Source organism: Streptomyces sp. NPDC001904, from assembly GCF_040297005.1.
Lineage (GTDB): Bacteria > Actinomycetota > Actinomycetes > Streptomycetales > Streptomycetaceae > Streptomyces.
Window position 1 is genome coordinate 1 of sequence record NZ_JBEOYI010000002.1, and the last position, 104,522, is coordinate 104,522.

84 protein-coding genes, 1 tRNA gene and 1 pseudogene are annotated in these 104,522 nt (G+C 71.7%); 40 read left to right on the forward strand and 46 right to left on the reverse strand.

All coding sequences use genetic code 11. From position 1 onward, the window contains the following. Positions 1-128 precede the first annotated feature (128 nt). Together ABT127_RS02570 and ABT127_RS02575 are read right to left on the reverse strand one after the other, a co-directional pair. Positions 129-929: a sugar phosphate isomerase/epimerase family protein gene (locus tag ABT127_RS02570; protein WP_351444065.1), complete on the reverse strand. Its 801-nt coding sequence runs from the start codon at positions 927-929 to the stop codon at positions 129-131. 17 nt (positions 930-946) lie between these two features. Next, a complete protein-coding gene (locus ABT127_RS02575) occupies positions 947-1,882 on the reverse strand; it encodes a bifunctional helix-turn-helix transcriptional regulator/GNAT family N-acetyltransferase (protein ID WP_351444603.1) in 936 nt (311 codons plus the stop codon). 337 nt (positions 1,883-2,219) lie between these two features. Here ABT127_RS02575 and ABT127_RS02580 point away from each other — a divergent pair, with 337 nt between their 5' ends. Next, positions 2,220-3,647 carry an alkaline phosphatase family protein gene (locus tag ABT127_RS02580; protein ID WP_351444066.1) on the forward strand — a complete coding sequence of 476 codons (1,428 nt, stop codon included), beginning with the start codon at positions 2,220-2,222 and terminating at the stop codon, positions 3,645-3,647. 46 nt (positions 3,648-3,693) lie between these two features. Here ABT127_RS02580 and ABT127_RS02585 read toward each other — a convergent pair whose 3' ends face one another. From ABT127_RS02585 to ABT127_RS02600, 4 genes are all read right to left on the reverse strand, one after another. After that, on the reverse strand, positions 3,694-4,974 hold the full coding sequence (locus tag ABT127_RS02585) for an MFS transporter (RefSeq protein ID WP_351444067.1): 1,281 nt from the start codon (positions 4,972-4,974) through the stop codon (positions 3,694-3,696). Continuing rightward, positions 4,971-5,534 carry an ArsR/SmtB family transcription factor gene (locus tag ABT127_RS02590; RefSeq protein WP_351444068.1) on the reverse strand — a complete coding sequence of 188 codons (564 nt, stop codon included), beginning with the start codon at positions 5,532-5,534 and terminating at the stop codon, positions 4,971-4,973. The genes ABT127_RS02585 and ABT127_RS02590 overlap by 4 nt, the downstream gene beginning before the upstream one ends. Positions 5,535-5,655: 121 nt before the next feature. After that, positions 5,656-6,423 (reverse strand): SAM-dependent methyltransferase, encoded by a 768-nt coding sequence (locus ABT127_RS02595; protein WP_351444069.1) that lies wholly within the window; start codon positions 6,421-6,423, stop codon positions 5,656-5,658. A 354-nt stretch (positions 6,424-6,777) separates the two neighbouring features. Further along, complete coding sequence (locus ABT127_RS02600) at positions 6,778-7,827, reverse strand: LacI family DNA-binding transcriptional regulator (RefSeq protein ID WP_351444070.1); 1,050 nt, start codon at positions 7,825-7,827, stop codon at positions 6,778-6,780. Between the two features lie 189 nt (positions 7,828-8,016). On the opposite strand from ABT127_RS02600, the gene ABT127_RS02605 reads away from it, so the two are divergent. Genes ABT127_RS02605 through ABT127_RS02615 form a run of 3 tightly spaced genes read left to right on the forward strand, consistent with a single transcriptional unit; the run spans position 8,017 to position 11,170 of the window. Beyond that, positions 8,017-9,183 (forward strand): Gfo/Idh/MocA family protein, encoded by a 1,167-nt coding sequence (locus tag ABT127_RS02605; RefSeq protein ID WP_351444071.1) that lies wholly within the window; start codon positions 8,017-8,019, stop codon positions 9,181-9,183. After that, complete coding sequence (locus tag ABT127_RS02610; RefSeq protein ID WP_351444072.1) at positions 9,180-10,337, forward strand: dihydrodipicolinate synthase family protein; 1,158 nt, start codon at positions 9,180-9,182, stop codon at positions 10,335-10,337. The genes ABT127_RS02605 and ABT127_RS02610 overlap by 4 nt, the downstream gene beginning before the upstream one ends. A 29-nt stretch (positions 10,338-10,366) precedes the next feature. After that, on the forward strand, positions 10,367-11,170 hold the full coding sequence (locus ABT127_RS02615) for a sugar phosphate isomerase/epimerase family protein (RefSeq protein WP_351444604.1): 804 nt from the start codon (positions 10,367-10,369) through the stop codon (positions 11,168-11,170). 244 nt (positions 11,171-11,414) lie between these two features. Here ABT127_RS02615 and rbsD read toward each other — a convergent pair whose 3' ends face one another. Genes rbsD through ABT127_RS02640 form a run of 5 tightly spaced genes read right to left on the reverse strand, consistent with a single transcriptional unit; the run spans position 11,415 to position 17,298 of the window. Beyond that, on the reverse strand, positions 11,415-11,804 hold the full coding sequence (gene rbsD / locus ABT127_RS02620) for a D-ribose pyranase (protein WP_351444073.1): 390 nt from the start codon (positions 11,802-11,804) through the stop codon (positions 11,415-11,417). Continuing rightward, the gene (locus tag ABT127_RS02625; protein ID WP_351444074.1) at positions 11,801-12,700 is read right to left on the reverse strand and encodes a ribokinase; all 900 of its coding nucleotides are present in this window, start codon (positions 12,698-12,700) and stop codon (positions 11,801-11,803) included. The genes rbsD and ABT127_RS02625 overlap by 4 nt, the downstream gene beginning before the upstream one ends. A 38-nt stretch (positions 12,701-12,738) precedes the next feature. Beyond that, positions 12,739-14,682, reverse strand: coding sequence for an ABC transporter permease/substrate-binding protein (locus ABT127_RS02630; protein ID WP_351444075.1), 1,944 nt, complete (start codon positions 14,680-14,682; stop codon positions 12,739-12,741). After that, positions 14,672-16,246: a sugar ABC transporter ATP-binding protein gene (locus ABT127_RS02635; protein WP_351444076.1), complete on the reverse strand. Its 1,575-nt coding sequence runs from the start codon at positions 16,244-16,246 to the stop codon at positions 14,672-14,674. The genes ABT127_RS02630 and ABT127_RS02635 overlap by 11 nt, the downstream gene beginning before the upstream one ends. Positions 16,247-16,302: 56 nt before the next feature. Next, positions 16,303-17,298 carry a LacI family DNA-binding transcriptional regulator gene (locus ABT127_RS02640; protein WP_351444077.1) on the reverse strand — a complete coding sequence of 332 codons (996 nt, stop codon included), beginning with the start codon at positions 17,296-17,298 and terminating at the stop codon, positions 16,303-16,305. Between the two features lie 222 nt (positions 17,299-17,520). Here ABT127_RS02640 and ABT127_RS02645 point away from each other — a divergent pair, with 222 nt between their 5' ends. From ABT127_RS02645 to ABT127_RS02685, 9 genes are all read left to right on the forward strand, one after another. Then, the gene (locus tag ABT127_RS02645) at positions 17,521-18,102 is read left to right on the forward strand and encodes a hypothetical protein (protein WP_351444078.1); all 582 of its coding nucleotides are present in this window, start codon (positions 17,521-17,523) and stop codon (positions 18,100-18,102) included. A gap of 810 nt (positions 18,103-18,912) precedes the next feature. Continuing rightward, complete coding sequence (locus ABT127_RS02650) at positions 18,913-19,341, forward strand: hypothetical protein (protein ID WP_351444079.1); 429 nt, start codon at positions 18,913-18,915, stop codon at positions 19,339-19,341. A 198-nt stretch (positions 19,342-19,539) separates the two neighbouring features. Then, positions 19,540-20,295 carry a hypothetical protein gene (locus ABT127_RS02655; protein WP_351444080.1) on the forward strand — a complete coding sequence of 252 codons (756 nt, stop codon included), beginning with the start codon at positions 19,540-19,542 and terminating at the stop codon, positions 20,293-20,295. A 9-nt stretch (positions 20,296-20,304) separates the two neighbouring features. Further along, positions 20,305-21,612, forward strand: coding sequence for a peptidoglycan-binding protein (locus ABT127_RS02660; protein ID WP_351444081.1), 1,308 nt, complete (start codon positions 20,305-20,307; stop codon positions 21,610-21,612). Continuing rightward, positions 21,609-22,328, forward strand: a complete 720-nt coding sequence (locus ABT127_RS02665; RefSeq protein WP_351444082.1) for an ABC transporter ATP-binding protein — start codon at positions 21,609-21,611, stop codon at positions 22,326-22,328. Before ABT127_RS02660 ends, ABT127_RS02665 begins: the two co-directional genes overlap by 4 nt. Further along, complete coding sequence (locus tag ABT127_RS02670; protein ID WP_351444083.1) at positions 22,322-23,593, forward strand: ABC transporter permease; 1,272 nt, start codon at positions 22,322-22,324, stop codon at positions 23,591-23,593. Before ABT127_RS02665 ends, ABT127_RS02670 begins: the two co-directional genes overlap by 7 nt. 117 nt (positions 23,594-23,710) lie before the next feature. After that, the gene (locus tag ABT127_RS02675) at positions 23,711-25,927 is read left to right on the forward strand and encodes a glycoside hydrolase domain-containing protein (RefSeq protein ID WP_351444084.1); all 2,217 of its coding nucleotides are present in this window, start codon (positions 23,711-23,713) and stop codon (positions 25,925-25,927) included. 26 nt (positions 25,928-25,953) lie between these two features. Then, positions 25,954-26,259, forward strand: a complete 306-nt coding sequence (locus ABT127_RS02680; RefSeq protein ID WP_351444085.1) for a hypothetical protein — start codon at positions 25,954-25,956, stop codon at positions 26,257-26,259. Further along, entirely contained in the window at positions 26,256-26,984 is a 729-nt protein-coding gene (locus ABT127_RS02685) for a hypothetical protein (protein WP_351444086.1), read from the forward strand. The genes ABT127_RS02680 and ABT127_RS02685 overlap by 4 nt, the downstream gene beginning before the upstream one ends. Positions 26,985-27,108: 124 nt before the next feature. Here ABT127_RS02685 and ABT127_RS02690 read toward each other — a convergent pair whose 3' ends face one another. Next, positions 27,109-27,801 (reverse strand): DUF5701 family protein, encoded by a 693-nt coding sequence (locus tag ABT127_RS02690; RefSeq protein ID WP_351444087.1) that lies wholly within the window; start codon positions 27,799-27,801, stop codon positions 27,109-27,111. A gap of 87 nt (positions 27,802-27,888) precedes the next feature. Continuing rightward, positions 27,889-28,110 carry a DUF4287 domain-containing protein gene (locus ABT127_RS02695; RefSeq protein WP_351444088.1) on the reverse strand — a complete coding sequence of 74 codons (222 nt, stop codon included), beginning with the start codon at positions 28,108-28,110 and terminating at the stop codon, positions 27,889-27,891. A 139-nt stretch (positions 28,111-28,249) separates the two neighbouring features. On the opposite strand from ABT127_RS02695, the gene recD2 reads away from it, so the two are divergent. Both recD2 and ABT127_RS02705 read left to right on the forward strand, forming a co-directional pair. After that, a complete protein-coding gene (gene recD2 / locus ABT127_RS02700; protein ID WP_351444089.1) occupies positions 28,250-30,505 on the forward strand; it encodes an SF1B family DNA helicase RecD2 in 2,256 nt (751 codons plus the stop codon). Positions 30,506-30,705: 200 nt separating this feature from the next. After that, on the forward strand, positions 30,706-32,004 hold the full coding sequence (locus tag ABT127_RS02705; protein WP_111664704.1) for a citrate synthase: 1,299 nt from the start codon (positions 30,706-30,708) through the stop codon (positions 32,002-32,004). A 618-nt stretch (positions 32,005-32,622) separates the two neighbouring features. On the opposite strand, the gene ABT127_RS02710 is transcribed toward ABT127_RS02705, so the two are convergent. Then, complete coding sequence (locus ABT127_RS02710) at positions 32,623-32,937, reverse strand: heavy-metal-associated domain-containing protein (protein WP_351444090.1); 315 nt, start codon at positions 32,935-32,937, stop codon at positions 32,623-32,625. A gap of 77 nt (positions 32,938-33,014) precedes the next feature. Beyond that, positions 33,015-33,959 (reverse strand): PrsW family intramembrane metalloprotease, encoded by a 945-nt coding sequence (locus tag ABT127_RS02715; protein WP_351444091.1) that lies wholly within the window; start codon positions 33,957-33,959, stop codon positions 33,015-33,017. Positions 33,960-34,033: 74 nt separating this feature from the next. Here ABT127_RS02715 and ABT127_RS02720 point away from each other — a divergent pair, with 74 nt between their 5' ends. From ABT127_RS02720 to ABT127_RS02730, 3 genes are all read left to right on the forward strand, one after another. After that, entirely contained in the window at positions 34,034-35,251 is a 1,218-nt protein-coding gene (locus ABT127_RS02720) for a cation:proton antiporter (protein WP_351444092.1), read from the forward strand. Between the two features lie 87 nt (positions 35,252-35,338). After that, complete coding sequence (locus ABT127_RS02725) at positions 35,339-36,394, forward strand: alcohol dehydrogenase catalytic domain-containing protein (RefSeq protein ID WP_351444093.1); 1,056 nt, start codon at positions 35,339-35,341, stop codon at positions 36,392-36,394. Between the two features lie 305 nt (positions 36,395-36,699). After that, complete coding sequence (locus ABT127_RS02730; protein WP_351444094.1) at positions 36,700-40,323, forward strand: ABC transporter ATP-binding protein; 3,624 nt, start codon at positions 36,700-36,702, stop codon at positions 40,321-40,323. Between the two features lie 29 nt (positions 40,324-40,352). Here the strand turns inward: ABT127_RS02730 and ABT127_RS02735 are convergent, their stop codons facing one another. From ABT127_RS02735 to ABT127_RS02745, 3 genes are all read right to left on the reverse strand, one after another. Next, positions 40,353-40,553: a helix-turn-helix transcriptional regulator gene (locus tag ABT127_RS02735; RefSeq protein ID WP_351444095.1), complete on the reverse strand. Its 201-nt coding sequence runs from the start codon at positions 40,551-40,553 to the stop codon at positions 40,353-40,355. 364 nt (positions 40,554-40,917) lie between these two features. Continuing rightward, a complete protein-coding gene (locus ABT127_RS02740; protein ID WP_351444097.1) occupies positions 40,918-41,955 on the reverse strand; it encodes a helix-turn-helix domain-containing protein in 1,038 nt (345 codons plus the stop codon). Positions 41,956-41,967: 12 nt separating this feature from the next. Then, complete coding sequence (locus tag ABT127_RS02745; protein ID WP_351444098.1) at positions 41,968-42,888, reverse strand: sugar phosphate isomerase/epimerase family protein; 921 nt, start codon at positions 42,886-42,888, stop codon at positions 41,968-41,970. A 124-nt stretch (positions 42,889-43,012) separates the two neighbouring features. Here ABT127_RS02745 and iolC point away from each other — a divergent pair. From iolC to mmsA, 5 genes and pseudogenes are all read left to right on the forward strand, one after another. Next, positions 43,013-43,966 (forward strand): annotated as a pseudogene (gene iolC, locus ABT127_RS02750) (5-dehydro-2-deoxygluconokinase); the annotation flags it as partial. A 228-nt stretch (positions 43,967-44,194) separates the two neighbouring features. Beyond that, entirely contained in the window at positions 44,195-44,974 is a 780-nt protein-coding gene (locus tag ABT127_RS39300) for a Cgl0159 family (beta/alpha)8-fold protein (protein WP_502971634.1), read from the forward strand. Positions 44,975-44,990: 16 nt separating this feature from the next. Next, a complete protein-coding gene (gene iolB, locus ABT127_RS02755; protein ID WP_351444099.1) occupies positions 44,991-45,821 on the forward strand; it encodes a 5-deoxy-glucuronate isomerase in 831 nt (276 codons plus the stop codon). A gap of 14 nt (positions 45,822-45,835) precedes the next feature. After that, on the forward strand, positions 45,836-47,743 hold the full coding sequence (gene iolD, locus ABT127_RS02760) for a 3D-(3,5/4)-trihydroxycyclohexane-1,2-dione acylhydrolase (decyclizing) (protein ID WP_351444606.1): 1,908 nt from the start codon (positions 45,836-45,838) through the stop codon (positions 47,741-47,743). Positions 47,744-47,763: 20 nt separating this feature from the next. After that, entirely contained in the window at positions 47,764-49,278 is a 1,515-nt protein-coding gene (mmsA, locus tag ABT127_RS02765; protein ID WP_351444100.1) for a CoA-acylating methylmalonate-semialdehyde dehydrogenase, read from the forward strand. Between the two features lie 63 nt (positions 49,279-49,341). On the opposite strand, the gene ABT127_RS02770 is transcribed toward mmsA, so the two are convergent. Beyond that, a complete protein-coding gene (locus ABT127_RS02770) occupies positions 49,342-50,190 on the reverse strand; it encodes an SCO4651 family lipoprotein (protein ID WP_351444101.1) in 849 nt (282 codons plus the stop codon). A gap of 518 nt (positions 50,191-50,708) precedes the next feature. Between ABT127_RS02770 and ABT127_RS02775 the strand changes: the two genes are divergently transcribed. Beyond that, complete coding sequence (locus tag ABT127_RS02775; protein ID WP_351444102.1) at positions 50,709-52,112, forward strand: APC family permease; 1,404 nt, start codon at positions 50,709-50,711, stop codon at positions 52,110-52,112. On the opposite strand, the gene ABT127_RS02780 is transcribed toward ABT127_RS02775, so the two are convergent. Then, on the reverse strand, positions 52,109-52,534 hold the full coding sequence (locus tag ABT127_RS02780; RefSeq protein WP_351444103.1) for a GNAT family N-acetyltransferase: 426 nt from the start codon (positions 52,532-52,534) through the stop codon (positions 52,109-52,111). The genes ABT127_RS02775 and ABT127_RS02780 overlap by 4 nt on opposite strands. A gap of 251 nt (positions 52,535-52,785) precedes the next feature. Between ABT127_RS02780 and ABT127_RS02785 the strand changes: the two genes are divergently transcribed. The 3 genes from ABT127_RS02785 (at position 52,786) to ABT127_RS02795 (ending at position 58,400) form a co-directional block, all read left to right on the forward strand. Then, positions 52,786-55,500 carry an alpha/beta fold hydrolase gene (locus ABT127_RS02785; protein WP_351444104.1) on the forward strand — a complete coding sequence of 905 codons (2,715 nt, stop codon included), beginning with the start codon at positions 52,786-52,788 and terminating at the stop codon, positions 55,498-55,500. Positions 55,501-55,798: 298 nt separating this feature from the next. Next, a complete protein-coding gene (locus ABT127_RS02790) occupies positions 55,799-56,665 on the forward strand; it encodes an ABC transporter permease (protein ID WP_351444106.1) in 867 nt (288 codons plus the stop codon). A 184-nt stretch (positions 56,666-56,849) separates the two neighbouring features. Beyond that, positions 56,850-58,400: a vWA domain-containing protein gene (locus ABT127_RS02795; RefSeq protein ID WP_351444107.1), complete on the forward strand. Its 1,551-nt coding sequence runs from the start codon at positions 56,850-56,852 to the stop codon at positions 58,398-58,400. Positions 58,401-58,562: 162 nt separating this feature from the next. Here ABT127_RS02795 and ABT127_RS02800 read toward each other — a convergent pair whose 3' ends face one another. Continuing rightward, a complete protein-coding gene (locus ABT127_RS02800) occupies positions 58,563-59,774 on the reverse strand; it encodes an acyl-CoA dehydrogenase family protein (RefSeq protein ID WP_351444108.1) in 1,212 nt (403 codons plus the stop codon). A 19-nt stretch (positions 59,775-59,793) separates the two neighbouring features. Continuing rightward, complete coding sequence (locus tag ABT127_RS02805) at positions 59,794-60,261, reverse strand: SCP2 sterol-binding domain-containing protein (RefSeq protein WP_351444109.1); 468 nt, start codon at positions 60,259-60,261, stop codon at positions 59,794-59,796. 139 nt (positions 60,262-60,400) lie between these two features. On the opposite strand from ABT127_RS02805, the gene ABT127_RS02810 reads away from it, so the two are divergent. From ABT127_RS02810 to ABT127_RS02820, 3 genes are all read left to right on the forward strand, one after another. Beyond that, a complete protein-coding gene (locus ABT127_RS02810) occupies positions 60,401-61,021 on the forward strand; it encodes a TetR/AcrR family transcriptional regulator (RefSeq protein ID WP_351444608.1) in 621 nt (206 codons plus the stop codon). Positions 61,022-61,192: 171 nt separating this feature from the next. Beyond that, positions 61,193-63,115, forward strand: a complete 1,923-nt coding sequence (locus ABT127_RS02815; RefSeq protein ID WP_351444110.1) for an AMP-dependent synthetase/ligase — start codon at positions 61,193-61,195, stop codon at positions 63,113-63,115. Continuing rightward, positions 63,108-64,838 (forward strand): FAD-dependent oxidoreductase, encoded by a 1,731-nt coding sequence (locus ABT127_RS02820; protein ID WP_351444111.1) that lies wholly within the window; start codon positions 63,108-63,110, stop codon positions 64,836-64,838. Before ABT127_RS02815 ends, ABT127_RS02820 begins: the two co-directional genes overlap by 8 nt. Before the next feature lie 7 nt (positions 64,839-64,845). Here ABT127_RS02820 and ABT127_RS02825 read toward each other — a convergent pair whose 3' ends face one another. From ABT127_RS02825 to ABT127_RS02840, 4 genes are all read right to left on the reverse strand, one after another. Continuing rightward, entirely contained in the window at positions 64,846-65,619 is a 774-nt protein-coding gene (locus tag ABT127_RS02825; RefSeq protein WP_351444112.1) for an ABC transporter permease, read from the reverse strand. Further along, on the reverse strand, positions 65,616-66,647 hold the full coding sequence (locus ABT127_RS02830) for an ATP-binding cassette domain-containing protein (protein ID WP_351444113.1): 1,032 nt from the start codon (positions 66,645-66,647) through the stop codon (positions 65,616-65,618). Before ABT127_RS02830 ends, ABT127_RS02825 begins: the two co-directional genes overlap by 4 nt. Before the next feature lie 100 nt (positions 66,648-66,747). Continuing rightward, complete coding sequence (locus ABT127_RS02835; RefSeq protein WP_351444114.1) at positions 66,748-67,596, reverse strand: DUF4097 family beta strand repeat-containing protein; 849 nt, start codon at positions 67,594-67,596, stop codon at positions 66,748-66,750. Between the two features lie 95 nt (positions 67,597-67,691). Next, the gene (locus ABT127_RS02840) at positions 67,692-68,207 is read right to left on the reverse strand and encodes a toxin-antitoxin system HicB family antitoxin (RefSeq protein WP_351444115.1); all 516 of its coding nucleotides are present in this window, start codon (positions 68,205-68,207) and stop codon (positions 67,692-67,694) included. Positions 68,208-68,458: 251 nt separating this feature from the next. Here ABT127_RS02840 and ABT127_RS02845 point away from each other — a divergent pair, with 251 nt between their 5' ends. Next, on the forward strand, positions 68,459-68,971 hold the full coding sequence (locus tag ABT127_RS02845) for a hypothetical protein (protein WP_351444116.1): 513 nt from the start codon (positions 68,459-68,461) through the stop codon (positions 68,969-68,971). A gap of 59 nt (positions 68,972-69,030) precedes the next feature. Here ABT127_RS02845 and ABT127_RS02850 read toward each other — a convergent pair whose 3' ends face one another. Beyond that, a complete protein-coding gene (locus ABT127_RS02850; protein ID WP_351444117.1) occupies positions 69,031-70,866 on the reverse strand; it encodes a TerD family protein in 1,836 nt (611 codons plus the stop codon). A gap of 278 nt (positions 70,867-71,144) precedes the next feature. Next, positions 71,145-71,217: transfer RNA gene (locus tag ABT127_RS02855), tRNA-Arg, on the reverse strand. A 445-nt stretch (positions 71,218-71,662) separates the two neighbouring features. Here ABT127_RS02855 and ABT127_RS02860 point away from each other — a divergent pair. From ABT127_RS02860 to ABT127_RS02875, 4 genes are all read left to right on the forward strand, one after another. Beyond that, positions 71,663-73,300 carry a dynamin family protein gene (locus tag ABT127_RS02860; RefSeq protein ID WP_351444118.1) on the forward strand — a complete coding sequence of 546 codons (1,638 nt, stop codon included), beginning with the start codon at positions 71,663-71,665 and terminating at the stop codon, positions 73,298-73,300. Between the two features lie 5 nt (positions 73,301-73,305). Continuing rightward, entirely contained in the window at positions 73,306-75,198 is a 1,893-nt protein-coding gene (locus ABT127_RS02865) for a GTP-binding protein (protein WP_351444119.1), read from the forward strand. A 169-nt stretch (positions 75,199-75,367) separates the two neighbouring features. Then, positions 75,368-75,811, forward strand: coding sequence for a single-stranded DNA-binding protein (locus tag ABT127_RS02870; RefSeq protein WP_351444120.1), 444 nt, complete (start codon positions 75,368-75,370; stop codon positions 75,809-75,811). Between the two features lie 393 nt (positions 75,812-76,204). After that, a complete protein-coding gene (locus ABT127_RS02875) occupies positions 76,205-77,629 on the forward strand; it encodes a Cys-Gln thioester bond-forming surface protein (RefSeq protein WP_351444610.1) in 1,425 nt (474 codons plus the stop codon). A 40-nt stretch (positions 77,630-77,669) separates the two neighbouring features. On the opposite strand, the gene ABT127_RS02880 is transcribed toward ABT127_RS02875, so the two are convergent. After that, the gene (locus tag ABT127_RS02880; protein ID WP_502971616.1) at positions 77,670-78,686 is read right to left on the reverse strand and encodes a pyridoxal-phosphate dependent enzyme; all 1,017 of its coding nucleotides are present in this window, start codon (positions 78,684-78,686) and stop codon (positions 77,670-77,672) included. A gap of 279 nt (positions 78,687-78,965) precedes the next feature. Between ABT127_RS02880 and ettA the strand changes: the two genes are divergently transcribed. The 3 genes from ettA to ABT127_RS02895 are packed head-to-tail and all read left to right on the forward strand — an operon-like array spanning position 78,966 to position 81,741. After that, positions 78,966-80,630: an energy-dependent translational throttle protein EttA gene (gene ettA, locus ABT127_RS02885; protein ID WP_351444122.1), complete on the forward strand. Its 1,665-nt coding sequence runs from the start codon at positions 78,966-78,968 to the stop codon at positions 80,628-80,630. Next, positions 80,630-81,046: an acyl-CoA thioesterase gene (locus tag ABT127_RS02890; protein WP_351444123.1), complete on the forward strand. Its 417-nt coding sequence runs from the start codon at positions 80,630-80,632 to the stop codon at positions 81,044-81,046. Before ettA ends, ABT127_RS02890 begins: the two co-directional genes overlap by 1 nt. Next, complete coding sequence (locus ABT127_RS02895; RefSeq protein WP_351444124.1) at positions 81,043-81,741, forward strand: DUF8010 domain-containing protein; 699 nt, start codon at positions 81,043-81,045, stop codon at positions 81,739-81,741. Before ABT127_RS02890 ends, ABT127_RS02895 begins: the two co-directional genes overlap by 4 nt. A gap of 21 nt (positions 81,742-81,762) precedes the next feature. Here ABT127_RS02895 and ABT127_RS02900 read toward each other — a convergent pair whose 3' ends face one another. After that, positions 81,763-82,167: a globin gene (locus ABT127_RS02900; protein ID WP_351444125.1), complete on the reverse strand. Its 405-nt coding sequence runs from the start codon at positions 82,165-82,167 to the stop codon at positions 81,763-81,765. 83 nt (positions 82,168-82,250) lie between these two features. Here ABT127_RS02900 and ABT127_RS02905 point away from each other — a divergent pair, with 83 nt between their 5' ends. Beyond that, complete coding sequence (locus tag ABT127_RS02905) at positions 82,251-83,246, forward strand: methyltransferase domain-containing protein (protein ID WP_351444126.1); 996 nt, start codon at positions 82,251-82,253, stop codon at positions 83,244-83,246. A 145-nt stretch (positions 83,247-83,391) separates the two neighbouring features. Here ABT127_RS02905 and ABT127_RS02910 read toward each other — a convergent pair whose 3' ends face one another. The 16 genes from ABT127_RS02910 to ABT127_RS02985 form a co-directional block, all read right to left on the reverse strand. Beyond that, positions 83,392-84,495, reverse strand: a complete 1,104-nt coding sequence (locus ABT127_RS02910) for an FHA domain-containing protein (protein WP_351444127.1) — start codon at positions 84,493-84,495, stop codon at positions 83,392-83,394. Positions 84,496-84,557: 62 nt separating this feature from the next. Beyond that, complete coding sequence (locus tag ABT127_RS02915) at positions 84,558-85,910, reverse strand: vWA domain-containing protein (protein WP_351444128.1); 1,353 nt, start codon at positions 85,908-85,910, stop codon at positions 84,558-84,560. A gap of 58 nt (positions 85,911-85,968) precedes the next feature. Further along, the gene (locus tag ABT127_RS02920) at positions 85,969-87,210 is read right to left on the reverse strand and encodes a PP2C family protein-serine/threonine phosphatase (protein WP_351444129.1); all 1,242 of its coding nucleotides are present in this window, start codon (positions 87,208-87,210) and stop codon (positions 85,969-85,971) included. 1 nt (position 87,211) lies between these two features. Continuing rightward, a complete protein-coding gene (locus ABT127_RS02925) occupies positions 87,212-89,830 on the reverse strand; it encodes a serine/threonine-protein kinase (protein ID WP_502971617.1) in 2,619 nt (872 codons plus the stop codon). 56 nt (positions 89,831-89,886) lie between these two features. Beyond that, positions 89,887-91,188, reverse strand: a complete 1,302-nt coding sequence (locus ABT127_RS02930) for a coiled-coil domain-containing protein (protein ID WP_351444130.1) — start codon at positions 91,186-91,188, stop codon at positions 89,887-89,889. A gap of 73 nt (positions 91,189-91,261) precedes the next feature. Then, positions 91,262-92,332: a glutamate ABC transporter substrate-binding protein gene (locus tag ABT127_RS02935; protein ID WP_351444131.1), complete on the reverse strand. Its 1,071-nt coding sequence runs from the start codon at positions 92,330-92,332 to the stop codon at positions 91,262-91,264. 14 nt (positions 92,333-92,346) lie between these two features. Next, complete coding sequence (locus tag ABT127_RS02940) at positions 92,347-93,801, reverse strand: GlnX family signal transduction membrane protein (protein ID WP_351444132.1); 1,455 nt, start codon at positions 93,799-93,801, stop codon at positions 92,347-92,349. Positions 93,802-94,019: 218 nt separating this feature from the next. Beyond that, the gene (locus ABT127_RS02945) at positions 94,020-94,988 is read right to left on the reverse strand and encodes an N-acetylglucosamine kinase (RefSeq protein WP_351444133.1); all 969 of its coding nucleotides are present in this window, start codon (positions 94,986-94,988) and stop codon (positions 94,020-94,022) included. Then, positions 94,985-96,250 carry a 6-phospho-beta-glucosidase gene (locus ABT127_RS02950; protein WP_351444134.1) on the reverse strand — a complete coding sequence of 422 codons (1,266 nt, stop codon included), beginning with the start codon at positions 96,248-96,250 and terminating at the stop codon, positions 94,985-94,987. Before ABT127_RS02950 ends, ABT127_RS02945 begins: the two co-directional genes overlap by 4 nt. Before the next feature lie 47 nt (positions 96,251-96,297). Then, on the reverse strand, positions 96,298-97,200 hold the full coding sequence (locus tag ABT127_RS02955) for a carbohydrate ABC transporter permease (RefSeq protein ID WP_351444135.1): 903 nt from the start codon (positions 97,198-97,200) through the stop codon (positions 96,298-96,300). A gap of 4 nt (positions 97,201-97,204) precedes the next feature. After that, entirely contained in the window at positions 97,205-98,140 is a 936-nt protein-coding gene (locus ABT127_RS02960; protein ID WP_351444136.1) for a carbohydrate ABC transporter permease, read from the reverse strand. Between the two features lie 10 nt (positions 98,141-98,150). Beyond that, positions 98,151-99,488, reverse strand: coding sequence for an ABC transporter substrate-binding protein (locus ABT127_RS02965; RefSeq protein WP_351444137.1), 1,338 nt, complete (start codon positions 99,486-99,488; stop codon positions 98,151-98,153). A 60-nt stretch (positions 99,489-99,548) separates the two neighbouring features. Further along, a complete protein-coding gene (locus tag ABT127_RS02970; protein ID WP_351444138.1) occupies positions 99,549-100,715 on the reverse strand; it encodes an ROK family transcriptional regulator in 1,167 nt (388 codons plus the stop codon). A 156-nt stretch (positions 100,716-100,871) separates the two neighbouring features. After that, on the reverse strand, positions 100,872-101,675 hold the full coding sequence (locus ABT127_RS02975; protein ID WP_351444139.1) for a hypothetical protein: 804 nt from the start codon (positions 101,673-101,675) through the stop codon (positions 100,872-100,874). Positions 101,676-101,752: 77 nt separating this feature from the next. Then, positions 101,753-102,391 (reverse strand): RNA polymerase sigma factor, encoded by a 639-nt coding sequence (locus ABT127_RS02980; protein ID WP_351444140.1) that lies wholly within the window; start codon positions 102,389-102,391, stop codon positions 101,753-101,755. Positions 102,392-102,565: 174 nt separating this feature from the next. Next, complete coding sequence (locus ABT127_RS02985; protein ID WP_351444142.1) at positions 102,566-103,102, reverse strand: HNH endonuclease; 537 nt, start codon at positions 103,100-103,102, stop codon at positions 102,566-102,568. A gap of 307 nt (positions 103,103-103,409) precedes the next feature. Between ABT127_RS02985 and ABT127_RS02990 the strand changes: the two genes are divergently transcribed. Next, positions 103,410-104,495 (forward strand): mechanosensitive ion channel family protein, encoded by a 1,086-nt coding sequence (locus ABT127_RS02990; RefSeq protein WP_351444143.1) that lies wholly within the window; start codon positions 103,410-103,412, stop codon positions 104,493-104,495. The last annotated feature ends 27 nt before the right edge of the window (positions 104,496-104,522 follow it).

Sequence of the window (104,522 nt, forward strand, 5' to 3'; positions counted from 1 at the left end):
GTTCCCCGCGCCCCTGAGGCATGCGCTGCGCGCAGCCTCCCCTGAAGGCCGCAGGCCTTTCAGGGGCGCGGGGAACTGCGCGACCAGCCACGACGGACCCGTACCCGGCGACGAGACCCCGGCGCCCCCTACGCCGACTCGTTGAGCAACCGCCCCAGCAACTCCCGCCCCGCCCCCAGCAACCCCTCAAGCGGCGCAGCCGACTCGTACCAGCGGGCCTCGTACTCCCAGCACAGCCACCCGTCCCACCCCTCCCGACTGAGCACCTCCACGCACTCGGCGAGCGGCAGCACCCCGGCCCCGAGTGCCAGCGGAGTCGTGTCGTCGGCATCGGCGATGTCCTTGACCTGGACGTAGCCGAGGTACGGGGAGAGCGCGGCGTAGGAGGCCGAGGGCTGCTCACCGCCGAGCCAGGTGTGCATGACGTCCCAGAGCACGCCCACGTTGCGGTGTCCGACGAGCCCGGCGACCCGGGACGCCGCGGCGCCGGTGCGGTGCGAGTCGTGGGTCTCCAGCAGAACCCGTACACCGCGCTCGGCCGCGTACTCGGCGGCGACCCCGAGCCGCCGGGCGGCCGTCGCGTCGGCCTCGTCGGCGCTCTGCTCGTCGCCGCCGGGGAAGACCCGTACGTACGGCGCACCCAGATCGGCGGCCAGGTCGACCAGTTCGCGCACCTGGTCGAGCACGGGCGTGTCGTCGTCGGCGGGCGCCGCCACCCGCGCGTACCCGGCGACCCCGAGCACCTCGACCCCGGCCGCCTCGAACCGTGCGGCGGCGTCGGCCCGCTCCTCCGGGCCGATGCCCGGATGGACCGGCTCCTCCGGATGCGCGCGCAGTTCGACTCCGTGATAGCCGTGCGTGGTGGCGAGGCGCAGCACGTCGTCGAGGGGGAGACCAGGGACACCGAGGGTGGAGAACGCCAGTTTCATGGGGCGGACCCTACCCGTCAGTCCGCGGACTTATGGAGGGTCATCTTCCAGTCCTGTCCGACGAGATCGGCGCCGAAGGAGCGGTGCGGACGCTCGCCGACGAGGACGAACCCGTGCCGAAGGTAGACCGAGCGGGCCGACGCCAGGACGTCGTTGGTCCACAGCACCAGCTCGCGGTAGCCGACACCGCGCGCGAAGTCCGCGCAGGCCCGCACCAGCCGGTCGCCGATGCCCAGCCCCCGCGCCTCGGGCTCGACGAGCAGCAGCCGCAGCCGGGCCGTGCCGGGCGCCTCGTCCCGTACGCACATCACGCAGCCCACCGGGCGTCCGTCCAGCTCGGCGATCCACACCCGCTCCAGATGCGGGTCGTGGTCTTGGGCGAAGTCGGCGACGATGCGCGCGACCAGCCCCTCGTACTCGGTGTTCCAGCCGAACTCGGCCGCGTACACGGCGCCGTTGCGCGCGACGATCCAGCCGAGGTCGCCGGGGCCCGGCTCGCGCAGCAGCACGTTCTCGGGGTGCGGGGCGGCGCGGCCGTCGCCGAGCAGTTCGCGGACGGTGCGCAGGGCGTCGCCCAGCCGCTCGCGCTCACTCGCCGGAACCCCGGCGAGCAGCGTGCCGGCGGATTCCCGTGCGCGCTCGTCGAGGAGTTCGGCGGCGCCGCGGCCGCGCGCGGTGAGCGTGATGCGGCGGCGCCGTGAGTCCTTGTCCGACGACCCGCGCTCGACCAGGCCGGCCTGCTCGAACCTGCCGAGGATCCGGCTCAGGTACCCGGCGTCGAGCGAGAGCCGGATGCGCAGGTCGGCGGCGTCGACGTGCTCGGTGTGCGCCAGCTCGTACAGGACGCGGGACTCGGTGAGGGTGTACGGGGCGTTCAGGTGGCGGCCGTGGTCCAGCGCGCCGATCACGTTCGTGTAGAAGCGGTTGAAGGACCGGATGTCGTGCACGGTCATGGTCACCTCGCGGGCACCTCGCGGCTCGGACAGTTGACTCCGTCAGAGGTTTCGAGCGCCGCTCAGCGTACGCCCGGACCCCCGGACCGTCCATGGAGAAGGGCTCCGGTTCAAGTCCGTGTATACGGCAGGTATGGCGTGTGCCAAGGGACCGTACCCCGGCCCATGGGTTGGCCAAGCCCTTGCCGCGCGTTGTCCCCGATTTCACCGCGGGCCTCCTCTGCGCCACATCGGCGCGGACGCAGGGTGGTGGTCAACGGCCCGTACTCCACAGGCCGTTGACGTGCGGCCGGCTGCCGCGCCGGACGATCCGACCCGAGCAGACAGGGGACCTTCCATGGCAGAACTGACCCGACGCAGACTCCTCGGTTCCGCGGCGGGAGCCGTCGGCGGCGCCGCGGCCCTCTCGCTCCTCCCGCCCAGCGTCCAGAAGGCGGTCGCGGCGGGCCCGCCCCGCAAGGGCTCGCTGCGCGACATCGAGCACGTCGTGATGCTCATGCAGGAGAACCGCTCCTTCGACCACTACTTCGGCACCCTCAAGGGGGTGCGCGGCTTCAGCGACCCCCATGCGCTGAAGCTCGGCACCGGCCGCTCGGTCTTCTACCAGCCCGACGCCGAGAACCCGAAGGGCTATCTGCTCCCCTTCCACCTGGACACCCACTCCACCAGCGCCCAGGCCATCCCCTCCACCTCGCACGCCTGGTCCGTCCAGCACGAGGCGTGGAACAACGGCAAAATGGACCAGTGGCTGCCCGCCCACCGCAAGGCCGACGGCGTCAACGGCCCGTACGTGATGGGGTATTACACCCGCAAGGACATCCCCTTCCAGTTCGCGCTCGCCGAGACCTTCACCATCTGCGACAACTACTTCTGCTCGGTCTTCGGCCCGACCTGGCCCAACCGGCTCTACTGGATGACCGGCACCATCGACCCCGGTGGCACCAAGGGCGGCCCCATCCTCAACAATACGGCCCCGCAGCCCTACCGCTGGACGACGTACGCCGAACGCCTCCAGGCCGCCGGCGTCAGCTGGAAGGTCTACCAGCAGGACGACGACTACGGCTGCAACATGCTGGAGCAGTTCGCGTCCTTCAAGAACGCGCAGCCGGGCTCCGACCTGTACGAGCGCGGTGTCCGCCCGCAGCCCGAGGGCACCTTCGAGGACGACGCCCGCAACGACCGCCTCCCGGCCGTCAGCTGGATCATGCCGACCAGCTACCAGTCGGAGCACCCGGACTACCTCCCGGCGGCCGGCGCCGACTTCGTCGCGCAGAAGATCGAGGCGATAGCCAGCAACCCCAAGGTCTGGGCGAAGACGGCCTTCATCCTCAACTACGACGAGAACGACGGCCTGTTCGACCACGTCGCCCCGCCCACCCCGCCGGCGGGCACCGCGGACGAGTTCGTCAAGGGTCTGCCCATCGGCGGCGGCTTCCGCGTCCCCGCCATCATCATCTCGCCGTGGACGGTGGGCGGCTGGGTCGCCTCGGAGTCCTTCGACCACACCTCGGCGCTCCAATTCCTGGAGAGCTTCACGGGCGTCGAGGAACCCAACATCACCGACTGGCGCCGCCGCACCTTCGGCGACCTCACCTCGGCCTTCCGCTTCTCCCACGCCAGGCCCCGCGCCCCCCGCCTGCCCGACAACACCGCCGAGCAGCTGGCACAGGCCAAGGACGAGGTGGCCACCCTCCCGAAGCCGACCCTCCCGGGCGCCGACCAGAAGTTCCCGCACCAGGAGCGGGGGCGGCGGCCGCACGTGTAGGCACGGGCGGGCCCGAGGCGGTCCCGCCCCCTGTCGCCGGACGTGGTCAGGCCCGCGTCCGGCGACTCCCTCGCCCGGCGGTCGGCAGCGGTGGTGCCCGGCGCACCGCGGGACTCGCGGTGGCGGCGACCGCGGCGGCGAGGGTGACGGCGACCAGTACGGCGAGGGTGTCCGCGGCGCCGACGTGGGTCAGCAGCCGGCCCGCTCCCAGCGAAGCCACCGGCATCACTCCCCACGACAGGGTCATGGCCGCGCTGCCGACCCGGCCGCGCAGTTCGTCGGGCACGAGAATCGTGGTGTAGCTGCCGATGACGACGTTCCACAGGGGTCCCACGAAGGCCGTGGCAGCTCCTATGGCGCCGATCACCAGCGGGTGCGCGGTGAACAAGAAGAGGGGCAGCAGCCCCGCCCAGATCCAGTGGACGCCCAGGATCACGGACCGGGGCGAGAAGTAGCGGTGCAGCCGGGCCGCGGCGAGCGCACCCAGCAGCCCGCCCCCGCTGTAGACGCCGAGCATCACCCCGATGTCGGCGGCTGAGGCGCCCTCCTCGCGGGCGAGGACGACGATGACGAGTCCGAGTGCCTGGAAGACCATGTTGCTGACGGCGACGAGCAGCACGGCGGCGCGGATGAGGGGGTGACGCCAGATCCAGCGCAGCCCCTCGGTCGTCGACCGCCACCCGGGTACGCGGGACGCGGACTTTCCGGACCGCGATGGTGCGGACGATCTTCCGCGCAGCTCACCCCGCAGGAAGAGCAGTCCGGCGGACGCGACGGCGTACGAGACGACGTCGGCGAGGAACGGCACGGCGGGCCCGAGACCGAAGAGGGCCCCGCCCAGCGGCCGCCCGGCCAGTGCGGCGCCCCGCCCCCTGGCCTCGTTGTGCGCGACGGCGGTGGGGAGCTGCTCGGCCGGGACGATGTGGGGGAGCGCGGCGTGCTCGGCGAGCCCGAAGAAGACGAAGCACAGCCCCTGCGCGAAGGCGACGGCGGCGAGATGCGCGACCGTGACGGCACCGGACCACACGGCGACGGGCACGGTGGCGAGCACCAGTCCGGCGACGATCTCGCTCACCAGCAGGATGCGGCGCCGGTCCCACCGGTCCACGAGCGCTCCCGCGGGCAGCTGCGCCACCAGGTGCGGCAGTGTCCCCGCGGCCGCGACGACTCCGGCGTCACCGGGCGAACCCCCTGAGGCGAGTACCAGCAGCGGCATCGCGGTCTGACTGCTCTGTGCTCCCAGCGCGGAGACGACCTGACCGCCCCACAGAGCGGCGAAGTCCCGGTTGCGCCACAGGGACCGGGGCCGTACTGCCGTTCCGCTCACGGCGTGGGAAACGCGTGGAAGACCACGGACACGTATCGCGCCCCCGAAGCCGCGGCCTCGGGCGTCCGGTGCCACCGCGACAGCAGCGCGACGTACTCCTCCCCGAACCGGGCGAGCTCCTCGGCCGTCAGGTGGGTCCCGCCGAAGGAGTGCATGGCGGCGGTCCCGAAGTCCCCGTACGCCTCACGTCCGGTCCGCAGGAACGCGGCCAGGTCACGCTCGGCGCGCTCCTGCCACTGCCGTGCGATCTCCTCGGCGGCGGCCCCGGCCTCGGGACCGTCCGTCCGCCGCGGCAGCCGCACGTCCTGCGGGACGGCCCGCCAGTACTTCCGTCGCCCCGCGGACCGCGCCACGTCCTCCTCGACGAAGCCGAACCGCGCCAACTGCCGCAGGTGGTAACTGGTCCCGCCCCGGTCCTCACCGAACTCGCCGGCGAGATCGGCCGACGTGGCGGACCCGTGCCGCTGGAGCCAGGTCAGCAGCCGCTGACGCAGGGGGTGAGCGAGTGCCTTGAGGGAGTCAACATCGGTCAATATCCGGGGACTTGAGGGCTCGGTCATGGTGAGAAGATATCGATGCAAAGAAATCTTCTCAATGGGTGGGAGGGCGACGGCACGGGACGGAGTACGCCTCACTCCGCCGCCGCGCCGGCACGCCGCTCCCGCCCGAGGGTGTGGTGGGTCAGCCCACCGGGACCAGCGTGAGGTAGGCGATCCCCAGGACGTCCCGGTAGCCCCGGAGCCAGTTGGCCCGGTGTCCGTCGAGCTTGGCGCGGGTCTCCTCGGCGAGCGGGTGGTCCGGGTGGGCGGCCAGCCACACCTCCTTGTCTGACTGGTAGCCGGACTCGAACGCCTCCCACTCGTCACGGTTCGCCGTCTCGGTCCAGGCGGGCCGGAATCCGGCCTCCACCGCGCGGTCGACGAGCCCCGCCAGGTCGTGGTACTCGTCGGCCCTTGCGTCCGGCCACATCGCGCTCAACTCGGTCTGCGTCGGGGGCCGCTGCCAGTACCCGTCGGCGAACAGCACCCGGCCGCCGGGTGTGACCAGGCGGCGCAGCGCATGCAGCGCCTCGGTGGTGAGCTGGGGCGGTTCGGCGCCGCTGAGCGCGTGGCTGGCGCTGAGGCAGAGCACCAGATCGGCGGGGGCGAGCGCGGTGTCGGTGGCGGACTGCTCCACGAACTCGACGCGGTCGGCGAGGCCGCGGGCGGCGGCGTTCGCACGGCCCCGGGCCAGATCCTCCCCGTTGAGGTCGATCCCGCGCCCGGTCGCGCCGGACGCCGCCTCCAGCACTCTCAGCATCAACTCGCCCCAGCCGCAGCCGATGTCGAGCACGGTGGACGGTTTCGCGAGCGCCAGCCTGTCCACGAGTCCCGTGGCCCGGGACTCGGAGAGCGGGCCGTGGAAGGTGAGGCGGGTGAGGCGGGGTGGGAGATCCTTGGTTTCGGTCATGGCGGGCAACGGTACGTCGAGTCTGCCGTCCGCACGACGGAGTTTTCGCCCCGGTCGCGCAGTTCCCCGGCGCCTCTGTCGGGTTGTCGGTCGTCTGCCGACCGGTGGCCGCTTCTCGCGCAGTTCCCCGCGCCCCCGGGGCGAGCGCCCGATGAGAGGGCGCACGCAGTGCGCATCTCAGGGGCGCGGCGAACTGCGCGACCGGCCACGACGGTGGCGCGGGTGAAGAACTGCCCAGGGCGCGGGGAACCGCGCGACCAGCCACGACGAGAGCCGCGCACGAACGACGGCCCATGAGGGGCGCGGGGAACTGCGCGAGAAGCGGCCACCGGCCCGCGCACGAAGAACCGCCCGTCACCGCCCGCGCGGAACCCCCGTGGACCCCCGCACCATCAGCTCCCCGCCCACCACATCCACCCCACCGGCCGGCGCCGCCTCCCGCCCCATCGCGATGCGCCCCGCCCGCGCCGCCGCCTCCGTCAGGGGGAGCCGCACCGTCGTCAGGGCGGGCACCGCGTCCACGCTGAAGGGCAGGTCGTCGAAGCCCGCCACCGAGACGTCCTCGGGGATGCGCAGACCGGCCTCCCGCAGGGCCGCGCACGCGCCGAGCGCGACCGTGTCGTTGGCGGCCACCACGGCGGTCAACGCAGGATCCCTGCGCAGCAGTTCGACCGTCGCCGCGTGCCCGGCCGCCCGGTCGTAGGAGCCGTGGACCACCAGGTCGGCCGACTCCTCGACCCCCGCGGCGGCCAGCGCGTCACGGTGGCCCTCCAGACGGTCCCGGGTCGTCGTGCGTTCCTCGGGCCCGGCGACGTAGCCGATCCGCCGGTGCCCGAGCGCGAGCAGATGCTCCGTCAACTCCCGGCCCCCGCCGCGGTTGTCGAAGGTCAGCGCGACCGCGTCCGCGTCCGGCACCGGCGGCCGCCCGCACAGCACCACCCGCGTACCGGCCTCCGCGAGCCTCCTCAACTTGGCCGCCACGGCCGCCACATGGGCCGCGTCCTCGATCGCCCCGCCGGTGAGCACCACCGCCGCCGCGCGCTGGCGCTGCAGCAGCGTCAGGTACGTCAGCTCGCGCTCCGGGGAGCCGCCCGTGTTGCAGACCACCGCGAGCCGTTCGCCGCCCGCGCGCCCGCCGGGGCCGACGATCTCCGACTGCACGGCGGACGCCATGATCCCGAAGAAGGGGTCGGCGATGTCGTTGACCAGCACCCCGACCAGATCGGACGTGGCGGCGGCGAGCGCGCTCGCCGGACCGTTGAGCACGTAGTCCAGCTCGTCCACGGCCTTCAGGACCCGCTCACGGGTGGCGGCCGCGACCGGGTAGTTGCCGTTGAGCACGCGCGAGACGGTGGCGGGGGACACCTGCGCGCGGGCGGCCACGTCCGCGAGGGTCACGGTCATCGAGTCATCCTCCGACTGGTATGCGGCTGGTGTCCGCTGTCATCCGCCGCGTATCCGCTCTTGTCCGAGCGGCTGTGCAGAGGCTAGCTTCTCCTTGGATAGAAAGCGCTTGCTACGAGGTGTCGAACACGCATGCCGAAGGAGCCCGCGCCGATGTCCGCGTACGGCAGGCCGGACGAAGGGACTCACGTGACACGCAAGACGGTGCGCATCGCCATGAACGGTGTGACGGGGCGCATGGGCTACCGCCAGCACCTCGTCCGCTCGATCCTCGCGCTGCGCGAGCAGGGCGGGCTCGACCTCGGTGACGGCACGGTCCTGTGGCCCGAGCCGGTCCTGGTCGGCCGCCGCGAGCACGCGCTGAGGGCCATCGCCGAACGGCACGGCCTGGACGGGGCGAACATCTCCACCGACGTGGACGCCGTGCTCGCCGACGACAGCGTCGACATCTTCTTCGACGCCGCGATGACCTCCGGGCGCGAGGAGATCCTCAAGAAGGCCATCGCCGCCGGAAAGCACGTCTACACCGAGAAGCCCACCGCCACCGGCCTGGAGGGCGCCGTCGAACTGGCCCGCCTGGCGCGCGAGAAGGGCGTCAAGTCGGGCGTGGTGCAGGACAAGCTGTTCCTGCCGGGCCTGCTCAAGCTCAAGCGCCTCATCGACGGCGGCTTCTTCGGGCGGATCCTGTCCGTGCGCGGCGAGTTCGGCTACTGGGTCTTCGAGGGCGACTGGCAGGAGGCCCAGCGCCCCTCGTGGAACTACCGCAGCGAGGACGGCGGCGGCATCGTCGTCGACATGTTCCCGCACTGGGAGTACGTGCTGCACGAGCTGTTCGGCCGGGTCACCTCGGTCACCGCGCTCGCCACCACCCACATACCCACCCGCTGGGACGAGGACGGCAAGCCCTACGACGCCACCGCCGACGACTCCGCGTACGGCATCTTCGAGATCGAGGGCCCCCGGGGGCCGGTCGTCGCCCAGATCAACTCCTCCTGGGACGTGCGCGTCAACCGCGACGAGCTCGTCGAGTTCCAGGTCGACGGCACCGAGGGATCGGCCGTCGCCGGACTGCGCAACTGCCGCGTCCAGCACCGCAGTTCCACCCCGAAGCCGGTCTGGAACCCCGACCTCCCGGCGACGTACTCCTTCCGCGACCAGTGGCAGGAGGTCCCGGACAACACCGAGTTCGACAACGGCTTCAAGGTGCAGTGGGAGCTGTTCCTGAAGCACGTGTACACCGGGGCCGACTACCACTGGGACCTGCTGGCCGGCGCCCGCGGAGTACAGATGGCCGAGCTGGGGCTGAGGTCGTCGGCCGACGGCCGCCGCCTCGACGTTCCGGAGATCTCGCTGTGACTCTTCATCTCCCCACCGCGGACGGCGGGTTGACGGCCTACGAGCCGCGCGCCGAGCCGCTCACGTACGACACCGGCGCGCCGCTCGCCTCCCGGGTCGTCTTCTCGGCGGCGCACGTCGTCGCCGACCCGTTCGCCGACACCACCCCCGACTCCCCGGCCGCCGTCGACTGGGACGCCACCCTCGCCTTCCGCCGCCACCTGTGGTCCCACGGGCTCGGCGTCGCCGAGGCGATGGACACCGCGCAGCGCGGCATGGGCCTGGACTGGGCGGGCGCCGCCGAGCTGATCCGGCGCTCCGCCGCCGAGGCGAAGGCGGTCGGCGGCCGCATCGCCTGCGGCGTCGGCACCGACCAGCTCACCGCGCCCGCCCGCGATCCGGCCGAGGTCAGGGCCGCGTACGAGGAGCAGCTCGCGCTCGTGGAGGGGACGGGCGCGCAGGCGATCCTCATGGCGTCCCGCGCGCTGGCCGCCGTCGCCCGCGGCCCCGAGGACTACCTCGACGTCTACGGGCACCTGCTCCGGCAGGCCGCCGAGCCGGTCGTCCTGCACTGGCTGGGCCCGATGTTCGACCCGGCCCTGGACGGCTACTGGGGCTCGGCCGACCTCGACACGGCGACCGAGACGTTCCTGGAGGTCATTGCCGCGCACCCGGACAAGGTCGACGGCATCAAGGTCTCCCTGCTCGACGCCCGCCGCGAGGTCGAGCTGCGCCGCCGCCTCCCGCAAGGCGTGCGCTGCTACACCGGCGACGACTTCAACTACCCCGAGCTGATCGCGGGCGACGACCGCGGCTTCAGCCACGCCCTGCTCGGCATCTTCGACCCGCTGGGCCCCCTTGCGGCACAGGCGGTCCGCGTCCTGGACACCGGTGACGTCAAGGGATTCCGTGAACTCCTGGACCCCACGGTCGAGTTGTCCCGGCACCTCTTCCAGGCGCCGACCCGGTTCTACAAGACCGGCGTCGTCTTCCTCGCCTGGCTCTCCGGCCACCAGGAGCACTTCACCATGGTCGGCGGCCTCCAGTCGGCGCGCTCCCTGCCGCACTTCGCGCGCGCCTACCAACTCGCCGACTCCCTCGGCCTGTTCCCCAGCCCGGAGCTGGCCGAGACCCGCATGAAGCAACTGCTCGCCCTGTACGGAGTGACCAAGTGAGCGCCGACCCGCTGTTCTCCATCAACCAGATGACCGTCAAGCAGCTCGGCCTGCCCGAACTCGTGGACGCGTGCGCCGAACTGGGGGTGCGCAACGTCGGTACGTGGCGCGAGCCCGTCCAGGCGTACGGCGTCGAGAAGGCGGCCGCGCTGCTGCGCGACGCCGGGCTGACCGTCACCACACACTGCCGCGGCGGTTTCCTCACCGCGCTGGAGGCGGCCGAGCGCACGGCCGCGCTCGACGACAACAAGCGCGCCGTCGACGAGGCCGTCACCCTCGGCACCGACGTCCTGGTCCTGGTCTCCGGCGGCCTTCCGGCCGGCAGCCACGACCTGGCGGGCGCCCGCGAGCGCATCGCCGAGGGCCTCGGCGTGCTCGCCCCGTACGCGGCCGAGCGCGGGGTGCGGCTCGCGATCGAGCCGCTGCACCCGATGTACGCGGCCGACCGCTGCGTGGTCTCCACCCTCGCCCAGGCCCTGGACATCGCCGAACGCTTCCCCGCGGAGCAGGTCGGTGTCTGCGTGGACACGTACCACATCTGGTGGGACGACCAGGCGCCCGCGCAGCTCGCGCGGGCCGGCGCCCAGGGACGCATCGCGACGTTCCAGCTCGCCGACTGGACCACGCCGCTGCCCGAGGGCGTGCTCAACGGCCGGGGCCAGCTCGGCGACGGCGCGATCGACCTGCGGTACTGGCGCGACCTGGTCGAACGGCACGGCTACACGGGCCCCGTCGAGGTCGAGCTGTTCAACGACGGGCTGTGGGCCCGCGACGGCCGCGAGGTGCTTGCGGAGACCGCCGCACGGTTCACCCGGCACGCGGTCCGGGAGTGACAAAGGGGGCGTGAGTCGTCCGCTTTCGCGCCCCTTGCGCGCCTCGTGCTCCCGCAGCTCGCCGACTTCCAGGAAATTTCCGCAACCCGGTGCAACCTTTGCGCCGCCACGGGGGTCGTTACTTGCGTCGGAATCCTGAGGGGGGAGATCTGGGGGGATCGAAGGATTCCGGCGCAGGGAGGGGAAAGCCCGAGGGGAGCCCGGTCCGTGGACCGGGCTCCCCGCCGGTTTCGGGTGCCACGTCTCAGAAGAAGACCCCGCACCGCAGCAGCACATTGGCGAACGGCCGCGCCTCCCCGGTCCGCACCACGAGCTTCGCCGACGCCGACAGCGCCTTCAGCTCCTCGTGCGTGACGTGGGAGATGGCCGGCACCCGCTCGGCGAGCAGCGAGGCGGCGTCCGGGTTCGCGGCCCGCACCTCACCGGCGGCCGTGCCGGCCTCCACGACCAGCTCGTCGAGGAGCCCGTCGAGCACCTCGGCGAACGACGGCACCCCGGCCCGGAAGGCCAGATCGACCACGCGCGGCCCGGCCGGGACCGGCATCCCCGCGTCGCACACGAGCACCCCGTCCCCGTGCCCCAACTCCGCTATGGCCCCCGCCAGATGGCGGTTGAGTATCCCGGCCTTCTTCACAGCGCGGCGACCTCGTCCGCCGTCGGGTACGAGGCCTGCGCGCCCTCCTTGGTGACGGCGGCGGCGCCGACCCGGGCCGCGTACGCCGCCGCCTCGGCCAGCGACGCACCCGCGCCGAGCCGCCAGGCCAACGCCGCCGTGAAGGCGTCACCGGCGCCGGTGGTGTCCACGGCCTTCACCTTCACGGAGGCCACCCGCTCCGACCCGTCGGCGTCCGCGACCAGCGCGCCCTCGGCGCCGAGCGTGATGACGACGGAGCGCGGGCCGAGCGCGAGCAGCTGCCGCGCCCACTCCTCGGGGTCCGGGCCCGGCTCCGTACCGAGGATGACCTTCGCCTCGTGCTCGTTGACGATCAGCGGGTCGCACACGGCGAGGACCTCGTCGGGCAGCGGCGCGGGCGGCGACGGGTTGAGGACGAGCCGTGCCCCGTCGGCCAGCGACCGGGCCACCTCGGCGACCGTGTCGAGCGGGATCTCCAGCAGCGTGGAGACCACCGGCGCCGCCGCGAACAGCTCCCGTGCGGCCCGCACGTCGTCCGGCGTGAGCCGTCCGTTCGCGCCCGGCGACACCACGATGCTGTTGTCGCCCGACGGGTCGACGGTGATCAGCGCGACCCCGGTGGGCGCCCCGCCGACGAGCACGCCCGAGGTGTCCACCCCGGCCGACTCCATCGACGTACGGAGCAGCTGCCCGTGCCCGTCGTCACCGACCCGCGCGAGCAGCGCGGTGCGCGCGCCGAGTCGGGCCGCGGCCACCGCCTGGTTCGCGCCCTTGCCACCGGGGTGGACCACCAGGTCGGAACCGAGGACGGTCTCCCCGGCACCGGGGCGCCGGTCGACGGCAACCACCAGATCGGCGTTGGCCGACCCCACGACGAGGAGGTCATACGTGCTCATGCTCTGCCTTTCTTCGTGCACCAGTCTTCGTGCACGGGTCAGTTGAAGTCAGCCGCGTTCTTCGACGTCACGACCTTCACCGGTACCTTCACCGCCGGGTCGATCTTCTTGCCGCGGGCGGCGTCCACCGCGTTGCGCACGGCGATCTCGCCGAGCTCGCGCGGCTGCTGGGCCACCGAGGCGTACATCGTGCCCGCCTCGACCGCCTTGATGCCGTCGGCCTCGCCGTCGAAGCCGATGACGGGCACCGACTTCCCGGCCTTGGAGCCGAGCGCCTTGACCGCGCCGAGCGCCATCTCGTCGTTGGCGGCGATGACGCCCTGGACGTCGGGGTGCGCCTGGAGCAGGTTCGACATCACGTCGAGGCCCTTGGTGCGGTCGAAGTCGGCGGGCTGCTGGGCGAGGACCTTGATGCCCGGGTACTCCTTGAGGCCCTTGGCGAAGCCCGCCGCACGCTCGCGCGCCGCCGACGTGCCGGCCTGGCCCTGAAGGATGACGATCTTGCCCTTGCCGCCCAGCTTCTCGGCCATGGTCCTGGCGGAGAGCACACCGCCCGCGACGTTGTCGGAGGCGACGAGGGTGGCGACCTTGCCCTTCTCCACCCCGCGGTCGACGGCCACGACCGGCATCCCGGCCTTGTTCGCCGCGGCGACCGAGTTGCTCGCGGCGGCCGAGTCGACCGGGTTGAGGACGATCGCGTCGAGGCTGGAGCTGGTGAAGTTCTGCAGCTGGTTGGCCTGCTGCGAGGCGTCGTTCTGCGCGTCGGTGACGGTCAGGTCCACGCCCAGCTTCTCCGCCTCGGCCTGCGCGCCCGTCCGGATCTGCACGAAGAACGGGTTGTTGAGGGTCGACAGAGACAGGCCCACCTTCGGCTTGTCGGACGCCGAGGTGCCGCCGTGCAGGAAGGAGGTGGCGCCGACGATCGCGACGGTGACGACCGCCGCGAGCCCGTAGGTGGCGGCCTGCCTGCCCCTGCCGCCCCCGCCGCCGGAGGTCACCGGCGTGGCCCCGGCCTTGCGCCGCAGCGTGTCGAGCAGCACGGCGAGCGCGATGACGACGCCGATGACGACCTGCTGCCAGAAGGCGGACACCGACAGGAGGTTGAGGCCGTTGCGCAGCACCGCGAGGATCAGCGCGCCGATCAGGGTGCCCGACGCCTTGCCGGTGCCGCCGGCCAGCGAGGCACCGCCGATGACGACGGCGGCGATCGCGTCCAGCTCGTAGCCGTCCGCGGCCTGCGGCTGTGCGGAGGAGAGCCGGGAGGCGAGCACGATGCCCGCGGCGGCGGCGAACAGGCCCGACAGCGCGTAGATGACGAGCTTCTGCTTCTTGACGCGCAGCCCGGACAGGCGCGCGGCCTCCTCGTTGCCGCCGATCGCGTACATGGCGCGGCCGATGTACGTACGGCCGAGGATCACGGCGGCGATCAGCCCCATGACGACCATCACGAGCACCGGCACCGGCAGCCAGCCGCCGAGCGTGTCGCCCAGGTGCGAGACCGAGTCGGGGAACGGGATCGGCGAACCGTCGGAGATCACCAGCGCCAGACCGCGCCCCACCGACAGCATCGCGAGCGTCGCGATGAACGGCGGCAGCTTCCCGTACGCGATGAGGAAACCGTTGACGAGACCGGCCACGATGCCGGTCGCGACGGCGAGCACCACCGCGAGGACGACCGGTATCCCGGCTTGCGTGGCGCTCCACGCCAGCACGGTCGCCGACAGCGCGGCCACCGAGCCGACCGACAGGTCGATGCCCGCCGCGACGATCACGAAGGTGACACCGAAGGCGAGGATGGCGGTCACGGCCGCCTGGACGCCGATGTTGAGCAGGTTGTCGGTGGTCAGGAAGTCCCCGGACAGCGCGGAGAGCGCGATGACGAGGACGATCAGCGCGGTCAGCGCGCCGTTGTCGAGCAGGAGCCTGCGCAGCCCGGCGGCACCACTGGTGCCCGGCTTGCTCTTGAGCGTGTCAGTGGCCACGACGGGCCTCGCTTTCGTCGGTCGTGGAGGTTTCGTCGGTCGGGGAGGGGGAGGGGGAGGGGGAGGGGGAGGTGGAGACGGCGAGGGCCATCACGGAGTCCTGGGTGGCGTCCTCGGCGGCGAGTTCACCGGCGATCCGGCCCTGCGCCATGACGAGCACGCGGTCGCTCATCCCGAGGACCTCCGGCAGATCGCTGGAAATCATCAGCACGGCGTGGCCCGCGGTGGTCAGCTCGTTGACGAGCTGGTAGATCTCGACCTTCGCGCCGACGTCGATGCCGCGCGTCGGCTCGTCGAGGATCAGCACCTTGATGTCCGCGAGCAGCCACTTGCCGATGACGACCTTCTGCTGGTTGCCGCCGGAGAGCGTGCGCACGTGCTGGCCGAGCCCCGCCATCCGCACGCCCAGCTGGGCGGCGATGCGGTCGGCCGCCGCGTGCTGGCCCTTGCGGTCCACGAACCCGCCGCGGGAGGCGGCGCGCAGGGTCACGAGGCCCAGGTTCTCCTCGACCGACTGGTCGAGCACCAGCCCCTGCCCCTTGCGGTCCTCGGGCACGAGCCCGACGCCCGCGGCCATGGCGGCGTTCACGTCGTGGCGCGGCAGCACGGCACCCGCGACCTCCACCGAGCCCCGGTCGTACGGGTCGGCGCCGAAGACCGCGCGCACCACCTCGGTGCGCCCGGCGCCGACGAGTCCGGCGATCCCGACGACCTCACCGGCCCGCACCTCGAAGGAGATGTCGTGGAAGACGCCGTCGCGGGTCAGCCCCTCGACCTTCAGCAGCGCGCTCCCCGTTTCGGGCCGCTCGCGCGGGTACTGCTGCTCGATCGACCGGCCCACCATGAGGCGGACCAGCTCGTCCTCGGGGGTCGACGCGGGCACCTGGCCCACACTCCGCCCGTCCCGGATCACGGTGACCCGGTCGCCGAGGGCGGCGATCTCCTCCAGGTGGTGGGTGATGAAGACGATGCCGACGCCGTCCGCGCGCAGCGCGCGCACGATGGCGAAGAGCTTGTCGACCTCCTCGGAGGTCAGCACCGCGGTCGGCTCGTCCATGATCAGCACCCGCGCGTCGAGGCTCAGCGCCTTCGCGATCTCCACCATCTGGAGCCGGGCGATGCCGAGTTCACGCACGCGCGCGCGAGGCGACACGTTCACGCCCACGCGCGCGAGCAGCTTCTCGGCGTCGGCCTCCATCCGCTTGCGGTCGACGAGACCGAAGCGGCGCGGCTGCCGGCCCAGGAAGATGTTCTCGGCGACGGTCAGATCGGGGACCAGGTTGAACTCCTGGTAGATCGTCGCGATGCCGAGCCGCTCGGCGTCCTGCGCACCGTGGATACGGACCTGCTCGCCGCCCGCGACGATGCGGCCCTCGTCGGGGGTGTAGGCGCCGGAGAGCATCTTGATCAGCGTGCTCTTTCCGGCCCCGTTCTCCCCGAGCAGGACGTGCACCTCCCCGCGGCGCAGGTCGAAGTCGACGCTGTCGAGCGCGACGACACCGGGGAAGGTCTTCCGTATCCCTTCGATGCGCAGCAACTCGTCCGGGTTGCGCGGCTGTTCCACCGGGCTCTCCTCTCCATTGAGGTACGCGGTTGTGGGGTTGTCCCTGTACACGGGGGTCAGGCGGGGGCGCCGCAGGAGCGGCGCACGACGAGCGCGGCGGGCAGGGTGACCGAGGCGGGGGTGCGCCCCTCGATCCGGTCCACCAGGGCCCGCACGGCGGCCCGCCCCAGCTCGCCGGTCGGCTGGGCGATCGCCGTGATCGGCGGATCGGTGTGCACGAACCAGCGGATGTCGTCGAAGGCGGCGAGCGCGATGTCGTCGGGAACGCGCAGCCCGCGCGCGCGGATCGCGTCCAGCGCGCCGAGCGCCATCAGGTTGTCGGCGGCGAAGACGACCTGGGGCGGTTCGGGCAGGTCCAGGAACCCCTCCGTCACCCGCCGCCCGCTCTCCGCCTGGAAGTCGCCCTGCCCGATGTAGGCGTCCGGCAGCTCGATCTCGTAACGGGCGAGCGCCTCCCGGAAGGCGTCGACGCGCTCGCTGCCGGTGGTCGTGGCGGCCGGGCCCGCGATGATCGCGAGGCGGCGGTGGCCGAGCCCGTGCAGATGCGCGACGAGGTCCCGCACCGCCGTCCGCCCGTCGGAGCGCACGACGGGCACGTCGACGCCCGCGATCCAGCGGTCGACGAAGACCATGGGGGTGCCGGCCCGGGCGGCGTCCAGCATCAGCGGAGAGCCGCCGTCGGTGGGGGAGACGAGCAGTCCGTCGATCCGCCGGTCCAGCAGGGTGCGCACATGGTGGTCCTGGAGGTCGGGGCGCTCGTCGGCGTTCCCGATGATCACGCTGTAGCCGAGGGCCCGCGCCTCCTCCTCGACAGAACGGGCCAGCTCCCCGAAGTACGGGTTCAGCACATCGCTGATGACGAGGCCGAGCGTGCGGGTCTGGTCGGTGCGCAGGGAACGGGCCACGGCGTTGGGCCGGTAGCCGAGCGACGCCACGGCCGCCAGCACGCGCGTCCGGGCGTCCGGGCTCACGGACGGGTGGCTGTTGAGCACCCGGGACACCGTGGCGACGGAGACACCGGCCGCGGCCGCGACGTCCTTGATGCTCGCCATCGAGCGGCTCCCTCTGGGTGGCAGTGGGGCTCATGTGGCCGTGGTGGGACGCACATGTGCATGGAATCGATTACATGAGGGATTGGAATCGATTACACGGCTTGCTGACAACCCCTGTTCCGGTTGTCGTGACCGGATCGTGATGGGAGCGGGGGAGATGTCGGTGCCGCGTGCGATGGTGGAAGCCGCAAGCCCGACACCCCGGAGAGGGAGCACAGGACCGTGAACCACGCGCAGCTCACCGCACTCGGCCGCGCCCTGCGTGTGCTCGGGGAGCACGGCGAGAAGCTGACTGCCGACACCCCGGACGACGTGCTCCACGAGGTGCGCGGTGACCTGACGCGCGCGCTCGACCGGCTCGACGACGCGACGACGGGCCAGAAGCCGTCGACCCGCTGCAAGGAGCATCCGTACGGCCCGGTCGAGACCTCGGCCCCCGACCTGTGCCTGCTGTGCGAGACCCGCCGCCGCAAGGCCCACCGCTCGCAGATCTCCGGGGACTACGGCGGCCCGGCCCCCCGCCCGACCGCCGACCGCCCGGTCATGTCGCGCTACGGCACGCGCGAGGACCGCCCCCAGCCCCAGCAGCGCTGGATCCCGGAGATGTGGAACGGCCAGGTGTGGCAGCTGTGCGGCGCCCCCCGCCACGACCGCCGCGAGGCGGACCTCTACCTCGCGGCCCAGCGCCGCCGCCCCGACGCGGCGATGGCGTACCGCCTGGTCCACGAGTTCACGGACTACGAGGTGGTGCGGGTGTGGGGGACGCCGGTGCGGGTGGATCCGGAGCCGATGGGCGGGATCTAGGGCGGCCGGGGCGCATCGCGGGCCCGCGCGTTCCGCGCTCGCGACAAGTCCGGCCGGGCCGGCCCCGGGTGACGGGGCATTCGTGAACCGCCGGTGAAGTCGCCCGCTCACCAGCACGGAAATGCGCGGGCCGACCGGCTGCGACCTGACCCGCCGGACAGGCCCTGGGCGACCGTGATCAGTGGTGCGCCGGACCGCCGGTCCTGGCCCGCCCCGGCCGCGCGGATTCGATCTGGTCAACAGCCTTCTTGTGTCCGGGTGTTGACGGAACCGACGGCGCGACGCGCCCCGGCGAATTCGACGAGCGTTCCGATCCGGGCCGGAGCTCCAGGGCGGGCGAAGACGTCCTGGTTGTCGGCGTATGCCCGGCGGGCGGGGCGCGACGCGGGGCTCCGACACGCCTTTGTTCCCAGATCGTGATCTTCTCGTCTCCGCAGGTGGGAGCGGAGTGAAGCGCTTGCGGTCGGTCCGTCAATGCCCCCACACGGCCTCCCATAGGGAGATTGAACCAGATGCCCACTTCAAGGCCATTGGTCGTCCTTATCGCTGCCCGATACAGGCAAATCGCCACACCGGCGATCCGGTTCCGCCGATGGTTGTACGCCGCCGGGTAAAAACTTGGGAACGTCACGAATTCCTGGGTGCTTTCACAACCTCTTGAAAAGTTTCACGCCCCTGTGTGTACTGAGGTCCATACCAGTTAGTGCTGCGCATTCCTGGCTCGCATTCTCGAAGCGTGCGGAGGCTTGTGCTTCTCTGGCGTGCGCAGAAACAAGGGGAGGGTTAATGCGTCACCTGAAGAAGGCCGTCATGGCAGTGACGATGGCCGCGGCCGTCGGAGCCGGCATGGCCACGCCGGCATCTGCGGCGGGCAACGACTACAACAACTATTGGTTCGGCTGCAATTACGACTCTTCGAACACCTTCAAATTCCGGATCTTCTACAACTCGAACCTCGCGGGCGACTACCGGAACATCGGTTACGCGGTCTACGACTTCGACTCGGTCGAGGACGGCACGGGGTACAGCCCGCTCACCTACTGCGGGTTCCGGAGCAGCGGCAGTGGCCAGCACGTGAAGAACAACGCGGCGTCCGCGCGCAACTCGCACGCGACCTACACCGGTGCGCTCTATTACAACAGCGGTTACAAGGGCGCCACGGATTACATCGTGGGCACGGTGAACCAGCTCGACGCCACGTACAACGAAAACGCCTCGTTCCAGTGGGTGAGCCTCTAAAAAAACGCGGGTGCCCGCAAAGGCGGGCACCCGACTGCTCATTTCCCCCACTCATTTTGGAAAGCCCACATGCGCGCTAGGTTTTCGAGCATCGCCGCAGTAGCTGTCGCCGCGGTGTGTTTGCTCGCAGGATGTTCATCGTCATCGGACTCGCAAACGGAGTCCGCTTCTTTCGACTCGAAGGACCCGGCCAGGTGGGTGCTCCCCCTGCAGGCCTACATGCCCTCGGCCGAGGAGCAGGGCCAGCTGTCGCAGGCGCGGAAGATTGCGATCGGCGACTGCATGAAGGGGTTCGGTTTCACGTGGGTTCCCGCGCCCGAACTGCCGAAGGTCGGGCCGAAGACGCTGACGGACTGGCGCTACGGCATCCATGACATGGCGCTGGCCAAGGAGCGCGGGTACAAGGCGGACGCGCAGGAACAGGCGGCCTATGACGCGGCTGTCGACAAGGGTGCGGTCGACGGCACGACGTCCGACGGACCGGACGCACGCGCACTCGACGGGCGCATCAAGGAAGTCGACGGCAAGACGGTTCCCGAGGGCGGCTGCGTGGGGGAGGCCAACCGGGGCGTCGCCACTGCGGCACTGCAGGCACGGACCGCGCTCGAGCTGGCCAACGCGGCCTTCGCGAAGTCCCAGCAGGACCCCAAGGTGGTCAAGGCGTTCGCGGACTGGTCCGCGTGCATGAAGCGCAGCGGCTACGACTACGCGAAGCCGCTGGACGCGAGCGACGACCCCAGGTTCAGCGGCGAGAAGGTGACGTCGGAGGAGATCTCCACCGCCACCGCCGACATCACGTGCCGGCAGAAGACGGACGTCGCCCGGATCTGGTTCCAGGCCGAGTCGGCACTGCAGAAGCAGGCCGCCGAGGACCACGCCGAAGAGCTGTCGGCGGAACGGAAGACGATCGATTCCGCGGTGCGCCAGGCCTCGAAGATCGTCAAGGGCAAGTAGAGGCGACCCGTGGCTGAAGAGATTGCCCCGCACCGGGAGACCCGGTCGCGTCGGCGGCAGGACGGACTGGGGCGCCGCCGACGTGTCCTGTTGCTCGTGATCGCCGGCTCGGTGGTCCTCACCGTCGCCGGTGTGGTCGCCGCCTCGTTCATCAAGTCGCCCGCGCAGGCCGCCGCCGACACCCGCCCGCCTGTCGCGAGCGTGCTGACCGCTGCCGCTCAGAAGAAGGTGCTGTCCGAGACGGTCATCACGCGCGGCAAGGTCGCCGCGTCCCAGCAGGTCGACGTGTCGGGCAGAGGCGCGGGGGAGAAGGACGCGGGGCGCGCGGTGGTCACGAGAGTGGCGGTGAAGGAAGGGGCGTCGCTGCGCATGGGGCAGCTGCTGCTGGAAGTCTCCGGCCGCCCGGTCTTCGTCCTCAAGGGCGAGCTTCCCGCCTACCGGGACCTCAAGCCCGGCAGCACGGGCGACGACGTGAAGCAGCTGCAGCAGGCGCTGGCCGACCTCGGCTACCCCTCGGGAAGCGACGGCGCCGGCACCTTCGGCTCAGGTACGGAACGCGCCGTGACCCTCTTCTACCAGGCCCATCAGTTCACGCCGGCGACAGAACAGGGCGCTCCCGCGGCGACGCCGAAGGCCGGGACCGCGCAGCCCGACGCGGGGAGCGCCGAGACCGGAGGGACCACCGCCGACCCGCAGTCGGCGCCGGTCTCCCAGGTCGTCGTGCCGATGGCAGAGATCGCGTACGTGCGCGCCGAGCCGGCCCAGGTGGACCAGGTGTCCGCCCAGGTCGGGGACGAGGCCGACGGCGACCTGCTCTCCATCGCGGCCGGAGCCATGATGGTCGACGGCTCCGTCGGCCCGGACGTCAAGGGGCTGGTGAAGCCGGGACAGCAGGTGTCCATCGCCTCCGAGGTCACCGGCGCCCGCGCCACGGGCACGATCGAGTCGGTCGCGGACAAGCCGACCAAGCCGGAGAAGGGCGCGGAGCAGGCGAGCGGCGACAGCTACGCGATCCGGATCAAGCCGTCGGGGCGGCTGCCCGCCGACCTGGCGGGTGAGGACGTGCGGCTCACCATCACGGCCGCGTCCTCGCAGGAGGCGGTGCTGTCCGTCCCCACGTCCGCGGTCTCCGCCGGAGAGGACGGACGGACGACGGTCACCGTGCGCCGCGGGCAGCACGAGCGGCGCGTCGAGGTCGAGACCGGGATGACGGCGGACGGCTACGTGCAGATCACGCCGCGGGAACCCGGAGCGGTCTCGACCGGCGACCGTGTCGTGGTCGGAGAGGACGCGACGCGTACGGCGGGGGACGAATGACCACGCCGCATCCGGACAGGGCCGCCGTCATCTCCCTGGAGGACCTGGGGCTCACCTACCCCGGCCCACCGTCCGTCACCGCACTCCACCCCTGCCGACTGCGGGTCGAGAAGGGTGAGTTCGTCACGATCGTGGGGCCCTCGGGATCGGGCAAGTCCAGCCTGCTCAACGTGCTCGGACTGCTCGACAACCCGACCCGGGGCGTCTACCGCCTCAACGGGGTGGACACCTCGACGGTGAACGACAGCCGCCGCGCCGCCCTGCGCGGGAGAGAGATCGGCTTCGTGTTCCAGGCCTTCCACCTGCTGCCTCATCGCACGGCCCAGGAGAACGTCGAACTGGCCATGGTGTACCAGCGCACTCCTCGCCGTGTCCGCCGCACGAAGGCCGCGGACGTCCTGGACCGCGTCGGTCTGGCGCACCGGGCGCACGCGCTGCCCACCCAGCTGTCCGGCGGCGAGCGCCAGCGCGTGGCCATCGCGAGAGCCCTGGTGGCCGAGCCGGCCCTGCTGCTGTGCGACGAACCGACAGGAAATCTGGACAGCGACACCGCCGCGTCCATCCTCGATCTGCTCGGTCGACTGCACGGCGAGGGGATGACCGTGCTCGTCATCACCCATGACCGGCACGTCGCCGAACGGGGGCAGCGCATGCTGACCATCCGCGACGGGGTCCTCACGGAAGCCGCACGCGCCGGGGCGGGAGCGGCATGGTGAAGCCCCGCCGCCGACGGGACCGGCCGGAAGCGACCGCCAACGGCCGTGCCGCCGCGCGCTCCCGGTTCGCACTGCGCGACCTGCTCGCCGAAGCCGTGGCCGGTGTCGTGCAGCGTCCCGCGCGTTCGGCGCTGACGTCCCTGGGCACCGTCCTGGGCGTGGGCGCCTTCATCGCGGTGCTGGGGCTCACCGGCACCGCGGCCGCGCAGATCGACACCCGCTTCAATCGCCTGACCGCCACCGAGGTGACCGTGGAGGACACCGGCGGCGACGACGCCGACCGCGTACCTCTGGCGTTCCCCGAGAACGCCGACGCCACGATGGGCCGCGTCAACGGCGTCGAGGCGGCCGGCGTGTACTGGAAGGTCCGCCTCGCCCCCGACGAGACCGTCCGGTCCTCCCCGGTGGGAGACCTCAACGGCGCCGTGTCCCAGACACCGGTCGTCGCGGCCTCGCCGGGAGTCCTGAAGGCCGCCAAGCCGCACTTCGTGCAGGGACGTGCCTACGACGCCTTCCACGACACCCACAACCAGTCGGTGGCCGTGATCGGTTCGGCCACCGCCGCCCGGCTCGGCATCACCACCCTGCGCACCCAGCCGGCGATCTTCATCGGTGACACCGCCTTCACCGTGATGGGCATCTTCGACGACGTCGGACGCAAGCCGGACCTGCTCCTGTCCATCGTCGTTCCGAGGACACCGGCCGAGCGGATCTGGGGGCCCCCGAAGGACGAGCGGGCCAAGATGCTCATCTCCACCCACCTGGGCGCGGCCGCGCAGGTCGCGGACCAGGCCGCTCTCGCCCTGCGACCGGACCACCCCGATTACCTGCGCGCTGTTCCGCCGCCCAACCCCAAAGCCCTGCGCAACGCCGTCGGCGGCGATCTGGGAGAGCTGTTCCTCCTGCTGTCGATCGTCTGCCTCTTCATCGGCGCGGTCGGCATCGCCAACACCACCCTGATCGCGGTCATGGAGCGCATCGGCGAGATCGGTCTGCGGCGCGCGCTCGGAGCCCGGGCCCGGCACATCACCTGGCAGTTCCTGACCGAGTCCGCCGCGCTCGGCCTGCTCGGCGGCATCGCCGGCACCTCGCTCGGCACCGCCGTCGTCGTGGGCGTCTCGCTCCACAACGAATGGACCCCGGTCCTCGACCCCGTGACCCTCGGCGTGGCCCCGGTCCTGGGGCTCGGCACCGGGCTGCTGGCCGGCCTGTACCCGTCGTGGCGGGCGAGCCGTGTCCAGCCCGTCGAGGCCCTGCGCCGGTGACACCGCACCAGGAGGACTTCCGCCGGCGGCCGGTGCGAACCCGCTGACCCGGCAGCCGATTTCCAGCGGAGCGTCCCGGCCCGGGAGCTCCGCCCAACCGAGAGACGAGAGGGCAAGATGGCTGACGAGATGGTGCTTCGCGCCCAGAAGTTCATCAACACGACCTACGGCAACGGCGCGACACTCGGCATATCCAAGCTCGACGAGGACGGAAAGACCGGCTGGCCGGTCATGTACGCCCTCACCCGGGCACTGCAGTACGAAATGGGCATCACCGCGCTGTCGGACGCCTTCGGCCCGACGACCCTGTCCACCATCGGCTCCAAGTACGGCAAGCTCGACGACACGACGATCCCCTCGGCCAACTTCTGCCGGATCATCCAGTCCGCCCTGTACTGCAAGGGGTACGACGGCGGCGACATCGACGGCGTCTACAACGACCGCGTCAAGGCGGCCGTCGCCAAGCTGCACCAGAACATGGGCGTGGCCGGCACCTATCCGGGCAGCTCCCTGTGGCCGAAGACCGCCAAGGGCCTGTTCAACATGGACGCCTACGTCACGATCAGCGGCGGCTCCGACACCGTCCGCGCCATCCAGCAGTGGCTCAACGGCCGGTACGTGCTGCGCAAGGACTTCTACATCATTCCCTGCGACGGCTACCACTCCCGCGACGTCGCCAAGTCGATGCTGTTCGCCATCCAGTTCGAACTGGGCATGGCGGACGGCGTGGCGAACGGCGTCTTCGGACCGGGAACCCAGTCCGGCCTGAAGTCCCACACCGTCTCCGTCTCCAGCAACGCGACCGGTGTGTGGGCGCAGCTCTTCACGGCGGCCATGGTGCTGAACAAGAACACCGTGGCGTTCGGGAACTTCACCGAATCCGTGCGTCAGGCCGTGGTGGCGTTCCAGACCTTCAGCGGCCTTCCCGCCACCGGAGCGGGAGACTTCTCCACCTGGGCGTCCCTGCTGGTGTCCTACGGCGACCAGTCGCGCAAGGGCACGGCCTGCGACGGCGTCACCAGGATCACCCCGGAGAAGGGCGCGGCGCTCAAGGCGGCCGGCTACGCGTACGTGGGCCGCTACCTCTACAACCCGTACCCCGACGGTGATCTCCCGGAGAAGCAGATCCAGACGGGTGAGCTCTACGACATCAAGCAGGCCGGGCTGCGCTGCTACCCGATCTACCAGACGTGGAGCCGCTCGGCCGACTACTTCAGCACCACGCAGGGCACCAGGGACGCCGTCGAAGCCATCAACTGGGCCCGCTTCCACGGGTTCAAGGCCGGCACCGTCATCTACTTCGCGGTCGACTACGACGCGATGGACGGTGAGGTCACCTCGTACGTCGTCCCGCACTTCCGTGCCGTCACCCGCACCATCAGCGAGAACTCCCAGTACAACGTCGGCATCTACGGTGCGCGCAACGTGTGCCAGCGCGTGATCGACGCCGGGTACGCGTCCGTGTGCATGGTCTCCGACATGTCCAGCGGTTTCTCCGGCAACCTCGGTTACCCGCTGCCCTCCAAGTGGTCGTTCGACCAGATATCCACCATCACGGTGGGCTCGGGCAGCGGATACATCGAGATCGACAACAACATCGCCTCGGGCCGCGACACCGGTCAGGGCGACTTCGACGCCCCCATCCCGTTCTACGGCATCGACACCGACCTCGACACGGACGCGTACCGCGCCTCCATGCTGACCGACGTGAAGAACTACCTGAAGTCGATCGGTGTCCCCGAGACCGGCGGCGACGGCTGGACGGACTCGGACTGGGCCACCCTCGGCGGGATCTCCACCACCGAGGCCTACAACGCGGTCGTGGACGCGGACGCGCTCTTCACCTCACTGGCCCGCACGCTCAAGATCCGCAAGGCCCTGATCCAGGCTCCGGTCATGTGGGAGCTGCGCAAACTCAATCCCCTGGACTTCATCGCCGACGCCGCCGTCAAGGCCGGTGAGAAGGACGACTGCAGCACCGGCTGGGGACAGATCTTCGCCAAGACGGCCATCATGGCCCGCAACTACTGCATCGGCGAAGGCATCATCAGCGGCACGCCGATGGACTACGACAACGCGGCCGACCTGAAGACCGTGTGGAACCAGCTCCACGACGACCAGGAGTACAACATCCGCTCCGTCGCCTACACACTGATCTTCAACTCGGAGCTGCTCGGCATCCCGCGCCCGGACCTCACCAGCGACGACCACGTCACGGAAGCCGTGCTCGGCCGGTACAACGGAACGGGCCCGGACGCCGAGCAGTACGGATCGCAACTGATGGGTCTGTACCGGGTCCTGGAGAACTACAACGCCTTGTCGCGCGGCGCGTAGCACAAGCACGGAAGAAGGCTGGAGAGATGACCAGACGGTGGCCGACGGCCCTGGTGGCGAATCTGCTTCTCGGTATCCCCGCGGTGGTGCCGATCTGGCTGCTGTGGTTCCTCGCGGCGAGCCGGGTGTCGGGGCCGCCGGCGGAGGAGAACGACGGCATGGCGCTCTGGTTGGTGATCATCGTGCCGGTCGTCGTCCTCTACGGACTGCTCTGGTCGGCCGTCAACCGGCCCCTCGCACGCCGGAGCCTGCTCACCCCACGCACCTACTGGCTGCTCAGCGCCTTGGGAACTCTCCTGCCGACCACGGCACTCATCATCATTTCACCATGAAGGGAATCGAAGACGTGCAGCGCGATATACCCGGCTTTTCCAGGCGGACCGTACTGGCCCACGCGGGCGTCATCACCACCGCGGCAGCCATCACCTCCCTGACCCCGGGCGTGGCGACGGCCGCGCCGAGCAAGACCGCGTCGGCCGCGTCGGCCGAGGCCGCCGACGTGCCCACCTCCGCCAACGGCTGGCCGTTGGAGAAGGAGGCGAACCACGTCTCGACCGTGTGGACCCGGCCGGTGCCCGGCACGGGGCTGAGCATCGACGTCCGCATCGGGGACGCGGAGGCGATCCTGCTCCACGTCGTCAGACGTTTTCACTACGAGGTCGAGCAGCTCCACCGCGTCGATCTGGCCGGCTGGCAGGCGATCGGCAGCATGGACGAGAAGCTGCCGGAATCGAATCTCGCCTCCGGCACGGCGGTGCGGGTCCGCCCGGGTGCGGCCGCGAAGGGAAGCCTCTTCCCGCTCCAGGAGATCGTGCTGCGCGACATCCTCGCCGACTGCGGGGGTGTCGTGAGGTGGGGTGGTGACGACGCCCGGGTCGACGAGTCGCTGTTCTACCTCGACCGCGGTCCCGACGACCGGCAGGTCCGCGCACTGGCCGGCAGGCTCCGCAAGGGAGAGACGACTCCCGGCCACGGCGCAGGCAGCGCCGTGAACGTCATGGCCCGGTCCCGACGGGAACGCGCCGACCGGCTCGCCAAGGAGCAGCGGAAGAGCTGACCCGCATCGGCGGCCGAAGCCGGTCGGATGCTCCCCGCCCCGCTGCCCCCGGAGCGATCCTCGTCAGTCCGGGGGCAGCGGGAAAGGGCGGGGGAGCGGCGCCGCTCAGGACGGGATCACGCGGTCACGCGCGCCCACCCGTCGACCCGAACCCCAACCACGTGTGCCGGTTCCCGGCCCAGCACCAGCCGACCTTCGGCGCCCCGCGCCGCTCGCGGCCGTCGCGCCCCGTGCCGTTGCTGATCCAGATCGCGGGGGTGCGCGCGTCCAGCGACCCGTTCGCCCTGCGCAGCCGCGAGCCGATCGTCATGAAGCAGTGATTGCGGTCCAGGGCCGCGGGCTGCTGGAGCACCCAGTGGATGCCCTCGGTGAGCAGCAGGGGAGTGCGGCCCCGCCCGGTGAGCGCGGCAAGCGCCTCGTCCGGGCTCCAGTCGGCCATCTCGTCGCCCCGGTCCGGGCGGTCGACGAGATAGAGCGGCGCGTCGGGCAGGTCCGTGACGGCGTCGACCGGCGCGAAGAGGTCGACGTCCGTCATGTCGACGACGACGAACCCGGCCCTGTCGTCGCGGCGTAGCAGCGGTGCGAGGGCGGAGGCGGGCGCCCGGTCCGGGTGCACGGCGAGCAGGGCGCCCTCGCCGGCCGTCTCCCCGGCCGCCCGGGCGAAGTCGCGCAGTGCGGCGGCGTCGAGCCCCGCGATCTCGTGGACGCCGAGCTCCACCAGCCGCTCGGCCTGGACGGCCGGTGACGGCAGCGGGGGCAGGGCGGTGGCAGTGGCGTCGGTGGTGGCGGTGGCGTCGGCGGTGGCGTTGTCGGACACGGAACTCCCTCGGGCCAGGGGCGCGTACGGCGGACGTGTCCACCAACGCGCGGCCCTCCCGGTGAGTTCCGGGAGCGCCCGCCGGGCTCACTTCCCGGCGCGCCCCTCGGCGAGCGTGTGCGCGACCAGCGCGTTGGCGTGCCCGTGCCCGAGCCCGTGCTCGCTCTTGAGCCAGCCCACCAGTTCCATGTGCTTGGTGAGCGGCGAGGACCGGATGAGGTCCTGCCAGTGGGCGATCGGCTGCCCGTACTTCTTCTCGATGGACGGGAAGTAACTGGCGGGGCCCTTGACGGCGGGGGTGGTGGTCATCTCGGCGGCGCTCCTGTGTCGATCACGGTCCCGTGTGCGGGTTGTCGCCGGTATGACCGGGCGGCGGCGCAGAACTCATCGCGGGCCGGGACCGCCGGGGGCCTCCCGCGCTGTCAGTGCGCACCGCTACCGTCGGATCATGACCGATCAGGCGGCGGGGGCGCGCTCCATGGCGGTGCTCGAGGGGGTCCTCGAGCGGATCACGTACGCGAACGAGGAGACGGGGTACACCGTCGCGCGCGTGGACACCGGCAGAGGCGGCGGCGACCTGCTCACCGTCGTCGGCTCGCTGCTCGGGGCGCAGGCGGGGGAGTCGCTGCGGATGGAGGGCCGTTGGGGCTCCCATCCGCAGTACGGCAAGCAGTTCACCGTGGAGAACTACACGACCGTGCTGCCCGCCACCATCCAGGGCATCCGCCGCTATCTCGGCTCGGGCCTGGTCAAGGGCATCGGGCCGGTCTTCGCCGACCGGATCACCCGGCACTTCGGGCTCGACACCCTCGACATCATCGAGCAGGAGCCGAAGCGCCTCGTCGAGGTGCCGGGGCTCGGCCCGAAGCGGACGAAGAAGATCGCCGACGCCTGGGAGGAGCAGAAGGCCATCAAGGAGGTGATGGTCTTCCTGCAGTCGGTCGGCGTCTCCACCTCCATCGCCGTCCGTATCTACAAGAAGTACGGGGACGCCTCCATCGGCGTCGTGAAGAACCAGCCGTACCGGCTCGCCGCCGACGTCTGGGGCATCGGCTTCCTCACCGCCGACCGCATCGCCCAGTCCGTCGGCATCCCGCACGACAGCCCCGAGCGCGTCAAGGCCGGTCTGCAGTACGCCCTGTCGCAATCCACCGACCAGGGCCACTGCTTCCTGCCCGAGGAGCGGCTGATCGCCGACGCGGTGAAGCTGCTCCAGGTCGACACGGGGCTCGTGATCGAGTGCCTGGCCGCGCTAGCCGAGCCCGACGAGGACTCCGGCGAGGTCGGCGTCGTACGGGAGCAGGTCCCCGGCGAGCACGGGGAGCCGGTCACCGCCGTCTATCTCGTCCCCTTCCACCGGGCCGAACTCTCGCTCTCCGCCCAGCTGCTGCGGCTGCTGCGCACCGACACCGACCGGCTGCCCGCCTTCCGGGACGTCGCCTGGGACAAGGCCCTGTCCTGGCTCGCCGACCGGACCGGGGCGACGCTCGCGCCCGAGCAGGAGGCGGCCGTCCGGCTGGCGCTGACGGAGAAGGTCGCCGTGCTGACCGGCGGCCCCGGCTGCGGCAAGTCGTTCACCGTGCGGTCCGTGGTGGAGCTGGCCCGCGCGAAGAAGGCCAAGGTGGTGCTCGCCGCGCCGACCGGGCGGGCGGCCAAGCGGCTCGCCGAGCTGACCGGCGCCGAGGCCTCCACCGTCCACCGGCTGCTCGAACTCAAGCCGGGCGGCGACGCCGCGTACGACAAGGACCGGCCGCTCGACGCCGATCTCGTCGTGGTCGACGAGGCGTCGATGCTCGACCTCCTCCTCGCCAACAAGCTGGTCAAGGCCGTGCCGCCGGGCGCCCACCTGCTCTTCGTGGGGGACGTGGACCAGCTGCCGAGCGTCGGCGCGGGCGAGGTGCTGCGCGACATGCTCAGCGACGGCAGCCCCGTCCCCGCCGTCCGCCTCACCCGCATCTTCCGCCAGGCCCAGGAGTCCGGCGTCGTCACCAACGCCCACCGCATCAACTCCGGTACGCCTCCGCTGACCCAGGGCCTCAAGGACTTCTTCCTCTTCGTGGAGGAGGACACCGAGGAGGCGGGGCGGCTCACCGTCGACGTCGCCGCCCGCCGCATCCCCGCCCGGTTCGGTCTCGATCCCCGCCGGGACGTCCAGGTGCTGGCCCCCATGCACCGCGGCCCGGCCGGCGCCGGGAATCTGAACGCGCTGCTCCAGCAGGCCGTCACCCCCGCCCGCCCCGACCTGCCCGAGAAGCGGTTCGGCGGCCGGGTCTTCCGCGTCGGCGACAAGGTCACCCAGATCCGCAACAACTACGAGAAGGGGGCGAACGGTGTCTTCAACGGCACGGTCGGCGTCGTCACCGCACTCGACACCGACGAGCAGAAGCTCACCGTCCTCACGGACGAGGACGAGCCGGTCGAGTACGAGTTCGACGAACTGGACGAGCTGGCCCACGCCTACGCCGTCACCATCCACCGCTCACAGGGCAGCGAGTACCCCTGCGTCGTCATCCCGGTCACCATGAGCGCGTGGATGATGCTCCAGCGCAATCTCCTCTACACGGCCGTCACGCGCGCCAAGAAGCTGGTCGTGCTGGTCGGGTCGCGGAAGGCGCTGGCACAGGCGGTGCGCACGGTTTCGGCGGGTAGGCGCTGTACTGCGCTGGATTTCCGGCTGGCGGGCAGGACTCCTCAAAAGATTTGATCGATCAAATGAGTCGCAAACGTCACAGGCTACTTCCGGAACCAGGGTGATAGGGGGCAGGATGGGCAGGCTGGCGGCACTGAGTGCCGCCATTCGGTCCAATGGACGACCCCGAGTGCACTCTGCTGGGCCAAGTGGGGGATGGTAGAGACAGTCAGGGCACCTCGAAGAAGAGGCACTACGTCGGTGAGGGACGAGACGTGAGCGAGCACAACGACAAGGCTGTAGTACTGCGGTACGGCGATGGCGAGTACACCTACCCGGTGATCGACAGCACCGTCGGCGACAAGGGCTTCGACATCGGGAAGCTCCGGGCCCAGACAGGACTGGTGACCCTCGACAGCGGATACGGCAACACCGCCGCCTATAAATCCGCGATCACCTACCTGGACGGCGAAGAGGGCATCCTCCGCTACCGCGGCTACCCGATCGAGCAGCTGGCCGAGCGCTCCACCTTCGTGGAGGTGGCCTACCTGCTGATCAACGGCGAGCTTCCCACCGTGGACGAGCTCTCCACCTTCAAGAACGAGATCACGCAGCACACCCTGCTGCACGAGGACGTCAAGCGGTTCTACGACGGGTTCCCGCGCGACGCCCACCCGATGGCCATGCTGTCGTCGGTCGTCTCGGCGCTGTCCACCTTCTACCAGGACAGCCACAACCCGTTCGACGAGAAGCAGCGCCACCTCTCGACGATCCGCCTTCTCGCCAAGCTCCCGACGATCGCGGCCTACGCGTACAAGAAGTCGCAGGGCCACCCGGTGGTCTACCCGCGCAACGACCTCGGCTACGTCGAGAACTTCCTGCGCATGACCTTCTCGGTGCCGGCCGCCGAGTACGAGCTGGACCCGGTCGTCGTCTCCGCGCTCGACAAGCTGCTCATCCTGCACGCGGACCACGAGCAGAACTGTTCGACGTCCACCGTGCGTCTGGTCGGCTCCTCGCAGGCCAACATGTTCGCGTCGATCTCGGCGGGCATCTCGGCCCTCTGGGGTCCGCTGCACGGCGGTGCCAACCAGTCGGTCCTGGAGATGCTGGAAGGCATCCAGGCCTCCGGCGGCGACGTCGACACCTTCATCCGCAAGGTGAAGAACAAGGAAGACGGCGTGAAGCTCATGGGCTTCGGGCACCGCGTCTACAAGAACTTCGACCCCCGGGCGAAGATCATCAAGGCGGCGGCGCACGACGTCCTCTCCGCGCTCGGCAAGTCCGACGAGCTGCTGGACATCGCGCTGAAGCTGGAAGAGCACGCGCTGGCCGACGACTACTTCGTCGAGCGCAAGCTCTACCCGAACGTCGACTTCTACACCGGCCTGATCTACCGGGCCATGGGCTTCCCGACCGAGATGTTCACGGTGCTCTTCGCCCTCGGCCGTCTCCCGGGCTGGATCGCCCAGTGGCACGAGATGATCAAGGAGCCCGGGTCGCGCATCGGCCGCCCGCGCCAGATCTACACCGGCGTCGTCGAGCGCGACTTCGTTCCGGTGGAGCAGCGCTAGACGCTCCGCCCGGGGCCCGGTGAACGATCGCGCCGTGACCGGTGCGGTCGGGTGTTCGCCGCGGCCCCGTCGTGGTTGCTCGCGCAGTTCCCCGCGCCCCTTCGGGGGCGCGGTATCGCGAAGGCGTAGTAGAAAGCGCCCCGCTGTCAGTCCCCCCACGGGCCGACAGTCGGGGCGCTTTCCTTTTCCCGGTTCGGATTCCCCCCACGGGATCCGGCCGGGCGTCTGTGGTGCGTCGGTCGCCGAAGCACGTACGACCGGGTGGGCCGCTCAAGCTTCCCCGGTGCACGTGCCCCGGCCAACGCATTCGGATCCGTCCCCCAAGACGGGCCCGCTCGATACGGAAACGCCCCCCAAGACGTTCCTGCATCGCCTCCTTAGACTCACGGGACCTGCAAAGGGTTACGTTCGGATCGGTGTGATCTGCGTCTCTTGCATATGTCCTGTGCGTGCGCAAGAGGACCGATATGGGGATATCGGCTCCTGCGTGGGAGTACTGCAATTGTGCCGTGTGGATTGTGTGGAGGTCCAGGCGTAACTAGGTGAACTTGCGAACTCGAACGCTGTTTGTGACCACAAACACGGATGAGAACGCCATAGCGGACCCCCGGCCGGGGGTCAGATCCGGCCGACGAGCTCGTAACCGGCCTCGTCGACCGCGGCGCGGACCGCCTCCTCGTCGAGCGGGGCCGCGGAGACGACCGTGACCCGGCCGGTGGCGGCGGCCGCCGTGACCGAGGCGACGCCGTCGAGCTCGGAGAGCTCGCCGCTCACCGCGCCCTCGCAGTGGCCGCAGGTCATGCCCTTGACCTCGTAGACGGCGGTGACGGCACCCTCGGCGGCCGAGGCGGCGGCGTCCGAGTGGCACGCGCCGCCGCAGCAGGAACCGGCCGACTCGGCGTCGATCTGCGGAAGCTCGGTGTGGGCGCTCATGTCGTTCTCCTGGAGGGGCGTGGAGTACTGGGTGCCGGGTACCCCCGGCATCGTCTGACGCGCACGACCCTATACCCCTAGGGGGTATTTTTCCAAGAAGGATCGCGCCGCGCGAGCGAACGTGCCCAGGAGAGGCCGAAGAGCGAGACCAGGACCAGCCCGCCGATCGAGAACAGCGTGAAGAGATGCTTCTGGGCGTCGGTCGGCTCCGGCAGGTACCCCTGCGCGAAGAGGCTGCGGTCCAGGCCCGTGGCGGTCAGCCGGGCCACCAGCCACAGCGCGATGCCGTGCATCGAGTCCCACAGGGCGTGCAGCAGGGAGACACCGAGGTAGGTGAGGACGACCGGGGCCGTGAACCGGTAGCGGCCGTTCGGCCGGCGGAAGGAGAGCAGCACCGCGCCGGAGATCGCCGTCCACAGGCCGTGGCCGAACGGGGCGAGCAGGCCGCGCAGCACCTCCGTCTCCAGCAGGGAGCGCAGGTCGATGCCCTTCATGGTGACCGCCGCGTTGAACGCGTACCCCGCGCTCTCGAACGCCGCGAAGCCGAAGCCGACCGTGGCGCCCAGGATCAGCCCGGCGCGCAGGCCGCTGACGCGCGGATGGCGGTGGAGCACGTACATCAGGGCGGCCAGCTTGACCGCTTCCTCGATCAGGCCGACCCCGACGAACATCCAGACGGACGGGTGCACGAGGTAGTACTCCATGACCGAGGCCCCGAGCACGCCCAGGATGCCGCCGATCAGGAAGCAGCCCAGGATCAGGTTCACGCCCAGGTCGCGGCCGTGACGCTCGTACGCCCACAGGACGAAGACCGCCGGCACGAGGAAACTGCCGAGCAGGATGAGGGTGGGCAGCAGGGTGGTGTTCTTCGTGGCGTACGTGACCACCGCCGTCAGGACCCACAGTGCCAGGCCGCCCCACAGGCAGCGCCGCCAGAGTCCGCTGCGGATCTGGGGTCCCGGCGGTGCGGGCTGCTGCGGGATCCGCGCCTGCGGTGCCCCGGAGGGCTGGTGGTTCGCCACGGTGGTCCTCCGACTTCCCTGCAACTGACAGTGCTTATGGGTGATTTGCCGGAATCCTATGGTAGACAGCCGCTATGTCGCAGCCTGGGACGCTCATTCTGATCATGACCATCGCGGTCCTGGCGCCGCTCCTGGCCTACGGTGTCGGGCGCTGGCTGCCCGTTCCGCTGGTGATCTTCGAGATCCTGCTGGGCATCCTGGTCGGCCCCGACGTGCTGGGCTGGGCCACCAGTCACGGAGAGGTCGTGGACACGCTCTCCGACCTCGGGCTCGCCATGCTGATCTTCCTCGCCGGGTACGAGATCGAGTTCGACAAGATCCGCGGCAGCACCCTCAAGCGGTCCCTCTGGGCCTGGGCCGTCGCGCTCGCCGTCGGGCTCGTGCTCGCCATCGCGCTCGCCGACTGGTCGTACGCGCGCGGGGTGTACGTGGGCACGGCCCTCACCAGCACGGCCCTGGGCACCATCCTTCCCGTCCTGCGCGATTCCGGTGATCTGCACTCGCGGTTCGGCAGCGTGCTGATGGCGTTCGGCGCGGTCGGCGAGTTCGGGCCGATCATCGCCATGGCACTGCTGCTCAGCGGGCGCTCGCCGCTCGACTCGGCGCTGCTCCTGCTGGCCTTCGCCGCGCTCACCGCCCTCGCCGTGCTGTGGGCGATGCGGCCGCGGCCGCCGTGGTTCTCGCGGGTCATCGCCAAGACCCTGCACAGCAGCGGACAGTTCGCGGTACGGCTCGTGGTGCTGCTGCTCGCGCTGATGCTCGGCCTCTCGCAGGTGCTCGGGGTGGACACGCTGCTCGGGGCGTTCGCCGCCGGGATGATCGTCCGGCTCGTGCTGCACGGCGCCGCACCCGAGAGCGCCGACGAGGTGCTCGGCAAGGTGGAGGCCATGGGCTTCGGGTTCCTGGTGCCGGTCTTCTTCGTCGTCACGGGGATCGACTTCGACCTGCAGGCGCTGCTCGACGGCGGCACCGCGCTGCTCCTGGTGCCGGTCTTCCTCGCCCTGTTCCTCGTGGTGCGCGGCCTGCCGGTGTACGCCTTCGCGCCGGCCGACCTGATCGGCCGCGACCGGTTCGCCCTCACCTTCTTCTCCTCGACCGCGCTGCCGCTCGTCGTCGCCATCACCACCATCGGTGTGGACGACGGCGCGCTGCCCACGGACGTGGCGGCCGCCCTGGTCGGCGCCGCGATGGTCTCCGTACTGGTGTTCCCGCTGGTCGGGTTGAAGCTGCGGGCCGGCAAGGGGGAACGGGCGCTGCCGCAGGGGCCGGTCAAGGGGGCCGAGTCGTGGTGAACCCGGAGCGGCGGGGCTTGTGCGACGGCGGCTCGTGGCGTGGGGTGACGAGGGCGAAGATCATCGGCTGACGGAGAGGGCGGGCACATGCGCGCGGTTGTCTTTGAACGGTACGGGGAACGGGCCGAGGTGCGGGAGGTGCCGGACCCGGTGGCCGCGCCGCACGGGGTCGTCGTCCGGGTGGCGGCGACCGGGGTCTGCCGCAGCGACTGGCACGGCTGGATGGGGCACGACCCGGACATCGTGCTGCCGCACGTGCCCGGGCACGAGCTGGCCGGGGTCGTGGCGGAGGTGGGCGCGGACGTGCGCGGCTGGCGGGTCGGGGACCGGGTGACCGTGCCCTTCGTGTGCGCCTGCGGGCGGTGCGCGGCGTGCGCGGCCGGGGACCAGCAGGTGTGCGAGCGGCAGACGCAGCCCGGATTCACCCACTGGGGTTCCTTCGCCGAGTACGTGGCTCTGGACCACGCCGACGTGAACCTCGTCGCGGTGCCCGAGGACATGGAGTTCACGACGGCGGCCTCGCTCGGCTGCCGGTTCGCGACCGCCTACCGGGCCGTGGTGCAGCAGGGGCGGGTCGCGGCCGGGGAGTTCGTGGCCGTGCACGGGTGCGGGGGCGTCGGCCTCTCCGCCGTGATGATCGCGGCGGCGGCCGGGGCCCGCGTGGTGGCCGTCGACGTCTCCGCCGGGGCGCTGGAACTGGCCCGCCGGTTCGGGGCCGTCGCCTGTGTCGACGCCGGGGCCGGCGCGGACGTGGCGGGGGCCGTGCGGGAGCTGACCGGGGGCGGGGCACATCTGTCGCTGGACGCGTTGGGGGCGGGGGTGACGTGTGCGGCGTCGGTGGGGTCGTTGCGGCGGCGGGGGCGGCATGTGCAGGTGGGGTTGCTGGCCGAGGATCCTGTGGTGCCGATGGGGCGGGTGGTGGCGCTGGAGCTGGAGGTGCTGGGCAGCCATGGGATGGCCGCGCATGCCTATCCGGGGATGCTGGAGTTGGTGCGGGGCGGGGTTGTCCGGCCGGAGTTATTGGTGACGTCGGTGGTGGGGCTGGAGGATGCGGCGGGGGCGCTGGCCGCCATGGGGGAGGGCGGGACGCTTGGATCCGGGGTCACCGTGGTGACCCCGCCCGGACCGCCACCCTCCGCCTGACGGCCGGTGGGGGCTGGCCGCGCAGTTCCCCGCGCCCCTGGACCGTCGGTCGGGTGCGCCACCGTCGTGGCTGGTCGCGCAGTTCCCCGCGCCCCTGAGATGCGCACTTCGTGCGCCATCTCATCAAGAGAGGCGCGGCGGAGCCGGCCTCAGGGGCACGGGGAACTGCGCGAGAAGCCCCACCGGGCCGCGCCCGAAGAACCGCCCGAGCCCCGCCCACGAGCGAAAATCGGTTGCCCGGGGCGGGGCTGAGCTGCCAGATTGCTTCGGTTTGGGGCCGTGGGTGAGGAGAAGGGCGACGCGTGATGGCGAGCGGAAGCAAGGAGTGGCTGCGCCGGTTCGCCGCAATGTGCTGGGCCAGGCCGAAGGCCGTGGCCCTGGCCTGCACGGGCGCCGTGGCCGGAGTCCTGCTCACCACCACGACCCCCTTGATCATCCGCCGGTTCGTCGACGGAGTCGTCGTCGGGGGACACGACGAGGCCGCCCCCTGGATCACCCTGCTCCTGACGGTGGCGGCAGCCCAGTTCGCCGCGTCCTGGGTCCGCCGCTGGTGGGCCGGCAAGATCCAGTGGGGCGTCGAGCGCGACCTGCGCCTGCTCCTGCACGACGCGATCCAGCGCATCGACGGCCGCCGCCTGGACCGTCTGCGCTCCGGCGACGTCCTCAGCCGCGCCGTCAACGACGTCGCCGTCGTGCGCGACCTCACCGGATCGCTCCCCCTGCTCGCGCAGAACGGGCTGACGCTGCTGCTCACCCTCGCCGTGATGCTCACCCTCTCCCCGCTGCTCGCCTGCGTCGCCCTCGCCGTCGTCCCGCCGATGGCGCTGCTCGCCCGGCACTCCCGGGATCGGATCTACCCCGCCGACCGCGCCGTCCAGGAGCGCACCGGAGAGACGTCCGAGGCCGTCGAGTCCAACATCGCGGGCGTCCGCGTCGTCAAGGGCTTCGCCCAGGAGGACGCCGAGACGGAGCGCTACGCCGGACTGGCCCGGGGCCTGTTCGCCGCCCGCGTGCACCGGCGCTACCTCGCCGCCCGCTACGCCGGCCTGCTCGGCGAACTGCTCCCCGGCACCGCCCGGTTCGGCGTCGTCCTGCTCGGCGGCTGGCTCGCCGTGCGCGGCGACATCACCCTCGGCACCTTCGTCGCCTTCACCACCTACCTGGCCGCGATGATGGGCCCGGTCCGGATGCTCTCCACCGTCGTCGGACAGGCCCAGGAGGCCCGCTCGGGACTCGTCCGGATCTTCGAACTCGCCGACGCCGACGTGGAGGTGGCCCAGCGGCCGCACGCCACCGCCGTCGGCGACGGACCGCTCGGCGTCGCCTTCGAGGGGGTGACCTTCGCCCACGAACCCGGCGCGTCCGGTGCCGCCCCCGCCCTCGACGGCCTCGACCTCACCCTCGCCCCCGGCGAGGTCCTCGCCCTGGTCGGCGCCTCCGGCTCCGGCAAGTCCACCGTCGGCGCGCTGCTCGCGCGGCTGTACGACGCGGACTCCGGCGCCGTGCGGATCGGACCCGCCGGCGCGCTCACCGACGTACGGGAACTGCGCCTGGACTCGCTGCGCGCGGCCGTCGGCATCGCCTTCGAGGAGAGCCTGCTGTTCTCCGAGAGCGTGCGCGACACCATCCGCTTCGGCCGGCCCGACGCCACCGACGCCGAGGTGCGCGCCGCCGCCGAGGCCGCGCAGGCCGACGGGTTCGTCCGCGCCCTGCCCGACGGCTACGACACCGTGCTCGGCGCCCAGGGCCAGACCCTGTCCGGCGGCCAGCGGCAGCGGCTCGCGCTGGCACGGGTGCTGCTCACCGACCCGCGCATCCTCGTCCTGGACGACGCCACCTCCGCCGTCGACCCGAAGGTCGAGGCGGCCGTCCTCGCCTCCCTGCGCGACCAGCTGGCGGGCCGCACCGTCCTGCTCGTCGCCCACCGCCGCTCCACGCTCCGCCTCGCCGACCGCATCGCCGTCCTGGAGGCGGGCCGCGTCCTCGACACCGGCACGCACGACGAACTCACCGCCCGCTGCCCGCGCTACCGGGAGCTGATGCTCGGGGAGTTCAGGGCGGAGACCGGCGCCGAGCCCGTACCGGCCGGACCCGTCCCGCCGTCGGCCGCGCAGCCCGCACCCGACGGCGTCCCCGCGCGCGAGCCCGAGGTCGACGAGGCCCGCGCCCGCGCCGCCGACCCCGGCTTCACCCTGGGCCGGCTGCTGCGCCCCTACCGGGCCCGGCTGCTCGCCATCGGCCTGCTGCTGCTCGCCGACACCGCCCTGCTGATGCTCGCTCCCCGCCTGGTCAGTGCCGCGATCGACCTCGGGGTGCGGCGCCACGACGGGGCCGCGCTCACCGCCGTCGCCGGCGCCCTGCTGGCCACCGCCGTCGCCAACTGGCTGGTCTTCGCGGGGGAGATGCGGGCCATCGCGCGGACCGGCGAGCGGATCCTGTACGAGCTGCGCGTCAAGATGTTCGCCCATCTTCAGCGGCTCGGCCTCGACTACTTCGAGCGGGAGTCCGGCGGCGCGGCCGTCACCCGGATGGTCAGCGACGTCGCCGCGATCGGGGAGTTCCTGCAGAACGGGCTGCTCGACTCGGTCGTCAGCGTCCTGCTGTTCACCGGGGTGCTCGCGGTGATGTTCGCCCTCGACACCGGCCTGGCCCTCACGGTCCTCGCCGTCGTCCCCGTGCTCGCCGTCGCCTGCTGGTGGTACGGGCGGGTCTCCAAGCGCCGCTACGACCGCGCCCGCACCCAGCTCGGCGACCTCAACAGCGCGTTCCAGGAGGCCATCGACGGGGTGCGGGTCACCCAGGCGTACCGCAGGCAGGACCGCAGCGCCGCCCGCTTCCACGTCCTCGCCGAGGAGCAGCGGGTCCTCCAGATGCACTCCCAGCGCTCGCTCGCCTGGTTCTTCTCCGCCGTGGAGTTCCTCTCCGACGCCACCACCGCCCTCATCCTCGGCGTCGGCGCGTGGCGGGTCGCGGACGGCGCGGCCAGCACCGGCACCGTCGTCGCCTTCCTGCTCTACGTCGGCCTGGTCTTCGGCCCGATCCGCAATGCCTCGCAGCTCCTCGACGGCTACCAGCGGGCCCGCGTCGGCCTCGGCCGCTGCCGTGAACTCCTGCGCGAGCGGCCGACGGTCACCGAGCCGCACCGCCCGCTGCCGCTGCCCACCTTCGGCAGCGCCGGGCGGATGCGCGGCGAGGTGGTGCTGAAGGACCTGCACTACGCGTACGAGGGCGGCGCCGAGCGGGCCCTGGACGGGGTCAGCGCCCGGATCGGCGCCGGGGAGACGGTCGCCGTCGTCGGCACGACCGGCGCGGGGAAGTCGACCCTGCTCAAGCTGATCGCCCGGATGTATCTGCCGACCGGCGGCGCCGTCGAGATCGACTCGGTGGACCTGCGCGCGATGGACGGCGTCGCCTACCGGAGCCGGATCGGGCTCGTCCCGCAGGAGGCGTACCTCTTCGGCGGGACCGTGCGCGACGCCATCGCCTACGGGCGTCCCGGCGCCTCCGACGCGGAGGTGCGGGCGGCCGTCGAGGAGGTCGGCGCGCACCGGATGATCGCGGGACTGCCGCAGGGGTACGGACACCGGCTCACCGAGCGCGGCCGGAACCTCTCCGCGGGCCAGCGGCAGTTGATCGCGCTGGCCAGGGCCCGTCTCATCCGCCCGGACCTGATGCTCCTCGACGAGGCGACCGCGGCGCTCGACCTGGCCACGGAGGCCGCGGTGGGACGCGCGGTGGAGGCGGCGACGGCCGCCCCCACCACGATCGTCGTCGCGCACCGCCTGACGACGGCGGCCCGGGCGGACCGCGTCCTCGTCCTGGAGGGGGGCCGCCTCGTGGAGGACGGCCCCCACGAGGAGCTCGTCGCGGCCGGCGGCCCCTATGCCGCGCTCTGGTCCGCGTACGACGACGGGGTGGTCCCCGCCTAGAGCCTGCCCGGGGTGGGGGCCGGTCCGGGTCAGCCGGTGGAGCGGCCGCGGTTGCCGGGGCGGGCGGCCACCCACGCCCGGACCGTGTCGGCGTACCAGTAGGGCTTGCCGCTCTCGACGTGGTCCGGCGGGGGCAGCAGGCCGTGCTTGCGGTACGAGCGCACGGTGTCGGGCTGCACGCGGATGTGCGCGGCGATCTCCTTGTACGACCAGAGCCTGCGGTCGGCCATCGGTGGCTCCTTCCCTGGCGGGTGTCGCCCGGCGGCTCGGGGGTGGCCGCCGGTGATCACTCACCTTGTGCCCGGAGAACGACGGGCGCGGAGCAGGGGGGAGGGGCTGTAGGACGCCTGTGACGCAGAACCCGCGTAGGGCGGACACCCGTGACAGTAAAGGGGCGTTTGTGACGTGAGTGATGCAAAGGGGGCGCTGTGACAGCGCATGCACCGGCGCGGTCGGGGGAGGAGCGGACGCGCGGTGGGTCGGGCCCGTCCCCGGCTCGCACTCGTGTCCGAGCAGGGGGAACCCCCGTTCTCCGGACCCGGCCCACCGTCTCCCGCATCCCCCGGCCAAGTGGCCCGAAGGGACAAGAGTGCCTCAGGGGTGACCGGCGGTCTTGGACAAAGGCGCACTTCCGGCGCGCGGACCGTGGCGCAGGACCAGGCTCGTCGCCTCCCCGGCGAGCCGGTCGGTGGCCGGCGGACCGCCCGCGTCGACATGGACCCCGCGGGCGAGGAAGAACTCGCGCGGGGTGCAGCCGGTCATCGCCTTGAACTCGCCGCTCAGATGGGCCTGGTCGTAGTAGCCGCAGGCCGCCGCGGTCTCGACCTGGCTGGACCCGGCGCACAGCAGCCGCCGGGCGCGCTGGAGCCGCAGCACCCGGGCCGCCGCCTTCGGACTGAGCCCGATCTGCTCCCGGAACCGGTTCTCCAAGTGCCGTACGCTCCAGCCGGCCTGACCGGCGATCCGGCTCACCGGGGCGGCGCCGCCGCTGTGCGTGAGCGCGTACCAGGCCCGCACCGTGCCGCTCGCCGGGCGCGGCCCCGAGCTCAGCCAGCGGCCCAGCGTCTCGTCGATCAGAGCGAACCGGGCCCGCCAGGACGGCAACCGGCCCAGCTCGTGGGCGAGTTCGTCCACCGCGGCACCGGGGAACGCTCCCAGCGTGTCCGGATCCCCCCGCCAGCCGGACAGCTCGTGCAGCGGAACGCCGAACATCGTGAACGCGGCCCACGGGGTCAGCAGCACCTCCACCCCCGAGAGCCGCCCGTCGTGCTCGCCGAGGACCGGGGTGGTCGTCAGACCGGACAGGACCGACGAGAACGCGACCGAGCGCAGCCCGTCCGGCCGGGCACCGCCCGGCTCCCGCTGCCCGCCGACACCGACCCAGCCGCCGGTCGCCTCGGTGACCCGGACCGTGCCCTCGAACCCCAGCATCAGCGTCACGGCGCCGATCGGCGCCTCCAGCCGGGCGCGCGGCCCGGGGAAGGCGAGCCGGAAACCGCGGTAGCCGATGACGCCGGGGCGCAGACTCGCGTGCGGGCGGGCCTGCGCGGTCTCCCAGGTGCCGTCGGGGCAGCGCGCGGGGCGGACGGCGGGGCGCGCGGGGCCGGGCGCGCGCGAGGCACGTGAACTCATCCGCCGATAGTGCTACACCCCGCACGACCTCAGATAGCCCCTGGTGCGCCGGGCGATCGGCAGCGGCCGGTCCGGATCGCACGGATACATGTCCTGCTCGACGATCGCGAAGAGGTCGACGTCCAGCCGGGCGGCCGCCGCGATCACCGGTTCCAACTCCGGTACCCCGCGCGGCGGTTCGCACATCACGCCCTGGGCGACGGCCGGTCCGAAGGGGGTGCCGTCGGCGCGCACCCCCGCGAGAACGGCCGGATCGACCTGCTTGAGGTGCAGATAGCCGATGCGCTCCCCGTACGTCTCGATCAGCTTGACGCTGTCGCCGCCGCAGTACGCGTAGTGCCCGGTGTCCAGGCAGAGCGACACGAGGCCGGGGTCGGTGGCGTCGAGGAAGCGGGTGACGTTCTCCTCGGTGTCGACATGGGTGTCGGCGTGCGGGTGGAAGACGAGGCGCAGCCCGTACCGGTCGCCGACCTCGCGCGCGAGCCGCTCCGTCTGGGCGGCGAGATGGCCCCACTGCTCGGCGGTGAGCGTGGAGTCCTCCAGCACCTGCCCGGTCTTGTCGTCGCGCCAGAAGGACGGGATGACGACCAGGTGCCCGGCGCCCATGTCCCGGGTCAGCGCGGCGATCGACGCCACGTGCTCCCAGGTCTTCTCCCACACGTCCGGGCCGTGGTGGAGCCCCGTGAAGACGGTGCCGGCCGAGACCTTCAGGCCGCGCCGCCCGGTCTCCTCGGCGAGGGTGCGCGCATCGCTCGGCAGATATCCGTACGGGCCCAGCTCGATCCACTCGTAGCCCGCGGCGGCGACCTCGTCGAGAAAACGCTGCCAGGGGACTTGACGCGGATCCTCGGGGAACCAGACGCCCCAGGAGTCGGGCGCCGAACCGACGCGGATGCGTGAGGGGCGTGATGTCGGGCTTGTCTGGGTCGCCATGGGGCCAGCCTTCGACGCCCCGGAGGACGTGTCAAGTGTTCGTCCGAATGTCCGGACAAAATGTTGACAGGCGGGCGGGGCGGGGCTAGACCGGTGCTACCGACCGCTGTCGAAGGGATCCTGCATGGCCCGCGATGAGTTCGACCTGATCACGATGGGGCGGATCGGAGTCGACCTGTATCCGTTGCAGGCGGGCGTGGGTCTCGCGGACGTGTCGTCGTTCGGCAAGTTCCTCGGCGGCTCCTCGACGAACGTCGCGGTCGCGGCGGCCCGGCTCGGGCTCCGCGCGGCCACCGTCAGCCGGACCGGGCGCGATCCCTTCGGCGACTATCTCCGGTCCCAGCTGCGGGAGTTCGGGGTCGACGAGCGCTGGGTGACCCCGGTCGACGGGCTCCCCACGCCGGTCACCTTCTGCGAGATCTTCCCGCCGGACGACTTCCCGCTCTACTTCTACCGGCGGCCCTCGGCGCCGGATCTGCAGATCGCGGCCGACGAGCTCGACCTGGACGCGATCGGCTCCGCCGGGATCTTCTGGATGACCGGTACGGGCCTGAGCGCCGAGCCCAGCCGCGGTGCCACGCTCGCGGCGCTGGCGCACCGTGCGCGCGGCGGGCACACGGTGTTCGACCTCGACTGGCGGCCGATGTTCTGGTCCGAGCCGGACGCGGCACGGCCCTTCTACCGCCAGGCGCTGCGGCACGCGACGGTCGCCGTCGGCAACGTCGACGAGGTCGAGATCGCGACCGGTGAGCGCGAACCGGTCGCCGCCGCCCGGGCGTTGCTGTCGTACGGGGTGCGGCTCGCCGTCGTGAAGCAGGGGCCGCGCGGTGTCCTCGCGATGACCTCCGACGGCCGCTCCGCCGAGGTCCCGCCCCTGCCCGTCGAGGTCCTCAACGGCCTCGGCGCCGGCGACGCGTTCGGCGGCGCCCTGTGCCGTGGCCTGCTGGCCGGCTGGGACCTGGACCGCATGATGCGGTACGCGAACGCGGCCGGCGCCATCGTGGCCTCCCGCCTGGAGTGCTCGTCGGCGATGCCGGTCCCGGAGGAGGTGGCCGCCGCCTTGTCCTCCGGCCGGGTCCCGGCGGCCCCTCCGCCGGTCACTCGACCGAGGACGGGCCCCAATCAAGCCCCTCCGGCGATTGAGGAGCGGGGGCCGGGGCGGAGCCCCGGGGGGTGCGGCAAAGGGGCCCGCGCCGAAGATCCCCGCACACTGTCGCGGCTCCGAGCCGAGCACCCCGAAGCCGTCCAAGAGGCCGCCACCACAAGGACCCGGCGCAAGATCCTCCCCGCACCGAACACCCGCCTGATGATCGTCGCCGCCGACCACCCGGCCCGCGGAGCCCTGGCGGCAGGCGACCGCCCCCACGCCATGGCCGCCCGCGCAAACCTCCTGGAACGCCTCTGCGTCGCCCTGTCCCGCCCGGGCGTGGACGGCGTCCTCGCCTCCGCCGACGTCCTGGACGACCTCCTCCTGCTCGGCGCCCTGGAGAACAAGGTCGTCATCGGCTCCATGAACCGCGGCGGCCTCGCGGGCGCCGCCTTCGAACTCGACGACCGCTTCACCGGCTACCGCCCGGAAGACCTGACCCGCCGCCGCTTCGACGCGGGCAAACTCCTCCTGCGCATCGGCTACGACGACCCCGGCGAGGGCTCGGTACGGACCCTGGAGGCCGCCGCCCGCGCCGTCGACGCGATGGCCGAGCGCCGCCTCCCCGTGTTCGTCGAACCGTTCGTCTCCCACCGCGACCCCGGCACCGGGGCGCTGCGCAACGACCTGAGCGCCGACGCCGTCACCCGCTCCATCGCCGTCGCCTCCGGACTCGGCGGCACCTCCGCCTACACCTGGCTCAAGGTCCCCGTCGTCGACGACCCCGACACCATGGCCCGCGTCATGGAGACGTCCACCCTTCCGGCGGTACTGCTCGGCGGCGACATCAAGGAGGGCGACCAGGACGCCACGTACGAGAAATGGCGCACGGCGCTCCGACTCCCCACGGTGCAGGGCCTGGTGGTGGGCCGCTCCCTGCTGTACCCACCGGACGGCGACGTCGCGGCCGCGGTCGATACGGCCGTCGGACTGCTCTAGAGAGGAGAGTGGAGGAATGACCTACCTCCCCAGGGGCAGCGCCGCCGACGGCCCCTACGCCCTGCACGTGGACCCCGACCGCATCCCGGGCAAGCCGCCCTGGTCCCGCGCGGGCCTGCGCATCGTCGAGGTGGAGCCCGGCGGACGGCACGCCTTCGACACCGGCGGGAGCGAATGGATCGTGCTGCCGCTGACCGGCGGTTGCTCCGTGCGCACCCCGGAGCGGATCATCGAACTCCGCGGCAGAGAGAGCGTGTTCAGCGGCGCGAGCGACTTCGCGTACGTACCGCGCGACACCCGCGCAGAGATCGCCTCCGGTGCGGGAGGCCGCTTCGCCCTGGCAGGAGCGAAGTGCGGACGACGACTCCCCGTCCGCTACGGCCCCGCACCGGAGGTACCCGTCGAGGACCGGGGCAGCGGCACCAGCGCCCGCCAGGTCCGCAACTTCGCCGCCGCCGGCGCCTTCGACTGCGACCAGCTCATCGCCGTGGAAGTGATCACGCCGGGCGGTAACTGGTCCTCGTACCCGCCCCACAAGCACGACGAGCACCGCCCGGGCGAGGAGTCGGAGCTGGAGGAGATCTACTACTTCGAGATCGACGGACCCGAGGGCGGCCCCGAGGGATACGGGTATCAGCGCGTGTCGCCGTCCCGCCCCGGCGGCACCGAGCTGCTCGCCGAGGTCCGCACCGGGGACGCCGTCCTGGTCCCGGACGGCTGGCACGGCCCCTCGATCGCCCAGCCGGGTCACGCCATGTACTACCTGAACGTGATGGCGGGTCCGGGGGAGGAGCGGGAGTGGAAGATCTGTTTCCACCCCGACCACGTGACGGAGGGATACCGATGACCGAGCCGACGCCGATGCCGCCGAAGACGCCGAAGACGCAGACGATCCCGACGGCGCGGCTCACGACCGCACAGGCCCTCGTCCGCTTCCTCTCCCGCCAGTACTCCGAGCGTGACGGCACCCGGCAGCGCCTCATCACCGGCGCCTGGGGCATCTTCGGGCACGGCAACGTGGCGGGGGTCGGCCAGGCACTGCTCCAGTACGCCGACGACCTGCCGTTCCACCAGGGCCGCAACGAACAGGCGATGGTGCACGCGGCGGTCGGCCACGCACGCCAGCGCGACCGGCTCTCGGCGCACGCGGTCACCACCTCCATCGGCCCCGGCGCCACCAACCTCGTCACCGGCGCCGCCCTCGCCACGGTCAACCACCTCCCCGTGCTCCTCCTGCCCGGCGACGTGTTCGCCGCCCGCCCCGCCGACCCGGTGCTCCAGCAGCTCGAGGTCCCGTACGCAGGCGACGTGTCGGTCAACGACTGTCTGCGCCCGGTGTCGAAGTACTTCGACCGGATCACCCGCCCCGAGCAGCTGATCCCCGCCGCGCTCCAGGCGATGCGCGTCCTCACCGACCCCGTCGACACGGGCGCCGTCACCCTCGCCCTGCCGCAGGACGTCCAGGCGGAGGCGTACGACTGGCCGGACGACTTCTTCGCGGAGCGCGTCTGGACCGTCCGCCGCCCCGCTCCCGACGCCGCCGAACTTGCCGCGGCCGTAAGGGCGTTGACGGAAGCGCAGCGGCCGCTGATCGTCGCGGGCGGCGGGGTCCACCACAGCGGCGCCGAGGACGCGCTGGCCGCCTTCGCCGAGGCCACCCGCATCCCGGTCGCGTCCACCCAGGCGGGCAAGGGCTCGCTGAGGTACGACCACCCGGCCGACGTCGGCGGCATCGGCCACACCGGCACGGCGACCGCGAACGAACTGGCCCGCACCGCCGACCTCGTCCTCGGCGTCGGCACCCGCTACACGGACTTCACCACGGCGTCGGGCACCCTCTTCGCCCACCCCGGCGTCCGCTTCCTCAACCTCAACGCCGCCGCCTTCGACGCGCACAAACTGGCCGCGCTGCCGCTGGTCGCCGACGCCCGCGAGGGCCTGACCGCGCTCCACCGGGCGCTCGGGGAGGGCGTGCGCGCCACACCGGCCCAGATCGCCGAGTACACCGAGGACAAGGAGCGCTGGGAGTACCGCGTCGACGCCTGCTACACCGCCGACGACGACCTCGTCCGCCCGACCCAGACCCAGGTGCTCGGCCTGCTCGACGAGTTGGTGACCGGCGACGACATCCTCATCAACGCCGCCGGCTCCCTCCCCGGCGACCTGCACAAGCTGTGGCGCACCCGCTCCCGCGACCAGTACCACGTCGAGTACGGCTACTCCTGCATGGGCTACGAGATCCCGGCCGCCCTCGGCGTCGCGCTCGCCGCGCCCGGCCGCCCGGTGTGGGCGCTGGTCGGCGACGGCACGTACCTGATGATGCCGACCGAGCTGGTCACGGCGGTCCAGGAGAACATCCCGGTCAAGATCGTCATCCTGCAGAACCACGGGTACGCGTCGATCGGCGGCCTCTCCGCGTCCGTCGGCGCGGAGGGCTTCGGCACCCAGTACCGGTATCCGGGGAAGGAGGGGCCGTACTCCGGGGCCCCGCTCCCCGTCGACCTCGCCGCCAACGCGGCCAGCCTCGGCCTCGACGTGCACCGGGCCAAAACGGTCAGGGACCTGCGCGAGGCGCTCGCCGCGACCCGCGCCGCGACCCGGCCCACATGTGTCTACGTCGAGACCGAAACGGCAGACACAGTGTCGGGCCCGCCCCCCGCACAGGCGTGGTGGGATGTCCCCGTGGCCGAGACGGCCGACCGTCCGTCGACCGTCAAGGCCCGCGAGGAGTACGACCGGCACGTCACCGCCCGACGCCGCCACCTCTGAGACACCACAGGAGTTGCCCCATGTCTGACAGCGTTGCCAAGACCGTCCACCACTGGATCGGCGGCAAGTCCGTCGAGGGCGTGTCCGGCCAGCACGGCCCGGTCACCGACCCGGCGACCGGCGCCGTGACGACCCGGGTCGACTTCGCCTCGGTCGACGAGGTGGACGCGGCGGTCGCGGCGGCCAAGGGGGCATTCGCGAGCTGGGGCCAGTCCTCGCTGGCCAAGCGCACCGAGATCCTGTTCCGCTTCCGCGCGCTGCTCGACGCCAACCGCGACGCGATCGCCGAGCTGATCACCGCCGAGCACGGCAAGGTGCACTCGGACGCGCTCGGCGAGGTCGCCCGCGGCCTGGAGATCGTGGACCTGGCCTGCGGCATCAACGTCCAGCTGAAGGGCGAGCTGTCGATGCAGGTCGCCAGCCGCGTCGACGTCTCCTCGATCCGCCAGCCGCTCGGTGTCGTGGCGGGCATCACGCCGTTCAACTTCCCGGCGATGGTCCCGATGTGGATGTTCCCGATCGCCATCGCGTGCGGCAACACCTTCGTCCTGAAGCCGTCGGAGAAGGACCCGTCGGCCGCCGTCAAGATCGCGGAGCTGCTGTCCGAGGCCGGTCTGCCCGACGGTGTCTTCAACGTCCTGCACGGTGACAAGGTGGCCGTCGACCGCCTTCTGGAGCACCCGGACGTCGCGGCCGTCTCCTTCGTCGGCTCGACCCCGATCGCCCGCCACATCCACCGCACCGCCTCCGCGAACGGCAAGCGGGTGCAGGCGCTCGGCGGCGCCAAGAACCACATGCTGGTGCTGCCCGACGCCGACCTGGACGCCGCGGCCGACGCCGCCGTCTCGGCCGCGTACGGCTCGGCGGGCGAGCGCTGCATGGCGATCTCCGCGGTCGTGGCGGTCGGCGCGATCGGCGACGAGCTGGTCGCCAAGATCAAGGAGCGCGCCGAGAAGATCAAGATCGGCCCCGGCAACGACCCGGAGTCCGAGATGGGCCCGCTCATCACGGCCGCCCACCGCGACAAGGTGGCGTCCTACGTGAAGGGCGCGGCGGCCGAGGGCTGCGAGGTCGTCCTCGACGGCTCCGAGCACACCGTGCCCGGCTTCGAGAACGGCCACTGGGTCGGCCTCAGCCTCCTGGACCGCGTCCCGACGTCCGCCAAGGCCTACCAGGACGAGATCTTCGGCCCGGTCCTGTGCGTGCTGCGCGTCGACACGTACGAGGAGGGCGTGGCGCTGATGAACGCGTCCCCCTTCGGCAACGGCACCGCGATCTTCACCCGCGACGGCGGCGCCGCCCGCCGCTTCCAGCTGGAGATCGAGGCCGGCATGGTCGGCGTCAACGTCCCGATCCCGGTCCCCGTCGGCTACCACTCCTTCGGCGGCTGGAAGGACAGCCTCTTCGGCGACCACCACATCTACGGCAACGACGGCACGCACTTCTACACCCGCGGCAAGGTCGTCACGACCCGCTGGCCGGACCCGTCCGAGGCCCCGTCGGGCGTGGACCTGGGCTTCCCGCGCAACCACTGAGTCCGTACGCCGTCACGCGCGTGCCCGGCCGTCGACCGCGACGGCCGGGCACGCGCGCTGCCGCTACTGCGCGCCCAGCGCGGCGGCGCGCTGCTTCTCGATCTGCCGGGTGACGTCGACGGTGTCGGCGGCGGGCGGGGCCGTGATCGGCTTCGTGGCGCCGAACTTCACGAAGTCCATGGTGACCCTCATGCCGCCGCCGTCCTGGATCATGCGCACGGGCAGGTCCCGGCCGTCGACCCAGACGTCGTAGGTCAGCTTTCCGCCGCCGAGGGCGAACGCCTTGCGGGCGAGCTTCTTCTCCTCGGGGGTCATCTTCGACCGCTCGATCTGTTCCGCGCCGACGGTGCCCCGGTAGTGGGTGACGCGCTTGCCGCGGACGGTCCGGCTGCCGAGGTCCTTCACGTTCCTGGACGTGCCGAGGTACTTGAGACCGGCGGTGGGGTCGGCGTTCGTGTCCATGTTCTCGGCCCCCGCCTTGCCGGCCACGGCCGACACGTCCACCCGTACCCAGTGCTTGCCCTTGAGCGGGCCGCGCGGCTGGGGGTCCACCTCGTAGTAGTACGCGCCGTCGACCATCTTCATGGTCAGCGTCGGGTCGTCCTGCAGTGCCTGCATGTTCGCGGCGACGGTGTCCATCTCGACGTCGAGCGCGGCGCCGTCGCCCCAGGAGTAGGTGCCGTCCATGCTGATCGGCTTGCCGCCGGTCGCCTGGATGGCCGTCGTCGTCTCGACCTCGGCCGAGCCGAACCCGGACGCCTTGTCGGAGGCGCGGGTCAGCGCCGCCATGACCGAACCGGCGTGGCCGACGGCGTCGGCGGTCTTCCTCGCGGTGTCCGCGCTGCATGCCGTCGTCGCGGTCAGCGCGGCGACGGTGATGCCCGCCCAGGCCACGCTCCGTAGGTGCTTCATCTGCTCTGTCCCCGCCCCTTTTGATACTGCGTACTGCTTGCGTACTGCGTGCGTGCTGCCTGTGTGCTGTCTGTGCTTCGGCGCGGAGCGGACTTTAGCCGGGGTGGGGGTGCGGGCACACCTCAATAGACAAATCCGGCGATAGGGGCGCGGCGGGTGTCCGGACTCCGGACAAGTTCCGAAGAACTTCGGGCGGCAGGCTGCGGTTCCCGCACAGAGGGGATGTATCGGGTGTCGGAAGCGTCTCGGCGTTCCTGCCTTCGATAGCAAGGTCATCTGTCCGTGTCGCTGCATGGAAGGCGGCCGACTTTGCGAACAGCTGAGGAAGTGCGGGCGGTTGGCGCGCGGGGCGCGTACGGAATCCGTAGGGAAACGGCCGTTGACGTTCCGGTTATCGGCGATGTTCGATAACGCGCCGGGAGCGACGCACCACCCCATCCCCACAGCCTGTTCAGCCTTCGGAGGCGATAGCGCTCCCGCCCGACCCCGCTGACGTACGAGTCGATCGGAACCGCTCCATGACCGACACGCTTCGCCCGACCGCCGTCCCCGTGGACGCGCCGGAACCCGGTGCGTCCCCTCAGAAGCTCAAGCGTTCCATCGGCGTCGTCGGCGGCACCCTGCTCACGCTGTCGTGCGTGACGCCCGCCTCCACGCTCTTCGTCGTCGTCCCCGACCTCTTCGGCGACCTCGGCACCGCGACGGCCCTCACCATCGCCATCGGCTCCCTGCTCTGCATCGGCGTGGCGTTCTGCTACTCGGAGCTGGGCACCCTGATCCCCAGCGCGGGTGGCGAGTACGCCATGGTCACGACGCTGGCGGGCCGGCTCGCCGGGTGGCTGGTGTTCGTGCTCTCCCTGCTGGTCGTGATGATCGTGCCCCCGGTGATCGCCATGGGCACGGCCGACTACCTGGCCCCGCTGGTCCACCTCGACCCGTCCGTGGCGGGCGCGGGCGTGATGGGCCTCGCCACCCTCGCCGGCCTCCTCGACCTGCGCGCCAACGCCTGGATCACCGGCATCTTCCTGGTCCTCGAAGTCATCGCGGCCGCCGTCGTCGCGGTCCTCGGCTTCGCCCACTCCGAGCGCGGGGCGGGCTCGCTGTTCTCGATGCAGGTGGCGGGCGGCGGCGGCCACACGGACACCGTGACGGCGATGCTCGTCGTCTCGGGACTCGCGATCGCCCTCTTCGTCACCCAGGGCTTCTCCACGGCCGTCTACCTCTCCGAGGAACTGGAGAACCCCCGCACCTCCGTGGCCCGCACCGTCCTGGCCACCCTCGCCATCTCCACGGTGATCATCCTCGTCCCGGTCGCGGCCATCACGATGGGCGCGCCCGACCTCGCGGCGCTCACCTCGGGCAACATCAGCGGCATGGTCGAGGCCTGGTCGAACTCGGCCGTCGGCACCTTCGTCTCGCTCTGTGTCGCCCTCGCCATCATCAACGCGGGCATCGTCATGGTCATCCAGAACTCCCGCGTCCTCTTCGCCTCCGCCCGCGACAAGGCGTGGCCCGAGCCGGTCAACCGGGGCCTGGCCAAGCTCGGCCGCTTCGGCTCCCCGTGGGTCGCGACCCTGGTCGTCGGCGTGCCCGGCGCCGCCCTGTGCTTCGTGAACCTGGACACCCTGTACGGCGTGACGGGCGTCTCCGTCACCGGCATGTACCTGCTCGTCGCGATCGCCGCGCTGCTCGCCCGGCGCGGCGACCACCGCCACCAGTCCGCCTGGCGCATGCCGCTGTGGCCCGCGGTGCCGGTGGTGCTGATCGCGGTGATGGCCTACATCCTCGTCGAGCAGGAGGTCTCGTACCTGCTGTGGACGGGCGGGATCACGGCCGTCGCGACGCTCTACTGGGCCTTCTACCTGCGACCGCGCCGCGACACCCGCTGGCTGGTGTCACTGCCGGAGGACGCGCAGGCCTAGGGCGTGTCCGACGGGGTGAAGTCCCAGACGACCACCTGGCACGGCTCCTCCTGCGCGCCGCCCGCGCTGCGGTACGTGGCGAGCGCCGCGTCGTTGTCGAGGTCCACGCCGACCCACATTCCGTAGCAGCCGAGGCCGGCGGCCAGGTCGGCGAGCGTGCGGACCAGGGCCCGGGCGATGCCGCGGCGCCGGTACGGCTCGGCGACGGCGAGTTCGTACAGGAACATCTCGCGGCCCTTGTCGGGGTGCACGGTCTCGACACCGCTGACGAAGCCCGCCGGATCACCGTCGGCGTGGGCGAGGTAGAGATGGTGGCCGGGCGCCGCGAGGAACTCGGCGGCCTGCTCCTCACGCGGCGGTGCGTCGAACAGGGCGGCCGCCGCGAGCAGTTGGGCGGTCGAGGTGGCTCGGGTGATGCGCATGCGTGAGTCGTAGCACGGCGGGACGGTCGGGGGCGGGTGCGCGCGGCGGGTCCTGCGGGTGGGTTTCGGGTTGTTTCGGGTGGTGAGGGGCGGGCAGGCGGGGCGGAGCCGTTCCTGCCGCGTCCGTCTGTACCGGGTCTGTCCGTACCGCGTCCGTGGTAGGCGAGCGGCGCGCCGTACTACCCCGGGAGGGCACCCGGCTCAGACCGGGGGCGGCGGTAACTGTCAGTGGCGACCCCTACCTTTGAGGCATGGATCTACGAGTGCGCGCATGGCGTGAGCGAGTACGCGGAAAGCCGCGGCGGTGGATCGCCGTCGCGGCCGCCCTTGTGGTGCTCGCGGGCGCCGGGACCTGGACGGCCACCGCGTCGTCGGGTTCGGCGCCCACGGTGCACCGGCAGGACCGGATGATGGCCATGGGCGGCGGCGTGCGGATCGACACGTCGTTCTTCACGACGGGATCCGCGACCGAGCGGCGGCCCGCCGTGCTGCTCACGCACGGCTTCGGCGGCAGCAAGGCCGACGTGCGGGGCGAGGCGGAGAAGCTGGCCCGGCACGGATACGCGGTGCTGACCTGGTCGGCGCGCGGTTTCGGGAAATCGACCGGCAAGATCGGGCTGAACGACCCGAGAGGCGAGGTCGCGGACGTGTCGCGGCTGATCGACTGGCTGGCGAAGCGCCCCGAGGTGCAGCTCGACAAGGCCGGCGACCCCCGGGTCGGCGCGACCGGCGCCAGTTACGGCGGCGCGGTGTCCCTCCTCGCCGCCGCCCACGACCGGCGGATCGACGCCATCGCACCGCAGATCACGTACTGGAACCTCGCGGACGCCCTGTTCCCCGACGGGGTGTTCAAGAAGCTGTGGGCCGGGATCTTCTTCACCTCCGGCTCGGCGAACATCGGCTCGCGCACCAGCGAGGCGGGCCTGAAGTGCGGGCGGTTCCTGGACGAGCTGTGCGCCATGTACCAGCGGGTGGCGGTCTCCGGCGAGCCGGACGCGGCGGCCCGCAAGCTCCTGGAGGAGCGCAGCCCGTCCGCCGTCGGCGACCGCATCAAGGTCCCCACGCTGATCGCGCAGGGCCAGACCGACTCGCTGTTCCCGCTCGGGCAGGCCGACGCCATGGCCCGGCAGATCAAGGCCAATCACGCCCCGGTCGACGTGGACTGGCTGGACGGCGGGCACGACGGCGGCAACATGGAGATCGACCGGATGTCCAAGCGCGTGACGTCCTGGTTCGACCGGTACCTGAAGGACGAGCCGGGCGTCGACACCGGCCCGGCGTTCCGCGTCACCCGCACCGGCGGCGTCGACTCCACCGACGGCGCGGCCACGCTGCGCGGCGCGAGCGGCGACCGGTATCCGGGACTGCGCGGCGAGCGGCGGGTGGACGTGCCGCTCAAGTCCGCCACGGAGACGTTCCAGAACCCGCCGGGCGGCGGCCCGCCGTCCATCTCCTCGGTACCCGGCCTCGGCTCCCTGGCCAGCCTCTCCTCGCTCGGGGTCGGCGTCTCCCTCGACTTCCCCGGACAGTTCGCGCGCTTCGACTCGGCGCCGCTGGCCAGATCGGTGCGCATCACCGGATCGCCGACGGTCACGGCGCACGTGAAGTCCTCCACCGGCACGGCCGTGCTGTTCGCGAAGGTCTACGACGCCGGGCCCGGCGGCGCCCGCGAGGTGCTGCCGTCCCAGCTGGTCACCCCGGTGAAGGTGACCGGCGCGGGCGGCACCGGCAAGGACGTGCGGATCACCCTCCCGGCCATCGACCACCAGGTGCAGAAGGGGCACAAGCTGCGGCTCGTGCTGTCCGCGACGGACCTGGGCTACGCCTCGCCGGACCGGCCCGCCACCTACCAGGTGTCCGTGGCCGGCGGGCTGAGTCTGCCGACGGCGCCCGACGTGCGGACCGCCGCCACGCCGCTGCCCGGGTGGGTGTGGTGGCTGCCGCTCGGCGCGGCCGTCGTCGCCGCCGGGCTGCTGCTCACCGCGCGCCGCCGGACGACGGCACCGGCGCCCGACCCGGCGCTCGCCGACGTCCCGCTCCAGATCACGGACCTCAGCAAGCGGTACGCGAAGTCGAGCGACCGGTACGCGGTCCGCGACCTCTCCTTCCGTGTCGAGAAGGGCCAGGTCCTCGGCCTGCTCGGGCCGAACGGCGCGGGCAAGACGACGACGCTGCGCATGCTCATGGGCCTGATCGGGCCGGACGCGGGCGAGATCCGCGTCTTCGGGCACGCGATCCGTCCGGGCGCGCCCGTGCTGTCCCGCGTGGGCGCCTTCGTCGAGGGCGCCGGCTTCCTGCCGCACCTGTCCGGCCGGGAGAACCTGGAGCTGTACTGGCGTGCCACGGGCCGCCCGCCCGAGGACGCCCACATGGAGGAGGCACTGGAGATCGCCGGGCTCGGCGACGCCCTGGCCCGCGCGGTGCGCACGTACTCGCAGGGCATGCGGCAGCGGCTCGCCATCGCCCAGGCCATGCTCGGCCTGCCGGACCTGCTGATCCTGGACGAGCCGACCAACGGCCTCGACCCGCCGCAGATCCGCGAGATGCGCGAGGTGATGATCCGGTACGCGCGCGGTGGCCGCACCGTCATCGTCTCCAGCCATCTCCTCGCCGAGGTGGAGCAGTCCTGCACCCACCTGGTCGTCATGGACCGGGGCCGCCTGGTGCAGGCCGGGCCCGTCGACCGGATCGTCGGCTCCGGGGACACGCTTCTCGTCGGCCTGGCCGGGGAGATCACCGATCCGGTGGTCGAGAAGGTGGCCGCGCTGGCCGGGGTCGAGTCCGCCGTCCGTGCCGACGACGGTCTCCTGGTGCGCCTGTCCCCGGCCCCCGGGGAGCCCGACGGGGTGCCGGCGGCGCGGTTGCTGGCCGATCTGGTGCGGCTCGATGTGCCGGTGAAGTCCCTCGGCCCGCACCGCCGCTTGGAGGACGCGTTCCTCACGCTGATCGGGGGTGCGACGCCGTGACGGGTTCCTCGGGTGCGGCTCTCGTCGTGGTTGCTCGCGCAGTTCCCCGCGCCCCTGAGATGCGCACTTCGTGCGCCATCTCGTCAAGGGAGGCGCGGCCCTCCGTAGGAAGAGGCTGCGCGCAGCGCATGCCTCAGGGGCGCGGGGAACTGCGCGCCCAGCCCCCACCGGCGGTCAGCCGATCGACGGCCCTTCAGGGGCGCGGGGAACTGCGCGAGAAGCCCCACCGGCCCGCGGGCGCCGATGTGCGAGCCACCTCACCGACGCCCCGCGTCCCCGCCACCCCGGGAGGCCACCGATGACCGACACCACTGCCACCGTCCCCGAGCTGGCCCACGGCTACCGCCCGGCCCGCACCCTCCCCCTCCGGGTCGAGCTGGCCCGCCAGATCAAGCGCCGCCGCACCCTGGCGATGGCAGCCGTCCTCGTGCTGCTGCCGTTCGTGCTGGCCATCGCGTTCGCCATCGGCGGTGACCCGGGCGGCAGAAGCGGCCGGGTGACGCTGATGGACACGGCCACGGCGTCGGGCGCCAACTTCGCGGCGACGAGCCTGTTCGTCTCCGCGGGGTTCCTGCTCGTCATCCCGGTGGCCCTGTTCTGCGGCGACACCATCGCCTCCGAGGCGAGCTGGTCCAGCCTGCGCTATCTGCTGGCCGCACCGGTGCCCCGGGCCCGCCTGCTCCGGTCCAAGCTGACGGTCGCGCTGGGCCTCAGCCTCGCCGCGATCGTGCTGCTGCCCGTCGTCGCGCTCGCCGTCGGCACGGCCGCGTACGGCTGGGGCCCGCTGGAGATCCCGACCGGCGGAGCCCTGCCCGCGGGCACGGCGGCCCAGCGGCTGCTCGTCGTCATCGCGTACATCTTCCTGTCCCAACTGGTCACGGCAGGCCTCGCGTTCTGGCTGTCGACCAAGACGGACAACCCGCTGGGCGCGGTCGGCGGCGCGGTGTTCCTGACCATCGTCGGCAATGTCCTCGACGCGGTGACGGCGCTCGGCCACTGGCGCGACTTCCTGCCCGCGCACTGGCAGTTCGCCTGGGCGGACGTGATCCAGCCGCAGCCCGAGTGGAGCGGCATGATCCAGGGGACATCGGTGTCGGTGGCGTACGCGCTGGTGCTGTTCGCGCTCGCCTTCCGCGGGTTCGCACGGAAGGACGTGGTGTCGTAGGGGGCCCAGCCCGGGCCGCATGACCGGCGGGTCTCCGGAGGATCACCCACCGGTCACGACAGCCCACCTCCGTAACCGCTTCGAGGCCAAGGCGCAATCGCCCGGGACGAACGCCGTGGCCGCCCCGCACGTCACAGTCACAAGGTCGCCGGTACCACCGGCGCGGGACGAGCGGGAGGGCCACATGAGGACCGGACCGGACGGATCACGCAGGGTGCGGCGCCGCACCGCGGCACTGCTCGCCGCGGCGCTCGCCGGCGGACTGCTGGTGACGGGCTGCAGCGCGACGGGAACGTCGGGCTCCTCGGCCGACAGCAAGGCGAGGGAGGCCCACGGCCCCGCCGCTTCCACCGCCCCGGACGAGAGCGGCGCCGGCGGCGAGGAGGGCCCGTCCGACCACCGCTCCACCTTCGCCCTCGACGTCGACACCGCCTCCTACGGCTACGCCCGCCGCACCCTGGCCGACGGCCGTCTGCCCGACGCGGGTGCGGTCCGCCCGGAGGAGTTCGTCAACAGCTTCCGGCAGGGCTACCCGCGCCCCGAGGGCAACGGCTTCTCCGTGACCGTGGACGGCGCCCGCACCGGTGACGACGGCTGGCGCCTGATGCGGGTCGGCCTCGCCACGGCCCAGCCACCGGCGGACGGCGAACGGGCCCCGGTGACGCTGACGTTCGTCGTCGACGTCTCCGGCTCGATGGGGCAGCCCGGCCGTCTCGACCTGGTCCGCGGCGCCCTGTCCCAGCTCACCGACCGGCTCCGCGCCGACGACTCGATCGCTCTGGTCACCTTCAGCGGCGAGGCGCGGACGGTGCTCCCGATGACCCGCCTGGGCCTCAAGGGCGGCCCGGTCCGCGAGGAGGTCCAGGGCGCCGTCGACTCCCTCGAGGCCACCGACTCCACCAACCTGGAGGCGGGCCTCACCACCGGCTACGCCACCGCCGTGAAGGGCGCCAGGCCCGGGGCGACGAACCGTGTCGTCCTCCTCTCCGACGCCCTCGCCAACACCGGCGAGACCGACGCCGACGCGATCCTGGACCGGGTCGCCGACGCCCGCCGCGAGCACGGCATCACCCTCTTCGGCGTGGGCGTCGGCAGCGACTACGGCGACGCGCTCATGGAACGCCTCGCGGACAAGGGCGACGGCCACACCTCCTACGTCTCGTCGGAGGCCGAGGCCCGCAGGGTCTTCACCGAACAGCTGCCCGCCAACATCGAGTTGCGGGCCCGCGACGCCAAGGCGCAGGTCGTCTTCGACCAGGACACCGTCGCCGACTTCCGGCTCCTCGGCTACGACGACCGCCGTGTCGCCGACGACGACTTCCGGGACGACGGCGTCGACGGCGGCGAGATCGGACCCGGGCACACGGTGACGGCCCTGTACGCGGTCAGGCTCCGCGAGGGCGCACGGTCCGGGCGGGTCGCGAAGGCCACGGTGCGCTGGCTCGACCCCCGGAGCCGCAAACCCCGGGAGGCGTCCGGCGACATCGCGGTCTCCGCGCTGGGCGGGGACCTCTGGTCGAAGGAGACCTCGCCCCGGCTGCGGGTCGACGCCGTCGCCGCCTACTTCGCGCACCGCTTGAGCGAGGGCGGGAACGAGCCGTACCCGGGGGAGCCGGCACTGCCCGAACTGTCCCGGAGGGCAGAGGGATTGACCTCCGCGACGGAGGACCCGGACGTCACAGAACTCGCGGACGCCGTTCGCTCCGCGAGCAGGCTGCGCCCCGCCGACGACTGACCCACGCCGTGGCCGGTCGCGCCCCTGGGCGAGCGAAGCCCGCTTCAGGGGCGCGGGGAACTGCGCGACCAGCCCTCACCGGCCCGCAGACGAACCGGCACCTCGGAACCGGCACCTCGCAGAACCGGCACCCCACGACCGCCCCCCCCCGGAAGGGAGCCGTCAGCGAATCTGCCGCCCCGAGATCGCCCGCGCGATCACGAGCCGCTGAATCTCACTCGTCCCCTCGAAGATCGTGTAGATCTTCGCGTCCCGGTACATCCGCTCCACCGGGTGCTCCCTGCTGTACCCGGCACCGCCCAGCACCTGGATCGCCTTCTCGGTCGAGGCGACGGCCAGTTCACCGGCGCGCAGCTTCGACATCGAACCCTGCCCGGCGTCGAACACCTTGTCGTTGCGGGCCATCCACGACGCCTGCCAGATCAGCAGCCGGCACGCCTCGATCTCCGTACGGAGGTCGGCGAGGGCGAACGCGATCGCCTGGTTCTCGATGATGGGCCGGCCGAACGCGTGCCGGTCGCCCGCGTACTCCAGCGCGTACTCGTAGGCGGCGCGCGCGATGCCCAGCGCCTGTGCGCCGACCGTCGGCCGGCTGACCTCGAACGTCGACATCGCGGCCTGCCCCTTGGCCCGGCCGCCCTCGCGGGCCCGCGCGAGCCGCGCGTCCAGCTTCTCCTTGCCGCCGAGCAGGCAGTGCCCCGGAACCCGTACGTCGTCGAGGAAGACGTCCGCCGTGTGCGAGGCGCGCAGCCCCAGCTTCCGTATCTTCTTGGCGCCTTCGAGGCCGCGCGTGCCCGGCGGCACGATGAAGGCGGCCTGTCCGCGCGAGCCCAGCTCCGGGTCGACGGAGGCGACGACCACGTGGACGTCGGCGATGCCGCCGTTGGTGATCCAGGCCTTCTGGCCGCTGAGCACCCACTCGTCGCGCGCCTCGTCGTACCGGGCTCGCGTCCGCATCGCCGCCACGTCCGAACCCGCCTGCGGCTCGGAGACGCAGAAGGCCGCCACCTTCGGGTCGTCCTCGTCGCCGAAGCACTGCGGCACCCACTCGGCCAGCTGGTCGGGCGTGCCGGAGGAGAAGATCCCGGCGACCGCCAGCGAGGTGCCGAACAGCGCCATGCCGATGCCCGCGTCGCCCCAGAACAGCTCCTCGTTGGCGATCTGGAGCGAGATGCCGCTCGGGTCGCCGAACAGCTCGGCGAGCGACTCGAACCCGTACAGGCCGATCTTCGCGGCCTCCTGGATCACCGGCCAGGGGGTCTCCTCGCGCTCGTCCCACTCGGCGGCGGCCGGGCGGACCACGTCCGCCGCGAAGCCGTGCACCCAGTCGCGCAGATCCCGCTGCTCTTCGTCCAGTTCGAGAGAGAAAGCCATGACCGAACCCCGCCCCGCCCTACGCCTTGGGAATGTCGAAGTAGCGGGTCAGGCCCGCCGCGAGCGCGACATCGCCCGCGATCTTCACCTTGCGCATCATGAACATCGTGACCGGCGAGGAGTTCCCGGACACCAGCTTGAGGAAGTCGGCGTCGCCCATCACGAGCGTGACGCGCGGCTCGGCGTTCGAGCGGCCCTCGGTCACCGTGCAGGTGGCGTTCGCGATCTTCGTCTCGTAGACCGCGTCCTCGGTGTCGCCCTGCCCGGTCACCTTCCAGCGGATCAGCGCGTCGAGCGAGCCCGCGACATCGGGCTTGAACTGCCGCTCCATGCGCGCGAACACCTCCTTCAGGACCCGGGCGCGCAGCGCGGCGTCCTGCGCGATCTCGTTGATCTCCTTCGCGGACAGGCCCTTCACGATCCGCGCGAACTCCTCGGGCGTGACGCTCGCGAAGTCGAGGGAGGCGATGTCGTCGGCACCACTCATGGACCCAGTCTCCTTACTGCCAAGTAAACTTACTGCTTGGTAAGGTTACGGCGAGGTAGGTAGGCTGACAAGAGTGACGGGCACATCGGGAGCGGCTCAAGGGCGCACGGCGGGACGGCCGGTGGCGCGGCGCAAGCGCGTGCCCCGGCAGGTGCGCGAGCAGCAGATCATCGACGTCGCCGTCGCCATCTTCGCCAAGCGCGGCTATCACGCCGCCTCCGTCGACGAGATCGCCGAACTCGCCGGGATCTCCAAGCCGATGGTCTATCTGTACCTGGACTCCAAGGAGGGGCTGTTCCTGGCGTGCCTGCGCCGGGAGGCCGAGCGGCTCGTCGCCGCCTTCCAGGAGGCCGCCCGGGGTGCGGGCGCCGCGCCCGAACTGCGGCTGTACGCCGGACTCTCGGCGTTCTTCGCGTTCGTCGCCGCGCACCGTGACAGCTGGGTCGTGCTGCACCGGCAGGCCTCCGAGCTGAGCGAGGCCATCGCCGCCGCGGTCGCCGAGGCCCGGCGCGCGGTCATGGCCGAGGTGGCGGGCCTGATCAGGGACGGGATCACGGAGAGCGGGCGCGGCGCGCGGCTCGGCGGCCAGGACGCCGACTTCGTCGCCCACGCGCTGGTCGGCGCCGCCGACTCGCTCACCGACTGGATGGAGCACCATCCCGGTCAGTCGCCGGAGGCCGTCACGCTGCGGCTGATGAACATGGTGTGGGTGGGCATGCGGGACGTTCTCGACGGCGAGGCGTGGCTGCCCGAGGGCTGACCCGGCGTCTTCCGCCTCTCGTCTCGGCGGCCCGGATTCGCGCACGACCCATTGAATTTTCCTTACGCGTGAGTAAGTTGACCCACGAGTAAGTTCGTCCCGGGGCCGACGGGGACGAGCCAGCACCTGAGTTCAGCAGTGCCGCAGCAGCCGCGCGACCGGGAGCCGTCAATGGGCGTACGCAAGGATCTGAAGCGGGCCAGGAAGCGCAGCGACCTGGCCGACCGCGTTCGGATCGACCTCGTCAGGGACGAGCGGGGAGTGGTGCGCGAGGCGCACACCGCGCCGCTCGCCACGCCGCCGGAGGACGGCGGCACACCGGCCGACATCCCGTTCCTGAACGCCGCCGAGGCGCCGGACGCGGTGGTCCTGCGGCGCAAGGAGGCCGGCGAGTGGAAGCCGGTCACCGCCGCCGCGTTCGCCCGCGAGGTCACCGCCGCCGCCAAGGGACTGATCGCCGCCGGGCTCGAACCGGGCGGCCGTGTCGCCCTGATGTCGCGCACCCGCTACGAGTGGGAAGTGCTCGACTTCGCGATCTGGGCGGCGGGCGGCCAGACCGTGCCCGTCTACGCCACGTCCTCGCCCGAGCAGATCGAGTGGATCGTGCGGGACTCGGGCGCCCGCCTGCTGATCGTGGAGACGGCCGAGAACGCGGCCGCCGCCGAGGCCGCCCTGCCCGCCGCCGACCGTCCGCGCGTCTGGCAGATCGACGCCGGTGACCTCCTCGAACTCGCCCAGTTGGGCCGGGACCTGCCCGACGACGAGGTCACGAAGCGGCGTACCGCCCTCACCCCCGACACCATCGCGACGGTCTGCTACACCTCGGGCACCACGGGCCGCCCCAAGGGCTGCGTCCTGACCCACGGCAACCTGTACGCGGAGGCCGCCAACACCGTCGAACTGCTGCACCCCATCTTCAAGGCCGTCACCGGCCAGACCGCCTCGACGCTGCTCTTCCTCCCGCTCGCGCACATCCTGGGCCGCACCATCCAGGTGGCGTGTCTGCTGGCCCGGATCGAGCTGGGGCACTGCGCGAGCATCAAGCCCGACGAGCTGCGGCCCGAACTCCGTTCGTTCCGGCCGACGTTCGTGGTCGGGGTGCCGTACCTCTTCGAGAAGATCCACGACACCGGGCGGGCCACCGCCGAGAAGCTCGGGCGCGGCTCGTCCTTCGACCGGGCCGACCGGATCGCCGTCGCGTTCGGCGAGCGCCACCTGGCGAAGTTCCTGGAGACCGGGAAGGGGCCGGGCACCGGCCTGAAGCTCGCCGCCGGACTCTACGACCTCCTCGTCTACCGCCGCGTACGCAAGGAACTCGGCGGCCGGCTGCGGTACGCGATCAGCGGCGGCTCGCCCCTCGACCGCAACCTCAACCTCTTCTTCTACGCCTCCGGCATCGTCATCTACGAGGGCTACGGCCTCACCGAGACCACCGCGGCCGCCACCATCACCCCGCCGCTGCGGCCCCGCCCCGGCACCGTCGGCACCCCCGTGCCCGGCACCACCGTCCGGATCGCCGACGACGGCGAGGTGCTGATCAAGGGCGGCATCGTCTTCGGCGCGTACTGGAACAACGACGCGGCGACCCGCGAAGTCCTCGACACCGACGGCTGGTTCGCCACCGGCGACCTCGGCGCGCTCGACGACGAGGGCTACCTCACCATCACCGGCCGCAAGAAGGACATCCTCGTCACCAGCGGCGGCAAGAACGTCTCCCCGGCCGTCCTGGAGGACCGGCTGCGCAGCCGCTCGCCCGTCGGCCAGTGCATCGTCGTCGGCGACAACCGCTCCTACGTCGCCGCCGTCATCACCCTCGAACCCGAGTCCGTCGCGCACTGGCTGTCCGTGCGCAAACTGCCCGCCGACACCCCGCTCAGCGAGGTGATCGCCGACCCGCGCATCGTCGCCGACGTCCAGCGGGCCGTCGACTACGCCAACGAAGCGGTCTCCCGCGCCGAGTCCATCCGCAAGTTCACGCTGGTGGAGGGCGAGTTCACCGAGGACAACGGCCTCCTCACCCCGTCCCTGAAGATCAAACGGCCCGCGGTCATGGCGGCGTACGAGCGGGAGATCGAGGAGCTCTACGGTGCCTGACCGCGACGGGTCACCCGACATCGACATCGACTTCGACGTCATCGTCGTCGGCTCCGGGTTCGGCGGCTCCGTCGCCGCCCTCCGGCTGAGCGAGAAGGGCTACCGGGTCGCCGTCCTGGAGGCGGGCCGCCGCTACACGCGCGACACCCTTCCCCGCACGTCCCTGAAGATCCGCGACTACCTGTGGGCACCGCGCCTGGGCCTGTACGGGATTCAGCGCATCCACCTGATGAAGAACGTGATGGTGCTCGCGGGTGCGGGCGTCGGCGGCGGCTCCCTGAACTACGCGAACACCCTCTACGTCCCGCCGCCCGCCTTCTTCCAGGACCAGCAGTGGGCGGCCATCACCGACTGGCGACGCGAACTAGCCCCCTACTACGACCAGGCGCGCCGCATGCTCGGCGTCCGCACCAACCCGACCACCACCGAGGCCGACGAACTGCTGCGCGCGGCGGCCCGGAAGATGGGCGCGGGAGACACCTTCCGGCTCACCCCCGTCGGCGTCTTCTTCGGCGACGGCAAGGACGCGGAAGGCGCCACGACCGCCGCTCCGGGAGAGCCGGTTCCTGACCCCTACTTCGGCGGAGCCGGACCCGCCCGCGCCGCCTGCACCGAGTGCGGCTCGTGCATGACGGGCTGCCGCGTCGGCGCCAAGAACACCCTCACCGAGAACTACCTGCACCTCGCCGAACGCATCGGCGCCGAGGTCCGCCCCCTCACCACCGTCACCCGCGTCCGCGAGCTCGACGACGGCACGTACGAGGTCACCACCGTCCCCACCGACGGGCGCCGCCGGGGCCGCGGCACCGTACTGCGCGCCCGGCGCGTCGTCCTGGCCGCCGGGACGTACGGCACCCAGACCCTGCTGCACCGCATGAAGGCCGACGGGATCCTGCCCCGCCTCTCGGCCCGGCTCGGGGTGCTGACGCGCACCAACTCCGAGGCGCTGGTGGGGGCGTTGACCTGGCCGCGCCGGCTGGGCCGCAAGGACATCGACTTCACGCGCGGGGTCGCCATCACCTCCTCCGTGCACCCGAACCCCACCACCCACATCGAGAACGTCCGCTACGGCAAGGGCTCCAACCTCATGGCCCTGATCTGCGTACCCCAGTACAAGCAGAACCTGCCGAAGCCGCTGGCCGCCGCCCTCGCGTTCCTCTCCCACCCGGTGCTCGTGGCCCGCACGGTCGCGCTGCGGCGCTGGTCGGAGCGGACCATCATCGGGCTCGTCATGCAGACCCACGACAACTCCCTCACCACGGGCCTCACCCGGCGCGGGCTGCTCACCGCCGAACAGGGCCACGGCCGCCCCAACCCCGTGCACATCCCCGAGGGCTGGCAGGCCGCCGGACTGGTCGCCGAATCCATCAACGGCTTCGCGGGCACCAACCTCGGCGAGCTGATGGGCAAGCCGCTCACCGCCCACTTCCTCGGCGGCTGCGTCATCGGGGAGTCGCCCGAGAGCGGCGTCATCGACGCCTACCACCGGGTGTACGGGCATCCGGGCATCTCGGTGGTGGACGGCTCGGCGGTCTCGGCGAACCTGGGCGTCAATCCGTCCCTGACGATCACGGCGCAGGCCGAGCGGGCGATGTCGTACTGGCCGAACAAGGGCGAGCCCGACCCGCGCCCCGCGCCGGGGGAGGGGTACCGGGCCCTGACACCGGTACTCCCCGCGGCGCCGGCGGTTCCGGCGGGCGCCTACGGGGAGTTGAGGTTCTGAAACCCGGTCAGTTCTTGTCCGTGCCGTTGAACGTGGCGGCCGACCAGAAGTAGCCGAGCGCGGTGAGCCCGACGCTCCAGGCCAGGGCGATCCACCAGTTGTTGCCGATCTCGGTGCCGAGGAGCAGGCCGCGCAGGGTCTCGATGGCCGGGGTGAAGGGCTGGTACTCGGCGATCGGCTGGAACCAGCCCGGCATCGAGTGCAGCGGCACGAACGCGCTGGAGATGAAGGGCAGGAAGATCAGCGGCATCGCGTTGTTGCTCGCGGCCTCGGCGTTCGGGCTGATCAGGCCCATGCCCACGGCGATCCAGGTCAGGGCGAGGGAGAAGAGGGCGACGAGCCCGAGGGCGGCGAGCCATTCCAGGACGGTGGCGTCGGTGGAGCGGAACCCGATGGCGACTCCGACGGCGCCGACCAGTACGACGCCGGCCACGGACTGGATCACGCTGCCGATGACGTGCCCGACGAGCACCGATCCGCGGTGGATGGCCATCGTGCGGAACCGGGCGATGATGCCCTCGCTCATGTCCATGGCGACCGAGACCGCGGTGCCGATGGTGGTGGACCCCACGGTCATCAGCGCGATGCCGGGCAGGAGATAGGCGAGGTAGGCGTCGCGGCCCGCGCCGCCGCTCATCACGTCACCGAAGATGTAGACGAAGAGAAGCAGCAGGACGACCGGCGTCAGCAGCAGGTTCAGGGTGAGGGACGGATAGCGGCGCGCGTGGAGGAGATTGCGGCGCAGCATGGTCGCGGAGTCCCGCACGGCGAGGGTGCTCATCGGACGTTCTCCTTGGGGGAGTCGGTGGCTACGGAGGTTGCGCTGGTGCCGACGGGTTTGGCGGGGCCGGTGAGGGCGAAGAACACGTCGTCGAGGTCGGGGGTGTGCACGGTGAGTTCGTCGGCCTCGACGTCGATGGCGTCCAGCAGGTCGAGCACGGCGCGCAGTTCGCGCTGGGTGCCGTCGCTGGGAATCCGCAGGGCGAGGGCCTCGTCGTCGCGACCGGCCACCTGGAGCGCTGCGGCGGCGCTCCGGTAGGCGTCGGGGCTGGTGAAGCGGAGCCGGATGTGCCCGCCGGGGACGATGCGCTTGAGCTCGTCCGGGGTGCCCTCGGCGGCGATCTTCCCGTCGTTCAGTACGGCGACGCGGTCGGCGAGTTCGTCGGCCTCCTCCAGGTACTGGGTGGTGAGCAGCACGGTGACGCCGTCGGAGACGAGCGCCCGGATGATGCCCCACATGGTGTGCCGGGACCGGGGATCGAGCCCGGTGGTGGGCTCGTCCAGGAAGATGACGCGCGGGCTGCCGACGAGCGTCATGGCGATGTCGAGCCGACGCTTCATGCCGCCGGAGTACGTCGAGGCGGGCTTCTTCGCGGCGTCCGTGAGATCGAACCGCTCCAGCAACTCGGCGGCGACGCGCCGCCCCTCCCGCTTGGACAGGTGATGCAGGTCGGCCATGAGGAGCATGTTCTCCTCGCCGGTGATCAGCCCGTCGACGGCGGAGAACTGCCCGGTGACACCGATGGCGGCGCGGATCGCCTGGGGGTCGGTGGCGAGGTCGTGCCCCGCGACCCGGATCTCGCCGCTGTCGGCTCCGGCGGAGACGAGGGTGGACAGGATCTGCACGGTGGTGGTCTTGCCGGCCCCGTTCGGCCCGAGCAGCGCGAAGACCGAGCCGGTGGGGATGTGCAGGTCGATGCCGTCGAGGACGGTCTTGTCGCCGTAGGACTTGCGGAGGCCGGTGACGGAGACGGCTGCCGGTGCGGGGGCGGTCGCTGTGTTGGACGTGGACATGACAGAAGAAGGCATGGGGTCCTCCCCTTCGAGGGCGACGGACGCGGTGAAGTGAAGTGGGGTGAACTGGGCCGGAGCGGGCGAGGCGAGGTGCGGCGAGGTGGTGCGGCGGGGCTCAGCCGCGGGCGCGCCGGACCTCGATGTTCCCGTGGTTGGTACGGGCGGTGACCTCGACGGTGTTCTCGCTCTTCTCGGGACCGCTGGTCTCGGTGAGCCGGTTGAGCACCTGCCCGGAGCCGGAGTTGAGGTCGAGCCAGGTGGCCGTGCCCTCACGGACGCCGACCTCGATGGCGCCGTTGGAGGTCTTCAGCTGGACGGTGCCGCTGGTGACGTCGAGGACGCGCAGGGTGCCGTTGGCGGTGGTGGCGGCGACGGAACCCTCGGCGCGCTCCACGGTGATGTCACCGTTGGCGCCGCTGACCCGGAGGGACCCGGTGACGTGGCCGACGGCGGTGGAGCCGTGCGAGTTCTTCAGGACGGCGGTGCCCTCGACGGCGCCGACGCGCAGGCTGCCGGAGCTGGTGGTGATCTCGGCCGGACCCGTGACGCTGTCCACGGAGATGGACCCGTGGGAGGCGGTGAGGTGCAGCGGCCCGGTCGCTTCGAAACGGGCGTCGCCGGCCGAGGTCTTCACCCGCACCTCGCCGAGCGCCCCTTCGCCGCGCACCTGCGCCCAGGCGCCGGTGACGTCGACCGAGGAGCCCGAGGGCAGTTCGACGGTGACATCGACGGTGCCGGTGCGGCCGAGCCCGAAGAAGTTCCCCTTGGGCGTCCGGATGTGCAGCCGGCCACCGGAGAAGGAGAGCTCCGTCTGCTCGGCGGCCCGCACGTCGATCTCCTTCTTCGCGTTGCGGGGCTGCACGTCGACGACGGTGTCGACGCGGTCGCCGGCCAGGAACAGAAGGGACCCGGCGTCCATGGCGGCGGTGACCGAGATGGGCTGGGGGCTGTCGAAAGAAGGCATGGCTGTCCCGTCCTCGTGACTCGTGGGGTCGTCCCCGCTGACGGGAACGTGAAGTGGAGTGGGTCTACTGGCGATGCGGCCGTGCGGGGAGGGTGCTACCGCACCCATCCGGTGAAGCTCTGCCCCCCGGTGCGGCCCTTGTCGGGTGTACGCGGCTGTGCGGGGCCGGGATCGACGGCGGCGGACACGGCACGGACCAGCCAGGCGTTGACCGAAAGCCCCTCGCGGCTCGCCGCCTCCTCGGCGCGGGCCTTGAGGTGGGCGGGCAGCCGCAGATTGACCCGTGCGGTGCTGCCGTCGTCGGCGGTGTCGGCCACGGGTGCCCGGACCGGCTCGACCGGCCGGGGTTCCTCATGGGTGGTGTCACCGGCCGGCAACGCCACCACGAACTCAGGATCGAGCCCCCGCAGCCGCACATCCACGGACCCCGGCGCGAGATCACGGGTGATCTCGTCCATCGCGGCGGAGAGCACATTGAGCAGGGTCAGTCGGGTCGCCGACTCCAGCGGCGCGGTGAGCCGCTCGGCCAACTCGCGAGCTTCGTCCCCGCCGGCCTCGGCGGCCACCGCGAGTTCCCGGTGAAGTGTGTCGACGTACGGCGTGAGGTCCATGACGTCATAGTGGCACCACTTTGGCGCCACGCGCAAGCGCTATGGTGACGCAATTGCCCTGATGGACTGCCGCGACCATCCTGACCTGCGTAAACAAGTCGGCGCCACGGTGAATCTCGATGGCGCCAACATCCAGATCGGCGCAATCTGACGTGGTGAGGGACACGGATGACGCCGCATGGCACCACGTGACACCGCATGGCACCACATGGCGCCACGGTCCGAGCCGAACGGGGTCCTATCGTGCCCCCATGGGACTCTTCGACAAGCTGACCGGCACCAAGCACCCCGGCGAGGGCATGGCCCCACGCCCGGCGGAGGAGGTCCGCACGGCGCTGCTCGCGCTCAACGGCCCCGAGGTCCCCTACGCGGTGCGCGACGGCCGCGCCGAGGGTGCCGACCTGCTGGCGGAGTGGCGGGTGACGGAACCGTCCTGGTACGGCTTCTTCTCCCGCACCGACGTACGCCATGTCCTCAGGTTCCGCCTGCGCCTGGTCCCCGAGAAGCACGAAGTCAGGGTGGTGCAGCAGCAGTTGGAGGTCACCTGGGTGCGCGGCGTCCCCACCCTCTCCGTCTCGGCCGAGGCCGGCCGCGGCCCGGGCCGCACGGTCTCGAAACGGTGGACCCTGGGCCGCGACGACCAGGGCCGCATCGAGGCGACGGAATCCTTCAGCTTCGACACCGCCGACTTGAGAGACCCCCTGCGCCGAACCGTCCTGGACTCGGGCTGGACGTGGCGCGGGGTGGTGCTGGGCAGACTCTGATGACGGGGTTGATGACGCGGATCGGGCTGCCGTTTACCGTGAGCGGTCGGTCGTACCCCTCAGCCGGCGATGTCGACGCCGTAGCCGCGCGCGAGGGCGTCGAGCCCGTGGTCGTATCCCTGTCCGATGGCGCGGAACCGCCAGAGCGGGCCGCGGCGGTAGAGCTCGGCGAGGATCAGCGTGCGCTCGCTGGTGGCGGCGTCCAGAGTCGCCCGCGTCAGGGGAGCGGCGCTGCTGCCGGGCGCCGCGGCGACCTGGACGGCGCCGACGTCGCCGAAGGACAGGTCGCCGTCGACGGCCGCGGCGATCACCACCCGGTGCGAGGACGGGGGGAGGGACGCGAGGTCGACGGTGATGGTCTGCTCGGCCGGGCCGCTGGTGAGCAGGTGGACCGTTCCGCCGGGGTTCTCCGGGGCGCCGTAGAAGACGAAGTCCTCGTCGAAGGTGACCTGTTCGTCCTCGTCGAGCACAAACGCCACGACGTCGACCTCACCGCGTTCCAGGGGTGCCCAGGACGCGGTGACGTGCCAGGGGGGCGAGCAGGTGGGCAGGTCGACGACGCCGCCGCGAGGAAGGACGAGCGGCGCCACGACACCGACGGATGCGCCCCCGGCCTCGCCCTCCACCACCTCAGAGTCGGCATCGGCATCGACGGCGGGGCCGGTGACCGTTGCGATTGCCGGATCGACGAGCCACTGCTCGTCGTGCACCGAGAGCCCCAGTTCCGCGATCCGGGGCATACGGCGGTCGTTCCCGCCACCGGCGAGGACGACGACATCCGTGACGCTGTGCGAGAGATTGACCGCGGCGGAGCCGCCGAGCTCGACGACACGGCTGCGCGCGTCGGCTGCCTCGGTGTGCGCGCCGCCCAGAACGAGGACGCGGTGCCCGGCCAGAGGCCTCATCCCCGCCCCGACGGGAACGGGCTCGGCCTGACGTGGCGCAGGGACGACCGGCGCCGTCTCGGGCGCCTGATGCGTCGCTCCGGCCTCTACGCTGCTGAGCAACTGGAGGAAGGTGTCCTCGTCGACGACGGGCACCCCTTCGGCGACGGCCCGCCGCGCCTTCGCCGATCCGGATGCCGGCTCGTTGGTGACCAGGACGCTGGTGTGGCGGCTGACCGAGCCCATCATGTTGAGTCCGGCGGCAACGCCCCGGCCGATCAACTCGGCTCGCGCACACGACGTTTCGCCGGTGATGGCGACCTTCATGCCCTGCCGAAGCGCTCCACCGGGAACCAGCCGGCCCGGATTGCGATAGGCGCAGGGCGTCTTGGGCGGCTTCGGCGTGAACGAGGACTCGGCCCGTGGCGGGCAGCTCACGAACGGCAAGGGCAGCGCGAGCCGCGCCGCTTCACGCAGTGACGCCCGAAGGATCCCGGCCAGCACCCGGGTGTCGTCCAGCGCGTCGTGCGCCTGCTGCTGCGGTACGCCGTAGTGGGCGGCCAGAGTGCCCAGCTTCATGTCGGCCGTCGGCGGGTCCACCTGCCGGTTCAGCGCGAGGGTGCACAGCCGCCGCGAGACCGGCAGCCACCTGCGGGCCCGGGCGAACTCGTGGGCGAGGAAGTCGTAGTCGAACTGAGCGTTGTGGGCGACCAGAACGCGGTCCTGCAGCATCGCGCCGATGCGCTCGGCAACCTGGTCGAACGTGGGCGCCCCGCGCAGCCGCTCGACAGTCAGCCCGTGCACGTCGACCGGCCCCGGGTCACACCCAGGATCGAGGAGCGTGGAGAACTCCCCGGTCTGCACACCGTCCCGCCCGACGGTGACCACAGCAACCGACAACACCCGGTCCCGCCGGGCTATCAGCCCGGAGGTCTCCACGTCGACGAGCGCCCAGTCGTGCGCGTAGCCGTCCGTGGAGACGAGACCGAAGGAGGGAGAGACGAGACTCATGAGGGCAAGAATGAACGGGCACACACGCCACCTTCAACCTGCACGCACTTCTGTCTTCCTACGAGCAGCGACGAGGCTGCCCCGACAGCCAGGATTGCCGCGCCGAAACTCTGAGATCCCTCCGACCCCCTTCGGGACGAAGTCCCACCAGAAGCCGCCCGGACCCGTTCCAGCCGCACCCGCCCCTGCGCCCGACGGCCAGCCCTCACCCGGCCGGCTACTTGGATTCCTGCCTCTGACCAGCAGAAAGGCCCCACCGAAGTGGGGCCTACGAGAGGCGCCCCCGGCAGGACTCGAACCTGCGGCCAAGCGCTTAGAAGGCGCCTGCTCTATCCACTGAGCTACGGGGGCCGGTGTGTGTGGCCGGTGGCTCGGCCGGATGGAAGTGGGGGTGATCCATGACCTTGCCGGGGACAAGGATAGGGCTCCCGAGTCCCAGTCCTTGCTGCTTCGCCTCCGCGGCGCGATGTGGAGGTTCAGTGAAGCGATCCCGATAATCGCAGGTGGGTACGAATCCTGCATCGCTTTTGGCGACTCCAGCCACGGGTGTTGTGCACTCGTTATGCCTGCGCCCCCTGTCTACCCTTCCGTCCCGCTGTGTGCTTCCTGTGATGTATCACGCGCCTTATGTGGTGCTGTCCGTGGTTCCGGCAGGGGTTCGGCGGAGCTGTCACGGTGCTCGCGTCGGGTCTTCGGGGGGCTTCGGCTGGGCCTCCTGGTCTGTTCTGGCGTGTTATCGGCGCGCAGATGCGCTCATATGCTTCAGAAAGCCACCAAAATTGGGCATTCTTCGCATGTGGTGACCTTGGACGTACGGCCTCAGCTGCTCGACGCACTTACCGCGCTGCGCGACCGTGTCGCCGCCGCGCGCTTCCCGCTTCCCCTCGCAGGGGCGCCACGCGCGCGTGCCAACAGGAACGAGTTGCTCGCGCAGCTCGACGACTACTTGGTGCCCCGGCTGCGCGCTCCCGAAGCACCCCTGCTCGCCGTCATCGGGGGGTCCACCGGTGCCGGCAAGTCCACTTTGGTGAATTCACTCGTAGGGCGTGTGGTGAGCGAGGCCGGTGTGCTCCGGCCGACGACCCGGACGCCCGTGCTCGTCTGCCACCCGGACGACCACCACTGGTTCTCCGGAATGCGCGTCCTGCCCGACCTCACGCGCGTGTGGGTGCCCCGCCAGGCCGACGACGAGGGCGCGGACACGGACGACGACGCGCTCGACCCCGTACTGGAGGACGGCGAGCAGGTGCTCAGGGTCGAGACCGCGGGCGCCCTGCCGCCGGGGCTCGCGCTGCTCGACGCGCCCGACGTCGACTCCCTCGTCGACGAGAACCGGCTGCTCGCGGCCCGCCTCGTCAGCGCCGCCGACGTCTGGATCATGGTCACCACCGCCTCCCGGTACGCCGATGCCGTGCCCTGGCATCTGCTGCGGACCGCGAAGGAGTACGACGCCAGCCTGGTGACCGTCCTCGACCGCGTGCCGCATCAGGTGGTCGCCGAAGTGTCACGGCAGTACGGGGCCCTGCTCACCAAGGCCGGGCTCGGTGACGTACCGCGCTTCACCGTTCCCGAACTCCCCGAGTCCACCGGGAACGGCGGACTGCTCCCCGCCACCGCCGTGGCGCCCCTGCGCGCCTGGCTCACCCACCGGGTCCAGGACCCCGACGCCCGGGCCATCGCCGTGACCCGTACGGCGCGCGGCGTGCTCGACTCGCTCCGGGCCCGCATGCCGGAACTGGCCGCGGCCGTCGCCGCCCAGCACTCGGCCGCCGTACGGCTCACCACCGCGGTCGAGGACGCGTACGAGAACGAGCACGCGCGCGTACGCAGCAGATTGCAGAAGGGCGGCGTGCTCGCGGGAGACGCCCTCAAGCGGTGGCGGAGCTACCCGCTGGACTGCTCGGCCGGGGAACTCCTCGACGCGCTCGTGGAGAGTCTCAGCGCTCTTCTTTTGTGTGCCGTCAGCGCCGCCGACCAGCGCGTCGACGACGCGTGGCGGCGCGAACCGGGCGGCGCCGCACCCGAACTGGCCGGCCGCGACCCCGAACTGGAGAGCGCCGAGCACCGCATCGGGATGGCCGTACGACGGTGGCGGCGGGTCCTGGAGGAGTACGCGGAGGAGGAGGTGCGGGCCGTCGGCGAGCTGCAGGGCGTCGCACCGCCCGAGCCCGAGGTCGTCGCCGCGCTCGTCGCCACCGCGCTGCTCGGCGGCCGACGGGCCAGGGCCGCGGGCGAGCACCTCGCCGAGCGCATCGGCGCACAGGCCGCTCTGAAGCTGCGCGACCGCGGTGGGCGGCTGCTCAGCGAGTACCTGGACACCGTGCTCGGCGCGGAGCGCGAACGCCGGCTCACGCCGCTCGACGGGCTCGGCGTCACCCCGGAATCCCAGGCCGAACTGATCGCGGCCCTTTCGCTGCTGCAGAAGGAGAGGTGAGGGCGGTGACCGCCGTCACGGATCACGACACCGAGTACTCCGAACAGCCCCACAGCGGTGGGCCGTCCAAGCATTCCGGCTTTTCCAAGCCTTCCGGCCTGTCCGGGCCGTCCGTCTCCTCCGAGCTCGCCGACCCGTCCGTGCCCTCGGGCCAGTCGGCCGACTCGCCGCCCAAGGCGGGCGCCTGGGACGACGGGCTCATCGCCCGGCGGGCCGCCGGGCAGTCGGGCGATCTGCTGGAGACGGCACCTCCGGCCGGCCCGGGCACGCACGACGACGGAGGGCTGAAGGAGCGACTGGACGCGCTGCGCGAGCTCGTCGGCCTGTCCAGGACCCGCCTCGACGGGCCCACCCTGGCCGAGGCGGGCCGGGTGCTCGACGAGGCCGCCGCCCGGCGCAGGCTCTCCGCGCGGCACACCGTCGTGGCGGTGGCCGGGGCCACGGGGAGCGGGAAGTCGACCCTGTTCAACGCTCTCGCGGGTGTGCCGTTGTCCGAGACCGGGCTGCGCCGGCCGACCACCTCCGCGCCGATCGCGTGCAGTTGGACCGACGGCGCGGCGGGCCTTCTCGACCGGCTCGGCATCCCGGGACGTTCCCGGCGCAGGCCGCTCCAGGGGCAGCACGGCGACACGCCCCTCGACGGGCTCGTGCTCATCGACCTGCCCGACCACGACTCCGCCGCACCCGCCCACCGCGAACAGGTCGACCGGGTGCTCGCCCTCGTGGACGCCGTCATCTGGGTCGTCGATCCCGAGAAGTACGCCGACGCGATGCTGCACGAGCGCTATCTGCGGCCCATGGCCGGGCACGCCGAGGTCATGTTCGTCGTGCTCAATCAGGTCGACCGACTGCCGGGCGACGCCGCCGAACAGGTCCTGGACGACCTGCGGCGCCTCCTCGACGAGGACGGCATCGCGCTCGGCGAGCACGGTGAACCGGGCGCGACCGTGCTGCCGTTGTCCGCGCTGACCGGGGACGGCGTCGGTGACCTGCGCGAGGCTCTGGACCAGTTCGTCGGCGAGCGGCGCGCCGCCGCACGACGGATCGGCGCCGACGTGGACGCGGCGGCGCATCGGCTGCGGCCGGTGTACGCGGCCGGGCGGCAGACCGGGCTGAGCGAGGCCGCCCGCGAGGAGTTCGCCGACCGGCTCGCCGAGGCGGTCGGCGCGGCAGCCGCCGGACAGGCCGCCGAACGCGCCTGGGCGCGCGGCGCGAACAAGGCCTGCGGCACACCGTGGCTCAGGCTCTGGCGGTGGTACGAGGCCCAGCGCGCCGCCACCGCGAGCGCCCCGGCCACCGTGCCGCCTGCCGACGAGGAGGCCACGGCGCGCCAGCGCGTCGAGCACGCGGTACGGGCCGTCGGCGACGCGGCGGCGAGCGGACTGCCCACGGCCTGGGGCCAGGCGGTGCGGGAGGCGGCCACGCGCGGTGCCGAGGGACTGCCCCAGGCGCTCGACGAACTGGCCGTGGCGGCGGGCGGCCCGGACACGGGGGGCCGGCAGTCGGGAACGGCGTCCGGATCCGGTGCGCGGCCGCCGCGCCCGGGGTGGTGGCCGGTCGCGGTGCTCGCGCAGGTGTCCATGACGGTGCTTCAGGTGCTGGGCGGGCTGTGGCTGCTGGGCCAGATCATCGGGATCGTGTCGCCCAACCTCGGGGTGCCCGTGCTGATGATGCTGACCGGCATCGTGGGCGGGCCGTGCGTGGAATGGGCGTGCCGGTTCGCGGCGAAGGGGCCGGCGCGGCGGTACGGGCAGGACGCGGAGCGCCGGTTGCGGGACGCCGCGGCGGCCTGCGGAAGGGCGCGGGTGCTCGATCCCGTCGCGGCGGAGCTGCTGCGGTACCGCGAGGTGCGGGAGCAGTACGTACGGGTGACGGGGATTTCCACAACCGGCAGGTAGGGCACAGGCGGAAGCGGGAGATCGGAGGCGGGGGCAGTCTGGGGATCGCGGTTCGGGAAGGGCCCGGACCGCCGCCGTTGCCAGGTGTGACCAGGTCGCTGACGTGGTCGAGGTGGTCGACGTGGTCGGCCTGGGGCGGTCTTCGGACGATCAGGGGAGGGCGTACGCCATGAACGAGACGCTGCTGACGGTGGTGGGGAATGTCGCGACGACGCCGGTCTACCGGGAGTTGCCGACGGGACCGGTGTCCCGGTTCCGGCTCGCGGTGACCCCGCGCCACTTCGACCGGGTGCGCAACGAATGGGTGGACGGCCACACCAACTTCTTCACGGTGTGGGCCAACGGCCCGCTCGGCGCCAATGTCCAGGGCTCGATCACCATCGGTGAACCGGTCATCGTGCAGGGCCGGTTGAAGGTACGGGACGAGGAACGCGGCGGCCAGCACTGGACGTCGGCCGACATCCAGGCGAGCGCGGTCGGCCACGACCTCTCGCGCGGTACGTCGGCGTTCCGGCGGGCCGCGCGGAGGGCGGCGGGCGCGGGTGCCGGGCATCCGGAGCAACAGGCACTGGACGAGCCGTCGTTCGAGATCGAGCCGCAGCCGGTGAGATGAGGCGTACGGGCAGAGCGCCCGGCGGTACGCCGATGAGGCGTCGGTGATGCACCAGTGATCACCAGTGATGCACCAGCGGTGCGCCGGTGATGTGGCGATAAGCCCACTTCGCAGATGGTTTCGGGGATAACGATTCCGAGTCGGATCGTCGGCCGGGTGACACCTCAAAGAACCGCCACAGCCGACTTCCTTAGGATGCGCAAGGAGTTCCTGGTCTCAAAGGCGCGTCCGAGCGCATCGGAGGCTCCGGAAGTTTCGAGGAACTCAAGAGTCGGCCGCGTCACCCAAGGGTGCTCAGGGTCGCTCGGGTTGGCATTGATTCTGGCGGCGGGACATCACCCCCCAAGCTTCAACGCGTCCTGCCTGAAGGGGAATTACGTGTACTCAGTGTTCATGCGGGCCGCACAGCACGGGCGGTCCACCGCCCGGATCGCCGCGGCGGCCCTGGTGTCGGGGCTCGTGATGGCCGGCGCGATATCCGGTGCTGGCCCGGCCCGAGCGGTCGACGGCGCCCCGGAGCAGAGCGGGGCGAGCGCCGTCATCAGCGGCATGGACACGCACGGGACGGCCGTCGTGCACGAGGACGGGAAGGACGAGCAGGTCTCCGCCGGCCTGTTCCTGATGACCGTCGACGGCGGCGGCATGCTCCAGACGTACTGCGTCGACATCCACAATCCGACACAGACGGACGCCCGGTACCAGGAGACCGCCTGGGGCGGCACCTCACTGGGCGACAACAAGGACGCGGGCAAGATCCGCTGGATCCTGCAGAACTCGTACCCGCAGGTCAACGATCTCGCCGCGCTGGCCCGCAAGGCCGGCACCAAGACCCTCACCGAGCAGGACGCCGCCGCGGGCACCCAGGTCGCCATCTGGCGCTACTCCGACCAGGCCGACGTCGAGGCGGCGAGCCCCGCCGCCGAGAAGCTCGCCGACTATCTGCAGCGCAGCGCGCTGAACCTCGCCGAGCCCAGAGCGTCGCTGACCCTGACGCCGCAGGCGGTCTCCGGGCACCAGGGCGAGCGGGTCGGTCCGGTCACGGTCCGCACCGACGCCGACAGCGTCGGGGTGACACCGCCCGTCGAGGCCGCCGCGGAAGGCGTGCGGATCGTCGACAAGAAGGGCGAGCCGGTCACGTCCGCGGCCGACGGCAGCCGCCTGTACTTCGACATACCCGAGGACGCCGACGCGGGTTCGGCCGCCCTGACCGTGCAGGCCTCGACGACGGTGCCGGTGGGCCGTGCCTTCACCTCCGACACCCGAAGCCAGACGCAGATACTCGCGGGCTCCAGCGAGTCCACGGTCTCCGCGACCGCCACGGCGACCTGGGCGCGGCAGGGCGCCGTCCCGGCCCTCTCCGCGCAGAAGAACTGCGACAAGAGCGGCGTCGACATCACCGTGGCCAACAAGGGCGACGAGCCGTTCACCTTCGAGCTGATGGACGAGCGGTACACGGTCCGGGCCGAGTCGACGCGGACGGTGACGATACCGCTGCAGGAGGACCAGGCCTATGACTTCACGATCGAGGGCCCGCACGGCTTCGAGAAGCGCCTGCGCGGCATCCTCGACTGCCGCACGGCCTCAGCGGTCAACGCCGACGACAACGGCCTGCGCACCCAGACCACGACCCAGCCCAGCCCCGCCTCCGTGGGCGGCACCGGCACCCCCGGCACGGACCTGGCGGAGACCGGCGCGTCGAACGCGACCCCGGTGATCGCGGGCACGGCCATCGTGCTGGTCCTGGTCGGCGGGGCCGCGCTGGTCCTCGTACGCAAGAAGAAGACGCCGGGGGATGGGGAGCCCGGGGAGGGCGAGTGATCTCGCCCGGCATCGAACCCCCTGCGCACCACTAGCCACGTCAGCACAAGCCGAAGCGCTTGGCCCAGATGGCCATGTCGGTGGTCGTGGCGTTGCCGCCGCAGATCACCAGGCCGAGTTCGGCATCCGGGCCGACGCGTGCCACGACCTGGCGGGCTGCTGGCAGCAGGCATCCCGCCGCGGGTTCGGCCCAGACCTTCGCGCGGTCGGCGAGGTCCAGGCTGCCTTGGACGGCCTCGGCGTCGGTCACCGTGAGCACGTCGGTGAGCAGCGCCGAGGCATGTTCGTAGGTGAGCCGGGAGGCGCTGGGCGCGCTGAGCGTCGAGACGATCGAGGACAACTCGACGGGGGTCGGCCGTCCAGCGTCCAGGGCCGCCGACATGGCCCGAGCACCCTCGGTCTCCACGCCCCAGACGCGGATTCCGGGGCGGACCGCGCGCAGTGCGGTGGCGACGCCGGCGGCCAGCGCACCGCCGCCGATGCTCACGAGCACGTCGGTGAGTTGCCCGGCATCCTGTGCGAACTCCAGGCCGACCGTGCCCTGGGCGGCTATGACAACGGGGTCGTCGAAGGGATGGACCAGGATGAGCCCCGCATCCCTGAGCTCGTCGGCCAGAGCGAACGCGCCGTGCATCGTGTCGGTGATGTGGACGGTTGCTCCGGAGGCTTCCGCGGTCTCTCGGGCGGCGGCGGGGGAGGACCGCGGCATCACGACGGTGGCCTTGACGTCCAGCATGCCCGCCATGACTGCCAGCGCGATGCCGTGATTGCCTCCGCTGACCGTGACGACTCCAGCGGCCCGCTCCGACTCGCTGAGAGCGAGCAGCCTCGCGGTCGCGCCCCGAGCCTTGAACGATCCGGTGCGCTGCAGCAGTTCCAGCTTCACGGTGGTCGGCACGCCCAGGAGCGCTGACAACCCGGGACTCGGAACCGTCGGAGTCCGGACGACGTACTCGGCAATCCGCTCGGCTTCCGCTTCCACATCCGCGACAGTGATCAGCACAACCGTCCCCACTCCATATCTCCGAGCACCACGGCCTCCGCGGCAGCACCGCATCACAGTGCTGGGCCGGCGCCGGGGTGTCCAGTGCGCGACGTGCCACGCGCGGCTCCCTCTCGGGCCGCCCTTGGGCCGTGCGGAGTGCCCGAGGGCGACGCAACGCGACGGATCGACTACTGGAGCGCTCGCGGAAGCCCCAGTTCAGGCCCACGGGCCGATACGGGTTTCCGCCCAGCAGTAGCCATGCGGCAAGATGGGGTGTATCTGCCCTCGCGCGGTGGAGCCGCGCTTGCGGGGCCCTTACGCGACCACACTTCGACTGCCGGACGGTTTCTCTTGGCTGAGTTCATCTACACCATGCGCAAGGCGCGCAAGGCGCACGGCGACAAGGTGATCCTCGACGACGTCACCCTGAGCATGTACCCCGGGGCGAAGATCGGCGTTGTCGGACCGAACGGTGCCGGTAAGTCGACCGTCCTGAAGATCATGGCGGGGCTCGAGCAGCCGTCGAACGGTGACGCCTTCCTGTCGCCCGGTTACAGCGTCGGCATCCTCATGCAGGAGCCGATCCTCGACGAGTCGAAGACCGTCCTGGAGAACGTCCAGGACGGCGCCGCCGAGATCATGGGCAAGCTCAAGCGCTTCAACGAGGTGGCCGAGCTGATGGCCACCGACTACAGCGACGAGCTGATGGAGGAGATGGGCAAGCTCCAGGAGGACCTCGACCACGCCAACGCGTGGGACCTCGACGGTCAGCTGGAGCAGGCCATGGACGCCCTGGGCTGCCCGCCTGGCGACTGGCCCGTCACCAACCTCTCCGGTGGTGAGAAGCGTCGCGTGGCGCTCTGCAAGCTGCTCATCGAGGCGCCCGACCTGCTGCTCCTCGACGAGCCCACCAACCACCTCGACGCCGAGTCCGTGAACTGGCTGGAGCAGCACCTGGCCCAGTACAAGGGCACCGTCGTGGCCATCACCCACGACCGGTACTTCCTCGACAACGTCGCCGAGTGGATCCTCGAGCTCGACCGCGGTCGCGCCATCCCCTACGAGGGCAACTACTCCACGTACCTGGAGAAGAAGTCCGAGCGCCTCAAGGTCGAGGGCAAGAAGGACGAGAAGCGGCAGAAGCGACTCAAGGAAGAACTTGAGTGGGTGCGGTCGAACGCCAAGGGGCGCCAGACCAAGTCCAAGTCGCGTCTCGCCCGCTACGAGGAGATGGCGGCCGAGGCCGAGAAGATGCGGAAGCTGGACTTCGAGGAGATCCAGATCCCGCCGGGCCCGCGCCTCGGCAGCATCGTCGTCGAGGTCAAGAACCTCGGCAAGGCCTTCGGCGACAAGGTCCTCATCGACGACCTGAGCTTCACGCTGCCGCGTAACGGCATCGTGGGCGTCATCGGTCCGAACGGCGCCGGTAAGACCACCCTGTTCAAGATGATCCAGGGCCTGGAGACGCCGGACTCCGGTGAGATCAAGGTCGGCGAGACCGTCAAGATCTCGTACGTCGACCAGAACCGCTCCAACATCGACCCGAAGAAGACCCTTTGGGCCGTGGTGAGCGACGAGCTCGACTACATCAACGTCGGTCAGGTCGAGATGCCGTCGCGGGCGTACGTGTCGGCCTTCGGCTTCAAGGGTCCCGACCAGCAGAAGCCGGCCGGTGTGCTCTCCGGTGGTGAGCGCAACCGCCTCAACCTCGCGCTCACCCTCAAGCAGGGCGGCAACCTGCTGCTCCTCGACGAGCCGACGAACGACCTCGACGTCGAGACCCTCAGCTCGCTGGAGAACGCCCTCCTGGAGTTCCCCGGCTGCGCCGTCGTCGTGTCCCACGACCGGTGGTTCCTGGACCGAGTGGCCACGCACATCCTCGCCTACGAGGGTGACTCCAAGTGGTTCTGGTTCGAGGGCAACTTCGAGTCCTACGAGAAGAACAAGGTCGAGCGCCTCGGTGCCGATGCGGCCCGCCCGCACCGTGCCACCTACAAGAAGCTGACCCGCGGCTGATGGCTCGCCACGTATACGCCTGCCCCCTGCGCTGGGCGGACATGGATGCGTACGGCCACGTCAACAATGTGGTCTTTCTTCGGTACCTCGAAGAAGCGCGCATCGACTTCCTGTTCCGCCCGGACAAGGATTTCCAGCAGGGGTCTGTCGTGGCGCGCCATGAGATCGACTACAAGCGGCAGTTGGTCCACCGGCACGCGCCGGTGGCCATCGAGATGTGGGTGACCCAGATAAGGGCCGCTTCCTTCACGCTCGCCTACGAGGTCAAGGACGAGGACGTGGTGTACGTGCGCGCCTCCACGGTCATCGTGCCGTTCGACTTCGAGGCGCAGCGGCCCCGGCGGATCACCGCCGAGGAGAAGGAGTTCCTCGAGGAGTACCGGGACGACAGCGATCCGGAGGCGCTCGCCGCATGAGCAGCGCGCCGGTGTTGTCCTTCGCCGATGCCGGGGAGGCGGCGGATCTCGCCGCCTTCCTCGGCCGGCTGCTGCACTACGACAAGGCGGCCGCCGTCCGGCTGCAGGCCCAGGCCGGCGGGCAGGCGCTCGCCGTGTTCGGGCGGCCGCCGTCGTTCGAGGTGCTGGCGATCCGGACGGCCCGGCTCCTCAAGCCGTACGAGAACGGGATCGACGACGCGCTCGATGTGACCGTGTCCGCCGGCGAGCTGCTCGACTCCGTCGACGAGAGCGGCGCCACGGCGACGGTTCCGGCCGCCGTCACCGGACCGCCCTGGGCCGGAGTACTGCCCCCGCGGGGCGGCTGGCGCCGGGTGGAGGGGTTCCCCGCCGCCGATGAGCTGCGCGGGCTCGTGAAGACCGCCGTGGGGGAATTCCGCACGCGGGTCGAGGAACTGGCGCCCGAGGCGCGCACGCGCGCCGCGCTCGACCGCATCGGGCGGGACATCTGGTCCCGGGAGATCCTCCTGGACGGCGGAGAGTCCGTGCCGGTGCGGGTCGCGCACGCGGCCGTCTCGCTCGGGTTCCTGCGGGGGACCACCGTGGACCTGCTGGCCGCCGGGGCGTGGCTGCGGCTGCGCACCGCCTATGGGTCGGTGGCCGTGCGGCGGGCCGCCACGGACGGGCTCGGCGGCCTGGGCGTCATGCCTGCCTGACGGCTCCCGCCACCCGCACCGTCAGCCCGCCGTGTTCACCATGGATGCCGCCGCGTACGTCAGGTAGTTCCACAGCGTCCGCTCGTGCTCCTCGGACAGACCGAGGCCGTCGACCGCGTCCCGCATGTGCTTCAGCCACGCGTCGTGCGCCGCCCGGTCCACCTGGAACGGCGCGTGCCGCATCCGCAGACGCGGGTGGCCCCGGTTGTCGCTGTACGTGCGCGGGCCGCCCCAGTACTGCATCAGGAACAGGGCGAGGCGCTCCTCGGCCGGGCCCAGGTCCTCCTCGGGGTACATGGGGCGCAGCAGCGGGTCCTGGGCGACGCCCTCGTAGAAGCGGTGCACGAGGCGGCGGAAGGTCTCCTCGCCGCCCACCTGCTCGTAGAAGGTCTGCTCCTGGAGTGTGTCGCGCGGGGTCTCAGTCACCCGTCCATCGTCTCAGACGCGGAGATCCAGGACCTGGGGCGTAGGACCTCGCCGATTCCCGGCGCGGGCCGCACAGTGGTCGTATGGGTACGGAGCGCGTCGGCGCAGCGGGCGGCCTCGCGGGCCTCGCCGGGCGGGCCCGGGCCGGGCTCGTGCGCGAGATCGCCGCGACCGGGGTCTGGGACGGGGATCCGGGGTGGCGGGATGCCTTCGAGCAGGTTCCGCGGCACCTCTTCGTGCCGTACTACTTCGTCGGGGCGCCCGGCGGATGCGAGCGGCTGTGGGGGGAGGACCCCGATCCCGCGCGGCGCGAGCGGTGGCTGCGCGGGGCGTACGCGGATCAGCCGCTGGCCACCCGGCTGCGCGACGGGGAACTCGTCTCCTCCAGCAGCCAGCCGTCCCTCATGGCGAGGATGCTGGCCGACCTCGATGTGCGCGACGGGCACCGGGTGCTGGAGATCGGCGCCGGGACCGGGTACAACGCGGCGCTGCTCGCCCACCGGCTCGGGGACGACGCCGTCACCACCGTCGATCTCGACCCGGAGATCACCGAGTCGGCGCGGGCGCATCTCGCCGCCGCGGGGTACCGGCCCGTCGTCGTCACTGGGGACGGGGCGCGCGGGTGTGCCGAGCGGGCGCCGTTCGACCGGGTGTTGGTGACGTGTGCGCTGCGGGGGGTGCCGGTGGGGTGGCTGGGGCAGTGCCGGGCGGGGGCGCGGATTCTGGCGCCCGTGGGGACCGGGCTGCTGGTGCTCGAGGTGGGGGACGCGGGGTTCGCGCAGGGGCGGTTCCTGGCGGCGCCGGCGTACTTCGTCGCCGTGCGGGGCGAGGGCGGGGCCGGGGGAGGCGTCGGGAGCCTGGGCGGGGTGCCGCTGCGGGCGGCCCGGGACGATGCGTTTCGGTTCGTGCTCGGGCTCAGCGGGGGGCGGGCCGCGGCCCGGGACGTGTTCGCCTGGTGGGAGCGGGAGGGGCGGCCCGGGCGGGAGCGGTTCGGGGTGACCGTGCGCGGGGAGCGGGAGTGGGTGTGGCTGGACGAGCCGGACGGGCCCTGTCTGTGGGATCTGCCCGGTGGGGGCTGAGGCGGGGAGGAGTCGCCCCCGCCGCCCCTTCCCGTCCCGAAACCGGGGCTGCCGCCCCCGGAGCCCCCCGACCCCCGACGTGCTTCGTCGGGTGCCGGTTTCGTCGTGGCTGGGCGCGCAGTTCCCCGCGCCCCTTGCGGGGCTTTCAGCCCCGGTGGATCGTGATCGTGGTCCAAGCGCCCACGTGGACGCGGTCGCCGTCCTGGAGGGGGACCGGGACGAAGGGCTGGATGGGCTCCTCGCCGCCGTTGACCGTCGTGCCGTTCGTCGAGTTCTGGTCGACCACCGCCCAGCTGCCGTCCGGCTGCTGGACCAGGACCGCGTGCTGGTGCGAGACCCCGGGGTCCTCCGGCGGGACCGAGAGGTCGATGTCGGGGGTGTCGCCCGTGGAGTGGCGGCGGCGGCCGATCGAGAGCTGGTTGCCGACCAGGGGGCGCTGCTGCTCCGGGGAGTAGGCGGGCAGGTTCAGGCCCGACGCCTCGGGGCCGCTGCGCTGCATCATCGCCATGAAGTAGTCACGGTCCGGGCCGATCGTGGCCGACCACGTCACATGACCCTGCGACTGCTGGGGCTGCTGCTGGTACGGCGGAGGGGGCTGCTGCTGGTAGCCCTGGTCCGGCGCCGTGGTGGGGGACGGCGGCGGGGAGATCGTCCAGTCGTCACCGCTCGGAGCACCGGGACCGCCAGGACCACCGGGACCACCGGGACCACCGAACGTCCCCGGCTGGACCGGCGGCTGCTGATAGGCCTGCGGGGGGCCCGGAGGGAACGGCGCCGGGCCCGAGGGCTCGCTGCCGAACGGGGCCGGCGGGATCGGCTCGGCCGGGCGGTTCATCTGCGAGGGGCGCGAGCCCTGGTACTCGTACGGGTCCTGGCCGGGACCGGGGCCCTGCGGCGGCTGCTGGAAGCGCATCGCCGGGTTCCCGGGGGCTCCGGGGCCGCCCTGGCCGCCCGACGTGGGCAGCGGCGGGTTCGGCGCCGCCGGGGTGTACGACGTCGCCGTGTTCGTGAGGAAGTTCCAGCGGCACTCCTCGCAGAACGGCGCACCGCCCTCACGCGGCGTACGGCACTGCGGGCACAGCTCGGGCGCGCGCTGCGCCTGGGGCGCCTGCGGCTGCTGCGGCGGGTAGCCGTAGCCGGGGGCCGGGGGCGGCGGCGGAGGCGGGGGTACGGCACCGGCCATGCGGTGACCGCAGACCTCGCACCAGTCGTCGGAACCCGACTGGTGTCCGTTCGGGCAGGTCGGCATGTCGGCGCTTCCCCCTCTCCTTCACGTGCAAGCCCGGGCTTGCCATGGGTGATCTCGGATGGCTATTTCTTGACGCGTACGGTCTTGGTGGAGCGGGTCTCGAGAGTCATCTCGTCGGCCTCCGCGACCTTCGGCTTCAATCGAACAGTACCTTCCGCGGCGTCCACCACGTCCACCACCTTCGAAAGCAGTTTCGCCGTATCGGCGTTTCCGGAGAGCGCCGCGAGCTGCACCGCTCGGCCCAGCTTCGCCGTCGCCCCGTCCGCGTCACCGGCCTTGCGCGCGTCCAGGCCCTGCTGGATCACCTGTGCCAGTTCCGCCTGGCCCGTGTAGTGGGCGACCTGAGGATTGATGGACGTGGACGCCGTCATGTCGTCCGTCCAGACCGCGCGGACCAGCCCCTGCGAGAGGGTCTGGGCCGAGCCGTCCGGCTGCGGGACGATCAGGGAGACGCGGGCGGCCAGCATCTCCTGGCCCAGCTCGGCGGACGGGACCTGGACGCAGACGTGGTAGTCACGGGACTCGTCGCCCCAGGAGCCGGTGGGGTAGTCGCCGGCCCGCGGACCCGCCTCGGTGCGGCGGTCGGTCAACTCCTCCACGGTGGGCGCCACTTGCTTCACGAACTTGATCTCGGAGCCGAGCGGGGTCCACAGCCGCAGCGCCACGTCCGCGACCTCCTTGCCCATCGCCGTCTCCATCATCTGCGTGAAGTCGCCGGCCAGGTGCGCCGGGTCGGCGACGATGTCGGCGGTGCCGAGCAGCGCCGAGGCGATCCCTGTGACTTCCTTCACTTCCCAGTCGGTGCCCACGCCGCGGGCGTCACAGGTGAAGCGGCCCGCGGTCGCGTCGAGGGTCGCCCGCAGGTCCTCCGGCGACTCGTGCTCGTTGCGCCCGTCGGTCAGCAGGATGCCGTGCCGCACCATCGACGCCGACGAGTCCGCCGCGTACAGCAGGCGGTCGGCGAGCCGCAACCAGGTGCCGATCGCCGTGCCGCCGCCCGCGGACAGCTTGCGCAGGGCCTGCTTGGCCTGGTCGCGGGTGGTGGCGCCGGCGACGGCGAGCCGGCCGCCTCCCGGATAGATCTCCTTGGCGACGTGGGTGCCGGCGATCACCGCGAAGTGCACCCCGTCGCGCAGGGTGTCGATCGCGGCGGCCGACGCCTCGCGGGCCCCGCGCATCTTGGTCGGCGGGTAGTCCATCGAACCGGAGCAGTCGACCATCAGCGCGACGGCGGCGTCCACGGCGGTGCCCGAGCCGTACAGGTGCGGCGCGCCCACGGCGCTGCCCACCGTCCCCCCGCCCGTCGCGGTCACCGTGATGATCGCGTTGACCTCCCGGCCCCACTCCGGCAGGTACTCGTTCTGGTACACGTCGACCGAGAACTGCGGAACGGTCGGCTTCGAGAAATTGGCCATGATGACAAGTCCCCCCTGGACAACATCACTTGTGCTTTGAGTGACCCGCGGGCCGGCCTCAGGCCGATCCTGCCCCCTGCCGGGCCCCCGGGAACGGCAGGACCGCCACTGTTACGTTGTCGTGGCCCCCGCCGTCGAGGGCGTGCCCGGTCAGCACCTGCGCGGCGTGCAGCGGGCGCCCGGCGGCGTCGGCGGGCACCGCCCGGGCCATCTCCTCGGCCGACTCCGCGTAGTTCCACAGGCCGTCGGTGCACACCACCACGACACCAGGCCGGTCCGGCTTGAAGGAAGCCGTGTGCGGCTCCAGTTCGTAGGCGTCCGCGCCGAGCCAGCCCGTGATCGCGTGGGCGCGCTCGTCGGCGTACGCCTCCGCCTCGTTCATCAGGCCCGCCGCGACCATCTGCGCGGCCCACGAGTCGTCCTCGGTGAGCCGGGCCGCGGTCGCGGTGCGGTCGTCGGGCACCCAGTAGGCGCGCGAGTCGCCGACCCAGCCGACCACGAGCAGCTCACGGGTGACGATCGAGCCGACGAAGGTGCACGCCGGGGCGTTCTGGTGCGGCTGGTGCTCGCGGGCCGTCGCGGGCTCCTGCGCCAGCGCGTTGACCGCCTCGGCGGCCGTCAGGATCGCCTCGTGCAGGGCCTGCTGCGGGTGGGTGCCGCGCGGCAGGGACTCGTGCAGCGACTCGTTGGCCGCGCGGGTCGCGGCGAGCGAGGCGTCGTCGGGGCGGGTCGCGGACGACACCCCGTCGCAGACCAGCGCGACCACGGCCGGCGACCCGTCGGGCAGCGCGGCCGAGGAGATCACGAACGCGTCCTCGTTGCGGTGGTGGCGCAGGCCCCGGTCGCTGACCGCGGCGACCGCGCCCAACTCCTGCTCCATGTGGTCGCGTTCGCGCGGCTGGGCGTGCCCGCAGTTCTCGCAGTAGCCGTCCGGGTCGACCTGCCCCGCGCGGCAGGCCACGCACAGCTTGGTGCCGGCCGCCGGAGTGGCCGCCTCCAGCTGCTCGGGCGTCGCGGTACGGGGATCGGGGGCGCCGCCGCCGGACTCGATGCCCTCCAGATCGGTCGGCAGGTGCACCGGCGCGGGAGTGTCCGAACTGTCAGGCTCCTGTGCGGCCGGCCACTCGGCGGACCCCTCCGGGGCGGGCGCCATCGTCAGGGTCGGATGGTCGTCCGGCGCCGCCGCCCGCGGCGTCGACGAAAGGTCGTACCCGCAGGCCCCGCAGAAGCGGTCGCTCTCCTCGAGCGGCTCCTCGCAAGCGGGACACACGGCTGTCGACTGGTGCGTCTGCGACATCAACTCACACCCACGTCCGAGGGCGGTAGCGGTTGGCCCGCTCCACCAGTTCGATCCTCTCCTCGCCCCTTGAAGCGAGCCTGGCCAGTGTCCGGTACGAGCGCTCCAGGCCGAGGCGCAGTCCGCGCTCGTCCAGATCGTTGCCGAGCACCACCGCGCCTGCGGGGCCTGCCGGCTGACCGGAACCCTGCCTACCGGAGAGTACCCAGTCGAGCGCGGTACCGAGGACCTCGGTGGACAACTGCTCGCGGCGCACCGCGTCGAGGCCGAACGCGTCGAGCGCCTCGACCTGCCCCGCGGCGGCCGTCAGGTCGCCCAGCAGCGGGTCGCCGTTGGCGGAGACCGGGGCCTCCGCGATCCGTCCGCGCAGGCGGGCCCGGACCGCGGCGACCCGGGCCGCCGTGTAGTGGATGGAGGACTCCGGCACCGACTCCAGGGTGCGCACCGAGCCCGCCCGGTCCCCGGCGGCGAGCTGTACGCGGGCCAGGCCGAACGCGGCGCTGACATAGCTGGGGTCGGTGGTCCAGACGAGGCGGTAGTACTCCGCCGCGTTGTCCAGCTGGCCCAGGACCTCCGCGCAGACGCCGAGCGCCAGCTTGGGCGCGGGCTCGCCGGGGAACGCGTCGTAGATCGCGTCGAACGACAGTGCCGCGTTCGCGTGGTCGCCGACCGAGAGCGCGGCCACGCCCCGGTACCAGACCACCCGCCAGTCGTCGGGGTGGTCGGACTCCAGGGCGGCCAGGCCCCGGCCCGCGGCGTCGAGGTCGCCCATCTCCAGGCGGGCCCGCAGCTCGCGCAGGCGCAGTTCGAGGGAGCCGGTGGGCGCCGCGTGCAGGGCGGTGATCAGCTCGGCGGGCGCGGAGGTCATCAGGCCGGCGAGGAACCCCGCGTTCGGATCGTTCGGGTCGACCCGGGGGACCGGCAGGGCCAGCGCGGTGGTGACCGCCTGGAGCGGTCTGACCAGCGCCGAGGGGGACGGCGGCAGCGCGGGATGCGCGGGCGCCCCGTTCAGCGCGCTCTGCCTGCCGCGCCGGGCCCGTACGGGGACCTCGCGCACGCCGAGACGCGACACGTCGGTGTCGAGCCGGCCGAACAACTCCGTGTCGGTGACCTTCACTTCCGGCCCGAAGAGCGTCGACAGGGCCGGGCGCGGCTTGCTCGTCTGGAGCGCGACGACCTCGCGCAGGACGCCGGTCAGCTGCTCCGCCATCTCCTGCGCGGAGGCGAAGCGGCGGGCCGGATCCGGGTCGGTGGCGCGCACCAGGAGCCGGTAGAAGGACTCGTAGCGGCGGAAGACCTCGATGTTGCCGGGGTCGGGCAGCGAGTCCGCGAAGACGTTCGTGTAGCCCTGGAAGTCGAAGGTGAGCAGGGCCAGGGTGCGGGCCACCGTGTACAGGTCGGAGGCGACCGACGGGCCGACCTCGGCGACCTCGGGCGCCTGGAAGCCGACCGTGCCGTAGATCGCCGACTCGGTGTCGTCCATCCGCCGGACCGCGCCCATGTCGATCAGCTTGAGCTGGTCCTCGGTCTGGATCGCGTTGTCGACCTTGAAGTCGCAGTACAGGAGATTGCGGCTGTGCAGGTGCCCGAGCGCCTCCAGCGCCTCGATGCCGTACGCGCACGCCTGCTCGACCGGCAGCGGGTCCCGCCGGCCCTCCGGGGTGCGCCGCTCGTTGGCGATCTCCTTCAGCGACTTGCCGCCCACGTACTCCATGACGATGTAGCCGTCCATGGAGCCGGTGCGCTGGTCGAGGTGCTCGACGAAGTTGTAGATCCGGACGATGTTCGAGTGCTCGATCTCCGCGAGGAAGCGGCGCTCCGAGATCGCCGCCGCCATCGCGTCCTGGTCACCGGTGTCGAGCAGGCCCTTGAGGACCACCCAGCGGTCGGAGACGGCACGGTCGACGGCGAGGTAGACCCAGCCGAGACCGCCGTGCGCCAGACAGCCGGCGACCTCGTACTGGCCGTGCACGACGTCGCCCGTGTCCAGCTTCGGCACGAAGGAGTACGGGTGCCCGCACTTGGTGCAGAAGCCCTCGGTGCGGCCCTTCCGCTCCCCGCGCGAGCGGCCCACCGGCGCCCCGCAGTCCGAGCGCGAGCAGAATCGCTTCCGCTCGGGGACCTCGGGGTGCTCCTGGACCATCGCGCGCGGGTCGGGCCGCGGCACGTCGGGCACCCGGACGAGCCCGGCGCCGAGCCGCGCCCGGCCCGAACTGCTCGCGCTCGCACCCGAACTGCGCACCGAGACGGACCGCGAGGTCGACGTCCCGGACAGCGAACGCGACAGCCGCCCCGAGACCGACCGGCGCGACTGCGAGGACCGCGACGACGTGCGCGTCGACCGGGCCGACGACCGGGAGCTTGACCGGGAACTCTGCGAACCGCGCGCGCCGCCGCCCGCGATCCCGGTCGGCGGCGACGACACCATCCCGGTCGGGGAGACGACCGGGGCGAGCCCGCAGGTGTCGCAGTACAGCTCGCCGCCGCCCATGTCCGCGTAGGAGCCGCCGCAGCCGGGCCGCTGGCAGGCGCCGGGGCGCGCGGCCGGTCCGGCGCCGGGCGCCGCCGCGGGCGCGGCCTGCGGCTTCAGCCCGCAGGTGTCGCAGTACAGCTCCCCGCCCATGTTCTCGTACTGGCCCGGGCAACCGGGCCGCGTGCATCTCTGAGCCCCCGCCACGACTAGGACTCCCCCCTCTGGTCCGTGGGCGCGGCCAGTACGTCCGCCGCCGCCCTCTGATACCGCAGCACCGCCGACTCCGCCGCCCGCAGGTCGCAGGGGGCGCTCCACAGCATGCGGCGCGCCGCGTCGTACCGCTCGACGAGCATCGGGTCCTCGGCGAACCCGAGCCGGGCCACCTTCGCCTTGTACGCGTCGAGCCGGCCGCGCAGCTCCGCGCGGACGGCCAGCGGAGCGGTCACCGCGGTCAACGACTCGCGGGCGCGCAGCAGTTCGTCCTCCGCCTTCGTCTCCAGCGACTCCAGCAGCGGCGAGAGCCGGTTCCACTGGCCGTGCCTGCGGTACTCGGCCGCCGTCGCCAGCTGCTCCTGGAGCACGGTCGGCGGGCCCGACACGGCCGGCACCTCCGACGCGGCGATCTTCGCCAGCACCTCGCCGCGCGCCGACCGCGCCTCGGCGAGCGTGCGGTCCGCGCGCGAGAGCACGTCCCGCAGCCGGCCGAGCCGCGCCTCCGCGTCCTGCCGGACGGTGAGCACGGCGTCGATCTCGCGCCGCACGTCCTCGATGGCGCGCGCCTCCCGGTCGTACGCGGTGGTGTCCGGGCGGCCGCCGCCGGGCGCCGAACTGCCGTGCGCCTTCTGCCAGTACGCCAGCGGGTCGGAGACCACTTCCTCGCGCAGCCGGGTCAGCACGGCGGTGATCCGCTCCAGGTCGTCACCGGCCGGGTGCTCGCCGGGACGGACGCCGACGGAGTGCGCGAGCTGCCGGGTGCGGGCCAGCTCGGCGGCGAGCAGGTCTATCCGGGCGGGCAGCGCCGACCACACCGCGTCGGCGGCCACCACCATGTCGAGCGACGACGCGTACAGGTCGTTCATCCGCGCCACGAGCGCGGCCAGCGTGAACTGTTCGGCGAGCTTCGCCGGGCCGGTGATCGTCGGCGACAGGCCGTCCGTGCTCGCGCCGGAGGCGACGGTGACGCTCTCGCCGCGCAGCAGGTCGGTCAGCGCCGTCAGATCGTCCCGGCTGGGCCAGCGGCGCTGGGCGCGGATCTCGTGGGCGGTGCGCAGGGCGCCCGCGTACGCGTCGAAGTACGCCCAGAGCAGGGTGATCGCCTGCTCGGCCGACGACCAGCGCTCCCGGGTCGTCCCGGTCAGCTGAGCGCCTTCGAGCAGGCGGCGGCCCGCGTGGTCCTGGAGTGCGAGCAGCGACGTCTCGATGGCCTCGTGCTCGGCGCCGAGGCGGGCCAGGGCACGGTCCACCTCGTCCCGGTCCATCACCGGACCAGGGGGTCCCGCGACGCCCATCGATCACCTCTCCGCTTGTCTCGACTGCGCTGTGCGTGCTCTGTGCTCTGTGCTGAGTGTGCTGGGTGGAGTGTCACTTGTACTTCGGCGCGGGCGGTCCCGACGACGGGCCGAGGGCGGCCTCCAGCCACTTGTCGTAGGACTTCTGCCAGCCGCTGCCCTTGCCGCCCGCGCGGTAGTCCTCCAGCACCTGGTTGACCCGGCGCACCAGGTCGTCGGAGCCCTTCTTCATGGCCACGCCGTAGTACTCCGTGGTGAACGGCTCGCCCTTCAGCTCCACCGTCGGGTCCTGCGCGGCCTGGCTCGCGGCGAGGGCGCCGTCGGTCACCACCGCGTCGACCTCGCCGAGCTGGAGGCGCACCAGGCAGTCCAGCTGGTTCGGCACCGTCGTGGCGATGTCGGTGCTGCGCGGGATGTCGCCCTTGTCGCGGCCGTCGTCGAGCGCCGTCTCCGCCGTCGAGCCCTTCGCCGTGCAGATCCGCTTGCCGCCCAGCGACTTGTCGTAGCCGGTGATGTCCGAGGCGCGCGGGGCGAGGACCTGCTGGCCGGTCTGGAAGTACGCGGTGGAGAAGTCGACGTCGTTCAGGCGGTCGCAGCTGATGGTCATCGTGCGGACCACCATGTCGACCTGGCCGCTCTTGATCGCCGGGATGCGCTGGTTGGTGGGGATGGCGCGGAACCGGATCGCGTCGGGGTCGCCGAGGATCTCGCCGGCGATCTCGTGCGCGAGGTCGATGTCGAAGCCCTCCAGCTCGCTGGTCTTCTCGCTCGCCGAACCGGACGAGTCCAGGCCCTTGTTGGGATCGCGGTAGCCCCAGCGGAAGCTGTTCTGGTCGACGCCGACCGACAGGTAGCCGCGCGTCTTGATGGCCTTCACGGCCGTGCCGTTCTGGTCGCCCTTCGGGTCGAGGCTGCGCTCCGGCTCGTGCCCCTTCTCCGTCGGCGAGCAGTCGTCGGCCCTGGTCTGCAGCCCCTCGGCCACGCCGCCCGAGCCGAGGCCCGTGCTGCCGTCGCCGCTCGCCGTGTGCGACAGGGGGAGCAGCACCGTGAACACCGCCACGAGGGCGCAGGCGACCGCGGCGGCCATCGCCGCGACGCCGCCCCAGCCGCGCAGACTCACCCTGCGCGCGTCTCGCTCGTCCATCACCGCACCCCCTCTCACCGGTACTCCGAAAGCCTGCGCCCGATGCCCAGCACCGCGCCCACCGCCGCGAGCACCGCGAGGACCGCCGCGCCGACCGACAGGCCGGTCATCGCGTCGCGGCCGCCGGTGGCGTCCGACGTGAACTGCGCCTGCTCGTGCACCAGAGCCCGGTCGAGACTCTGGTCCACCAGATCGAAGCACTCGCCCGTCGGTTTGTCGTCCTTGGAGCCGATGATCTTGTCGAGGGCGCCCTGATAGTTACCGGAATCGTCCTGCTTGCGCGCTTCGGTGTGACGGTTGCGCCACTCCAGCATGGCGCTGTTCGCCTTGTTCACCGGCGCCTCGCCGGACGCGTCGCCCTCGGCGAGGGCGTCCGCCGCCTTCAGTCTGGTCGCCAGCGTCGTCATCTGCTTCTGGAAGTCGACGTCGTACTTGTCCTTGACCTCGCTGCCCACGGTCACCGTCTCGGCGCCGCGGCTGACCAGCGTCAGGTTCTCGTTGCCCCGCGCCTTCAGGGAGGCGATGCTCGCGTCGTGCAGCACGTTCAGCGACCGGACGCCCTGGTCGTACGAGGCGTTGAGCCCGCTGCGGGCCACCGTGTGCCCGACCACCAGCCACAGCAGCACGACGGTGGAGGCCGCCGTGGCCGCGAGCAGGCCGTGGTTGAACACCCGGTTCGTCAGCCGGTAGTTGCGCCGCTGCGCCCAGGCGAGGCCGGCGAGGGCGATGACGCCGAGCGCGATCGCGATCCAGGGGTAGGGGGTCGCCGCGTCGTAGTCGTCGCGGAGCCGCTGGTTCTCCTTCGTGTACAGGTCCTCGGCGGCGGGGAGCATCTCGGTCTGCATCTTCTCGTTCGCGTACCGCAGATACGCGCCGCCCAGCGGGTAGCCCTGCCGGTTGTTGGCGCGGGCGCGCTCGATGAGGCCCTTGTACTCGGGCAGCAGCTTGTTGAGCTTGGCGATCGTGGCGGCCGAGGGGGTGCCCGGGTCGGTGCTGGCCGCGGCCGTGACGAGCTTGGCGGCGGCGGTGCGGATGTCCTTCTCGTACCGGTCGCGGACCGCCGCCGTCTCCTGGCCGCCGGCCAGGAAGCCGCTGGACGCCGTGGTGTTGGCGTCGGCGAGGGAGCGGTAGATGTCGGCTGCGTCGGCGCTCAGCGGCTGGCTGGAGTGCAGCACGTCGTCGGCCGCCGTCGAACGGTCCGTCATCTGCCAGGCCGTCGTGGCGCCGAACGCGATGACGAGCAGCGCCAGTATCGCGCCGATGATGCGCAGCCGCCCCGGCTCGGTGGTGGCCGCCGACTTCAGGCGCTCGATGCCCTCGGCCCAGGCGGTGCGGCGGGGCTCCGCCGGGGGCGGGGCGACGGGTGCCGGTGGTGTGGTGCCGCGGGTCTGCTGCGGCGGGACCGGCGGCATCGTGGGCAGCGCGGTGTGGGCCGGCGGCGCGGTGCTTCCGTTCGGCGGGTATGTCACTTCGACCCTCCCCCATGGTCGTGCGTCGGCGGTAAGTATCGCTGCCGCGACTGACATCCGCACAGGCATTGACTCGATCTTGTTTGCGAGCCCTGCATTTGAACACGTGTCGGGGGTGGGTTCGGTTCCCTGGTCGGGCGGGTGCGGGTCGAGTGTGGCTGGTCGCGCAGTTCCCCGCGCCCCTGGAGCGGGCTTCGCTCGTCCAGGGGCGTCAGGTCCTACTGCGCGTAGTGGGCCCGTACCTTCGCGTGGATCGACGGGGGTGCGCCCACCGTGTCGAGGCCCAGGAGGGCGGCGCCCAGGACCGGGCGTTCCGAGACGACCCGGGGTTCGGCCTTCGGGGCGCGGGCGGCCAGCGATTCACGGATCCGGGTGTCCAGTTGCGGGTGGCGTGCGGCCAGCACGCTGCCGCCCAGCAGCACCGGCACCTCGGCCTCCAGCAGGTCCAGCCTGCGCAGCGCCACCGTCGACATGGCCACGACCTCGTCGGCCATCCGGTCCACGAGGGCCCGGGCCACCGGATCCCCGGCCGCCGCCGTGGCGAACAGCACCGGCGCGCACTCGTGCCGCCGCTCCACCGGGATCCGGCCCAGGTGCAGCGCCTCGATCAGCGCGTACATGGAGTCCAGACCGAAGTGCGCCGGCAGGTCCCGCATCAGGGCCGTCGGCTCGCCCCGCCCGTCCTCGGCGCGCGCCGCGAACCAGAGGGCCTCCTCGGCGAGGCCCCCGCCGCCGCCCCAGTCACCGGAGATCTTGCCGATGGCGGGGAAGCGGGCGGTGCGGCCGTCGGGCAGCATGCCCGCGCAGTTGACGCCCGCGCCGCAGACGACGGCGACCCCGCGCGGCTCGGCGTCCTCCAGGAGTCCGGCGCGCAGCACGGCGAAGGTGTCGTTGCGGACGTCCACGCCGGACGACCAGCCCCGCGCCCGCAGCGCCGCCGCCAGCTCCTGCTCCTCCACGGGCAGGTCGGCGTTGGCCAGGCAGGCGGACACATGGTCCACCGAGTCGAGCCCCGCCTCGGCGAGCGCCCGGCCGACCGCCTCCGCGAGCACGTCCACGGCGGCCTCGACCCCCACGCGCGGCGGCTGGAACCCGCCGCCGCGGGCCGCGCCGACGACAGTGCCGTCGGCCGCGACCACCGCGACGTCGGTCTTGCTGTTTCCCGCGTCCACGGCAAGGACGGTCATGCCCACGCGAGGTGCTCCCGGTTGTGCGCGATCAGCTGGTCGGTGAGCTGCTCGGCGTACTCGATCTGGCCCACCAGCGGGTGCGCGAGCAGCGCCTTGAAGACGCGGTCCCGGCCGCCGCGCAGGGCGGCCTCCAGGGCCAGGTCCTCGTACGCGGTCACGTTGGCGATGAGTCCGGCGTACAGCGGGTCGAGCCGCGGCACGGGCAGCGGGCGCGCGCCCTTGCCGTCGACGGCCGCCTGCACCTCGATGACGGCGTCGTCGGGGAGGAAGGGCAGCGTGCCGTTGTTGCGGGTGTTGACGACCTGGTACGGCGAACCGCCGCTGCCCAGCAGCGACGCGGCGAGGTCGACCGCCGCCTCGCTGTAGAACGCGCCGCCGCGCTTGGCGAGCAGCTCGGGCTTCTCGTCGAGCGTCGGGTCGCCGTACATCCGCAGCAGCTCGCGCTCCATCTCGGCGACCTGGGCGGCCCGGGACGGCTTCGTGCGCAGCTCCCGCACGACCGCGTCGTGCTGGTAGTAGTAGCGCAGGTAGTAGGACGGCACGACGCCCAGGCGGTCGACGATCGCGCGCGGCATGTGCAGGTCGTCGGCGACCGCGTCACCGTGCTCGGCCAGCAGCCGCGGCAGCACGTTCTCACCCTCCGGGCCGCCCAGGCGCACGCCCAGCTCCCAGGTGAGGTGGTTGAGGCCGACGTGGTCCAGGTGGACCTGCGAGGGGGCCACGTCGAGCAGCTTCGCGAACTTGCGCTGGAAGCCGATCGCCACGTTGCACAGGCCGATCGCCTTGTGCCCGGCCTGGAGCAGGGCCCGGGTCACGATGCCCACCGGGTTGGTGAAGTCGATGATCCAGGCGTCCGGGTTGGTCCGGCGCACCCGCTCGGCGATGTCGAGCACGACGGGGACCGTGCGCAGCGCCTTCGCGAGGCCGCCGGCGCCGGTGGTCTCCTGGCCGACACAGCCGCACTCCAGCGGCCAGGTCTCGTCCTGGTTGCGGGCGGCCTGCCCGCCGACGCGCAGCTGGAGCAGGACCGCGTCGGCGTCCGCGACGCCCGCGTCCACGTCGGACGTGGTGCGGATGACGCCGGGGTGCCCCTGCTTGGCGAAGATGCGGCGGGCGAGGCCGCCGACCAGCTCCAGGCGGTCGGCCGCCGGGTCGACGAGGACGAGCTCCTCGATCGGCAGGGTGTCCCTCAACCGCGCGAATCCGTCGATGAGTTCGGGCGTGTAGGTCGACCCTCCGCCGACCACTGCGAGCTTCATAACCGAATTTCCGTCCTCAGCTCTTGAGAGCCGTTCTTGAGAGCCGTTCAGCCCTTGACACCGGTGAGGGTGACGCCTTCCACGAAGGCTTTCTGTGCGAAGAAGAAGACGATGCAGACCGGCGCCATCACCAGAAGGGTCGCCGCCATCGTCAGGTTCCAGTTGACACTGTGCGCGGACTTGAAGGATTCGAGTCCGTAACTGAGCGTCCAGGAAGCCGGGTTCTGGGCCGCGTAGATCTGCGGCCCGAAGTAGTCGTTCCAGCAGTAGAAGAACTGGAAGAGCGCGATCGCGGCGATGCCCGGCTTGGCCATCGGCACCACGATCCTGAGCAGGGTCCGCAGCTCGCCGCAGCCGTCGACCCGCGCCGACTCGATGTACTCCTTCGGGATCGTCAGCAGGAACTGACGCAGCAGGAAGATCGAGTACGCGTCGCCGAACGCCATCGGGATGATCAGCGGCCACAGCGTGCCGGAGAGGTGGAACTGCTGGGCCCACACCAGGTACATCGGGATCACGATGACCTGCGGCGGCAGCATCATCGTCGAGATGACGAGGATCATCGCCGTGCGGCGGCCGCGGAAGCGGAACTTCGCGAGTGCGTAGGCCACGGGGATCGCCGAGCAGACCGTGAAGAGGGTGCCCACGACCGCGTAGAAGATCGAGTTCCGCCACCAGTCGAGGAACCCGTCGGTCTCGAAGACGGCCTTGTAGTTCTCCCAGTGCCACGAGTTCGGCCACAGGTCGCCGCTCATCGCCTGGTCGTCGGCCATCACCGAGGTGAGGAAGACGAACACGAAGGGGAGGACGAACAGCAGCGCGACGGCGATCGCGACGCTGTGCACGGCGATCCAGTTCAGGATCTCCTTGCGGCGCGGCCGGGCGGGCTCCGTGCCTCTGGCGGCGGGGGCGTCGGCGCTCGCCGCCGGACGCAGGGTGGTGGTGGTCATGGGATCAGTCCTCCGCCGAGAGCAGGCCCGAGCGCTTGCGCATGAGCAGCATGGTCACGGCCATCGCGATGACGAACAGGACGAGCGAGAGCACGCACGCGGCGCCGGTGTTGAAGTTCTGGAAGCCCATCGAGTAGACGAGCTGGGGGACCGTGAGGGTCGAGTGGTCCGGGTAGCCGGGCTGGATCACCGAGCCGGGGCCGATGGAGACGCCGGAGGCGATCTTCCCGGCGACCAGGGCCTGTGTGTAGTACTGCATGGTCTGCACGACACCGGTCACGACCGCGAACATCACGATCGGGGTGATCGAGGGCCAGGTCACGTACCGGAACTTGGTGAACGGGCCGGCGCCGTCGAGTTCGGCGGCCTCGTACTGCTCCTTCGGTACGTCGAGCAGCGCGGCCATGAAGATGACCATGAGGTCGCCGATGCCCCACAGGGAGAGCAGGACGAGGGACGGCTTGGCCCAGGTGGGGTCGTTGAACCAGTTCGGGCCGTCGATGCCGATCTTCGCCAGGAGCTCGTTGACCGGTCCGGTCGACGGGTTGAGCAGGAAGACGAAGGCGACGGTGGCCGCCACCGGGGGCGCCAGGTACGGCAGGTAGAAGGCGGTCCGGAAGAAGCCGACGCCGCTCTTGATCTTCGTGACGAGCAGGCCGAGCGAGAGCCCGAAGACCACCCGCAGCGCCACCATGACCACGACCAGCCACAGCGTGTTCCACAGGGCCGGGCCGAACAGCGGCATGTCCTGGAACACGTACTTCCAGTTCCGCAGCCCCACGAACGTGGGCGCCTTGATCTGGTTGTAGTGCATGAACGAGAAGTAGACGGTGGCGAGCAGCGGGTAGGCGAAGAAGACGCTGAACCCGATCAGCCAGGGGGACAGGAAGCCCAGGGTGCGCAGTCTGCGCCGCGCGGGCCGGGAGAGTGCGATTGCCATGCGCGGGACCTCAGTTCTGCGACTGCAGCGTGTCGGCGTCGATGAGCTTGTCGAGACGTTTCAGTCCCGCCTTCAGGTTCGGGACCTTCCCGGCCTCCTCCGTGTACGAGAAGTCCTGGAGCTGCACGACGTACATGCCGCCGTTGGTCGACGGGGGCAGCACCTGGCTGTACTTGTTCTTCGCGATGTCCAGGAACGTGCGGAACGTCGGGTCGGCGTCCAGCTTCGGCGACGTGAGGGCCGCCTTCGTCGAGGGCACGTTGTGGATCGCGTTCGCGAACTTCACGACCTGGTCGGTGTCCGCGGTCAGGTACCGCAGCAGCTCCCAGGCGGCGTTCTGGTGCTTGCTGCTGTGCGCGATGCCGGCGACGGTGCCGGTGAGATAGCCGCGCCCGTACTTCTCCACCTGGTCGTCGGGGACCGGCAGCGGGGCCACGCCCCAGTCGAACTTCGCCTTGGCGTCGTCGAGCATCAGGCCGCGCCACTCACCGTCGAGGTGCATGGCCACCTTGCCGTTCAGGAAGGCGTTCTGGTTCGACATCTCGTCGCCGAAGGAGGTGCGGAACCGCTCCAGGGCGTCGTAGCCGCCCTGCGCGTCCATCAGCTTCTTCGCGGTCCTGAAGAACTCGTACGACGCCGGGTCCTTCGCCAGCCGGGACGTGCCGTCCTGGTCGAAGTAGGTCGGGCCCCACTGGGCGAACAGCCGGTCGGGGCTGTTCTGGTAGAAGCGGAAGTTCGGCATGAAGCCGACGCGCTTGACCGTGTTGCCGCTCTTCTGCGTCAGCTTCCTGGAGTCGGCGACGAACTCGGACATCGTCTTCGGCGGGTGCGTGATGCCCGCCTCCTTGAAGGCGTCCTTGTTGTAGTACATGCCGAAGGCGTCGGCGAGCAGCGGCAGCGCGCACTGGTTGCCGTCGTAACTGGTGTAGTCCAGCAGGGCCTTCGGGAAGGTCTTGTCCTTGTCGAGCCCGGTCTTCTTCATGAACGGGTCGAGGTCGGCCCACATGCCGGAGTCGCAGTACTGCCCGACGTTGTTCGTCGTGAAGGACGAGACGACGTCCGGGGCCTCGTCGCCGCCGGCCCGCAGCGCCTGGTTGAGGGTGGCGTCGGTGACGTTGCCGGTGGACTGCACATGGATGTTCGGGTGGAGCTTCTCGAAGCGGGCGATCGAGTCGTTGATCGCCTTGACCTCGCCGGGCGCCGACCAGCCGTGCCAGAACTTGATGGTGACGGGCTTGGTCGGATCGTCGTCGGCGCTGCCGGTACTGGGATTGGCGCAGCCGGCGAGCAGCAGTCCGGCCGCGGCGAGCACCACGGGTGCGCGCAGGGGTATGCGCCATCGCGGCATGGCGAACGTCCTTTACGTGGGTGGGACGGTGGGCGGAGTGGGGGAGGGGCGGTACGGGGTTCAGGCGCCGCTGGTGTCGAAGACGGTGTCGCGGGCCTGCGACAGGGCGGTGCGCAGGGCACCGGTGAGGATGGGATCGCCGGCCAGCTCGCTGATGCGCAACTGCGGCCGGGGCAGGGCGAGTCCGGTGAGCTCCCGCTCCACGCGCTCGCGCAGCGGGTCGCCGCCCGCCTGGGCGACGAGCCCGGACAGCACGACGAGTTCGGGGTCGACGACGGCGACGACGGCGGCGAGGCCGGTGGCCAGGCGCCGGGCCACCTCGTCGAGCACCTCGACGTCCTTCAGCGCCTCGGCGAGGTCCTCGGTGCCGCCCGCGAGGTCGCGGATCGCGGGGGCCGCCACCAGGGACTGGAAGCCGCCGCCCGCGTCGTTGCGGGCGTGCACCGTCTCGCCGCCCCGGGCCAGCGGGGCGCCGGGCAGCGGCATGTAGCCGATCTCGCCCGCGCCGCCGGTCGCGCCGCGCAGCAGGACGCCGCCGAGCACGATCGCGGCGCCGACGCCCTCGTCGACGTAGGCGAGGACGAAGTCGTCGTGGTCCTGGGCCGCGCCCTCGTACTGCTCGGCGAGGGCCGCGAGGTTGACGTCGTTCTCGATGGAGACGGGGGTGCCCAGCACCTCGGCCAGCTCGGCGCGCAGGGTGCGCGAGTGCCAGCCGGGCAGGTGCGGGGCGTAGCGCAGCTGGCCGGTGTGCGGGTCGATGGCGCCCGGGGTGCCGATGACGGTGGCGGTCAGGTCGTCGTGGCCGAGCCCGGCCCGCTCCAGGGCGCCGTCGACCGCCTCGCTGACGAGCTGCGCGGTGCGGTGGCGCACGTCCTCCGCCACGGCGACGGCCTCGATCCGGAAGCGGCCGCGCTCGGCGCCGGTGATGTCGGCGACGACCGCGGTGATGCCGGTCGGGTCGGCGGACAGGGCGGCGACGTGCGCGGCGTCCGGGGCGATCTCGTAGAGCACGGCGTTGGGCCCGGGGCGGCCGGTCTGGCTGCCCGTGGTGCGCACCAGCCCGGCCGCTTCGAGCCGCCCGAGGATCTGCGAGGTCGTCGGCTTGGAGAGGCCGGTGAGTTCGCCGATCCGGGTGCGGGTGAGCGGGCCGTGGGCGACGAGGAGGTCGAGGGCGGAACGGTCGTTCATCGCACGCAGCACGCTCGGGGTGCCGGGGGTAGCGGCCATCTCGTGCTGTCTCCTCGCGGTGTCGTCATCGACTGTTAGGAAGGTTTCCTATTGGGTGCGAGGAACGTAAGTCGCTGGTGAAGGGGGCGTCAAGGGAAGACGCCCCCTGGTTGTCCAACTCGTTATCTCAGGGGTGCCCGTGGGCCGGGCGGCGACTCACCGGAAACGCGGGTCCTTCCGCTGGTCGTAGATCTCCTTGCCCGAGGCGTCGTAGGCGTGGATGTACGGGCTCGGGCCCGCGTAGCGCCGGCCCGGCGTGGCGCCGGCGGTGAGGGTGGACGCGTAGAAGAAGGCGCCGTCGGCCATGAGTGCCGGATACTCCGCCGGCTTGTCGCCGTAGCTGACGGTGACCTTGGCGACGCCGGATGCGTAGTGCCCGGCGCCCGCCACGAGGAAGGACCGCTCGCCCGTGGGTTCCATGGTGGAGTCGAAGTACTCGATCGTGCGGTCGGTGCTCCACAGCCGGTCGTTGATGAAGGTGGGCGGGGAACTCATGCTGCTGCCCTTGTCGCCCTTCGTCTGGCACTGCGCGTACTGGCCCGAGGAGTTGACGGCGATCACCACGCCGTCCGCGCTCGGGGCGGCGACGGGGGTGTGGACCGCGAGGACGGAGTGGAAGCGGGCGGCGTCCTGTCCCAGGCAGGAGGAGAGGATCCGGGCGACGGAGCCGGCCCCGATCGGGGGCAGCTTCCCGGGGGTGATGGTGAAGGCGTTCGGACCGGACGAAGCCGAAGCCGAAGCCGAAGCGGCGCCCGAGCCCGGGGGCGAGGCGGAAGGGGACGCGGGCGCGGCGGCGGGGGCCGACAGCGACGGCGCGGCACTCGGCCGTGCCTCGCCCGTCCCGCCGAGGACGGCCACGGCCGTGACGCTCACCACCGTGACACCGGTGGCCACGGCGAGCGGAACCCCCCACCGGCGGCTCGGCGACGGCGGCCGGTGCTCCTCGAGACCGATCTTCATCAGTAGCTCCTCTCGCATCCGCCGGTGGTCCGGCAGATCGCGTTCGGAAGGAGCCGCTGGAATTCCCTGCTCGTCACTCATCGTGCGACTTCCTTCGCGTGGACGTGATTCCCGGAACCGAAGACCGCCGCGTCGGGGGCCCCGTCGGTGAGATCGGCCCCCAGTCGCCGTCGCGCCCGGTGCAGCCTGGACTTCACGGTGCCGACCGCCACCTTCAGCACGGCCGCGGCCGCCTGCTGGTCGAGGCCCGCCCAGACGCACAGCTCGACGACCTCGCGTTCGTGCCGCGGCAGCCGGGCCAGCGCCCGGTGGATCTCCGACATGCGGCGCTCGTCGTCGATCCGGACGGCGACCCGGTCCGCGTGGTCGCCCACCGGCTCGTCGTGCGAGACGAGCCGGTGCAGCAGCGCCTCGGCGCGTCTGAGCCGCCGTCTGGTGTTCGACAGCAGGCGGTCGGCGATGCCCAGCAGCCACGGCAGCGCGGAATCGCGGTCGAGGACCGTCTCCGCGCGCCGCCGCCAGGCGTGCAGGAACACCGTCGAGGTGAGGTCCTCCGCCTCGGACCAGTCGGCCGTCCGGCGGAACACGTAGTTGTAGACGGCCTTTCCGTGGCGGTCGAAGAGCAGACCGAACGCCTCCCGGTCGCCGTCGACGGCGCGCGCCCACAGCTCCCGGTCGGTCATCCCGCCGTCGGGTCCGGCGTCGTTCAGTTCCATGCTCTCTACGTGTCCGGCACCCCGCCCGAGGTTCCCGCGGACGTCATCCGGTTCGACGTGCGGGCGTGCGGCCGGTGCCCGCGGGACCGGACCCGACGCCCGGCACGCCGGGAGCACGGGCGGGCGGGGTCGGGCGGGCGCGGGCCCCGGGAACGCAAAGACCCGGATCGATGATCAGGCGGAAACGCCTTCGATCCGGGCCAGGGCCTCGTCCGCGCCGAATGGTTGCAGATAGGGCAGCCAGCGCGGGTCCCTGTGCCCGGTCCCGATGATGCGCCAGGCCAGACCCGTCGGCGGTGCGGGCTTGTGGCGCAGGCGCCAGCCGATCTCCACCAGATGGCGGTCGGCCTTCGTGTGGTTGCAGCGGCGGCACGACGCCACCACGTTGTCCCAGACGTGCTGGCCCCCGCGGCTGCGCGGGATGACGTGGTCGACGCTGGTTGCGACGCCACCGCAGTACATGCACCGGCCGCCGTCACGGGCGAACAGTGCACGCCGGGTCAGAGGAACGGGGCCCCGGTAGGGAACCCGGACGAACCGCTTGAGCCGGACCACGCTGGGTGCGGGGACGGTGCAGGTGGCGCTGTGCATGAAGGCGCCGGACTCCTCGAGACAAGTGGCCTTGTTCTCCAGGACGAGTACGAGCGCGCGGCGGAGCGGTACGACGCCGAGGGGCTCGTACGACGCGTTGAGGACCAGGACATGCGGCACGGAATGCCTCCTTGTACGCCGGCGGCGCGTGGCTCGCGCCGGGACGATCTGCAGTCAGTCTCCCCTCATCGCTGGTCATGGCGCCACCATGTCCGCGTAACGGCCTTGAAGTGTTTTCGACCACATCTCGCTCACGTCCGGCGCGGAACCGGCCAAGTTGCGGGTGAGCGCCCGTGAGCACCGTCTCTTCGCCGAACATCTCGCCGATCCGCGCACAATGCCCCGTTAGTGTGGTGGGCCTGCCCGCTCCCGTCCCCGAGTCGTGCCGCCCTGTGGCGGGCAGAGGCAACGCCTGGAGGTACCTGCCGTGATCTTGTCCGTCCTGTCGGCCGCCAGCGACACGGGCAGTCAGCAGCCCACGCTCAAGGACGCCCAGGAGCAGGCCGGTCAGGCCGCCAGCTGGGTCGAGGAGAACTGGTCCGACTGGCTCGCCCTCGGCCTGCGGATCCTGCTGATCGTCGTCATAGCCGCCGTGCTGCGGGGGGTGATCCGGCGGGCCATCACCAAGCTGATCGAGCGCATGAACCGCACGGCGCAGGCCGTCGACGGCACCGCGTTCGGCGGCCTCCTGGTGAACGTCGAGCGGCGCAGACAGCGCTCGCAGGCCATCGGCAGCGTGCTGCGCTCGGTCGCGTCCTTCGTGATCCTCGGCACGGCCGCGCTGATGATCCTCAGCGCCTTCAAGATCAACCTCGCGCCGCTGCTGGCCTCCGCCGGTGTCGCCGGTGTCGCGATCGGTTTCGGCGCCCGCAACCTCGTCACCGACTTCCTCTCCGGCTGCTTCATGATCCTGGAGGACCAGTACGGGGTCGGGGACACCATCGACGCCGGGGTCGCCTCCGGCGAGGTGATCGAGGTCGGGCTGCGCGTCACCAAGCTGCGCGGCGCCGAGGGCGAGATCTGGTACGTGCGCAACGGAGAGGTCAAGCGGATAGGGAACCTCTCGCAGGGCTGGGCCACCGCGGGCGTCGACGTCACCGTCCGCGCCGACGAGGACCTCGACAAGGTGCGGACCGTGCTCGGCGAGATCGGCGAGGAGATGAGCAAGGCCGAGCCGTGGAACGAGATGCTGTGGGGGCCCATCGAGGTCCTCGGCCTCGACAGCGTGCTCCTGGACTCGATGGTCGTACGGGTCTCCGCCAAGACCATGCCGGGCAAGGCCCTGACCGTCGAGCGCGAGCTGCGCTGGCGCATCAAGCGGGCCTTCGACGAGGCGGGCATCCGCATCGTGGGCGGCGTCCCGGTCGCGCTGGACGAGCCGGCCGCCGACCCGACGGCCGGGATGGCCGCCCCGTCCGCCTACGCGTCGACGACGTCGCCGCAGTCGCTGGCCGCGTTCGTCGCGGGCGCGGCCCTGTACGCGTGCGTGGGGCCGCGCGACGACCGGAACTAGACGTCGTCGCATGCACAAGAGGGGCGC

Excerpts from the sequence above, each read along its gene's own strand:
- ABT127_RS02570 (WP_351444065.1), bottom strand. The coding sequence starts at position 929 with ATGAAACTGGCGTTCTCCACCCTCGGTGTCCCTGGTCTCCCCCTCGAC.
- ABT127_RS02575 (WP_351444603.1), bottom strand. The coding sequence starts at position 1,882 with ATGACCGTGCACGACATCCGGTCCTTCAACCGCTTCTACACGAACGTG.
- ABT127_RS02580 (WP_351444066.1), top strand. The coding sequence starts at position 2,220 with ATGGCAGAACTGACCCGACGCAGACTCCTCGGTTCCGCGGCGGGAGCC.
- ABT127_RS02590 (WP_351444068.1), bottom strand. The coding sequence starts at position 5,534 with ATGACCGAGCCCTCAAGTCCCCGGATATTGACCGATGTTGACTCCCTC.
- ABT127_RS02595 (WP_351444069.1), bottom strand. The coding sequence starts at position 6,423 with ATGACCGAAACCAAGGATCTCCCACCCCGCCTCACCCGCCTCACCTTC.
- ABT127_RS02600 (WP_351444070.1), bottom strand. The coding sequence starts at position 7,827 with ATGACCGTGACCCTCGCGGACGTGGCCGCCCGCGCGCAGGTGTCCCCC.
- ABT127_RS02615 (WP_351444604.1), top strand. The coding sequence starts at position 10,367 with ATGACCGTCAAGCAGCTCGGCCTGCCCGAACTCGTGGACGCGTGCGCC.
- ABT127_RS02625 (WP_351444074.1), bottom strand. The coding sequence starts at position 12,700 with ATGAGCACGTATGACCTCCTCGTCGTGGGGTCGGCCAACGCCGATCTG.
- ABT127_RS02640 (WP_351444077.1), bottom strand. The coding sequence starts at position 17,298 with ATGGCGAGCATCAAGGACGTCGCGGCCGCGGCCGGTGTCTCCGTCGCC.
- ABT127_RS02650 (WP_351444079.1), top strand. The coding sequence starts at position 18,913 with ATGGCAGTGACGATGGCCGCGGCCGTCGGAGCCGGCATGGCCACGCCG.
- ABT127_RS02665 (WP_351444082.1), top strand. The coding sequence starts at position 21,609 with ATGACCACGCCGCATCCGGACAGGGCCGCCGTCATCTCCCTGGAGGAC.
- ABT127_RS02670 (WP_351444083.1), top strand. The coding sequence starts at position 22,322 with ATGGTGAAGCCCCGCCGCCGACGGGACCGGCCGGAAGCGACCGCCAAC.
- ABT127_RS02675 (WP_351444084.1), top strand. The coding sequence starts at position 23,711 with ATGGCTGACGAGATGGTGCTTCGCGCCCAGAAGTTCATCAACACGACC.
- ABT127_RS02680 (WP_351444085.1), top strand. The coding sequence starts at position 25,954 with ATGACCAGACGGTGGCCGACGGCCCTGGTGGCGAATCTGCTTCTCGGT.
- ABT127_RS02685 (WP_351444086.1), top strand. The coding sequence starts at position 26,256 with ATGAAGGGAATCGAAGACGTGCAGCGCGATATACCCGGCTTTTCCAGG.
- ABT127_RS02695 (WP_351444088.1), bottom strand. The coding sequence starts at position 28,110 with ATGACCACCACCCCCGCCGTCAAGGGCCCCGCCAGTTACTTCCCGTCC.
- recD2 (WP_351444089.1), top strand. The coding sequence starts at position 28,250 with ATGACCGATCAGGCGGCGGGGGCGCGCTCCATGGCGGTGCTCGAGGGG.
- ABT127_RS02710 (WP_351444090.1), bottom strand. The coding sequence starts at position 32,937 with ATGAGCGCCCACACCGAGCTTCCGCAGATCGACGCCGAGTCGGCCGGT.
- ABT127_RS02720 (WP_351444092.1), top strand. The coding sequence starts at position 34,034 with ATGTCGCAGCCTGGGACGCTCATTCTGATCATGACCATCGCGGTCCTG.
- ABT127_RS02725 (WP_351444093.1), top strand. The coding sequence starts at position 35,339 with ATGCGCGCGGTTGTCTTTGAACGGTACGGGGAACGGGCCGAGGTGCGG.
- ABT127_RS02730 (WP_351444094.1), top strand. The coding sequence starts at position 36,700 with ATGGCGAGCGGAAGCAAGGAGTGGCTGCGCCGGTTCGCCGCAATGTGC.
- ABT127_RS02735 (WP_351444095.1), bottom strand. The coding sequence starts at position 40,553 with ATGGCCGACCGCAGGCTCTGGTCGTACAAGGAGATCGCCGCGCACATC.
- ABT127_RS02740 (WP_351444097.1), bottom strand. The coding sequence starts at position 41,955 with ATGAGTTCACGTGCCTCGCGCGCGCCCGGCCCCGCGCGCCCCGCCGTC.
- ABT127_RS02745 (WP_351444098.1), bottom strand. The coding sequence starts at position 42,888 with ATGGCGACCCAGACAAGCCCGACATCACGCCCCTCACGCATCCGCGTC.
- ABT127_RS39300 (WP_502971634.1), top strand. The coding sequence starts at position 44,195 with ATGATCGTCGCCGCCGACCACCCGGCCCGCGGAGCCCTGGCGGCAGGC.
- iolB (WP_351444099.1), top strand. The coding sequence starts at position 44,991 with ATGACCTACCTCCCCAGGGGCAGCGCCGCCGACGGCCCCTACGCCCTG.
- iolD (WP_351444606.1), top strand. The coding sequence starts at position 45,836 with ATGCCGCCGAAGACGCCGAAGACGCAGACGATCCCGACGGCGCGGCTC.
- mmsA (WP_351444100.1), top strand. The coding sequence starts at position 47,764 with ATGTCTGACAGCGTTGCCAAGACCGTCCACCACTGGATCGGCGGCAAG.
- ABT127_RS02770 (WP_351444101.1), bottom strand. The coding sequence starts at position 50,190 with ATGAAGCACCTACGGAGCGTGGCCTGGGCGGGCATCACCGTCGCCGCG.
- ABT127_RS02775 (WP_351444102.1), top strand. The coding sequence starts at position 50,709 with ATGACCGACACGCTTCGCCCGACCGCCGTCCCCGTGGACGCGCCGGAA.
- ABT127_RS02780 (WP_351444103.1), bottom strand. The coding sequence starts at position 52,534 with ATGCGCATCACCCGAGCCACCTCGACCGCCCAACTGCTCGCGGCGGCC.
- ABT127_RS02785 (WP_351444104.1), top strand. The coding sequence starts at position 52,786 with ATGGATCTACGAGTGCGCGCATGGCGTGAGCGAGTACGCGGAAAGCCG.
- ABT127_RS02790 (WP_351444106.1), top strand. The coding sequence starts at position 55,799 with ATGACCGACACCACTGCCACCGTCCCCGAGCTGGCCCACGGCTACCGC.
- ABT127_RS02795 (WP_351444107.1), top strand. The coding sequence starts at position 56,850 with ATGAGGACCGGACCGGACGGATCACGCAGGGTGCGGCGCCGCACCGCG.
- ABT127_RS02800 (WP_351444108.1), bottom strand. The coding sequence starts at position 59,774 with ATGGCTTTCTCTCTCGAACTGGACGAAGAGCAGCGGGATCTGCGCGAC.
- ABT127_RS02805 (WP_351444109.1), bottom strand. The coding sequence starts at position 60,261 with ATGAGTGGTGCCGACGACATCGCCTCCCTCGACTTCGCGAGCGTCACG.
- ABT127_RS02815 (WP_351444110.1), top strand. The coding sequence starts at position 61,193 with ATGGGCGTACGCAAGGATCTGAAGCGGGCCAGGAAGCGCAGCGACCTG.
- ABT127_RS02825 (WP_351444112.1), bottom strand. The coding sequence starts at position 65,619 with ATGAGCACCCTCGCCGTGCGGGACTCCGCGACCATGCTGCGCCGCAAT.
- ABT127_RS02830 (WP_351444113.1), bottom strand. The coding sequence starts at position 66,647 with ATGCCTTCTTCTGTCATGTCCACGTCCAACACAGCGACCGCCCCCGCA.
- ABT127_RS02835 (WP_351444114.1), bottom strand. The coding sequence starts at position 67,596 with ATGCCTTCTTTCGACAGCCCCCAGCCCATCTCGGTCACCGCCGCCATG.
- ABT127_RS02840 (WP_351444115.1), bottom strand. The coding sequence starts at position 68,207 with ATGGACCTCACGCCGTACGTCGACACACTTCACCGGGAACTCGCGGTG.
- ABT127_RS02845 (WP_351444116.1), top strand. The coding sequence starts at position 68,459 with ATGGGACTCTTCGACAAGCTGACCGGCACCAAGCACCCCGGCGAGGGC.
- ABT127_RS02850 (WP_351444117.1), bottom strand. The coding sequence starts at position 70,866 with ATGAGTCTCGTCTCTCCCTCCTTCGGTCTCGTCTCCACGGACGGCTAC.
- ABT127_RS02870 (WP_351444120.1), top strand. The coding sequence starts at position 75,368 with ATGAACGAGACGCTGCTGACGGTGGTGGGGAATGTCGCGACGACGCCG.
- ABT127_RS02875 (WP_351444610.1), top strand. The coding sequence starts at position 76,205 with ATGCGGGCCGCACAGCACGGGCGGTCCACCGCCCGGATCGCCGCGGCG.
- ABT127_RS02880 (WP_502971616.1), bottom strand. The coding sequence starts at position 78,686 with ATGCGGTGCTGCCGCGGAGGCCGTGGTGCTCGGAGATATGGAGTGGGG.
- ABT127_RS02890 (WP_351444123.1), top strand. The coding sequence starts at position 80,630 with ATGGCTCGCCACGTATACGCCTGCCCCCTGCGCTGGGCGGACATGGAT.
- ABT127_RS02895 (WP_351444124.1), top strand. The coding sequence starts at position 81,043 with ATGAGCAGCGCGCCGGTGTTGTCCTTCGCCGATGCCGGGGAGGCGGCG.
- ABT127_RS02905 (WP_351444126.1), top strand. The coding sequence starts at position 82,251 with ATGGGTACGGAGCGCGTCGGCGCAGCGGGCGGCCTCGCGGGCCTCGCC.
- ABT127_RS02910 (WP_351444127.1), bottom strand. The coding sequence starts at position 84,495 with ATGCCGACCTGCCCGAACGGACACCAGTCGGGTTCCGACGACTGGTGC.
- ABT127_RS02915 (WP_351444128.1), bottom strand. The coding sequence starts at position 85,910 with ATGGCCAATTTCTCGAAGCCGACCGTTCCGCAGTTCTCGGTCGACGTG.
- ABT127_RS02925 (WP_502971617.1), bottom strand. The coding sequence starts at position 89,830 with ATGGGCGGGGAGCTGTACTGCGACACCTGCGGGCTGAAGCCGCAGGCC.
- ABT127_RS02930 (WP_351444130.1), bottom strand. The coding sequence starts at position 91,188 with ATGGGCGTCGCGGGACCCCCTGGTCCGGTGATGGACCGGGACGAGGTG.
- ABT127_RS02935 (WP_351444131.1), bottom strand. The coding sequence starts at position 92,332 with ATGGACGAGCGAGACGCGCGCAGGGTGAGTCTGCGCGGCTGGGGCGGC.
- ABT127_RS02945 (WP_351444133.1), bottom strand. The coding sequence starts at position 94,988 with ATGACCGTCCTTGCCGTGGACGCGGGAAACAGCAAGACCGACGTCGCG.
- ABT127_RS02950 (WP_351444134.1), bottom strand. The coding sequence starts at position 96,250 with ATGAAGCTCGCAGTGGTCGGCGGAGGGTCGACCTACACGCCCGAACTC.
- ABT127_RS02955 (WP_351444135.1), bottom strand. The coding sequence starts at position 97,200 with ATGACCACCACCACCCTGCGTCCGGCGGCGAGCGCCGACGCCCCCGCC.
- ABT127_RS02960 (WP_351444136.1), bottom strand. The coding sequence starts at position 98,140 with ATGGCAATCGCACTCTCCCGGCCCGCGCGGCGCAGACTGCGCACCCTG.
- ABT127_RS02965 (WP_351444137.1), bottom strand. The coding sequence starts at position 99,488 with ATGCCGCGATGGCGCATACCCCTGCGCGCACCCGTGGTGCTCGCCGCG.
- ABT127_RS02970 (WP_351444138.1), bottom strand. The coding sequence starts at position 100,715 with ATGGCCGCTACCCCCGGCACCCCGAGCGTGCTGCGTGCGATGAACGAC.
- ABT127_RS02975 (WP_351444139.1), bottom strand. The coding sequence starts at position 101,675 with ATGAAGATCGGTCTCGAGGAGCACCGGCCGCCGTCGCCGAGCCGCCGG.
- ABT127_RS02980 (WP_351444140.1), bottom strand. The coding sequence starts at position 102,391 with ATGGAACTGAACGACGCCGGACCCGACGGCGGGATGACCGACCGGGAG.